Below are 107,493 nucleotides of genomic sequence, written 5' to 3'. Positions count from 1 at the left end.
GTATCCAAGGGAATGTCCGCTCGACAACTTGCTCCGGAATTGGTCGGACATCATGCCTGAAGACAGCCATGAGCGTGCGCTCCATGACGCATGCGAGGGACTGCACTGGCCAGCATCCACGGATCAGCAGAGGGGGTTCTACACGGAGATGGAACGCAACTACGAAACCATGACGCCAGACGAGTTCCGCGAATGGATGAACCGGGAGGATCGCTGATGAACGCGATGGACCAACTTCGTGAAGCTCTGCGCGAACAGGAACGTAGTGGCGGCTACCGGTGTGGCGAATACTACTGCACTGCGGGCTGCGGTCTGGTGGAACATACGTTCCGCGACCACGCTGAAGTCTGCCCTGAAGCCGCAGCTATCCTTGCTGAGGTTGAGAAGCCGATGGCTCACCTCACCCACAAGGTCACGCTTAGGCGTCAGCTTGTGAAGAGCGAGCGCAACGCGCTGGCTATGAAGCACTACCCCCGGACGGAGCTTGCCGATTACTGGTGGCCGGGGATGGTCGAGTGGCTGAATAACCCGGGGAACGTTTCCGACTACGCGCTCAAAGGTGACATGGACGAACGCAATGATGGCACCGGCATGCTGAACGCTTGGTTCGATCTCCATGCCTACTTCCCTGATGTCGAAACCGCTGCCCTGTTCAAGCTGCGCTGGTTCTGACCGTGCGGGTATGAGGCGGCTATGAGTGATACGATCAAAGCCAACGGCCCAAGCATACTCCGGGAAGACTTCGACCCGGAGCGTCTTGGGAACAGGCTCCCAACTGAGGTGAATGACATCACCTACCACATTGCCCTTGCCCGTGTTCTCCGGGGAGAGAGCAGCGGCCTTGACGTCTTTCGTCGTGCCTCCTCGCCTCATTCATCTAGGATCTCCCGGTTCGTCTCAGGAACCGGGAGATTGTGTCTCAACAGATTCTCTTGCCAATTTTGAGATACGTGAGAGCCTCTGGTCTAGGATCATCCGAGACAGGAGCGCGCATGTTGGTGGGATACGGAAGGGTAAGCTCGACGTCGCAAAGCCTGGACATTCAGCACGAGGCCTTGAGTCAGGCCGGGTGCGAGAAAGTCTTTTCGGAAAAGATGTCGGGCCGCTCGGCCGCCGATCGTGAGCAACTCGCCCTGGCCCTCGACTTCGTGCGGGAAGGCGACACCCTTTGCGTGACCCGCCTCGATAGGCTCGCGAGGAGTGTCGCCGACCTTCACCGCATCATCGAGAAGCTCACCGCCAAGGGTGTAGCCTTCCGTTGCCTCAGCCAGTCAGGCGTCGATACCGATAGCTCCACCGGAAGACTGATGTTGGCCGTACTCGGCGCAGTTGCAGCCTTCGAGAACGACATACGGCGCGAACGGCAAATGGAGGGAGTGGCCAAGGCGAAGCTGCGAGGAGCATACCGAGGTCGACCGCCTTCGATCCGTCCAGAAGATGTTCAAGAGCTCCGCGCGCAGGGGTTGGGCGCAACGGAAATTGCAAAGCGGCTGAACATCGGTCGGGCCAGCGTTTATCGAGCGTTGGCAGCGTAAGACGGGGACAAGCTACCCTAAGCGGTACCTTTCGCGGGGGCACGAGTGGTCTCCGCATCCATCTTCCGGCGTCCTAGGCCAGTCGCGCGGGCCAAGTCACTGCGCCGCGCCGAGTAGTTCGGGGAGGTCATGGGGTACTCCCGTGGCAAGTGATACTCGGCACGATACTGATTGGGCGTCAGTCCATGCGCCGCCCGGAGGTGGCGCTTGAGGAGTTTCTGCTTCTTCCCGCACCCCAGGCAAACGATGTGCTCGGGCTTCACCGAAGCCTGTATGGACGTGACCGGGACTTGTGGCTGAACGGCTTGCTTCTGCGGCTGCTTCAAGCCCGACAGTGCGCCATGGACACCCGTCACGATCTTCGCGACATCGTTCGCGGCGACCCCATTATTCGCCACATAACTGCTGACGATTATCGTCGTCAGTCTGATCAAACTATTGCCTTCCATAAGGTAACGTCCTTCTGTGAATACGAGCGAAAGTTCTGCATCAATACTAGTCCAAACCCGCCCTGACCAAGGAACCCGCCTTGTCTGTAATTGATAGTGAGCAGTGTCTTGTCGAGACTCGACCATTGCCTACCACGAGTTATCTCTAGCCCACGATGTGGAAGCATGCCGTAATACTCCATCCCAGTAAACATCTTGTTATACTTGACAAAGATTGCAGCTAATTGGTGTACTTGTTATAACACAATTGCGACTGTTCCTTTTGCATTGTACGCAGTCAAGAGTGACTTCAAAATTCGTGCTTCTATCTGACGGCTAGCCACAGCACAGCAGATAGGAGCCTTCATATGATGCTAGTCTGTTCCAGGCTTCGCCTTTGTCCACCGTGTCCTCATCAGTTCGTCACCTCCACATACTGCGATCCAAGTGGTCAAGATCGGTACGAAGGGTGACACTGCTGAAGGAATCACAGGCAGCCGACCGGCTTGCAATTGCCGAGCGCACCTTGCGCAAAATTCGCGGCGAAGGTCGGATTAGCTTCGTCTTGATAGGCCGCTCGGTCCGTTACAGCTTGAGCGACCTCGACGCCTTCATACAATCGTGCCGCGGAAAGGTCGCCAGATGTCCATCTACAAGCCGAAAAGCAGCCCGTACTTCCACTTCGACTTCGTCAGAAATGGTCGTCGCTTTCACGGCTCGACGGGCGTCACGGGCCGCCGAGCCGCCCAGCAGGTAGAAGCTCGCGAGAAACACAAGGCGGCGTTGCCGGCGCAGTCACGCCCCTCAATCACCCTCGACGAATCCTGCGGCCTGTACGACGAGCACGCCGCCCAGCTCGCCAGCCACAAGCTGACCGAGTACATGTCGGCGGCAATGATCACCGGTCTCGGAGGCGGACGGCTGCTTAGCGAGATAAGCCAGCGCGACCTTCAAATCTACTTTGCCAGACGCCGCGCGAGCTTCGCGCCGCAGCGCGGTACCCGCTCTAACGCGACCATAAACCGGGAGGTCGACCATGCTCGCGCTATCTGGCGCCGTGCCGACAAGGCTCGTTTCGATGTAGGAGAAATGCCGGACTGGCGGGCACTGCGCCTTAAGGTGCCCCGCCGCGACCCGCGGGAACTCAGCTTCGTTGAAGAGGAGCGCCTCTTTGCCGAGCTCGCCGCCGATCGGCCCGAGGTCAGCCAGGCTTGCGACTTTGCGCTGAAGAGCGGGTGGCGCCAAGCTGAGGTCACCGGCCTCCGCTGGAGCGACGTTGACCTCGCTGCTGGTCAGGCCGCCACCAGGATCAAGGGCGGCGACATCGTCAAGCGGCCGCTCACCCCGACGTTGCTGGGGCTGATCGCCAACCAGCCCAAGGTTGGGCCCTTCGTCTTCACCTACGTCTGCAAGAAGAGCCGCGGTAAGCGCCGCGAGGGCGAGCGTTACCCGCTCACCCACACCGTGCTGCGCCAAGTGATGGCATCTGCAAAGAAAATCGCCGGCATAGAGAGCTTCCGCTTCCACGACTTCCGCCACACTCGCGGCACCCGCATCGTCCGCGCCACCGGCAGCCTCGCCGCCGCCAAAGAAGCGCTGAAGCACCGTAGCGTCACCACCACCCTCCGCTACGCCCACGTGCTCGACGACGATGTCCGCAACGCGCTAGAGGGGAGCGATGAGCGGGCAATCCCCGCAAGTGCGAGCAAGAGGAAGAAGGCTTAAAATGTTTGACGTCGCTGCTGCTGCCGGAATTTTCAACGGCATCAAGGGTGCGCTCGACATTGCGAAGGGTATCCGATCGCTTGAAGTCAGCACTGAAGTAAAGCTCGCGATCGCGCAGATGATCGAGCAACTCGCCGACGCTCAGTCTGCCGCGTACGAAACCGCCGAGCGTGAGCGCGAGCTCAAGGACAAGGTCCGGGGACTAGAAGGCGAAATTGCAGATCTCAGAAGACAGGCGGCGGATCTGGAGAGCTACGAGCCTTGCGTCTACCATCCAGGTGTAACGGTTTACGTGCTTAAGTCGGAGCATCAGGCCACTGCTCACCCGCACAAACTTTGCGGCACGTGCGTCACCAACGGACGAAAGTCAGAGCTAGTAGCCACCGCTAAAGTCGAGAGACGATACCGCGAGCATCTATGCCATAGCTGCAAATCAGTCTTCATGCTCGGCACGCCAAATATTAGCGGTGAAGCGGAGGAGCCGCGTCCTGAAGTACAGGTAGAACGTGGGGCGGGCTGGGGCTCAGCTCGGGGTGGTGAGCCAAAGCCTTATGGTTATTGATTCCCGAAATAGCCCCGAAGTGACTATCGCCTCAACTAATAATATCGACGCGCTGCAGGTACTTATCTAGCGTACCCTACCTCAGTGTAAACGAGCCGCTCTACCAACTGAGCTAAGCGCCCCCGATGGGGTTGCCGGCGCTTTCCCAATCTTTTTCGCGGTGGTCAACCAGCGTCTTGCACGGGAGCGCGCTCGCGATCTCTTGAGGCAGCCGGTCTGTCGGCTTTTGATCCAGGTTCCGTGGGTGGAATTTCAGCGTCAAGCGGTGAGGTTGAATTTGTCGCCGGGACCGGTTGAAAACAACTTTACCTGTGAAGTCGAGAGCGGCCGGCGCGCTAAATCTCACAAGACTAGCCGAGCTTGCGCACCAAGCGGATGGGAAGGGCGAGGAAGGTGGGGTCGCTGACCACGACCTGCCGGGCACCGCTGCCGAGGGGAAGAAGGTGAAGCTTTCCTTCTTCGCGCGCGAGCAGTCGTCCGAACTGGAACCGGCCCCCGGGACGCGGCACGAGAACGTCGCGATTGAGCGCCCGGCCAAACTGCTCGGGTTCGAGTCGATCGCACCAAAGCTCGTCGCCGGAGCGATAATCGGCGATGCTGGCAGTCACGATGATGGCCACCTGTAGCGGCTCAGGGCGAGGTGGGAGCACCATCTGCGCCTTGCGCGGCGCAGCGGCGGTTTCGCCGTTGAGATGGGCGATGACCTCCAGCTTTTCGGAAGCAGGATGGTCAACCAGATCGGTAGGCGCGACGCCAAGAGCGTCGGCGATGCGGTTCAGCCAACCGATCGAAACGGTGCGCATGCCGGTTTCCAGCCGTCCGATGGTCTGCGGGGTGGTCGCGGGCTTGCAGGCCTTCGCCACGTCCTCGAGCGTCATGCGCTTGGCCTTGCGAACTTCCCGGATGCGGGTGATCATGTTGCCCCCTACTAACCCTTCAGGTGATTTTCTCTGTCCTACATTCACCAGCTTTGGCAGTGAGTCAAGCGACTCGGGAACAACACGGAGAGGGGCTGATGAGTGGACGCTGCTTGGTCGAACGGAAAGTAGAAGACACCGCAGGGGTTAGCCGCAAGGCGCGTCGATCGGTGACCGTCAATCAAGTGGAGTCGCCGTTGGGCTGGCTCCACAAGCATGGGCACCTTGACCGTCGGCAATTCGAGGCAGGGGAGCAACTGCGGCTCGATTGGGAGCGGGCCAATCTGTCGCCCTGCGTCACCATGCGGTGGGATCCTGCGCCCGGGCTTGCCAGGGGGCAGGCGCGCGCATGCAATATGGAGCGAACCGAACAACAGGCGAGCGCGAAGCAACGCTTTGACAAGGCGCTCGAGGCAGCGGGCTCAGGAATGTCCGACATATTGTGGCGCGTCGTTTGTGCGGGCGAGGGAATGCGCGAGGCAGAGACGGCGTTGGGATGGCCGGCGCGGGCGGGCAAGCTAGTTCTGAAGATGGCGCTGGACCGCGTGGCGGCCTTTTACCGGATCGGCTGACAGAAGAGGTTGAATAGTTGGGGGTAGAGGGAGCGCACCGTCGGGCGCGCTCCCCAATGCAATCAGAGGCTGCTGCCCTCGATATCGGTCTTGCGGCCTTGCGCGCGCTCGGTTTCGATATCGGTGGTTCCCTGTTCTTCAGAAGAGCCCATGGCATCCTCGTTCAGGGCGCCTTGTCCTTGATCGGCAAAGTCCTGCTCTTCGGTCTCGCTTAGGCTGCCGCTGATTCCCGAACGGCCGGTGCTGCCGCCCACGTCAGTGTCAGACTGGCTCGACCCATCGAAGCTGCCTTCGATACCAGACCGGCCGGTGCCCGCGGAGTTGGCGCCCATGTCGTTGCCCGATCCGCTGAACAGGCCATTGTTGGACTGGGCTTCCCGCTGGTTCGACTGACTAAGGTCAGTTTCCCGACCGACGCCCTCGCTATTCTGTCCGGGAGTGGCAACTCCGGTGTCGCCGCTGTTGCCGTAGCTCGCCTGGCCGGTCGAGGCGCTGCCGCCCTGCGCCTGCTCGCTCAAGTTGCGGTTCTCGTCGGTCTGCGGCTGCTGCTGATGGCCAGTGGGCTGCTGATCTGGGGTGCGTTCGTCGGCGCTCATGTCTCTCTCCTCCATTGCCCCGTGCTCCTGAGGAGCCAAATGGCCGACTTGAACGAGCGTTCCGGGGCGATGCGCCAGACCGAAATCGTTGCGACAAAAGGAAAGGGCCGCCCGGTCGCCCGGACGGCCCTAATCCTTTCGTCGACGATAGCGAGATCAGGCCTCGGGGGTCTGCTCGGCCGCCGGTTCGCCTTCTTCGGCAATGGTGCCGGGCTCGGCGTTCGGGTCATAGTCCTCGGTGAAGCCGGCGTTATCACGCTCGAACATCTGGGCCATGACGTCGACGCCCTGCGCCTGCAGTTCGGCCTCTTCGGGCGAGCGGGCGACGTTCACCTTGACGGTGACCGCAACCTCGGCGTGGAGGACGACGCGCACTTCGTGCATGCCGATCGACTTGATCGGGCGATCAAGCACGACCTGGCTCTTGGCGACCTTGGCACCGTCGGCCTCGAGGGCTTCGACGATGTCGCGGGCGCTGACCGAACCATAGAGCTGGCCGGTGTTCGACGCCTGACGGATCAGCTGAACGGTCTTGCCGTCGACACCCTTGGCCGAATCCTGCGCGGCCGAGCGACGCTCGGCGTTGTCGGATTCGATCTTGGCGCGATTGGCTTCGAACAGCTTGCGGTTGGCTTCGTTGGCACGAAGCGCCTTCTTGCGAGGCAGAAGGTAGTTGCGGGCGAAACCGTTCTTGACTGTGACGACGTCGCCAATGGCGCCGAGCTTTTCGACGCGCTCAAGCAGGATGACATCCATGAACGTGGCTCCTTACTTGACGACGTACGGGAGCAGACCGATGTGGCGGGCGCGCTTGATCGCCTTGGCCAGCTCGCGCTGCTTCTTGGTGCTCACCGCGGTGATGCGGCTGGGGACGATCTTGCCACGCTCGGACACGAAGCCCTGGAGCAGACGGACGTCCTTGTAGTCGATCCGGGGGGCGTCCTTACCCGAGAACGGGCACGACTTGCGGCGGCGGAAAAATGCACGGGCCATCTGTTAGGCTCCCATCTCTTCGCGCGGGGCGCGGTCGGGGCGGGGACCACGATCACCGCGATCACTACGGTCGCCGCGGTCACCACGGTCACTGCGATCACGCTCCTGACGGCGCATCATGGCCGACGGGCCATTCTCATGCTCGTCGACGCGAATGGTCATGAAGCGGATGACATCTTCGTTGATGCCGGTCTGACGCTCAAGTTCGGCGACGGCCGCAGCCGGCGCGTCGAGGTCGAGCATCACGTAATGAGCCTTGCGGTTCTTAGCGATGCGATAGGCGAGGCCACGCAGACCCCAGGTCTCGGCCTTGACGACCTTGCCGCCATGTTCGGTGATGATGTTGGTTGCCGTCTCGGCAAGAGCATCGACTTGGGCTTGAGCCAAGTCCTGCCTTGCGAGAAAGACATGCTCGTACAGCGGCATGCTAATCTCTCAATGTTGGCCGATCGCTAGCGCTCGCCCCATGCGAACGCCCCTCCGGCTGTCGTCGTGTTCTGATGTTCGCCGCGCAAACGGATCTGCGAGCGGACGCGGGCCTTTGGCATAGGCGGGGTCGAGATGCAAGGGTGACAGCCTCCGACCCACTTAACGAACCCATTCGGCACAAAACCATTGACATCGTCACGCTATTATGGCACATAAGTAAACACTGGGGCGAATCGGCAGCGATCGGCCTGTTTCACAAAAGGATCTGAGATGCGGTGGTTCGGTCGCAAGTCGGCGGACGTCCCGCCGATGTTCCTGTCCTATGCCATGCCGAGCGAGCGGTGCCTGTTCCCGAGCGGTTATCAGGCGCAGTTGAAAGAGGTGTTCCTCGGCAATCCTGTCGGTCAGCGGGCGGTGCGCATGGTGGCGGGCGCTGTGGGTGCGCTCAAGGTCTACACGGTCGAAGGGAATGCTGACGCGGCGGCGCTGATCGGTCGGGCGAGCCTACTCGAGCAAACGGCGGCGTCGCTGCTGCTGCATGGCAATGCGTACCTGCAACTGGTCGAAGCGCTCGGCGCGCCGGCCGAGCTGTTCCTGTTGCAGCCCGACCGCGTGACGGTTGATACGGACGACCGGGGCTGGCCGCGCGCCTATCAGTACAAGCCCGGCCGGAAAGCGGTCAGGATAAACCGGCACGACGCGCTGGAGCGGGTGCAACTGATCCACATCAAGTCGCTCAATCCGGTCCAGGATCAGCAGGGCTTGGGGTGCCTGGAGGCGGCAAGCGCGGCGGCGTCCATCCACAACCGGGCTAGCCGCTGGAACAAGGCGTTGCTCGACAATGCGGCGCGGCCGTCGGGGGCGCTTACCTATGATCCGCCCGATGGCGCGCCGCTGAGTGCGCCGCAGTTCGAGCGGCTTCGAGAAGAAATCGAGCGGCAGTTCACGGGCAGCTTGAACGCCGGGCGGCCGATGCTGCTGGAAGGCGGACTGCGCTGGCAATCGCTGGGACTGAGCCCGACGGATATGGATTTCGTGGCCGTCAAGGAAGCGGCGGCGCGCGACATTGCGCTGGCTTTCGGCGTGCCGCCGGTTCTGCTCGGCCTGCCGGGCGATACGTCTTACAGTAATATGCGCGAAGCGGGCCGGGCGCTGTATCGGCAGACCGTGCTGCCATTGGCCGAACGTATTCTGGGCGAAGTGTCGGAAGCGCTGCGCGACTGGGTCGGCCCTATCCGGCTGGCGGTCGATACCGATGCCATCAGCGAGCTTGCGGAGGATCGCGAACGGTTGTGGCAGATGGTGGCCAATGCCGATTTCATCTCTGCCGACGAAAAGCGCGAGATGCTTGGGTTTGAAATCAAGGGTCGCACCGCATGATCCGGCCGGGTGCCGATGAGCTTCTCACTCAATTGATCGCCAGCGCCGAAGGGCAGCCGGTCAATTACGTCATCCTTCAGGCCATGGTCGAAGAAGCGAGCAATGCGGGCGCGTGCCGGGCGCTCGGGCTTCTCGGACTCGAGGATAAGACGGCCAGGCGAGACATGGACGAATTGCGCGAGCTGCTCGGCAGCTGGCGCGATGTGAAGAAGTCTGCGTGGCAGACCGTCACCCGCTGGGTCGTCAGGATCATACTTGCGATGCTGATGGTGTCGATCGCCTATCAGTCCAATCTTCGCGCCCTCCTGAGGAGCTAGGCGATGCGCATCGAGCGGGCCCGGCGCGGGCTGCGCTTCGCCGGCTATGCGTCGGTGTTCGACCGCATCGATCGCGGCGGCGACATCGTGCGCGCGGGCGCCTTTCGTCAGTCGCTCGATCGCAACGGCAAGATACCCTTGCTGTGGCAGCATCAGCAGGGACGGGTCGTCGGCAAGATCGAACATCTCGCCGAGGATGCGCGGGGGCTGCAGGTCATCGGGCGGCTGCACGACGACGAATTCGGGCGGCTGCTTGCCCGGGAGTTGAAGGCGGGACGATTGTCCGGCCTCAGCTTTGGTTACCGGGTGCGCGCCGCCGAACAAGGCGCTTCGGCGCGAGAGATACGCGAACTCGATCTTCTTGAAGTCAGTTTGGTGCGACGGCCGATGCAGCCGCTCGCCTGTGTCCACAAGATCGCTTCGTAACCAGTCCGGTTTTCGGAGCCACTAATCCACACTGGAGAACATGCATGGAATTCAAGGCTGATCCGCTTGCAGAGTCGTTTGCGTCTCTGCAGCAGGGCGAAGGCGTGAGCGGGCTCCGCGCCGAAATCGACGATCTGAAGGCGAAGCTCCGCAGCAATCTGGTTGAGGCGGGGCGTCCGCATCTCGGCTCCGAACAGAAGAGCGCCGGCGCGGAAGGCTTCGGCGATTTCCTTCGTAGCGGCGAGAGCGCGCTTGAAGGCAAATCGCTCGACAACGTCAGCACGGCGGCTGGTGGCCACGCCATTCCGCGCGAAATCGACGAGGTCATCGACCGCACGCTGGTCGCCATTTCGCCGATCCGTCGCATTGCCAATGTGGTGAAGATCGGCAGCTCCAATTACCGTAAGCTGATCTCGACCGGCGGCACGCCGTCGGGCTGGGTCGGCATGGAGGCGCTGCGGCCGGAAACGGCCACGCCGAGCTTTACCGAAATCGTCCCGGCGTCGGGTGAGCTTTACGCCAATCCGGCCGCCTCGCAGCACATGCTGGACGATGCGATGTTCGACGTCGAGGCCTGGCTGGCGAACGAGATCGCCACCGAATTCGCCCGCGCCGAGGGGGCTGCCTTCGTCAAGGGCACCGGCACCAATCAGCCGCTGGGTTTCCTGGCTTCGCCGACGGCGACCACGGCCGACGGAGTTCGTCCGATCGGCACGTTGCAGACGATCGGCACGGGTGTTGCCGGTGGCTTCCCCGCGAGCAATCCCCAGGACAAGCTGGTGGACCTCGTCCAGTCGCTCCGCCAGCCGTATCGCCAAGGCGCGGTGTTCGTCATGAATTCGGCAACCGCGGCCTTGGTGCGCAAGATGAAGACCGCCGACGGCGCCTTCATCTGGCAAAACGGCATGATCGCCGGCCAGCCGTCGACCCTGCTCGGCTATCCGGTGATCGAGGCCGAGGACATGCCCGACGTCGCGGCGAGCAGCCTGTCGATCGCCTTCGGTAACTTCAAGGCCGGCTACATCATCACCGAACGGGCCGAGACCAGCATCCTTCGCGATCCTTATTCGAAGAAGCCGTACGTCTACTTCTACGCGACCAAGCGGGTCGGCGGGCAGGTGGTGAATTCGGAAGCGATCAAGCTGCTCCGTTTCGCCTGATCCCTTTCCGAGCGGCTCCGGCCGAGGCCCGTCAGCAAAAGAGTGTCTCAAGACATGGCGCTAAGCTTTACCCCCAAGTTCGCAAACATGGTCCGGGTGACCACGTCCACACAGGGCACCGGTCCGTTTCTTTGCGGTCCCGCGGTGACGGGCTTTGCGAGCTTTGCTGAATCGGTCTCGGCCGGAGATAGTTTCTATTATTCGGCCCAAGGCGTCGACAAACCGCACGAGCGGGAAGTGGGACGCGGGACCTATCTTGCGAACGGAACGATCACCCGGCAGCCGCTCAGTGGAGGGCTGACCAGTTTCACCGCGGGTCCGAAAACGATCGCCCTGGTCGCGGCGGCCGAATGGTATGCCGATGTGCAGGAGTCGCTTGGCCAGGGCGGAGGCGGGCAAGGCAAAACGGTCAAGGACCGGGTTGCTCTTGCTGCCTTCGACACCTCTGCCAGTCCCTGCTTTCTCGAGGAAGCCGGGCGAGAAGGCTTGTTCGCCTGGGACGCCACCGTCGCCGTCGCCCTTCATCAGGCGGATCCCGGGCAAGGGCTTTTCGTCGCGCCGTCGGCAACGGCGAACGGTGCCTGGGTTCGCCGCTTTCCGGGCAGCGTCAATGTTCGGTGGTTCGGCGCGAAGGGCGACGGAAACACCAATGACGGCGTGGCGTTCACCCGGGCGCTGAGCGCGCTTCGGATCACGGCGCAGCAGGGCTTCGGTTATGGCTGGGGTGGCAATCGGCTGTACATTCCGAAGGGTCACTATTTTCTCGGCACCACCACACTCGACGTCACTGCGTCGTTGGTGATCGAGGGAGACAGCAACGGTCTTCCAAGCGGCGGTGCGAGCGTGCTGCGCTGGTCGGCCAACACCACCGGTATCCGCATCCAGGGCGGTGCGACCACCGGGGCCGAGCAGACCAAGACGCAGGACTACGTCACCGGCACCTCGCTCATTCGCGGGCTGCACCTGACCGGCGGGTACACTCACGGCACGACCGCCGAGGGTGAGTTTCACGGCATTCACATGCGCGCCATGGCCGCGGTCGAGGATTGCTTCATCCGAGGCTTTCAAGGCGACGGCATTCACATTCGCGGCGACGTCGGCGTCAACAACAACACCAATCTGTCGTTCGTTTCCCGAACGTCGGTGGAGACATGTCGTAACGGCGTTTATCTGCAGGGCGGAGATGCCAACGCCTGTTCGTTCGTTCACCTGAACGTCAATTCGAACCGCCGCTGGGGCGTGCTCGATGCCAGCTTCCTTGGAAACAGCTTCTTTGGTTGTCATTCGGCAACCAATGGAAGTCAGGCGAGCACCGGTCCAAGTGTCTGCCCGCCCAATCGCTGCGTTTACAACGGCAATGTCTTTGCCGTGAAGCACGGCGCTGAGGAGTGGGCCGCAAGCAACCCACCGCCGAGCACCGCCGCAAATAATCAGGGCTGGTATTTCGTCAGCGCGGGCAGCCCGCAGGCCTGGAACAACATCGAGGCGTGGGCCAGCGGACGCGTCTATCGGTCAGGCGGCTCCTACGCCGCTACGGACGCCAACAATCGCACGGTCTTTCTTGGCTGCTATTCCGAAGGGGATATGGCGCCCAACCAGCTGTACGGTCGGTCGGCGATCTTCGGCGGTCTGCATGAGTGCGGCGTGCGCGGGCAGGCCACTTGGCTGAAGCCCGAGTATGACGGGCTACGCTTCGTCGGTAATCCGCCGACCTTCGAGAATGGCTTTCGTACTTATGAGATGATGGAGTCGATCGGAACGTTTCCGACCCTCCTGCTGAATGGCACAACGAAATCCGGCGATGTTATTTTCCGCAAGAACGGGACGTACCGGGCCGAAGTCGGTTCGGACGACACCTTCCTGACGCTCGGCCATTACAACGCGCTGCTGCTGAAAACCCAGGGCGTGAACGTCGCCGAGGTCGGACCGAGTGGCATTTCGCTTACGACCGGCAAGTCGCTGATGGTCAATTATCAGCAGGTGGTGGGGGCACGCCAGACCGGGTGGACCGCTGCCACGGGCAGTCCCAATCGCGGCAGCTTCGCGGCGACTGCAGCAGGGACCGCGTCGGCGAGTTACGTCCAAGCTGAGGCGCAGGACGGCCGCAATCGTATCGCTGCCCTGGAAGCTCGCTTGATCGCGCTCGAAGCTGATTGTCGAACGCACGGCCTGATCAACTGAGCCACTGACCGAGCCGGCCAAGACGGCCTCACCTCAATACTAAATCCTGTGGAAAGGGCTCTCCATGAGCATTGGAGCCTTTGCGCTCGCACAGCAGCCGATCGCGGCGCTGGCGACGGCTGCACCCTCCAAGGCGCCGCCGAAGCGGACCGTCACACCCCTGATCGACCAGACCATCATTCCCGAAGCACGCTGAGGAGGCCACATGGCTCTTGTTCTGAAAGACCCGGGCAGCGCCCTCGACTACAGCGTCGATTGGGGGCTTCGCTACCTGACCGACGATGTCCTGACCGAGTCATTGTGGAGCGTCGTGCCGGTCGAAAGCGGCGGGGTGACCATCGATGGCAGCCGCTTCGATAACGCGAACGCGACGGTGAATGTCAGCGGGGGACGCCCGGGCAAGGTCTATCGCCTTCTCAATCAGATCGTGACCAGTCAGGGGCGGCAGGACAGCCGCTCGATCCTCGTCCGTGTGGAGGTGCGCTGATGATCCGTCAGGATATAAGTCCGCTGTGCGTCACTCTGTCGGAAGTGCAGGCTTACGCCCGCGTCGAAACGGGTGAGGAGGAAGCCTTGCTTGCCGGGTTGCTGCGCACGGCGAGCGAGATGTGCGAGACGTTTCTCAATCAGGCGCTGGTCGCTCGCGATTTCGAGGCCGTTGTGCGCGCGGGCGAAAGCTGGACGCTTCTTCCCGTGCAGCCGGTTCGATCGATCACATCGATCCGGCGCGCATCCGACGACACAGCGGTCGCAGGAACGAGCTACCGGTGCGACATTGATTACGACGGGCGCGGATTGGTTGCGGGTCTTGCATGCGGGCAGACCTATGTTGTGAGCGGCACTGCCGGAATGGCCATTGACGGCAACGGCGTGCCGGAGCCGATCCGTCAGGGCATCCTGCGCCTTGCGGCCGCGATGTTTGCCAATCGCGATGGTCAGATCGGCGACCTGCCGAAGGCCGTGACCGCCCTGTGGCGTCCTTATCGCAAGGCAGGGCTATTCCGATGAGCGAGTTTGCAGGGAGACTGACGCAGCGCGTCGAGCTTTGGGCGCGATCCTCATTTCGGTCGGAGACTGGTGTCTCGAGCGAGGAGATGAGCTTGATGCTCAGCTGCTTGGCGGAAATCGTTGCCGAAGGCGTCGGGGCGGCCGACGAGGCGATGAGTGTGAGCGCCATGCCACGCTACCGAGTGACGGTGCGCCGGCAGGGCGAGTTTTCCGTGGACCAGCAGATCCGGTGGCGGGGGCGCCGCCTGCTCGTCCGTCAGATTGTCGACGATCCGAAACTGCCTGACCGTTTGGTTCTCCGCTGCGAGGAACAACGATGACTAGCGCGAGCACTGCGCTCCAGGGAGCGCTGGTCGCCAAGCTCGATGGGAGTTCGCTCTTCACCGGTGTCTATCACGATGCCCCGGCTCGCGCCCTTTTCCCTTATGCCGTAGTCAATTGTAACGATGAGCGCGACTGGAGCTGCGTGGGCAGAGACGGGCGCGAAATCTCCTTGCAGCTTGTTCTTTGGGACGAGCAACCATCGCGTCTGTTGACGCGCGAAGGAGAAGCAGAAGTCCTCCTTGAAGCGCTTGATACCGGGCCCGCGTGGCATCTCAGCACCTTCGTGCTGACCGGCAAACGACGCTCCCGCAACCCGGGCGGACCATGGAGTTGCACCTTCGAATTTCGCGCTCGCCTGATCGAGCCAGAGCGTGGAGCCTCGGAATGAACCTTCCCTTGCGCGGAAGCGACTGTGTGCTCCGGATCTGTGACCCGGGAACCTCGTCTAACTTCGTACTCGTTGAGGGAGTGCGGCTTAGTGGATGGAAGATCTTGCAAGAACAGGTCGAGGTCACCGATGGCGGCGACGAGGGGTGGCGACGATTGCTACCGGGTGCGGGGCTGCGTTCGCTCGAGCTCGCCTTTAGCGGAATGTACCTGGGATCGATCGGCGAGCACCTCCTTCGCGACAAAGCCTTTCGGGGGGAGCCAGTCGAATGCGCTTTGACGCTCGATGAGGGCACGGCTGTGCGTGGTCGCTTTATCGTCTCGAGTTTGAGCTTCGAAGCCACGGTCAATGACGAAGCGACCTATGCAGCCACGCTTCGAAGCGCCGGAGCGGTCACTATCGACTGATTACCCCAAGGATTGAGGAAACCCACATGCGCCACTGGTTGACGCAAGACGATCCGCGCCTGCAGCGGGACGTTATCAAGCGGTTCGAACCCTCGCATTGGACGGTCGATTTTCCGCGCGGTGCGATGGCCTGCGTCGTCAGTCATCCCGACGAAAATAGGCTCACGGCCACTGCAACATTCGGTCGTAAGAGCGACCTCGTTGGCCTGATCTACACGACAGTCGATAGCGCTGTGCATGTGGCGCATCGGCGGGAGCCGAAGAGCGACTATTCACGGTGTACGCTGCGCTTCCGGTGGCAGTCGACCGGATTGGCGCCACTCGATTCGATTAACGGCGCTACGCTCACGATCGAAGGTCGGGATGAGCAAGGGGCGGATCGCACCTGGTATGTGCGCTTGTGGAATTACGCGACGGGAAGCGGCAGCGATGCCCGTGTCGAGTTGCCTTTCGATAATTTGAAGGCGGGTTTTCAGACCGACGAGAACAGCGAGACTGTGGACGTTCGCGACGTGCGGCGAATGTTCATCAGTCTTGTCCCGCCTGACTTCATCGCAGACAGTTCGGAGCGTTTCGGGGCGCCGGTCGATGCGGTTGTCGAACTGAGCGACATCGAATGCTTGGGTTCGGGAAGTGTCATTGGGCTGAATGACGCGATCGTGCCTGAACACAAGTTCCGCATCTGCACCGCCTACGACGATGCTTACCACCTGACGCCCGAACGCGTGATCGATGGCCTCGAAAGGCTCGGCTACCGCGATCTCATCGATCACTATGTCGGAATGAGCCATTATCCCGCTCTTGGCGGCGACGGACTGGTCGATCCGGGAAGAACGCTCTGCCTTCCGGCAAGGCGTTGGCACGAAAGCTTCGCATCGATCGCGAAGGCACGAAGATACCAGATCATCTGGTCGCTCTCGATGGAGCTGCTGGAAGAGCTCTGCCCGGAGGACTGGAAGCAGCGGGCTTGGAATGGGGAGCCGGCGCGTACCGGATGGGTGCCGCCGTCCTCTCTGCTTTCGCCTGCAGTCGCGGAGCCCGTAGCGTATCTTGGGCGCATTGCTTCGGAGTTCGTCAGCATCGGCAACGACGCCGGCCTTTCTCCTAAGTTACAGATCGGCGAGCCCTGGTGGTGGGTGACGGCAGATCATGCGATTTGCTTGTACGATTCCGCCGCGGCGGAGCGATGGCCTGTGGGACACGTCCCCATCAGGGATGTGCGACAGGTTTCAGCGGAGCAAGTGCAGGTGCTCGAAGCCGCTGGGGATGTCTTGGCGAACGCCACGGCTGCCATCGTGGCCGCTGCGAGAGTGCGCGCGCCCGATCTTCAGTCGCATATTTTGGTATTTCTTCCGTCGATCATGCGTAGGGACGCGCCCGAACTGGTTCGCGCAAACCTCCCGACTGCGTGGCAGGCACCTGCCTTCGATGTGCTCCAACTCGAAGATTATGATTGGGTCACGCAAGGGCTGACTGTCAGCCGCGAGCGGGCTTTGGAGACGGCAAGAACGCGGCTCGGTTACGCGCTCGACCGATGTCACTATCTCGCCGGCTTCGTCGGCGCGCCTGACCGGACGCGTGACTGGAACGAGATCATCGCAGCCGCGAATCTGGCCGCCGATACGGGCTTTGGCGAGGTCTTTCTATGGGCCTTGCCACAGGTGTTTCGCGACAACCTCACTATTTTCGAAGGAGAGCAGGAAGTGAAAGCTTTCCGCGATGTGACGTTTCCGCTTGAGGTCGGGATGAACGCTACGGTTGAGCCCTGCTTCTCGACAACGATAGCGACGTCACCAGGCGGCTTCGAATATCGCAATGTTGATTGGCAACAGGCTCGCTTGCGCTTCGACATCGGGCCTGGGTTGCGGAGCATCAACGATATTCAGGAACTCCTTGCATTCTTTCGGGAGATGCGAGGCAATGCCGTCGCGTTTCGCTTCCGCGACAGCACTGATTTCAGCTCTTCGGGAATGATAGACGACCCGAGGTCGACCGACGTGCTGCTCGGCATTGGTGACGGTGAGCGGCACACGTTTGAGCTTATCAAAAATTATGGCGAAGGTGAGGTGCGTCGGATCACGCGACCGGTGGCGGACACCGTTTCGGTTTCGCTCAATGGTTCGGCAGTCGATGCTTGGGATCTGACGGACGGGGGCATCATCGAATTCGCCGAAGCACCCGGAATGGGCATCGAAGTTCGTGCGGGATTCTTGTTCGACGTGCCGGTTCGGTTCGAAGAATCGAGCCTGCGCATCAATCGCAAGACGTATCTGGCTGGTGAACTCACCACCGTACCGTTGATCGAGGTTCGTGAGGCATGAGTCAGTCCCTTTCCGATCTCACAATCGCGACATACAACTGGATCGTCCAACGACCAGACGGGGTGGGCTTCGCGACAACTAGTCAGGACCAACGCCAGCAAGTCGGATCCATGTCGCTGGAAGCCGACATGGATCTGAAGCCCAGCAATCTCATCCTCCGCGATCGCATGTATGGAAGCAGGCTCGAACTCGGTGGTGGACTGAGCAGTCCGGCATTGCGCCTGGGGGATCTGACTTCCGGAAGATGGAATGGCTCGACTGTTCGTCTGCTTGCGAGCGACTGGCATCGAGATGGTGATGCGATACCCATCTGCAACGGCGAACTTGACAAGGTCGTCGTCGAAGGAGGCGAGGTGTCGATGTCTATCGACTTGCTTCCACCTGCGATCCGGCGACCTCCGTGCATTCAGACCAGTCCGGAATGCCGGGCCGTTCTTGGCGACCGGCACTGCCGCATCGATATGCGCACGCGTCGAACCCGGCTCTGCGTCATCAAGGCGAACGCGAATGAGCTTACGGTCGATGTGAGCGATATCGATGGTTACGCAATGGGCCGGCTACGATGGATCAGCGGGGCAAACTGCGGGGTCGAACAAAGCATCCTTTCGACCGAGGGCAACAAGCTTCTGCTGCATGATGTGCCCGAATTTCCGATCAAGGCGGGAGACCGGGCAATTGCGCATCAAGGGTGCGACGGTCGCCGTACGACGTGCGCGGAGCGCTTCGGAAACATCCTGAACTTTCGCGGCGAACCGGATTTGCCCGGTTCCGAAATTCTCATGCGCTTCCCGGGTGCTTGAGCCGCACGAGCGCGCTCTATCTCTCGTCGGTGTCCCATTTCGCTTTCAGGGTCGTGATCCCTTGATAGGCCTGGATTGCCTTGGGCTGGTCTTGAGCGCGTTCGATCTCATCGTGTCCGAGCCGCCGACTTATCGTGTGAGCGACGGCAGCTGGAGCGAAGTGGATGCCGAGCTTGCTCGATGGTTCGCGAGAAGCGAGCGATCCATTCCAATGACTAATGACTTGGCTGTCTTCAAGCTGCCCCGCTGCTTTCACTTTGGGGTGATCAGCAACGGGTTTCTTGTTCATGCTGACATCGTCGCGGGCAAGGTCGTTACGCGGAAAATGCCGACGCGTTTAAGCGGCGATTGCCGCATCTACACACACTGCGGAGAAGCGGAATAATGGCAACGCTAGTTCTCAGCGCTGCGGGTGCCGCGATCGGTGGGCCCGTCGGCGGGCTTGTAGGTTCGTTTGTTGGTCGTCAGTTCGATCGTAGCTTCGGTGCCGGCTCGGGCACCAGGCTATCGGACCTGAGGGCGCCCTCGTCGCAATATGGCGATCCGATTCCCCGTGTCCTGCGACAGATGCGGGTGGCGGGAGTGGTGCTTTGGGCATCAGAGCCAGTTGCCACCGCACTGGTAAGCAAATCCGTCAGCGAACAGGCAAGTAGTGTCAGCTTTGCCTACGGCTTGAGCTCGGGCTTTGTCGAAGATGTCGGCCGTATTTGGGCCGATGGCAGATTGATACGAGATGGCGAGGGACGGCAAGATGTGTCGTTCACGCTTCGACTGAATCACGGCGACGAGGATCAATTGAGTGACCCTCTGATCGCGTCGTTGCTCGGCGAGGAAAACACACCGGCGTTCCGAGGGATCGCGTACCTCGTTTTCGAGAATTTCGACCTCTCGAGTTTCGGTAATCGCTTGCCGCTCATCACCGTGGAGGTTCTCGCCAACGGGGATCCGATCATCGCTGACGACATAGTGAGGAGCGAACTCGATCTTGCTGGGGTCACCAACGACCGTCCTCACAAGCTTGATGGTTTCGCGTTGACCGGTGACAATGGGGCGGTTGCCCTTCAGCCCTTATTCGACGCCTTAAAGCCAGCCTTAAGCTACGACGGCCGAAAATGGGGAATTGGTGCTGCCTCAAGTCAGCATGTGATCGACAGCCATTTTTGGGCACTGGAAAGCGATCGGCAATCTCATTTTAGAATGGATGGTCAGTGCGAGGTGCCGACCAAGGTGTCGGTGCGTTACTTTGATCCGGCGATCGACTATCTTGCCGGAGAGAAAAGCGCACGGCAGCCAGGTGTCGAGCGGCTTCGCCGTATAGAGCTTCCAGCGGCCATGAGCGGCGAGCGTGCCAAGGCGCTTGCCTTTGAACAGCTTCAGCAGGTTGCACAGGAGTCTAAAGCCTATTGGCTGACCCTGCCGCTAAGCTACGCGGCGATACAAGTTGGCGATCACGTTGGATCCGGCTCTTCGCGAGATTTCGTGGTCTGCGAGAAGACCTTGAACGCTGGCCAGCTAAGATTGCGTCTGCGGCCAACGAATGAGCTTAACACGCCAAACGTCGTCGACGTTGAGGCTCCAACGAAAACACCCATGCTACAGCGTGAGGATCTGACGATCGCTCTGGTCGAGTTGCCAAACCCCTCGCTTTCGAACGATCTCGAGATCGCTATTCTTGTCAGTGGCGGCCACAAGCCCTTCAGAGCTTTACCAGTCGTCATCAATAGCGCGGGGACTGAAGTCGAAACGATATCGGCCCGTGTCGCCGCACCTTTGGGGCGCCTTCGCAGGCCGCTGCCGAGCGCATCGGGATCGTTGCTTGATCTCCAAAACATCATCGAAGTGGAGTTCGACCAAGACCCCGAGCTGACGAGTTGCACCGACGAGGCGATGTTCGCGGGCGCCAATCTTATCTGCGTCGATGGCGAATTTATGCAGTTTGCCATCGCGAAACCGATGGGCGCCGCGAAGTATGAGTTGTCTCGTCTGGTCAGGCGGCGTTTCGATAGTGGTCGCGACGCTCCACATGACGCAGGATCGTCGGCGATCCTTCTTGATCCCGCATCATTGGCCACGTTCAAAGTTCCTCGCGAGGTTGTGGGTACCGTCTTCACGGCACGCGTTTCCGGTCCAGACAATGCAGCGGCCGAAGCGACTTTGCCGGTTGCGGGCACTGCAGCGCGACCGTGGGCGCCGGCGCACCTAAATGTGCGTGAGACAGCCGGTGGCTTGGAGCTGTCGTGGGTGCGGCGTTGCAGGGACGGGGGCGCTTGGCTCGACAATGTCGATGCGCCCTTGGGAAGTAGCCGCGAAGCCTATCGGGTAACTCTACGCGACGGATTGGGCATGACGATCGAGGCACATAGCGACAGCCCGCATTCAGTCATCTCATCAATTATGCTCGATCAGATGGCGCCGCGTCCGTGGCGCTTAGAAGTCCGACAGATCGGCGACTTTGCCGCTGGCAATCCACTCGTTCACATCATCGATTGAGGGGCAGACATGTTAACATCGACGCGGCTCGGATTGCCGTTTCTTTCTGCGGGACAGGCGCAAAAGGAACTGACTCACAACGAAGCCCTGCTCCTGTTGGACGCTGCCGTACAGGCTTGTTGCGCAGCCGCGCCGGCTAACGCGCCGCCACAATCGCCCGAGATTGGCTTCGCTTACCTTTGCGGCAACAATCCCACCGGTGCGTGGCAGGGTCGGCCCAATAGCGTTGCCTGCCATACCGAAAACGGCTGGCGCTTTATCGAACCCTTTGACGGGTTTGAGCTATTCGATCGGGATAGCGGAAGAACCTGGCGCTTCGCGTCAGGCGCGTGGTCATTGGGCATTGCAAAGGCCAGCGAGATTCAGGTGAATGGCATCAAGGTCTTGGGCGCGCAGCAACCGTCGATCTCAAATGCAACGGGGGGAACGACGGTCGACACGCAGGCGCGCAATACTCTCGAGCAGGTGCTTTCGGCCTTGCGAGCACACGGAATCATTGCCCAGCAAGGGTGAGGCTGGAAAGACACAGGCGCGGTATTTCGGAACCTCCTTAAAACAAAAAGGGGAACTCGCACGCTCACCCTCTTATTAAGGCAGCCAGCCATTCTGAGGGGGACGTATGTCGTCTAGAACATTTTTGCTCGCCGCTGCTGCCATGTTGGCTCTGCCTTCGGCCGCGGCTGCACGAGACGGGCTTCCGTACATCGGCATCGAGGGCGGTGCGATCAAGCCGGATAGGCTGCGGCTAGATTATCAGCGCAGTGCCCTTTCGGTGCCGAATGGTATCGCAATCGACCACAAAACCGGCTTCGATGTGGACTTCATTGCCGGCTATGATCTCGGCCTGATCCGCGCCGAAGCAGAGCTTGGTTACAAGCGCGCCGTTCCGACCGGCATCTCAATCGTGCCGGCAGTTGGTTTCAACAACACCGGTCCTTTGGCTATCGACGGCCGGACGCGATCGGTCTCGGCGATGGCCAATCTGCTGCTCGACTTCGGCAAAGATGACGGGCTTCAAGTCTATGGTGGTGGTGGCCTCGGCGTAGCGAAGACCACCCTGGACAACGTCATCGCCGGACCCAACGTGGCTCAAGGTCGTGGGATTAACGGTAACGATCGTTCGTTCGCCTGGCAGCTTATCGCCGGGATGCGTGTTCCGCTCAGCTATAATGTCGATCTCGGACTGAAGTATCGTTACTTCCGGACCGAAGTAGATTATCGCGATGTCACAGTTCCCACGGCAATCGAGAATCTTGAAGGCCGCTTCCGGTCGCATTCGCTGCTTGCGAGCCTGATTTTCAATCTTGGTGGGCAGCCGGTGCCCCCTGCGCCGATCGTCGAGCCTGCGCCGCCGCCGCCGCCGCCGCCACCGCCACCACCCCCCACTCAAATCTGTCCCGATGGCAGCGTTATTTTGGCAACCGACGCATGCCCTGTCCCGCCGCCGCCCCCGCCGCCGCCTCCGGTGGCGCCGGTTCGCGGTTAATGATGTTCAGACCCGGCTTCGACTTCGCTCGAAGCCGGGTCTATCGACCTTGACGGACGCCGCCGCTAGAGCGCGCTCATGCGTCTTTCCCTGGCTTTGCAGCACCGATCGAGTGCGCTGGTCGCCAATTACCGACATCTTCAACTCCGTGCGGCTACAGCGACGGGTGCGGCCATTAAGGCCGATGCCTATGGGCTTGGCGTCAAAGACGTCGCGAAACTTCTCCTCGACGCTGGCTGCCGTGATTTTTTCGTGTCTACCTGGTGGGAGGCTGCCGAACTCGATTTCCTTCCGCCCGGCACCCTAGTGGTTCTTCACGGCTTTGGTTCTGAGGACGAGGTGCAGCCGGGCGTAAGGCCCGTGCTTGTGACGCCTCAGCAAGTTGCACGATGGAAGGCCAGCACCTTTGCTGACGAGCCTTGCGATGTGATGGTCGATACCGGCATGAATCGCCTTGGCCTCGGCACCAAAGAACTGGGCTGCCTTGAAGGCCTCTCCATTCATACCCTGCACAGCCATCTCGCCTGTGCGGACGACGACGACGCGCTCAATCGAATGCAACTCGAGCGTTTTCTTGCCGTGCAGCAAGTTGTTCGGGCCGGGCGCTATAGCTTGGCCAACAGCGCCGGCATCTATCTCGGCAGCGAGTTTGCGTTCGACCTCGTTCGGCCGGGCCTTGCGCTATATGGCGGTATTCCGCGTGCCGAAGCTCGCGGCGAGATCCGGCAGGTCACCACGCCAACCGCCCGCATTCTTCAGATGCGTAGCGTTCCGGCAGGCGAAAGCGTCGGATATAATGCGACGTTCGTAGCGCCGCGCGACATGCGGGTTGCGGTGATCAACATCGGCTATGCCGACGGCTATCGACGTGCCTTTTCATCCATCGGGAGCGCGCGCGCCGACGATCAAACGCTTCCAGTGATCGGCCGGGTCTCAATGGATCTCGTCACGCTTGATGCGACCGACGCTCCCCAACTTGCAGAAGGCGACTGGGTCGAACTCAGTTTCGATCTGGAAGAAGCAGCCGCGCAGACCGGCATTTCCCAATACGAGCTGCTTACTGGACTTGGGCGACGCTTTCAGCGGTCCTGGATTTAGGCGGGACAAGCTTCTTGTCGCGATAGCGGCAGAGATCGACGATGGGGCAGCGCCAGCATTCGGGCGTCCGCGCCTTGCACAGATAGCGGCCGTGCAAGATCAGCCAGTGATGCGCATGCAAAAGAAACTCCTGCGGCGTCACCCTAGCGAGCTTGGCTTCGACCTCGAGCGGTGTCTTACCCGGCGCGAGCCCCGTGCGATTGGCGACGCGGAAAACATGCGTATCGACCGCGATGGTCGGTAAGCCGAAGGCGATATTCAAGACGACGTTTGCCGTCTTTCGACCGACCCCCGCCAATTTCTCCAGCGCATCGCGATCGACCGGGACCTCGCCGCCATGCCGCTCGATCAGCTGCTGCGCCATCAGGATCACATTCTTGGCCTTGGTATTGAACAGGCCGATCGACTTGATGTGCTCGCGTACGCCGTCCTCACCCAGCGCAATCATCTTGGCGGGCGTATCGGCGACCTTGAACAGCTTGCGCGTTGCGATGTTCACGCTGACATCGGTCGCCTGCGCGGAGAGCGCCACGGCTACCAGCAGCGTATAGGGGCTTTTCCATTCGAGCTCCCCCTCCGGCTCGGGATTAAGTTCTGCCAAGCGCAGAAACAGCTCGGCCGCCTGGGTCTTTTTCACAGCGCCCCGACCACGTCGCGCATGGAATACAGCCCTGGCTTCTGTGTGGCCAGGAAACGCGCCGCCGCCAACGCACCGCGCGCGAAGATCATCCGATTGTCGGCTCTGTGCGACAGCACCAAACGTTCTTCTGTCCCGGCAAAGATCACGTCATGATCGCCGACCACCGTGCCCCCACGGAGGCTTGCAAAGCCGATCGCACCTTCCATGCGCTGAAGATCGCGGCCGCTCCGCGAGTCCTCTTTTCGCATCGTCTCGCCCCGCCCGCGGGCCGCAGCGTCGCCAAGGCTAAGCGCCGTCCCGGAAGGCGCGTCCCTCTTCAATCGATGGTGCATCTCAAGCACCTCAATATCCCACCCGCGGCCAAGCACCCGCGCAGCCCGCTCGACCAATTCCTCCAGTAGCGCGACACCGAGCGACGTGTTGGAAGCCCGAAGCACGGCAATCGATCGGCTGGTCTCCTCGATACGGCGAATGGCCAGATCGTCGAGCCCCGTGGTCCCCACAAGGATTGGCACCGCCGCTCGAACCGCGCGGTCGAGCGAACCGGCGAGAGCCTCCGGCGCTGAGAAATCCACGATAACATCGCCATGATCGGGATCGAGCGCGAAGCTGTCGTCCTCCGCCACGGCGGCAGCGATCGCCTTTCCCATTCGCCCTTCAGGAGCGATCAGAGTTAACCGTAACGGCTGGTCGGTCGGGCGCATGGCAACATCATTGCCGATGACCCTCGCCAGAGGCAACTGGCTCAAGCCGGAAAGAAGCGGCTCACCACATCCTTGGCAAGGCGGGCAGGGCGCATCGACGTGGCGTCGAGACAGCACCAGGTGCTTTTCACCTCGGCCAGCACATCTTCGCCCCGCCGGATCACGGTCGTGAACAGCGCCTTGGCACCCTGCACGCGTTCGGCGATGACGTCGGCTACCACCACATCCTCGAGGAACGTCGGCCGCCGAAACTCGATCTCGTGCTTCAGCGCGACCCACAGGTGACGCCTGACCGCGTCGGCCGGCGCAACGCCTTCCCAATAACGCACCACCGCGTCCTGAACCCACTTCAGGTAAACGCTGTTGTTCACATGCCCCATGTGGTCAATGTCGGAAGGATCGATGCCGATGGCGTGGCGGTACATGGCGTCTTTATCCATTGTGCAGCTCTTGCTGACAATAGTGTAAGCAAAAAAGGTTGCTGGATGGTTGCTGGAACGGGACAAAGCGGAAATCTGGTCATTCTTAGCGGAGCGGGCATCTCTGCCGACAGCGGCGTGCCCACGTTCCGCGCCGCCGATGGCTTATGGGAAGGCCACCGGGTCGAGGACGTCGCCACCCCCGAAGCCTTCGTGCGCAACCCTGAACTGGTCCGCGCCTTCTACGATGCCCGCCGCGCTCATCTTGGCACGGTCGAACCCAATGCCGCGCACCTCGCGCTGGCCGAACTCGAACGTCGGTGGGACGGCGATTTCCTCCTCGTCACGCAGAACGTCGATGACCTTCACGAACGCGCCGGCTCGCAACGCCTGATTCACATGCATGGCGAACTCAACAGCGGCTGGTGCCTCGCCTGCGACACGCGTTCGCCTTGGGCGGGAGCGATGGGGCAGGGTGCGGCGTGCCCCTCCTGCGCCGCCACGGGCACGGTCCGCCCCGACATCGTGTGGTTCGGCGAGATGCCCTACGAAATGGAACGCCTCGACGAAGCCGTCCGCAATTGCGACCTGTTCGTCTCGATCGGGACCTCGGGCGCGGTCTACCCAGCCGCCGGCTTCGTCCAGACCGCCCGCTACGTCGGTGCCCATTGCGTCGAGCTCAACCTCGAACCGAGCCAGGGCAGCATCTTCTTCCAAGAAACCCGCATCGGCCGCGCATCGGAGATCGTGCCCGCGTGGGTCGAGGAAGTGCTGGCCTAGTTCGACCAGTCGAGCCCGATATCCTCGTAAAGGGTCTTGTCCTCGCTCCAGCGCGGATTGACCTTCACGTGCAGGAACAGGTGCACCTTGCGGCCGAGATGCTCGCCGATCGCCTCGCGCGCGGCGGCGCCGATGGCTTTGAGCTTCGATCCGCCCTTGCCGAGCACGATCGCCTTCTGGCTGTCGCGCTCGATCAATATCTGCTGGTGGATCACAGCCGAGCCGTCCTTGCGCTCTTCCCACTTCTCGGTCTCGACCGCGCTGGCATAAGGCAGCTCGGCGTGGAGCTGGAGATACAGCTGCTCGCGCGTGAGCTCGGCCGCCACCATCCGATCGGTCGCGTCGCTCAGCTGATCCTCGGGATAATGCCACGGGCCCTCGGGCATCGCGGCGCCCAGGTGCCGCTTCACGTCCGCGACCCCGTCGCCGCTGGTCGCCGAGACCATGAACACTTCTTCCGGCTGCAACCGTGCGCTAAGCTCGGTCGCCAGCTTCAGAAGATCACCCTTCTTGGCGATATCGACCTTGTTCAGGATCAGGATCTTGGGCTCGGGCCGCCCTTCAATTCCTTCCAGCACCGTCTCGACGCGCTGTCCGATGCTGGCGGCGGCATCCACCACCAGGACCAGCCGGTCGGCGCTCTCCGCGCCCTCCCACGCCGCCTTGACCATCGCCCGGTCGAGCCGCCGCTTGGGCGAGAAGATGCCCGGCGTATCGACCAGCAAAATCTGGCTGTCGCCGTCGATGGCGATCCCCATCAGCCGCGCCCGCGTGGTCTGCGCCTTGGGGCTGACGATCGCGACCTTCTGACCGACCAGCGCATTTACCAGCGTGGACTTGCCCGCATTAGGCGCGCCGATAACCGCCACCAGGCCGCACTTCTGGGTCAACAAATCTTCTCCAATAACGCGGCCGCAGCCGCCGTTTCCGCTTCCTGCTTGCTCGCGCCCTCGGCCTCGGTCTCGCCCGCGCCCTTGACGATCACCTTGACCCGAAAGGTCGGGGCATGATGCCGCCCGAACTGGCCGAGCAGCTCATAGACCGGCGGCTTCAGCCCGCGCGCCGCCGCAACCTCCTGCAGCAGCGACTTGGGATGCTGCGGCGCTTTCTTCTGCTCGTCGAGATAACCCGTCCAGCTCCCCCGGATCAGCCGCTCCGCCGCGTCCAGCCCGCCGTCGAGAAATACTGCGCCAAGCAGCGCCTCGACCACGTCGCCGACCACATTGTCCGACAATTGCGCGCCATCCTCGCGCGCCTGCTTGCCCAGCTTGACCAGCTTGGGCACGCCCCAGTCGCGCCCGACCTCGGCGCACGTCTCGCGCGCGACCAGCGCATTGTAGCGCCGGCTCATCTTGCCCTCGGGCTCGTCGGGAAAGCGCTCGAACAGCCAGCGCGCGATCACCAGGCCCAAGACCCGGTCGCCCAGAAACTCCAGCCGCTCATAGCTGTCGCGCCCGGCGCTGCCGTGGGTCAGCGCCCGCTCGAACAGCTTGCCGTCGCGCGCGGCATGGCCGAGCCGTTCCCTCACAAAAGATCCGACGTCGGCCATCAATGCGCCATCCCGATGCGGTCCCACCGCGCCGCGCCGAACCAGGTCCAGGGCAACACCCACGACGCGCTTCCATCGGTCGACCAGAAGGTCGTCTGCGCCTTGCCGACCAGCGAATCGATCGGGATGAAGCCCATCCCGCCATATTCGGGCGCGATCCGGCTGTCGGCGCTGTCGTCGCGGTTGTCGCCCATCAGGAAGATGTGCCCCTCGGGCACCCGCACGGCCGCAAAATCATCCACCGCCGGATTGTCGATCTGATCCAGCACGACGAAGCTTTTGCCCCCAGGCAACGTCTCGCGATAGGCGGTGAACAGGCACTTCCCATCAGCCTCTCGCGGTTGCGCTGCGCGGCACGGGCTGTTTTCGCTCACCGGAATGCCGATCATCCCCGCCGGCTTCCGCGCGAGCAGCGTGCCGTTCAGCACCACCTGACCGCCGGTCGTTCCCACCGTATCACCCGGCAGTCCGATCACCCGCTTGATGACATCGTTGCCCGCCGGTCCGCGAAACACCACCACGTCTCCGCGCTCGGGCAGGGTGGCGAAAAGCCGCCCGCTGATCGGCGGAAACCCGAACAGAAAGCTCGCCCGGCTGTAGCCATAGTTCCACTTGGAGACGAGCAGATAGTCGCCGATGTACAGCCCCGGCAGCATCGAGCCCGAGGGGATGCTGAACGGCGCCGCGATCAGGCTGCGCAGGATCCACGCCAGCACCAGGATGACCAGCATCCCGCGCAGCAGCCCGCCGCTGCCTTCCTTTTCGCCCTTGTCCTTGATCTCGTCTGCCATCGCGCATGGCCTTGGCGCTCGGCGGGGCTTTCGGTCAAGCTTGGGCAGGGTGGATTTCGCGACGGCCGTCGCTATGTCCGGGCCATGCCTTCGACCCCGTTCACGCCCGCGGCCCCCTCGGCCACCCTTGCCGAGCTGTTTGCCGCCGACCCCTCGCGCGCCGAGGAGTTCAGCCACGATCTCGGCGGCATCCGCTTCGACCTATCCAAGACGCATTTGACCCGAGAAGCGATCGAAGGCCTCGACACCGAGGATTATTACGACGCGCTCGCCCGCTTGTTCGCCGGCGAAGTGGTCAATCCGACCGAGAACCGCGCCGCCGAGCACCCGGCCGAACGCGGCTTCGGCTCGCCCGATGCGGTGGCCCTCGCCGCCCAGCGCCGCGGCCGGATGCGCGCCCTGATCGACGCGGTCGAAGCGGGGGCGTTCGGCGACATCACCGGCATCCTCCACATCGGCATCGGCGGCTCGGCGCTGGGCCCCGCGCTGCTTGTCGATGCGCTCGGTCGCAACGAACGGCGCTACCGGGTCGAGATCCTGTCCAATATCGACGGCCAGGCGGTCGACGAGGCGCTCGGCCGGCTTGATCCCGCCACTACTTTGGTCGCCATCGCGTCCAAGACCTTCACCACCGCCGAGACGCTCCGCAACGCGGAAGCCGCGCTGGCGTGGCTTCAGGAGGCCGGGGTGGAAGATCCCTACGGCCGTCTCATCGCCATCACCGCCGCGCCCGACAAAGCGATCGAATTCGGCATCGACGAAACCCGTGTCCTGTCCTTCGCGCCCAGCGTCGGCGGTCGCTATTCGCTATGGTCCGCGATCGGCTTCCCCGCCGCCCTCGCGCTCGGCACCGATGCCTTCGAAGCGATGCTCGACGGCGCGGCGATGGTCGACGAACATGTCGCCGAAGCGCCCGCCGGCGCCAACCTGCCCTTGCTCGCCGCGCTCGCCGATCTCACCTACACCCAGGGCTTCGGCGCCGCGACGCGCGCTGTCTTCGCTTATGACGAGCGGCTCCGCCTGCTGCCGTCCTACCTTCAGCAGCTCGTCATGGAATCGAACGGCAAGTCGGTCCGCCTCGACGGGTCACCGGCTGCCGGCCCGACCTCGGCCATCCTGTGGGGCGGCACCGGCACCGACGCCCAGCATGCCGTGTTCCAGCTTCTCCACCAGGGCACCCACCTCGTGCCGGTCGAATTCATCGCCGTCGCGCAAGGCACCGATGAACAGGACCCCGCCCACCACCGGGAGCTGCTCCTCAACTGCTTCGCGCAAGGCGCCGCGCTGATGACCGGCCGATCGTCCGACGACCCGCACCGCAACTATCCCGGCAACCGTCCCTCGACGACCATCCTGCTCGACGAACTCGATCCCTCGTCGCTCGGAACCCTGCTGGCCTTCTACGAGCATCGCACCTTTGCCGAAGCCGTACTCCTCGGAATCAATCCGTTCGACCAGTTCGGCGTCGAACTCGGCAAGGACATGGCGCGCGCCATCGACGACCCCGACACCCGCGAACGCTTCGACCCCTCCACCCGTGCGCTGATCGAAAAGGCTGGCCTGTGAATACTGAAAGCGCGAGCGATTTTGACTATGACCTGTTCGTCCTGGGCGCCGGCTCGGGCGGCGTCCGCGCGTCGCGAATCTCGTCGGGCTACGGCGCGCGTGTCGCCATCGCCGAAGAACATCGCGTGGGCGGGACCTGCGTCATCCGCGGCTGCGTGCCCAAGAAACTGCTCGTCTACGGTGCCCACTTCGCCGAGGACCTGAACGATGCGGCGATGTTCGGCTGGGACATCGCCGCGCGCCGCTTCGACTGGCCGGTGCTCCGCGACAACGTCATGGCCGAGGTCGGTCGCCTCGAAGGCCTCTACGGCGAGACGCTGTCCAACCACGACGTCACCCTGTTCAAGAACCGCGCCGTCCTGACCGGTCCCCATTCGGTCCGGCTCGACGACGGCCGCACGATCACCGCCGGCAAGATCCTGCTCGCCCCCGGCGCCCGCCCGGCGCTGCCCGACATTCCCGGGGTCGAACACGCCATCACCTCGAACGACGTGTTTCATCTGGAATCCATGCCAAAGCGCGTGGTGATCGCGGGTGGCGGCTATATCGCCAACGAATTCGCCGGCATCTTCCACCAGCTCGGCGCCCACGTCACCATCGTCAATCGCTCGGACACCATCCTGCGCGGCTATGACGAGCAGATTGTCGATCGCCTGGTGAAAACCAGCCTCGCCAAGGGCATCGACTTCCGCTTCAACGCCAGCTTCGACGCGCTCGAACGGCGGGACGACGGCACCGTCATCTGCAAGATGAACGGCTGCGACGATATCGAGGCCGACCAGGTCCTGTTCGCCATCGGCCGCCTCCCCAATACCGAGGGCTTGGGGCTCGAAGAACTCGGCGTTGAACTGACTGAGCGCGGCGCGGTGAAAGTGGACGAGCACTATCGCTCCACCGTCCCCTCGATCTTCGCCGTCGGCGACGTCACCGACCGCATCCAGCTCACCCCCGTCGCGATCCGTGAAGGCCACGCTTTTGCCGACACCCAATTCGGCGACAAGCCGTGCACCGTCGACTACAATTGCATCCCGAGCGCGGTCTTCTCGCACCCGCCGATCGGCTCGGTCGGGATGACCGAGGGCGAAGCCAAGAACAAACTCGGCGTCATCCGCACCTACACCTCGGACTTCCGCCCGATGAAATATGTGCTGGCCGGTCGCAACGAGCGCGCGCTCTACAAGATCGTGGTCGACGAAAGTTCGGACAAGGTGGTCGGCGTGCACATGATCGGCCCCGACGCCCCCGAAACGCTTCAGGCCGCCGCCATTGCGGTCAAGGCGGGTCTTACCAAGGCCGACTTCGACGCCACCATCGCGCTCCACCCGACCATGGCCGAAGAACTGGTGCTGATGCGCTGATGCCCAGGTGAATTACGACGCGATCATCATCGGCGCGGGCCATAATGGCCTCGTCTGCAGCTTCTATCTCGCGAAAAAGGGCCTCAAGGTCCTCCTGCTCGAAGCGCAGCCACAAGTCGGCGGCGCCGCCGTCACCGACGAATTCCTCCCCGGCTTCCGCAATTCGGCCGCCAGCTACACCGTCTCGCTGCTCCAGCCCAAGGTCATCCGTGACCTCGACCTTGCCCGTCACGGCCTCAAGGTCGTGCTGCGCAAGACCGACAACTTCCTGCCGGGCGAGAACGGCGACTATCTCCTCAGCGGACGGGGCGGCCTCACCCGCAGCGAAATCGTCCGCCATCACGCCGCTGACGGCCCCGCCTACGACCGCTACATGGCCGAGCTCGAAACGGTCGTGCCGCTGCTCCGCAAGTGGATCCTCAAAGCCCCGCCCGAAGCAGGCGCGGGCCTCGCCGGCCTCCCCACCATGCTCGGCCTCGGCCGCGACCTCGTCGGCCTGTCGACCGACCAGATCCGCACCGTCCACGACTATGTCACTCGCTCGGCCGGCGACATCCTCGACCGCCACTTCAAGGGCGACCTGACGAAAGCACTGTTCGGCTTCGACGGCGTGGTCGGCAACTTCGCCTCGCCCTACACGCCCGGCACCGCCTACGTCCTCCTCCACCACCTGTTCGGCGAAGCGGCCGGCGTTCCCGGCGCCTGGGGCCACGCCATCGGCGGCATGGGCGCAATCACCAAGGCCATGGCCCAGGCCGCGCGCGAAGCCGGGGTCGACATCATCCTGAACGCGCCCGCCGAAGAGATCATCGTCGATAAAGGCCGCGCGGTCGGCGTCGTCGCCAAGGGCAAGGCCTGGCGCGCGCCGCAGGTCATCGCCGGCCTTAACCCGCGCCTGCTGTTCGACAAGCTCGTCCCAAAGGGCGCCGTCCCCGACACCACCCACGCCCACATGACCCGCTGGTCATGCGAAAGCGCGACCTTCCGCATGAACGTCGCGCTGTCCGACCTTCCGCGCTTCACCGTCAAGCCGGAGGCCGGCGATCACCTCACCGGCGGCATCATCATCGCGCCCAGCCTCGCCTACATGGACCGCGCCCACGACGACGCGAAGCGGGACGGCTGGTCCAAACAGCCGATCGTCGAGATGCTCATCCCCTCGACCCTGGACCCATCGCTCGCTCCGCCGGGCAAGCATGTCGCCAGCCTGTTCTGCCAGCATTTCCGCTACGACCTTCCGCGGCCGCTCCATTGGGACAAAATTCGCGACAAGGTCGCCGACCACGTCATCGCCACCGTCGACAAGCACGCCCCCGGCTTCGCCAAAAGCATCATCGGCCGCCAGATCCACTCGCCCCTCGACCTCGAGCGCCGCTTCGGCTTGGTCGGCGGCGACATCTTCCACGGCAAGATGGGCCTTGATCAGCTCTTCAGCGCGCGGCCGATGATCGGCGCCGCCGACTACCGCATGCCGCTGTCCGGCCTCTACCTCTGCGGCTCGGGCGCCCACCCTGGCGGCGGAGTCACCGGCGCGCCCGGCCACAATGCCGCGAGGGCCGTCCTCGCCGACCGCAAGCCGTGGCGGCGCCGCGCCTAAGCCCCTCCCGCTGGCGGGAGGGGTTGGGGTGGGCATTGTGCTTCGTTACGGAGCACCGATGACCAAACCCCTCGCCGGCATCCGCGTCCTCGACCTCAGCCGCGTCCTCGCCGGCCCATGGTGCACCCAGCTCCTCGCCGACCTCGGCGCCGACGTCATCAAGATCGAGCGGCCGGGGCAGGGCGACGACACCCGCCACTGGGGTCCACCCTGGGTAAGCCACGAAGACGGCACCCGCACCGCCGCCTATTTCCTCGCCGCCAACCGCGGCAAACGCAGCGCCGCCATCGACCTTGCCAGCCCCGAAGGCGCGGACCAAGTCCGCCGCCTCGCGGACAACAGCGACGTGGTGGTCGAGAATTTCAAGGTCGGCGCGCTCGCCAAATATGGCCTCGACGCCGCCACCTTGCGCGCCCGCAACCCCCGCCTCGTCTACGCCAGCATCACCGGCTTCGGCCAGAACGGCCCCCGCGCTGCCCAAGCCGGCTACGACTTCATGATCCAGGGTCAGGCCGGCCTGATGAGCATCACCGGCCTTCCCGACGAAGCCGAAAACGGCGGCCCCTTGCGCGCCGGGGTCGCGGTCGTCGATCTCTTCACCGGCCTCTACACCGCCAACGCCATCCTCGCCGCGCTGGTCCGTCGCGGCACGACGGGGGAGGGGGCGACCATCGACAGCGCGCTGTTCGACTGCGGCCTCGCCATGCTTGCCAACCAGGCGTCCAACTATCTCGTCAGCGGCGACAACCCGCCGCGCCAGGGCAACAGCCACCCCAATCTCGTCCCCTACCAACCCTTCGCCTGCGCCGATCAGCCGCTGATCATCGCGGTGGGCAACGACCGCCAGTTCGCCGCGCTCGCAGCCCTCCTCGGCCAGCCGGGTTGGGCCACCGATCCCCGCTTCGCCACCAACGCTGCCCGCATCGCCCACCGCGCCGACCTCGTCGCGCAGATCGAAACCATCACCCGCACCGCGCCTGCCGCCCACTGGTACGAGGCCTGCGAGCGCGCCGGCATTCCCGCCGGTCCGATCAACGACATCGCCGGCGCGCTGGCCGACCCGCAAGCGACCCACCGCGCCATGCTGCGCGAAATGGACGGAATGCGCCTCGTCGGCAGCCCGCTCCGCCTCGACGGCGCGCGCATGGACACCGACCGCCCCCCGCCGCGCCTCGGCCAGCACACCGACGAGATCCTCGCCGAACTTGGCTGATTCACGCCGCTCGTGCGTTACCCTGCTGTCATGAATATCAAAGCATCCCAGCCATGAGCGTCGCCTTCCGCCGCGAAAGCGACGACGAGCATCTCGAACCCAAGTACGAGTTGCCGATCCCGCCCGGCCCCAACCTCGTCACCGAGCGCGGCCTCGCCGAGATCGAAGCCCGCATCGCCGCGCTCGACGCGCAGCTTGCCGAGCCGATGGAGGACGAAGCCCGCAAGAAGGTCCAGCGCGACGCCCGCTACTGGCTCAACCGCCGCGCCACCGCCCAGCTCGTGCCCACGCCCGACGGTGAGGAAGTCGCGGTCGGCACCCGCGTCACCTACACCCGCGACGGCGACACCCGCACCATCCTCATCGTCGGCCACGACGAAAGCGACCCCGACACCAACCGCATCGCCTTCACCGCCCCGCTGGTCCGCGCCATGCTCGGCAGCGTCGAAGGCGACGAGGTGACGCTGGAGGGCGGTCAGATCCTGTCGATCATGGGGATCGAACCAGCCTGACCGTCTGGTTCCAACGGCTTTGTCACTTCCACACATAGCCGGGGACTGCAGTCCAACTGCTCGTCGACCAAATGTCGGGCGCGCCGAATGCTCGGCTCCGCCGTTCCAGCGCTGTGAGAGAGAACGAGCACGGGCTGCGGCTGCATCTCCTTGGTGATGGCCAGATACATGCGGGCCTGCTCCTCGGTGATCTGCACACCATTCCATGTCAGTCGCTCGCCATCGGCAATTATCGTGTTGATCGCCAGCGACTGAGAGCGCGGCGCACTTGCTGACGTGCTCCAATTCGGCAGCGGTCCGGTCACCGTCGGACCGGAATACCAAGTGGAAAGGGAGGCTGCGATAATCAGGGTCATGGCGAAGGTAGCTCCCATTGCTAGTGCTAGATGCCGGCCGCTGAATGCACCTTTGCTCCGGCTCCCCTGACCCTCGCTGTCCGCAAAGCTGGTCTCGACCCCTATTTCCCTGTCTACAACTGATTTGGGTGCTGCAGCTTCCTCCGCCGACAGCAACCGGGCCGCTTCCCGGCTGCTGGTGACCCCCATCTTGCGCCGAGCGGACCGCAAATATTCGTTGATCGTATGGACCGAGAGGTCGAGTTCGCGAGCGATTGACTTGGGGTCATGGTTGCTTCCCAGCAGCCGCAGGACGACCTTCTCGCGATCGCTCAACTGGGCCGTGAATGCGCCGGTGCTCGCCATAAGCATCGATCTTGCCACGATGCGCTGCGCCTGCCCATCACTTGATCGACACTCTGTGGTCCGGGATCGAACCCCCTGCCCGATCGCGCGTTACCGACGCCAATCCCTTTTGCCGTCCGATCTGGAGTTCACCCATGCAGACCCGCCGCCTCGGCAACAGCGACCTTCACGTCTCCGAAATCTCGCTCGGTTCGTGGCTCACCTATGGCGTCGGGGTCGAAGCCGACAAGGCGCGGGCCTGCCTCGACGCCGCCTTCGACGCCGGGATCAATTTCATCGACACCGCCAACGTCTACGGTCGCGGCGCCGCCGAGAGCTTCCTCGGAGAAGCACTCAGCGGCCGACCGCGCGACAGCTACATTCTCGCCACCAAATTGTTCTTCCCGATGAGCGACCAGGATCGCGGCCTATCGCGCGACCAGGTTCACAAGCAGCTCGACGCCTCCTTGGAGCGCCTGAGCACCGATTACGTCGATCTCTACCAGTGCCACCGCTATGACGAGCACACCCCGCTCGAAGAAGCCATGGAAGCGCTGAGCGAGGTCGTGCGCAGCGGCAAGGTTCGCTATCTCGGCTTTTCCGAATGGCCCGCCGACCGCATCCGGCAAGCGATCGACATGGCTGGCGTCGAAAAGTTCGTGTCGAGCCAGCCGCAATACAGCCTGCTGCACCGCGACCCCGAGAACGAGGTGATCCCGCTGTCCGCCGCCAACGGCATCTCGCAGATCGTCTGGTCGCCGCTCGGGCAGGGCGTGCTGACCGGCAAGTACAAACCCGGCGAAGCCCCCGCGGCGGGCACCCGTGCCACCAGCGACGAAATGGGCGGCTTCCTCAAGGATCTGATGACCCCCGCCATCCTCGAGGCGGTGCAGCAGCTCCGCCCGCTCGCCGACGAGGCCGGCCTCAGCCTGTCGCAATTCGCGCTGGCCTGGGTGCTTCGCGAACCAAATGTCGCCTCCGCGATCATCGGCGCCTCGCGTCCCGAGCAGGTCCACGAAAACGCCGCCGCCTCTGACGCGAAGGTTGACCCGTCGCTGTTCGCCAAGGCCGAGGAAATCGTTGCCCGGGCGCGGGCCTGACCCGCCTTGCAATGTAGGAACTGTCCTGCTTTGCTAACCGGAACGGTTCGTATAGCGGCTCTTTGAAAATTACAGGTGATTGGGCAGGCCCGGTGTGACCTTGTTCAGGTTCGGGGCGCCAAAAACACCACGCCACCGGTGACCTTTGTGACCTTGTTCAGCTTTGGTCGGCCTGGCCGTAGCGGCTTTCGATAAAACGGCCCTGCGTCGAAAAGGCATCGACGTCGCGCTTGGCCAGCCGTTCGCTGACTTCGCCCAGTGCGGTTCGGGTGGCAGTGAGGCCCTCGACCAAGCGCTGGTCGATGGTCTTGCCCTCGCCGTCGGTCTCGCCGCGATAGGCGGGCGGGACCTTGGCGTAGCGGTCGATCAGCCCGGGCAGGTGAATGCTCATCAGGCGCCGGGCGTCCTGCGCGTCCGGGTCCATCGGGTCGGTCCGCTCCAGCGTCTGCTTGAGCGTGCCGAGGTTGCCGCTGATCGAGTCGACGACTTCCTGCGCGGGGGCGGGGAGGGCGCGGCGATTCTGGTAGAGGTAACTGCTAAAGCGCTGCACCATCTCGCCGTTGGGCAGGTCGGTGCGCACCGCCATCACCGGTTCCTCGCGGACGCCCCACACGAACAACAGCCCGGCAATGGCGACCGCCATCAGCACCGCGGCAAGAAATCCGAAAAGCCCGATCGGGGTGACGACCCCGACCAGCATCGCGCCAAGGCTGATGGCGAGCAGCCCCAGCGCCGCGTTGCGGGTCGCCTTGCTGTAGCGCTTGACCGTGCGCTGCCGCTCAGCCCGCGCCTGCGCCGCGACCGGTCCCTGCTTCTCGTCTACGACCGCCATCACCCGGTCGAACCGGGCAAGAGCCTTGCTCACGCGGTCGTCGGTCTCGCTCACTTGACCTCGATCGCCGCGAACGGCGAGTTCGCTTCCAGCCGGCTGCCGCCTTGGTTCGCGCCCTCGGCCCGCGCGATGTAGCCCCGGCTCTTCTCCACCTCGTTGCCGAGTGTGTTGACCGTCTGCTTCATGTTCTCGAGCGCCTTCACCTTGAAGCTGTCGATCGAGTCCATCGTGTCGTAGATATTCTGGAACGCCCGCTGCAGCGTTTCGAGTGGAATGGTCGAGCTCGCCGCCTGCTCGTGGATCGTCGCCGACTGACTCTTGAGCAGTAGTCCGGTAGAATCAATCATGCCCGCGGTGGTCGTGTTGAGCGCCCCGATCTGCTCCAGCACCAGCCGCTGGTTGGTCAGCGCCTGCGCCACCGTGACCGCGGTTCTCAGCGCCGCCACCGTCGTGGTGCTGGCACGGTCGACGCCCTTCACCAGCTCGACATTATTCTTCTTGACGATGTCGAGCGCCAGATAACCTTGCACCGTCACCGCCATTTGGGTCAGCAGATCGGTGGTCCGCTGGCGGGTGTAAAACAGCGCGGTCTCGCGGATCGCCTTGGCCTTCATCGGCTCGGTCGCGTCGAGCTCAGCCGCCTTTTCCTCCAGCTTGCCGTCGAGCGCCTTCGAGATGTGAATCATCTGCTCGAGCTTGTGCATCGTCTTCCACAAGTTCGCCCGCTCGGTGTCGATGGCGGCATTGTCCATCAACAATTCGTCCTTGCCGCTCTGCAACCGCGCCAGGATCGCGCTGATGTGCCCCTGCGCGCTCTGATACTGGCGGAAGTAGTTCTTGACCGACTTGCCGAACGGGATCAGCCCGAACAGCTTCCTGGCAGGGGTCAGCGCGCCGTTACGCTTGGGATCGAGCGCCTCGACCGTTGAGCGCAGCTGCGTCAGATCCGCGCCGATACCCGTGTCGCTGTCGATCGCCTTAACCGGCCGATCGAGAAAGCGATTGGACGCGCCGGCCGCTTCCGAAATCTCCTTGCGGCCCATCGCCGTCAGCTGGTCGACCTTGCGGCCGAAGTCTGGACTGTTTGCGTCCAGCGCCACCAGCTCATCGACGAACCCGTCGACCTTTTTCTCCAGCTCCGTCCGCTCGGTGTCCTTGAGCGGGACCAGCCCGGCGGCCTCCTGCGGGACGACCGCCTGAAGCGCTTCCGGCGGATCGAGCTTCAGCTTGGTCGCAGTCGGAGCGGCGGTCTGCGCGATGGTCGGATCAGTAGCCATGTCGTTCTTCAATCCCCTTCTTGCACCGAACATGGCCGCCGCTGCGGCCACGTGCAAGGAGCAGGTGTATCATACGAGTGACACAGCCGAGCTTCAAGGCCGTAAGTCTAAGGGAGCAATTAACCCTATCTCAAAATCAATTGCTCACCTTGTTGGTCGTAGATGAACCCCCACGACTGACTTTTTTGAGGCTCTTTCGATGCTGCGATTGCTGAAGAAGCTCCGGCGCAACGAGCGCGGCAATGTCCTGATATTGGCGGGCATGGCTATGCCGCTGATCATCGGATCTGCCGGACTGGCCGTGGACACGGTTCAGTGGGCACTGATGAAGCGCCAGCTTCAGCGCGCGGCCGATTCTGCGGCGCTCGCCGGCGTCTATGCGACCGTGCAGGGTGCATCGCAGACCGCTGCGCAAGCGGTCGATTACGAACTCAACATTTCCGGCGATAATCCGAACAGCCGCAACGCCACCGGCCTGACGCTGACGGCAGCCAACCGCGCGGTCAGCTATCCGGCGGCCGCGGCGTGGACCAATCCGGTGCGGGTTGTCCTGACCCACAATCAGGTACCTGCTTTTTCGTCCATGTTCCTGCCGCAACTGACGATTTCCGCGGGCGCCACGGCGGCGACGATCCGCACCGGCGTGTATTGCGTCGTCAGCCTGGTCAACACCAGTGCGACCGGGATCACCGCGACCGGCAATGGCGACCTCAATCTTGGCTGCGGGATGATCACCAATTCGACGTCGCTGACCGCGGCTATCGCGACCGGCTCCTCCGAGGTCCACGCCTCGCCGGTCGCGGCCGTCGGCGCGGTACCGGCCAGCACGAACTGGAACGGGGCCGAGCTGCTTCCATTCACAGTCAAGCAGAACGACCCCTACGCGGGGATAAGTCCGCCGACCGTTTCGCCCTGCAAAGGAAATGCCAACAAGCTCGACGTAGCCAACAACGGCAACGTCGACCGGACCACCGTCGATACCGCGGGGAGCGTCGTTTGCGTCAGCGACATGCAGGTCAATGGCACCCTCAAGCTGCAGGCGGCCACCTACTATATCGACGGCGGCAATTTCGATCTTGGCTCGAACGCCAACATCAGTTGCAATGGTTGCACGATCATTCTCGGCAATAGCGACCCTTCGTCCACCGTTATCGGGCGGGTCACCATGAACGCTCAGGCCACGACGAACATGACGGCGCCGACGTCAGGCACCTACCGTGGCCTTTTGTTCTACCAGGATCGCCGCGCGGTTCAGACGAACAACAATGCCAATCACATCAACGGGACGTCGACCTCCACCTTCAGCGGTGCGATGTACTTCCCGTCCACCCACCTCAACATCAACGGAAACGCGGGCCTGAAATTCACCTGCGCGCAGTTCGTGTCGTGGACGGTCGAATTCTCGGGCAACAGCGGCATCAGCAACACCATCAACACATCCTGCGACGACGGATCGGACCCCAATGCGATCCTCGGCCGTCACGTGAGGCTGGTGGCATGAGCCGGCTTCGCCTGCCGTGGCGCGACGAAACCGGCACGTCGGTGGTCGAGCTTGCGCTTATCGCCCCGATCCTGACCGGGCTGCTGTTTGCCATCGTCGACCTCGGCAAGGGCTTCAACGAAAAGCTGCTGCTCGAGCAGGTCGCGCAACGAGCGATCGAAAAAGCCATGCAGGGCGTCCAGGCCGATCCGCAGACCGGCATCTTCTCGACCTTGCGCTCCGAGGCCGCGACCGAGGCAGGTGTCCAGGAAAGCGCGGTGGTGGTGAAATACTGGCTCGAGTGCGCCGGCGTTTCCCAGTTCACCTCCTATTCCAAAATGGACGAAGACTACAAAAAGGTCTGCGGTGCGGGTGTGCAATACAGCCGCTTTCTGCAGATCAGTCTGGAAAAGGCTTATGCGCCGACCTTCAGAATGCCGTGGATGAACGTCAACGCGCAGGGCAATGTCATCGTCAAGGCCCGTGCGGGGCTGAGGGTCCAATGATGCGGATCGGCTGCGATCTCCTTCGCGACGAGCGCGGGGGCGCCATGGTGGAGACGGCGCTTGCCCTTCCGATCCTCCTGACGATGATCTGGGGGATCGTGCAGTTCGGCCTTGCCATGCATGCCAACAACGGCATTCAGAATGCGCTCGGCGAAGGGGCGCGCTATGCGACCCTGTGCGTCAATCCGACCCTGGTAAATGGCTGCCGACGCCCAACCGACGCCCAGATCATCGCCCGAATCAAGGAGCGGCGGTTTTCCTCGACCTACGGCTCGTTCGACGAGCCTACGGTGACGCCGAGCCCGTCCACCGCGACCATGCCGTACGTCGACCTTCAGGTTGTCTACCGGATGCCGACCAGCCTCATCTTCGTGAATGGGCCGGTGATGGTTTTCACCCGAACCAAGCGTGTCTACGTGACCGGTTCGCCTACGCCTTGAGCCGCGCCGTAAAGAAGGCAGTAATGGCGTTTTTGACTTCTTCGGAGGTCAGCCGCTCCGAAAAGTGACCATTCTCCCACGTCATCCGCTCCAGCACCTCGTCCTGTGAGGTTCCTCGGAGCAGGCGCTGGGTCAGGCGCAAGGCTTCCGGCGGCCGGGACAGCAGGGTGGCAATTACCGCCCCCAGACGCTCGTTCAACGAACCCTTCTCGGCGCGGTGAGTGACGAGCCCGAAGCGTTCGGCTTCCTCGACCCCGAACGATTCGCCGAGCAGGAGATACTTGGCGGCAAGCTGACGGCCGGCGAGGGCGGGGAGGATCAGCGAGCTTGCCGCTTCGGGCACCAGGCCGAGCTCGGTGAAGGGCATCTTGAAGCGCGTTCCTTCCTCCGCGACGACGAGATCGCAGTGGAACAGCATGGTTGTTCCGATCCCGACCGCATTGCCATGCACTGCCGCGATCAGGGGAACCTGGTTGGACGCCAGCGCGCGAAGCAGCCGCCAGACCGGAATATCGGTTTCGCCGTCCTGCGGCATCGCCTTCATGAAGTCGGCAAGATCGTTGCCGCCGGTGAAATCTATCCCCTCGCCCTCGAGCGTAATGACGCGAAGCTCGGCATCGTCCTGCGCCGCCGTGATCGCGTCCGCCAGGGCGGCATACATGGCGACGGTGATCGCATTGCGGCGCTCGGGCCGGTTGAGGACGAGACGAAGATGCGGCCCGCGCCGCTCGACAAGGACATGCTCGGTCATGGACCCTTCTGTGCCTTGCCGCTAAGCGACACGCAACCGCAGCCCTGGGGATCGTACCGTCATGAAGTTCTTCGCCGACACCGCCGACATCGCCGATATTCGCGAGCTGATGGATACCGGCCTGCTCGACGGCGTCACCACCAATCCCAGCCTGATCATGAAATCGGGCCGTGACTTTATCGAGACCGTGACCGAGATCGCCCGCGTGTGCCCAGGCCCGGTCAGCGCCGAAGTGGTGGCGCTCGATCACGCCGGAATGATGCGCGAGGCCGAAGTGCTGCGCCGGATCGCCGACAACATCACGGTGAAGGTGCCGCTCACCCTCGACGGCCTCAAGACCTGCAAGGCGCTGACCGGTGAAGGCACCATGGTCAACGTCACGCTCTGCTTCTCGGCCAACCAGGCGCTGCTGGCGGCCAAGGCCGGGGCGACCTTCGTCTCACCCTTCGTCGGCCGGCACGACGATATCGGTTATCCGGGCATGGAACTGATCGCGGACATCCGCATGATCTACGACAATTACGACTTCGGCACCGAGATCCTGGTCGCCAGCGTCCGCAATCCGATCCACGTCCACGAAAGCGCCAAGCTCGGCGCTGATGTAATGACCGCGCCGCCATCGGTCATCAAAGCGCTGTTCAATCATCCGCTGACCGACAAGGGCATCGCCGGGTTCCTCAAGGATTGGGAAGCGACCGGCCAGAAAATCGGCTGAGCCGACTTCCACTGGACGTTAACCTTCCTGGCCTTACACTCGGGCCATGGGACAGCTCCTCTCCTTCGAGGATCATGCACTGGCACGCCTGCGTGCCAGGATAGCCGAGGCTGAAGAAGCCCGCGAAGACCTGCTCGCCTTCGCGCGCGGGCAGTCGGGCGCCGTCGCCGCCATTCATCAGGCGGTGCTTGCCGCGATGGAAGCGACGGATTTCGATCATCTGCTGCATGTCGTGGTGCAGGAATGGCCGCTGATCCTTGGCCTCGATGCCGTCGCGCTGGGGCTGATTGTCGGCGGGCAGGGCTTTCGCGTCGATTCGAGCGGGGTTCAGCATTGCGAAGCGGCGCTGCTGCGGCAGTGGCTGGGCGGCGATGAGCTCGTCCAGCTGCGCACGGTCGCGCGCGGCCATCCCTTGTTCGGCCCGGCTTGCGAGCTGATCGGTGCCGAAGCGCTGGTGCGTTTGCCCGACGCCCTTCCTGAAGCCGTGCTGATGCTCGGCCAGCGCGGCGCCGAGCCGCTTGACGGGCATCACGGTTCGGAATTGCTGCTGTTTCTCGGCGCGAGCCTCGGCGCTATGCTGCGGCGGTGGACGCTCAACCCCTGACCGACGCGCGGGCGCTGGCCGTCCGTTTCGACTCCATGCTTCGTCTCGAACGCCGGTCGAGCGCGCATACCGCTCGGGCCTATGTCGCCACCGCCTACCGTTTGCTCGATTTCCTGTCCGTTCACCGAGGCGATCTTCCGACGCCGGCGATGTTGACCAGTCTTGAGGCCGCGGACCTGCGCGCGTTTCTGGCACGCCGGCGCGGCGAGGGCCTCGGGCCCGCCGCTGCTGCTCGGGAAATGTCAGCCGTGCGCGCGTTTCTTCGCTTCGTGGCCGAACAACAGGGCGAGGCTACCGCTCTGCCGAAGATCGCCAGCCCCAAGCGGCCACGTACTTTGCCGCGCCCCGCCGCGCCTGCCGATGCGCTGGCCCTCGCCGAAGAAACGGGTGCACTCGCCAGCCAGCCGTGGATCGCCGCCCGCGACACCGCCTTGCTGCTTCTGCTCTACGGCGCGGGCTTGCGCATTTCCGAAGCCCTGTCGCTGCCGGCGCGCGTCCATCCCTTGGGCGAGACGCTGCGTGTCACCGGCAAGCGCGGCAAGACGCGCATGGTCGCGATCCTTCCCGCCGTCGCCGACGCCATCGCCAGCTACGCCGCGCAATGTCCATGGCCCTTGGGCCCGGACGAACCCCTGTTTCGCGGTGCCAAAGGCGGACCGCTTAGCGCGGACGTGGTACGGCGGGCAGTGGCCGAGGCGAGGCGCACGCTGGGATTGAGCGATCGCATCACCCCCCACGCCCTCCGGCACAGCTTCGCGACACATCTGCTGGCGGGCGGAGCCGACCTTCGCTCGCTCCAGGAGCTGCTCGGCCACGCAAGCCTCAGCTCGACCCAGATCTATACGGCCGTCGATGCCGCCCACATGCTCGACGTCTGGCGAACCGCGCACCCCCGCGCCTGACCGGCGGTCAGTGCTTGGCGCGATAGCGGATCACGCGCCACAGATAGCCAAGCACCAGCGTTACGAGGATCGCGTTGCTGACCGGGCCGAGCCACTGGTCGACCTCTTCAAAATGCTCACGCAGCTTGTAGCCGCCGTACGCCAGCGCCGCCGTCCACCCCGCCGTTCCGAGCGTCGAGGCGATGAGAAAGGTCTTGAAGCGCATCTTGAGCAGTCCGGCTGGCACCGACACCAGGCTTCGGACGGTCGGCAGCATACGGCCGAGAAAGACGAAAAAGGTGCCGTTCTGCCGAAACCAGCGCTCGGCCCGCTGCACTTCTTCCCAATCCATCGTGATCCATCGTCCGAACCGGTCGATCATCGGCTTTAGTCGGATGATGCCGAGCGCGCGGGCAGCGAGATACCAGACGATATTGCCGAGCATTGCGCCGGTAGTGCCCGCCGCAATGACGCCCCACAGGTTCATCTCGCCTTTGGCGGCCGCGATGCCCGCCACCGACATGATGACTTCGGACGGGATAGGCGGAAAGACGGTCTCGAGGAACATCAGGAACGCGACGCCGAGATAGCCTGATTGCTCAATCAGGCGGATGACCCAATCACCCACGGGCGTAACCCCGCGCGAGCTTGGCTTCGATCGCATCCCAGATCAGCGCCGCGCTGTTGATACCTTCGAAGGCGTCGAGCGCGACGAGACCGGTCGGCGACGTGACGTTGATCTCGGTCAGCATGCCGCCGATCACATCGATGCCGACAAAAAGCAGGCCGCGCTGGCGAAGCTCGGGCGCCAGGGCCGCGCAGATCTCGCGCTCGCGCTCGCTCAGCGCCGTTTGGTGCGCCGTCCCACCTGCCGCGAGGTTGGAGCGGATCTCACCCTTGCCCGGCACCCGGTTGATCGCGCCGATCGGCTCGCCGTCGACGAGGATGATCCGTTTGTCGCCCTCGCTGACCGCAGGGAGAAACGCCTGCGCGATGAACGGCTCTTTCCATGTTTCGGAGAATAGTTCGGCCAGCGCACGAAGATTGCTGCCATCCCGTCCGATCCGGAACACCGCGGCGCCCGCGTTGCCGTGCAGCGGCTTCACCACAATCTCGCCGTGGCGATCATGAAAGGCGGTGAGCTCGGCCATGTTGCGGGTGATCAGCGTCGGCGGCATGAAGCGCGCGAAGTCGAGCACCCAGAGCTTTTCTGGCGCGCTGCGGACGTTGGCGGGATCGTTCACCACCAGGGTCTTGCCGGCCAATCGCTCGAGCAGGTGGGCCGCAGTGATATAGCCCATGTCAAACGGTGGATCCTGCCGCATCAGGATGACGTCGACATCCTCGGCAAGATCGAGATTGACCGCGTCCCGCGCCTCGAAATGGTCGCCCTCGACCCGCTGCACCGTCACCGGTCGGGCGCGGGCGCGCAGGCTGCCGTCCTCGTATGTCAGCGCATCGGCGGGATATTCATACAGGAGATGCCCGCGACCTTGCGCTTCCAGCATCAGGGCGAAGGTCGAATCGCCCTTGATGCTGATGGTCTCGAGCGGATCCATCTGGACCGCGACGGTGAGGCTCATGAACGCTCCGAAGAAGGCTGAGGCGTTCCCTTAGGGGGCGGGCACCCTGCTGTCATCCTTGCCAGACGTCTTCGAGATGATGCGGCGGATGGCCGGGCACGATGTGGATGACATCGATCCGCACATCCTCGGCATCCTCGAGGAAGCGCGGTACGAGGAATTCGGCGGCCGCGGCGACCCGCTGCAGCCGTTTGAGGTCGAGGGATCGATGTGCCGCCGCGATGCTGGCGCGGGCTTTTACCTCGACAAATGCGAGAAGCTTGCCGCGGCGGGCGACGAGGTCGACCTCGCCCACCGGCGTCCGCACCCGCTCCGCGAGGACCTCCCAGCCGTTGCGGCGCAGATAAGCGGCGGCCTGCGCTTCGGCGCGGCGGCCGCGCAGCTCCGCTTCGACCCGCGCTTCGCTCAGCGTCCGAGCTCCAAAGCCCGCTCGTAGGCTCGCTTGCGGCGGACGCCGAGTTGCAGAGCGACCGCGGCAGCGGCCCGGCTCGGGCTTTCACCCGCAGCGAGCGCGGAACGGAGAGCGGCATCGAGGTCATCTTCGGTCGGTGCACTTGCCTCAGCAGGTGGGCCGACGACGATCACAATCTCGCCACGCGGCGGCGCATCGGCATAGCGCGCGGCGAGCTCGCCCAGCGTGCCGGTGACGCATTCCTCGTGAAGTTTGGTGAGCTCGCGGGCGACCGCCGCGTCGCGATTTCCCAATCCGGCGGCCAATGCCGTCAGCGACGCCGACAGGCGCGGCCCGCTTTCGTACAGGGTGAGCGTTGCGCGGATCGCGGCGACTTCGGCGATGGCGTCAGCGCGCGCCTTTTCCTTTGGCGGAAGGAAGCCGAGGAACAGGAAGCGATCGGTAGGGAGGCCGGCCAGCGTCATCGCGGCCACCGCGGCGCAGGGGCCAGGCAGCGTGACGATCTGGTGTCCGGCGGCGCGCGCATCGCGCACCAGCTTGTAGCCGGGATCGCTGATCAGCGGCGTGCCGGCGTCACTGACCAACGCCACGACTTCGTACCCGAGCCGCGCGACGATCGCTTCGCGGTCAGCCGTGTCGCTGTGATCGTTATAGGTGCGCATCGGCACGCTCGCCCCGATGTGGGAAAGCAGGCGCGAACTCACCCTTTTGTCTTCGGCAAGCACCAGATCGGCGCTGCGCAGTAGGTCCGCAGCGCGCACGGTCAAATCGCCCAGATTGCCGATCGGGGTCGCGACGATGTAGAGGCCGGGGGAAGGGGGCTGGTTCATGGGAAGAAGAACGTCATGACATTCTCCGACCGTCCGGCACAAGGGCGTCGCTCCTTTCTTCTGATCGCCGCCAGCGCGGCCTTGCTGGCAGGCTGCGCGACGCGGCCGCTCGACCGCCCGGGGCCGAATGGGCCGCGGGTCAATCGGGTGGCGGTGCTGGTGCCCTTGAGCGGACCCGACGCGGCGGTCGGACGCGCGCTCGGCAACGCGGCACGGCTGGCGATGGCGGACACCGGGACCAAGGCGTTCGAATTGACGCTATTCGACACCGCCGGGCGCGGCGCGACCGTTGCGGCGCAGAACGCGCTTGCGACCAATCACGACCTTATCCTCGGCCCGTTGCTGAGCGAGGACGTCCGCGCGGTGACCCCGCTGGCTCAGCGGGCGCGGGTGCCGGTGATCGCCTTCAGCAACGATCGCGACGCGACTGCGCGCGGGACCTATATTCTGGGCTTTACGCCGAGCCAGGCGGTCGAGCGGGTAGTGCAGGAAGCCGCCCGGCGCGGTAGCCGGCGCTTCGCCGCAATCGCTCCGGCAGGGGACTATGGGCAGCGGTCGGTTCAATCGCTCGCCGCCGCCGTGCAGCAGGCTGGCGGGCAGCTGGTGGGCGTCGAAAACTACGCCATGCCGGGTCAGGCGAGAGCAGCGGTGCAGCGGCTGTCGTCGCGGCCGTACGATGCGCTGCTGATCGCGGATGGGCCACGCGCGGCGGTGCTGGCCGCTCCCGCCATCCCGGCCAATGTCCGGGTGCTCGGCACCGAGCTCTGGGCAAGCGGCGGCGCAGGCGCCAGCCAGAGGCTGCGCGGCGCGTGGTATGCGGCGCCGACGCAGGGGCAATGGGGTCAATTCCTTCAGCGCTACAAGGCGCGCTACCCAGGGCAGACCCCGCCGCGCATCGCTAGCCTCGGCTATGATGCGGTGCTGCTGACCGCGCGCGGCGCACGTAGCTGGGCGCCGGGCCGCCGCTTTCCGCTGGGCGCGATCGACGACCGCGAAGGTTTTGCCGGGGTGGACGGCATCTTCCGTTTCCGGGCCGACAATGTCGCGCAGCGGGCGTTCGAAGTGCGGGCGGTGACGGCCTCAGGATCGACGCTCGTGTCACCCGCACCGACAAGCTTCTGAACAGGCTAGCCAAGCCCCGAATTTCTCGGCAATCTCCCTTCCGCAACCACTCGGGGAGGGGCCTTGGTGATGCTTACGACAGTGATGGTAATGGCCGCCGCAGCGGCGATGCAGGCGGATGGATCGACGCAGCGCAAGGCGTTCACGGCATGCCTGCGCACCGCCGCCGAGCAGGCGAAAAAGGACAAGAAGACGCCGGCAGATTTCGAGGGGCTGGCGCGTGCCGGCTGCTCGGCGGAGATGACGGCCTTCCGCTCGGCGCTGGTCGCGTTCGACGTCAAGAACGGGCGTCCGCGCAAACCGGCCGAAAGCGATGCCGACCAGCAGATCACCGACTATGTCGCGACTTATGCCGAGAGGGTCACCGCCGACGGCGGCTGAGCGTCCGCGATCTGGCCGAGGATATGATCGAGTAGGAGGCGGCCGGACGGGGTAGTCTGGAGGCGGTCGCCTGACCAGGTGAGATGCTCGCTCGCGGCCATGCGGGCGACCGCGCGGTCGTCCAGCAGGTGATCGAGACCGAAGCGGCTGGCGATGTCGGCGGGGACGATCCCGTCGGCGAGGCGCAGGCCCATGACCAACGCCTCGTCGGCCGACTCGATCGGCGACAGGGGCGCTTCCTCGACGATGCCGTGGCCGTTTCGCGATAAGCCCGAGAGGAAGTTTTCGGGCTTCTTGTGCCGCACGGTGCGGGTGCCGAGGCGCCGGCCATGTGCGCCGGGGCCGATGCCGGCATAGTCGCCGTAGCGCCAGTAAGTGAGGTTGTGGCGGCTCTCCTGCCCGGGCCGCGCATGGTTGCTGATCTCGTAAAGCGGAAGCCCGGCTTCGGAAGTCAGCGCGCCGGTCATTTCGTAGAGGTCGGCGGCGGTGTCGGCATCGATCGGGTCGAGCTTGCCCGCGGCGTGCAGCGCGGCGAAGCGGGTGCCGGGTTCGATGGTCAATTGATAGAGCGACAGGTGCCCGGTGCCGAGCGCCAGCGCGCGGGTCAGCATCGCCTGCCAGTCGGCGGCGGACTGGCCGGGCAGGGCGTAGATGAGGTCGAAGGTGACACGGTCGAAGTTCGCCTGTGCGACGTCGAGGGCGGCGAGGCCTTCGCTGGCCGAGTGCGCGCGGCCGAGAAAGCGCAGGGCTGTGTCGTCGAGCGACTGGAGCCCCAGGCTGACGCGGTTGATCCCGGCGCTGGCGAGATCGGCGAAGCGGGCGGCTTCGACCGAGGAAGGATTTGCTTCGAGTGTGATCTCGATACCGTCGGCGGCCGGCCAATGGCGACGGGCGGCGGAGATCAGTGCCTCGGCGGTGGCCGGATCCATCAGCGAGGGCGTGCCGCCGCCGAAGAAGATGCTGGTCAGCCGGCGGCCAGGCAGCAGCGCGGCTTCATGGGCGAGATCGGCGAGCAAGGCATCGCGCCACGCCTGCTGATCGATCGACTCGCGGACGTGGCTGTTGAAGTCGCAATAAGGACATTTGCTGACGCAGAACGGCCAGTGGATGTAGAGGGCTAGGTCGCCAGCCATTGCACCAGTTGCTCGAACGCCTTGGCGCGGTGGCTCATGGCGTGCTTGGCCGCCGGCTCCATTTCGCCGAAGGTCTCTTCGTGCCCGTGAGGCACGAACACGGGGTCGTAGCCGAAGCCATTGTCCCCGCGCGGCGGCCAGACGAGGTGGCCGAACACCTTGCCTTCGAAGCTTTCGATGCGGCCGTCGGGCCAGGCGAGCGAAAGGGCGCAGGTGAAGTGCGCATCGCGGCCAGATTCGGGACCGGCGGCTTGAAGCGCTTCCTCGACCTTCTGCATCGCATGGCCGAAGTCGCGCTTGCCGGCCTCGTCCTCGGCCCAGCGTGCGGAATGAATGCCGGGCTCGCCGTTCAGCGCATCGACGCTAAGGCCGCTGTCGTCGGACAGGGCGGGAAGGCCGGCGAGGTCGGCGGCGGCGCGGGCTTTCAACTCGGCGTTGGCGACGAAGCTGGTGCCGGTCTCCTCGGGCTCGGGCAGGTCGAGCTCGGCCGCGCCGAGGCATTCGATCCCGAACGGCGCCATCAGCGCGCGGATTTCCCGCAGCTTGCCCTCATTGTGGGTGGCAATGACCAGCTTCGGCCCGACCGCGTTCACCGGCCGCAGGCCTTGCGCTGGGCGGCGAAGATGTCGCCGCAACCGATACGGGCGAGACGGAGAAGACGCAGCAAACCTTCTTCGTCGAAGGTCGCGCCCTCGGCGGTAAGCTGGGCTTCGACGATCGCGCCATCGGCGGTGAGGACGAAATTGCCGTCGCTGCCGGCGGTCGAATCCTCGAGATAGTCGAGGTCGAGGACGGCGGTATCTTGGTGGAAACCGCAGCTGACCGCGGCGACCTGGGTGCGGATGGGATCGGAAGACAGCTTGCCCATGATGCCGTCGACGGCGAGGCGCATCGCAACCCAGGCGCCCGAGATGGCGGCGGTGCGGGTGCCGCCGTCGGCCTGGATGACGTCGCAGTCGAGGACGATCTGGCGCTCGCCAAGCAGCTGCAAGTCGGTCACGGCACGGAGCGAACGGCCGATCAGGCGCTGGATTTCCTGGGTGCGGCCCGACTGCTTGCCCTTGGCCGCTTCACGCGCGCCGCGGGTGTGGGTGGCGCGGGGCAGCATGCCATATTCGGCGGTGACCCAGCCCTGACCCTTGCCGCGGAGGAACGGCGGGACCTTTTCCTCGAGGCTGGCGGTGACCAGCACGCGGGTGTCGCCGAAGCTGACGAGGCAGGAGCCTTCGGCATGCTTGGTGAAACCAGGCTCGAAGCGGAGTTCACGCATCTGGTCGGGGGCGCGGCCGGAAGGGCGCATCGGGATCATTCTCCTGTGGATCGTTGGCCGCGCCTTAGCCGCTGGGGCGGGGGCAAGTCGAGCTAGGGCCGAAACACGAAAAAGACATAGGGTCCACTTCGTCCACTTCGTTTTGGCTCAGATACTTACGGCTAGTATCGGCGCAAAAGTAGGAGCTGGCCCGCATTCCCTCGTTGATGCCAGAAAGATACCCTGTAGGACAGGCCAGCAGCACATTGAGAGCCGCGCGGCTTCCTCCTACATCAGGCGGCATGAGCCCGCCGCTGCCCGAACTGACGACCCGGATGCGCGACATCTTCGGCCATGTGGTCGAAGCCTATCTGGAGCGCGGACAACCGATCGGGTCCAAGGCGCTGACGGGGGCCGTCAACCTGTCGCCGGCCTCGATCCGCTCGGTGCTGGCCGAGCTGGAAGAGCGGGGGCTGCTGACGCATCCGCACACGTCGGCCGGGCGACTGCCGACCGAGACCGGGCTGAGGCTGTTTGTCGACGGAATCATGCAGTCGCATTTGCCGAGCGCGGAGGAGCGGGCGGCGATCGAGCGGCAGATGCGCGACCGGCCGCTCGAAGAAGCGCTGGCCAATGCCACCGCCGCGCTGTCGGGGCTGTCGGCCTGCGCCGGGGTCGTGGTCGCGCCCAAGATCGAGCGGCGGCTGCGCCAGCTGGCGTTCGTGCCGCTGGGGCCGGGACAGGCGCTGGCGGTGATCGTCGGTGACGATGGCAGCGTCGAAAACCGGATGGTCGCGCTGCCGATGGGCATGACCGCCGCCGCCCTGGCCGAAATTGCCAATTTCGTCACCGCGCGGCTTGCCGGGCTGACATTGGCCGAGGCGGAAGCGCGGTTGCGGCAGGAGATCCGCGAACGGCGCGAGGCGCTCGACGCGGCGGCGGCCGAGCTGGTCGCGACCGGGCTTGCCGAATGGCGCGAAGACGGGCCGTCGCGGCCGGTGCTGATCGTGCGGGGCCAAGCCAATCTGCTGGACGAGGCGGCGGCGCTCGATCTCGAACGGGTGCGCAAATTGCTCGACGAGCTGGAGGATCGGCAAGAGATCGTGCGGCTGTTGGAAGGCGCGCGCGAGGGCGAGGGGTGCCGGATCTTCATCGGGTCGGAAAACCGGATGTTCGCGCTGTCGGGTTCCAGCGTGATCGCCGCGCCTTATCGCGGCGCGGAGGGCAAGGTGGTCGGCGTGGTCGGCGTGATCGGCCCGACGCGGTTGAACTATGCCCGGATCGTGCCCATGGTTGATTATACAGCGCAAGCACTCACCAGACTGATGGGATAGGAATGAACGAGCGTCACGACGAGGCCGAAGAAATCCGCGCGGAGACCGCGGAAAACAGCCCCGAATTGCAAGAACACGATCAGTTCGCCGAGCTTCAGACGAAGCTGGAGGAAGCGCAGCAGAAGGCGTTGTACGCCGCCGCCGAAGTGCAGAATGTCCGCCGCCGCGCCGAGCAGGAAAAGGTGCAGGCGGTGACCTACGCCAACACCGGTTTCGCGCGCGACATGCTGAGCGTGAAGGACAATCTGGATCGCGCGTTGAGCCATATCCCGGCTGGTGCGCGCGAGGGCGAGCTCAAGAATTTCATCGAAGGCATCGAGGCCACCGCGCGCGAACTGGACTCGGTGTTCGGTCGCAATGGCGTCACCCGGGTCGAATCGAAGGGTCTGCCGCTCGATCCCAATCGGCACCAGGCGATGATCGAAATTCCGAGCGATGCGGAGCCCGGCACGATCGTCGAGGAAATGCAGGCGGGTTATGTGCTGAAGGACCGACTGCTGCGCCCGGCGCTGGTCGGGGTCGCGAAGGCGGGCTGAGCCCTCTCATCAAAAATAATAAAAGGGGCCCGGCACCACCCAGTGCCGGGCCCCTTTTTCATTGGTCCGATGCTTAGCCGCGAACTGGAGCCACCGGCGGCGGAGGCGGCGGGGGCGGCGGTGCCGGGCAGGTGTCGGTCGCGAGGATGACCGCGCCATCGCCGCAGACCTGGGTCGCCGGCGGCGGAGGCGGCGCAGGCGGCGGCGGGGGCGGAGGCGGCGGGGCCGCTTCGACCCGGTTGGAGGCGAACTTGAAGCGCATGGTCAGACCGATCTCGCGCGGGCGGCCGATGTTGTAGCCGAGCCGGGCACGGCCGCCGCGTTCGCGGTCGAACGACAACAGCGCATTCTCGTCGAACAGGTTGTTGGCGTAGAGCGCCAGCCCGAGCCCGCTGTCGAAGTCGATACCGGCCGACAGGTTCACGAGGTCATAGGCCGGAAGCAGCAGGTTGACCCGGGTCGCGCCGGTCCCGGTGGCGCCGTTGAAGGGCAGGCCGGAGACGAAGGTGCGCGGGTTGTTTTCCTGGTCGGCGGGCTGGGTGTAGCGGTTGCCGACCCGCTGCCAGCTGGCGGTCACATACCATTCGGCGCTGTCGCTGAAGCGGCTGCCGTAGGTGGCCGAGGTGGCGAACTGATATTTGGGCACACTCGGCAGGCGGTTGCCGTCGCGGATACCGGTCGCGGCGGCGAGTGCGCCGGGCAGCGTGGTGTCGAACTCGGCGTTGACCAGGCTTCCGGCGAAGCTCAGGTCGAAGCCGGCGAAGGGCCGGACGTTGAGTTCGGCTTCGAGGCCGCGGGTGTGGGCCTTGTCGACGTTGAACACCACGCGGCTCGAGCAGCTGCCGGCGTCCAGCGTCACCTGAAGGTTCTTGATGTCGGTGTAGAAAGCCGCGGCGTTGAAGGTCACCGGGCCGCGGCTGTATTTGACGCCGCCTTCGTAATTCCACAGCGATTCGTCGTCGTAATTCTGGAAGCCGCCGAACAAGGCGCGATCGGCCGCCGAGCAGAGCGGCAGGTTCAAGGGATCGTTGACCCCGCCGAGGCGGAAGCCCTTGGCCGCCTGGACGTTGAAGGTCAGGTTGCGATTGGGCTCGAACGACAGGATGGCACGCGGGCTGAAGCCGTTGGAGCTGGTCTTGTCGCCGATCCGGCGATCGCCGTTGGCGAACAGGCCGCCCGAGATGAAGTCGCGGCTTTCGGAAAAGTCGTAATAGCGCCCGCCACCGGTCAGCTTGACCATGCCGAAGTCGTAGGTCGCTTCGCCGAACACCGCCTTCTGCTTGATGTCGTAGGGCAGATCGGCGTTGTACGGCGAGTTGGCCGGGAAGCCGTTGCGCACCGAGGCCGAGGTGCCCGCGCCCAGTGTCGCGTCGGTGGCGGCGTCATAGCCCGGGGTGGGCAGGCGCTGCGTATATTGGCGGTCGACCTTGGAATAGAAGCCGCCGACCACCCACGAGAAGGGGCCGCTGCCGTTCGAGGACAGGCGGAGTTCCTGGCTCCATTGCTTGAGATCGGTGGTGTCGACGAGGTTCGACGGCAGGTTCACCGCGGCGGCTGGGTAACCGAGGTCGACCGACACCGAGCCGGTCAGCGCCGAGGCGTCGCGGCTGACCAGGATGTCGCGGTCGATGTAGCTGGTGATCGAGGTCAGCTCAACCGGACCGAGATCGGCGCTGGCGGTGAGGTCGGCGAGCCGCGTCTTATCGCGGAATTTCTCGCGCAGAAGGAGATATTGCTGGCGCTCGTCGAACACCCGCGGCGGGGTGGTGAACGGGTTGGAATAAAGGTTGAAGATCTCCTGGCGGTTGAAGCCGTCGACTTCGATCTCCTGATAGACGACGCGCGGGGTCAGGCGGATGCCGGGCGCCGGCTCCCACAACAGCGAGATACGGGTGCCGATTCGTTGGCCGTCGTTGACGTCCTTGCCCGCGGCCGGGCCGACCGCATCGACGAAGCCGGCGAATTTGGTGCCGTAACCGACGATCCGAAGCGCGGCGGTAGGCCCGAGCGGCAGGTTGATCGCGCCCTTGAGATGACCGCCTTGGCCGCCGTCGGTCAGGGTGTTGATGTTGGCTTCGATCAGCCCTTCGGTTCGGTCGGTCCGCGGCTGGTTGGTGATGTAGCGGATGGTGCCGCCGACGCTGCCCGAGCCGAACAGCGTGCCCTGGGGCCCGCGCAGGGTTTCGACGCGGTTGAGGTCGAACAGGTCGAAGTCGGGGGTGAACAGCGACAGGGAGACGACGCTTTCGTCGAGGTAGACGCCGACCTGTTCCTTGACGCCCGGCTGGTCGCGGACGATCTGGCCGGCGGAAACGCCGCGCACGCTGACCTGGCTTTGCCCCGGCCCGAGGTTCTGGACCTGCAGGCCGGCGACGTTGCGGCTGATGTCTTCGATCGTGCCGGCATTGGCGCGCTGAATGTCTTCCTGCGTTTGGGCGTTGATCGAAAAGGGCACGTCCTGAACGGTCGAGGCGCGCTTGGTCGCGGTGACGATGATGTCGCCGAGGCTCGCTTCGTCGCTATCGGGGGCGGGGTCGGCGACCGTGGCGGTCGCGGCCTGCGCCTGCGCTTCGCCGGCGGTCTGCGCGGCGGCGGGCATCGCAAGAGCAAAGGCGGCGGTGGTCGCAAGCAAGGTGCGATGGCTGGCTGACAGGCGCATGTCGGGCTCCCCTTTTTTCGTTACGGGGGCAAAGCTATGCTTAATTGACGTCAAGTCGAGCGCGGCGCGCCAAGGTGGAGCATTCAGTCCACAGCTGTGACTTCGTTGCTACATACCGCTGAGGGGGCGAAGGGAAGGAGGGGCTCGATGCAGTGGAGCGGTGCTGCCTTGACCAGATGAATGCCTTGGCGCTGGAGAAAAGCGTGGCGGACGAGCTCGGCCTGCTGTTCGAGGCCATAGCGCAGGAAGGGGCGCCCTTCGCGAAAGTGATAAGTGTAGCGGCAGAAGGGGTGTCGCATCAGCGGGAGATAAAAGCGCCCGGCGCGATTTGTTTGCCAGACATGCGTCATCTCGTGGATGAAAAGCCCCTGCAGCGACCATTCCGCCGTGCTGAAATCCTCGCGCCAATTGGGATCGTCGGGATGGAAATGGATATGCCCGCACGGCGCCATCACAATTCCGCGCGGCTGAAACGGCCACCATTTGCCGCGCACCAGCCGAACCGCGCCATAATCGATGCTGTCGCCGAACACCGAATGGGCCATCTCGATCTCGCCTCGGGTAAGAGGACGCTCAGCACTCATCGGACACATCCTCTTGGCAACGCGCGGGCGTCTCGCTAACGCACTGGTCAAAGATTTCAGAAGAGGAAAGTGTTGCAATGAGCGAGACCGCAGAACGGGTGAAGAAGATCGTCGTCGAGCACCTGGGCGTCGAAGCCGAAAAGGTGACGGAAGAGGCGAGCTTCATCGACGATCTCGGTGCCGACAGCCTCGACATCGTCGAGCTGGTCATGGCGTTCGAGGAAGAATTCGGCGTGGAGATCCCCGACGACGCGGCGGAGAAGATCACCACCGTCAAGGATGCGATCGACTACATCGACCAGCACCAGAGCTAAGCTCGTCCACACGAGCTCGCCGAGGCGATAGGAACAGGCTCGGCATCGCCGGGCCTGTTTCCATATCTGGCCCGGAACAAGTCTTTTTAGGGGAATGCTTATGCGTCGTGTCGTGGTGACGGGTCTCGGGTTGGTGACGCCGCTGGGGTGCGATGTCGAAACCGCCTGGAGCAATATCCTGGCGTCCAAGAGCGGCGCCGGGCCGATCACGCGCTTCGATGCCTCCGACCAGAAGTGCCAGATCGCCTGCGAGGTGAAGCCCGCCGATCACGAATATGGTTTCGATCCGGGCAAACGCGTCGATCACAAGATCCAGCGCCAGGTCGATCCGTTCATCGTCTTCGGGCTCGATGCGGCCGGACAGGCGCTCGAGGATGCAGGCCTGACCGACATGTCGGAAGAAATGAAGCTGCGCGCCGGCTGCTCAATCGGGAGCGGCATCGGCGGTCTTCCCGGCATCGAAAGCGAAAGCCTGGTGCTCGCCGAAAAGGGACCGGGCCGCGTGTCGCCGCATTTCGTCCACGGCCGCCTGATCAATCTCATCTCGGGCCAGGTATCGATCAAATACGGCCTGATGGGGCCGAACCATGCGGTGGTGACCGCCTGCTCGACCGGCGCGCATTCGATCGGCGATGCGGCACGGATGATCCGCGATGACGACGCGGACATCATGGTCGCGGGCGGCGCGGAAGCCACCATTTGCCCGATCGGCGTGGCCGGTTTCGCCCAGGCCCGCGCGCTCAACATGAGCTATAACGACCGGCCCGAGCAGGCCAGCCGCCCCTACGACAAGGACCGCGACGGCTTCGTCATGGGCGAAGGCGCGGGCGTCGTGGTGCTCGAGGAATATGAGCATGCCAAGGCGCGTGGCGCCAAGATCTATGCCGAGGTGGTCGGTTACGGCCTGTCGGGCGACGCCTATCACGTGACCGCGCCGCACCCGCATGGCGCCGGCGCCGAAAACGCGATGCGGATGGCGTTGCGCAAGGCTGGCATGGAGCCGGGCGATATCGATTATATCAACGCCCACGGCACCTCGACCATGGCCGACACGATCGAGCTGGCCGCAGCCAAGCGGGTGTTCGGCGACGACCTTGGCGGCGCATCGATGAGCAGCACCAAGTCGGCGATCGGCCACCTGCTGGGCGGCGCTGGCGCGGTGGAAAGCATCTTCTGCATCCTCGCGATCCGCGACCAGATCGTGCCGCCGACGCTTAATCTCGACACGCCGGACGAGGGGACCGAAGGGGTCGATCTGGTGCCGCTGGTCGCCAAGAAGCGCGAGGTGAAGGCGGTGCTGAACAACAGCTTCGGCTTCGGCGGGACCAACGCCAGCCTGGTGATGAAGGCGGTCTAATTTCGGTCGTCCCGGCGAAGGCCGGGACCTCTGGCGTCTGGCGCCTTAGCGTCCTGAGGTCCCGGCCTGCGCCGGGACGACGATCTGCTTACATCTCGCCGCGGGCGCGGCGGATGGCGAACCACTTCTGGACGTTGGCATTGTGCTCGGCCAGCGTCCTGGCGAAGACGTGCCCGCCGGTGCCGTCGGCGACGAAGTAGAGATATTGGTTGGGCTCGGGATCGAGCACCGCGGCGATGCTGGCGCGGCCGGGGTTGGCGATCGGCCCGAGCGGCAGGCCGGCGCGGCGATAGGTGTTGTAGCCGGTGTCAGCGTCAAGCTCCGACCGGAGAATGCGGCGGCCGAGCGGTTTGCCCTTGGTGATCGGATAGATGACCGTCGGGTCGGCATCGAGCTTCATGCCGATCTTGAGCCGGTTGCAATAGACCCCCGCGACGGCGCGGCGCTCGGCGGGCTTGCCGGTTTCCTTTTCGACGATCGAGGCGAGGGTGATCGCTTCCTGCGGGGTCGAGACGGGGCAGGTGCCGACCTTCCGCTTGGCCCACAGCTCGGCCAGCGTCTTATCCATCGCAGCTTTCATCCGCGCCGCCACCGCCGCGCGCGGTTCGCCTCTGGCGAAGCTGTAGCTGTCGGGGAGGACCGATCCTTCGGCGATGTCGGGGACCGGACCGGTCAAATAGGGCACGGCGGCGAGCTTCTCGGCGACGAGGATGCTCGGCGTGCCTTCGGGAATGGTGACGAGGCGCTGGACCGGCTGGCCATGCTGCAGGATGTCGAGCAATTGCGCGCCGCTGGTGCCGGCCGGAATCTCGAACTCGCCCACCTGAATGCCGTCGGCGGAGCCGAGCACGCGGGCGAACAGGCGATACGTCGTGCAGTTGCCGGGAATGAGGCCGCGTCGTTCGAGATCGGGGCAGAGGCTGGTGAGGGTCGCGCCCTCGGTCACGGTGACGGTCTCGGCCTTGGCGGCGCCGCCCGACCACCACAGCAGCGTCACCGCCGCTACGGCAGCCAGCAGCCCCGCGACGATCGCTCCGAGAAGGACGCGGATCATGCGGTCAGGGCAGCGGCCGGGACATAGCCGACCAGCCCGCCGGCGTAGCCCCAGGCCCAACCGCTACGCTTGTCGAGAATGCGGACCGAGGCGCCGGGCTCAAGCTCGCCTAAGGCATCGCCCGTCTCAGAAGGCGACGCACGCAGCGTCGCGCCATGCTTCAGATGACATTGCAGCGGTTCGACATAGTGCGATGCGATCACCGTCCCGGCGAGCGCGATGTCTGCCAAATCCTGACGATAGGCGTGGATGCGAGGGTCGGGGTGGTTCGACGGGCCGACAAGCGGAAAGCCGCCCGCCGGTGCCTCAGCGATGCGCGTGGGCGAGCTGTCCGAGGGCTGGCCGCCGGTCAGCGTCGCCGCGCTCGCCGCCACGCTCGCTGCCCCTGATGTTGCGCTTGAAACCTTCAAGGAAATCCGCCCCGCTGCTGGTCCGCACGACGAACACGTTTCGCCGGTCGTCCTGATCTCGTTCGCGGCGCAGATAGCCGAGCGCACCTAAGGTATTCAAGGCGCGGGTGACGACCGGTTTGGAAACTCCCAGCACGCGGGCCAGACCGCGGACCGTATGGGGGCCGGGGGTGAGGTAGACGATCATCAGCAGAGCCATCTGCCGGTTCGTGAGATCGGGTTCGCCGGACCGGACGTAACCAACAAGGGCCCGCATCCACCCGCTTAGCGATGCATCGCTCATTGGTTCGCAAACTCCTCGCCTGCCTAGCGTGACCTGTTAACCGGCGAGGAACCGAAATGTTGCGCCCGGGTGACGTTGGGCAGAAAAACAGTCGCTATTGACGACGGAAACGGCGCGCCAGGGCGGCATGCACCGCCCTGAGTCCAAGCGCCTCGCCGCCCTTGGGCCGGCCGGGCTTGGGCGCGGGGCGCCAGGCGAAGGTGTCGAAATGGGCCCAAGCGATGCCGTCGGACACGAAGCGGCGGAGAAACAGCGCCGCGGTGATGGTGCCGGCGAAGGGCGAATCGGCACTGTTGGACATGTCGGCAAGCTCGCTTTTCAGCATGTCGTCATATCCGTCCCACAGCGGCAGGCGCCACAGCGGATCGCCGGCCTCGGTCCCGGCGGCGAGGAGATCGGCGGCAAGGCTGTCGTCGTTGCTGAAGGTCGCCGGTAGATCGGGCCCGAGCGCGACGCGGGCAGCCCCGGTGAGGGTGGCGAAATCGATGATGGTCGCCGCGCCTTCTTCGCACGCCCGGGTCAGCGCGTCGGCGAGGATCAGGCGGCCTTCGGCGTCGGTGTTGTCGATTTCGACGGTGAGGCCGTGGCGGCTGGTGAGGATGTCGCCGGGGCGGAAGGCGTTGTCGGACACCGCATTTTCGACCGCCGGGATGAGGAGGTGGAGTCGGACCGGCCAGCGTTCGGCGACGATCAGGCGGGCCAGCGCCAGCGCGTGGGCCGCCCCGCCCATGTCCTTTTTCATCAACCGCATGCCGGCGGCGGGCTTGAGGTCGAGGCCGCCGGTGTCGAACACCACGCCCTTGCCGACGATCGCGAGCTTAGGATGCGCGGGGTCGCCCCAGCGAGCTTCGATCAGGCGGGGCGCGCGGGCTGCGGTGGCGGCGGCGCCGACCGCGTGGATCAGCGGATAGCCCTGCTCAAGCGCGTCGCCCTTGGTGACCTCGACCTCTATGCCGGCGGGGCCGGCCCAGTCGCGGACGGCGCGTTCGAGTTCGGCGGGGCCGAGGTCGGCGGCGGGGGTGTCGACGAGGTCGCGGACCAGCGCGGTCGCTTCGGCGAGGCGGATAGTCCCCTCGACCTTTGCCGGTTCGGCACTGAGCAGGACGCGCGGACCGACCGGCGCGTCGGGCTTGCTCTTGTAGCGCGTCAGGCGATGCTGAGCGAGCAGCCAGCCGAGCGCGGCGGCGCCGGGTGGCATTTCGCCGGCGATGCGATAGGTGCCTTCGGGCAGACGCTCGGCCGCCGCGGCGAGGCACCAGGGGGTGAGCGCGGCGAGCTTGCCGACGCCGACCAGCACTTCGAACTCGGCATAGGGGCCGGCGCCGGGGATGATCAGGATCTGGCCCGCCTTGCCTTCGAACCGGGCGGCGTCGACCAGCGGACGGCGCTGGCCGGCGTGGGCTTTCAGCCATTCGGGCAACAGGGCGGTGTCGACGAGGTGGAGGGGGTGGGCGGGCTCACCGCGATCGGGGCGGAGCAGGGCAGCAAAATCGGTCATCGCCGCGACCCTAGCCGACAAGGACGCGGCGCGGGAAGCTGGTCAGTCGCCGGGGCTGGCGGCCGACCCGGCGAGGAGGCCGCCGTCGATGTGGAATTCCGAGCCGGTGACATAGGCGCTTTCGTCGGCGGCGAGATAGGCGACCATGGCGGCGACCTCTTCCGGGGTGCCGAAACGGCGGAGCGGGGTGTCGGCGACCATCGCCGCCATCTTTGCCTCGCGGTCGGGGCCGTCGCCGATCAGGGCTTCCCACATGGGGGTGAGGATGGCGGCGGGGTGGACGCTGTTGCAGCGGATGCGCCAACCCTGCTGAGCGCAGTAGAGCGCGACCGACTTGCTGTGATTGCGGATCGCGGCCTTGGACGAGGCATAGGCGGCGGCGCCGGGAATGCCGACGAGGCCCGAGCGCGAGGAGATGTTGATGATCGAGCCCTCGCCCTTGGCCTTCATCGCACGGATGGCGTAGCGGCAGCCGAGGAAGGTGCCGTCGAGGTTGGTGCGGTGGACCGCGTGCCATTCGGCGAGACTGGCATTCTCGGGATCGTGGGCGGCGGGCTGGCCTTCGAAGCCGGTGACGCCGGCGTTGTTGACCAGCACGTCGCAGGCGGGGTGGAGGCGGGCGAGTTCGGCCCAATGGTCTTCGTCGCGCACATCGAGAAGGACAAATTCGGCGCCGAGCGCTTCGGCGGCGGGGAGGCCGACGGCTTCGTCGAGGTCGGTCATGACCACGCGGGCGCCTTCCTCGCAGAAGCGCGCGGCGATGGCGTGACCGATGCCGCGGGCGGCGCCGGTCACGATGCAGAGCTTATCCTCGAGCCGCCTCAATTGCTTGCTCCTCGACCGGCACGCCGAACAGGTCGTGTTCGTCGGCTTCCTCGACCATCACCGTCGCGAAGTCGCCGGCGGCTAGGTGCCCCGCGTCGCGCAGGTGGACTTCGCCGTCGATCTCAGGCGCGTCGGCCTTGCTGCGACCGGTCGCACCGCCGGTTTCGGCATCGACCGCGTCGATGATGACCTCGACCTCCGTGCCGACCTTGGCCGCCAGCTTTTCGGCCGAGATGCGGGCGGTCAGTTCCATCACGCGGGCGTAGCGCTCTTCCTTGACCTCCGGCGAGACGTGGCCGGGAAGGTCGTTGGCCGGCGCGCCCTCGACCGGTTCGAAGCGGAACGCGCCGACGCGGTCGAGGCGGGCTTCGGCCAACCATTGGAGGAGATATTCGAAATCCTCCTCGGTCTCACCGGGGAAGCCGACGACGAAGGAGGAGCGGATGGCGATGTCCGGCACTTCGCGGCGCCATTGGACCAGCCGCTCGAGCACGCGGGCCTCGTTGGCGGGGCGGCGCATCGCCTTCAACACCTTGGGACTGGCATGCTGGAAGGGGATGTCGAGATAGGGGAGGATCAGCCCCTCGGCCATCAGCGGCATGACCCGGTCGACGTGGGGATAGGGGTAGACGTAGTGAAGGCGGACCCACGGCCTGGTGCCGTCGGGAGCGCGAAGCTCACCCAGCGCGCGGGCGAGGTCGGTCATGTGGGCGCGGACGTCCGAGCCCTTCCACGGCCAGGCGGCATGCTTGAGGTCGAGGCCGTAGGCGCTGGTGTCCTGGCTGATGACCAGCAGCTCGCGCGTGCCCTGGGCGAGGAGCTTTTCGGCCTCGCGCAGGATGGCGTCCGGGCGGCGCGACACGAGATCGCCGCGGATCTGCGGGATGATGCAGAAGGCGCAGCGGTGATTGCAGCCCTCGGAAATCTTCAGGTAGCTGTAGTGCCTGGGAGTCAGCTTGAGGTGCGGCGTCGCCTGCGGCACGAGGTCGAGATAGGGCGAGCGCGGCGCCGGGGCGGCGTCGTGCACGGCGGCGACCACGTCCTCGTAGGCGTGCGCTCCGGTGATCGCGAGGACGTTGGGAAAGCGGGCGCGGATGACCTCGGCCTCGCGGCCCATGCAGCCAGTGACGATGACCCGGCCGTTTTCAGCCAGCGCTTCGCCGATCGCTTCGAGGCTTTCTTCCTTGGCGGAATCGAGAAAGCCGCAAGTGTTGACCAGAACGACGTCGGCGCCTTCGTAGTCGGCGCTCATCTGATAACCGTCGGAGCGCAGTTGTCCGAGGATCCGCTCGCTGTCGACGAGGTTCTTGGGACAGCCGAGACTGACCATGCCGACGCGCGGCGGGGTGGGGAGGACGGTAGCCATGGGAAGGCTGGCGCCATTAGCCGAAAATCGGGGCCAAAGCTAGGCAGTCGCGGCGTTAACCTTTCTGAACAAGGTCACAAAGGTCACCGGTGGCGGGGGTTCGGCGCGGGGTCGTGTGATCTTTGCCTGGCCAAAGGACGCAGCGATGAGAAAGAACCGAACGACGTCGAGCCGTTGCGGCAAGTGGAGCAGGCCAAATCCTATTGTGCAACCGGCTTGCGGATCGTCTCGTGGAGGATCGCGACGCGGATCCCGAATTTATAGGCTTCGAGCCGATTGAGGATGGTGCTGCCGTCGGGCTGGAGCGCAAGTTCCTGCTTGATCTTTATGCCGCTCGGCGTGGTGTAGCCGAGGTAGGCCCGGGGGCCGCGCAGGTCGATGCTGACCATTCCCTTGGCGTCGGTGAGGGTGCTGAGATAGCCGCCGGAGGGCAAGGTGCGGATCGTCCAGACGCGGGTGCGCGGCGGCTTCGTACCCTCGGCGATGCGCTGGGTGAGGGTCAGGGTATCGCCTTGGGGGACGCCGCGACTTTCCACCGTGACCGGAACGGTCTTGCCGACGATCGGGTCGAGCACGCCGCTGCCGCGGGTGTCGCCGGTGAAAAAGGCGACCGGGTCGAGCGAGGTGGTGCCGGCGGGAAGGTCGGGCGGGGCGCAAGCGCCGAGGAGGAAGGCCAGTGGGATCGCCGCCCTAGCGGTTACGGACGAGGGCATCGACGACTCCGGGGTCTGCAAGGGTGCTGGTGTCGCCGAGCTGGTCCAACTGGCCTTCAGCGATCTTGCGGAGGATTCGGCGCATGATCTTGCCCGAGCGGGTCTTGGGCAGGCCGGGAGCGAACTGGATGCGTTCGGGAATGGCGAGCGCGCCGATGTGCTTGCGGACTTCGGCATGAAGCTCGCGAACGATGTGATCGCCACCTTGTTCGCCGGCGTTCAAGGTAACGAAGGCGTGGATGCCCTGGCCCTTCAGATCGTGCGGGGCGGCGACCACGGCGGCTTCGGCGACCAGCGGGTGGGCGACCAGCGCGCTTTCGACCTCGGCGGTGCCGATGCGGTGGCCCGAGACGTTGATGACATCGTCGACCCGGCCGGTGATCCAGTAATCGCCGTCCTCGTCCCGGCGGCAGCCGTCGCCGGTGAAGTAGAGGCCGGGGTAGGTCGTGAAATAGGTGTCGATGAAGCGCTGCGGATCGCCCCAGACGGTGCGCATCTGGCCGGGCCACGAGCCGCGCAGGCAAAGGTTGCCGCTGACGTCGTTGCCGGTGATCTCGCGTCCTTCGGCATCGACCAGCAAGGGCTCGATACCGGGCAGGGGTTGGCAAGCGCTGCCGGGTTTCATCGAAGTGGCGCCGGGAAGCGGGGTCATGAGGACGCCGCCGGTTTCGGTCTGCCACCAGGTGTCGACGATGGCGAGGCGGCCGTCGCCGACCACGTCGTGATACCAGCGCCACGCCTCGGGATTGATCGGCTCGCCGACGGTGCCGAGCAGGCGGAGCGATTGGCGGTTGTGTTTACGCACCGGCTCATCGCCTTCGCGCATCAAGGCGCGGATGGCGGTGGGGGCGGTGTAGAGGATGGTGACACCGAGGCGGTCGATGGTCTCCCACAGGCGGCTGGCGTCGGGATAGGTCGGGACGCCGTCGAACATGACGGTGGGGGTGCCGGCCATCAGCGGGCCGTAGAGGGTGTAGCTGTGGCCGGTGATCCAGCCGATGTCGGCGGTGCACCAGAAGAGGTCGTCGGGCTTGGGTTCGAACACCCAGGCGAAAGTGGTCGCGGCCCAGACGGCATAGCCGCCAGTGGTGTGGACCACGCCCTTGGGCTTTCCGGTCGAGCCCGAGGTGTAGAGAATGAACAGGGGGTCTTCGGCGGCCATCGGTTCGGCCGGGCAGTCGTTGGCGAGGCGGTCCTGATGATCTTCCCAGCGCAGGTCCCGGCCTTCGCGCATCGCGATGTCGCCGCCGGTGCGGGTGACGACGATGACGGTATCGATGCCCTGCGACAGGTCGCAGGCGGCATCGACATTGGCTTTCAATGGAATGCGCTTGCCGCCGCGCACGCCCTCGTCGGCGGTGATGACGACGCGCGCACCGCAATCGTCGATCCGGCCGGCGAGGCTTTCGGGCGAGAAGCCGCCGAACACCACCGAATGAACCGCGCCGATCCGCGCGCAGGCAAGCATTGCCGCCGCCGCCTCGGGAATCATCGGCATGTAGATCATCACCCGGTCGCCCTTGCCGACCCCGCGCTCCTTCAGGAGGTGGGCGAAGCGGCAGGTGTCGGCGTAGAGTTCGGCATAGGTGACCGAGCGGCCGGCGCCGGGCTCGTCGGGTTCGAAGACCAGCGCGGTGTCGTCGGCGCGCTGCGGCAGGTGGCGGTCGAGGCAATTGACCGAGAGGTTGAGGACGCCGTCCTCATACCAGCGGATGTGAAAGTCGGCGCGATCGAACGAGAAGTCTCCCGATCGCTCCGGAAAGCGTTCCCAGTCGAGCCGCCGCGCCTGATCCAGCCAGAAGGCGTGGGGATCGGAGGCGTAAGCCTCGTGCAGCGCGGCGAGCTCGGTCGGGGTCATTTAGGCGTTCTGCTCCATGTCGATGACGAAGCGATAGCGGACGTCGTTCTTGAGCAGGCGCTCATAGGCTTCGTTGACCTGCTCGATCTTGATGTGCTCGCAGTCGGGGTAGATGTCGTGCTCGGCGCAGAAATCGAGCATTTCCTGGGTTTCAGGAATGCCGCCGATCGCCGAGCCGCCGACCGCACGGTTCCACCAAATGAGCTGGAAGCCGGTGAAACCCGGCATCGGAGTCAGTGCGCCGACGATCACCATCCGGCCCGAGCGGCCGAGGAGGTTGAGATAGCCGTCGATTTCGTGGCTGACCGGGATGGTGTTGAGGATGAAGTCGAAGCGGGTGGCTGCGGCCTTCATCTGCTCGGGGTCGGTCGAGACGATCACGTCATGCGCGCCGAGTTCGCGTGCATCCTTGCCCTTCTCGGGGGTGGTGGTGATCATGGTGACATGCGCGCCCATCGCGGCGGCGAGCTTCACCCCCATGTGGCCGAGGCCGCCGAGACCGATCACCGCCACCTTGGTGCCGGGTCCGACATTGTACTGGCGGAGCGGTGAGTAAGTGGTGATTCCGGCGCACAGCAGCGGAGCGACCTTCGCGATGTCCATGCCCTCCGGCACCTTGCACACGAAGTGATCGCGCACGACGATATGGTCGGAATAGCCGCCCTTGGTGATCGTCCCGTCGTGGAAGTCCTTGCTGTTGTAGGTCTGGATGCAGCCCTTGCGGCAGAACACTTCCCAGCCTTCCAGGCACTGGTCGCACTCCATGCAGCTGTCGACCATGCAGCCGACCGCGACGGTGTCGCCGACCTTGTGCTTGGTCACATCGGGCCCGACCTCGGTCACGGTGCCGACGATCTCATGGCCAGGGACGACCGGATACTGGCTTCCGCCCCAGTCATTGCGGCAGGTGTGGAGGTCGGAATGGCAGATGCCCGAGTGGGTGATCTGGATCGCGACGTCGTTGGCCCGGAGATCCCGGCGTTCGAATTCCATCGGGCGAAGCGGCTGGTCGGCGGCGTCGGTGCCCCAACCCTTGGCGGTGGTCGGCATATTCTTAATCTCCTGCGCGGGCCAGCGTGCGCTGGGCCTGAATCAAATGGGGTTTGTCGACCATTCGGCCGTCAACGCTCAACACGCCAGCCGAGGGTTCGGCGGCAAAGGCTGCGACGATCGCGCGGGCATTGGCGACCTGATCGGGGGTGGGGGAGAAAGCGGCGTTGATCGGGCCGACCTGCGCCGGGTGGATGGCAAGCTTGCCGGTGAAGCCGTCGCGCGCGGCGTCCAGCGCTTCGTCGATGAGGCCCGGCTCGTCGCGGAAGTCGGCGAAGACGCCGTCGACCGGCTGGACACCCGCCGCGGCGGCGCCCGCGAGGGTAAGGGTGCGGGCGAGGGTATAGGGGGCGGTGTAGCGGCCCTTGGCGTCCTTGTTCGAGGCGGCACCGAGGGCGGCGGACAGGTCTTCGGCGCCCCAACTCATCGCGGCCAGCGGGCTGTCCTTGATGTCGCGGTAGGTGAGCAGGCCGAACAGCGCGGCGGCGGTTTCGGTGACGATGGCGTGGAGGGGGATCGAGCCGGTGCGGTGCTGGAGCTCAGTGATGTCGGCGCCGCTTTCAGCCTTGGGCAGGACAAGGCCGTGAATGTCGGCGGAGCCGAGCAGTTCGAGGTCCAGCCGGTGGTCCTCGGTGCGCAGCGGGTTGATGCGGACCCACCATTGCGGCCCGCCCGAGCGTGCGGGGAGGTTGCGGAGGAGGTCGCGGGCGACGGCCTTGTTAGCGGCGGCGACGCTGTCTTCGAGGTCGAAGATCAGCGCGTCGGCTTCGCTGTCGAGCGCGCGGGCGATCTTCTTTTCGCTGTCGGCGGGGACGAACAGCCAGGAGCGTGGCTGGCGGCTCATGCGGCAGCTTTCCGGATCAGCGCGGTGCGCTTCAAGGTGCAAACGGTTTCCCCGCGCTGGTTGATGGCGCGATGCTCCCAGGTGACGAGGCCGGCGGTGGGGCGCGATTTGCTGTCGCGCTTGGAGAGGCAGCTGCTTTCGAAGTGCAGCGTGTCGCCGATGAAGACGGGGGCGGGCAGGCGGACTTCGTCGAAGCCGAGGTTGGCGACCAGCACGCCTTCGGTGGTGTCGGCGACCGAGGCGCCGACCAGCAGCGAGAAAGTGAAGCAGCTGTTGACGAGGATGCGGCCGAATTCGGTGTCCCTGGCCGCTTCGGCATCGAGGTGCAGCGGCTGGGGATTGTGGGTGAGGGTGGAGATGAGGAGATTGTCGGTCTCCGTCACCGTGCGGCGGAGGGCGTGGGCGACGGTGTCGCCTTCCTTCCACTCGTCATATGGGCGTCCGGGCATGGGTGGGGCTTAGGCCCGGGTTCAGCCGATGAGAAGCCCCGCCATCGCCTCGGTGATCGCTTCGCCGTCGAGGCGATATTCGCCGTAGAGGTCGGGGAGGTTGCCGGTCTGGCCGAAGCGATCGACGCCGAGCGGGGCGGCGCGGTGGCCCAGCACGCTGCCGAGCCAGGAGAGCGAGGCGGGCGCGGCGTCGCACAGGGTGACGAGGCGGGCGGTGGGCGATAAGCGGGAGAGCAGGGTGGCGGCGTGGCTGGGCTGGCGTTCGCCGCGCCATTCGGCGGCCTGCGCCGCGCTCCAGCCGCGGTGGAGGAGGTTGGGGCTGGTGACACTGAGTAGGCCGAGGCCGGGGACGTCGTCTTTGAGCGCATCGAAGGCGGCAAGCGCTTCGGGCATGACCGCGCCCATCGCGACGATGGCGGCTTCGGCGCCGGGGCCGGGTTCGCGCAGCCAGTAGCCGCCTTGCAGCGCATCGGCTTGCCAGTCGTCGGAAGTGCGGGACTCTTGCGCCACGCTGCGGGTCGAGAGGCGGAGGTAGGTCGATTCGCCGGCGGGGTCGTCGATCAGGCGGAAAGCTTCGCGCATGAAGAGGGCGAGTTCGTCGGCGAAGGCGGGCTCGTAGTGGCGCAGGCCCGGCTGGCCGAGCGCGATCAGCGGCGGATTGATCGACTGGTGCGCGCCGCCTTCGGGGCCGAGGGTCAGGCCCGAGGGCGTGGCGACGAGCAGGAAGCGGGCGTCCTGGTAGCAGCCGTAGTTGAGGCTATCGAGGCCGCGGGCGATGAACGGGTCGTAGAGAGTGCCGATCGGCACCAGGCGATGGCCGAACAGGTCGCCCGACAGACCGGCGGCGGCGAGCATCAGGAACAGGTTGGATTCGGCGATTCCAAGCTCGACGTGCTGGCCGGCGTCTTTCGCGGCCCATTTTTGTGCCGAGGGAATCTTGGCTTCGGCGAACACGTCCTTGATGCCGCGGCGGTGGAACAGGCCGCGATTGTTCACGAAGGCGCCGAGGTTGGTGGAGACGGTGACGTCGGGCGAGGTGGTGAGGATGCGGTCGGCGAGGCCGTCGCCCGACTTGGCGAGGTCGAGGAGGATGCGACCGAAGGCGGCCTGTGTGCTCTGTTCCTCTCCGGTGGGGGTGGGGAGGACGGGGACGGTCCAAGCGGTGAAGTTGCGCGGTTCTTTCTCGCGACGAACGCGGGTCGCCTCGATCAGCGCCTGGGTCCCGGCGCGGGCGTTGTCGCCGAGACCGGCGAGCGGTTCCCATTCCGAGCCTTCGGCGATGCCGAGGCTGTCGCGATAGGCGGCGAACTGGGTCGGGTTCATCAGCCCGGCGTGATTGTCCTTGTGGCCGGCGAAGGGCAGGCCATAGCCCTTGACCGTCCAGGCGATGAAGACGGTGGGGATGTCGTCCTGCGCGGCGGAGAAGGCTTCGGTCAGGCTTTCGAGGCAGTGGCCGCCAAGGTCGCTCATCAGGGCGGCGAGGCGGTCGTCGTCGACGTTGGCGAGGAAGGGCCTGGCGGTGTCGCCGAGGTCCTTGTCGATCCGTGCGCGCCACGCTGCGCCGCCTTGATAGAGCATGGCACTGTGATCGGCGTTGGGGAGGGCTTCGAGCCAGTCCTTGAGCGCGGGATGCTCGGCGAGCGCGGCGGCCAGCTTCTTGCCGTGGCGAAGCTCTACCACCCGCCAGCCGCAGGTGCGGAAGATGTCGTCGAAGCGTTCGAACATGCGGTCGGCGCTGGTCGCGTCGAGGCTTTGGCGATTGTAGTCGACGATCCACCACAGGTTGCGGACGTCGTGCTTGTGGCCCTCGATCAGGGCTTCGTAGATGTTGCCTTCGTCGAGCTCGGCATCGCCCATCAACGCGACGAAGCGGCCGCGCTGGTCGTCGGGGAGGGCGCAGCGGGCCGACAGCCAGTCCTGGACCAGGCTGGCGAACAGGGTGATGGCAACGCCAAGGCCGACCGAGCCGGTGGAGAAATCGACCGGGATGCGATCCTTGGTGCGGCTGGGATAGCTTTGCGCGCCGCCGAAGCCGCGGAAATTTTCGAGCGTCGCTCGATCTTGCCCGCCGAGCAGATAATGGATCGCGTGGAGGACCGGGCCGGCGTGGGGCTTGACCGCAACGCGGTCGTTGGGGCCGAGCGCGTCGAAATAAAGCGCGGCCATGATCGCCGCCATCGACGCGCTCGACGCCTGGTGTCCACCGACCTTCAGCCCGTCGGCGCTGTCGCGAACGTGATTGGCGTGGTGGATGATGTTGCTGGCAAGAAAGCGCAGGCGTTCTTCGAGGGTGCGCAGGGCGGCGAGGTCGGTGGGCATGCCGATGCGCTAAGGTGAGGCGGCGCGGGCGGCAAGGCCCCTCGACTTCGCTCGGGGCAAGCGGTACTTAGGCGACCAACCTTTCGTTCGTCCCGAGCGTAGTCGAGGGACGCTTCTCTTCGGGCGCGTTCGCCGCGTCGAACCGTTCCTGCGCGGCGCGGATGCAGGCGATGTGGGCGATGGCCCAGCTGCCCAGCGCCTCGACCGGTTCGATCAGGCTCTGGCCGAGTTCGGTCAGCGCATAGGTGACGCGGGGCGGAACGGTCGGCTCGACCGTGCGGCTGACGAGGCCGTCGCGCTCGAGCCCGCGCAGGGTGAGGGTGAGCATCCGCTGGCTGATCCCGTCGATCTCGCGCTTCAGTTCGTTGAAGCGATGCGGCGCCCGGGCGAGAATCATCACGATCAGCACCGACCATTTGTCGCCGATCCGGTTGAGCACCGGCGTCACGTTGCGGCAGCCCGCCGCGCGCAGGCCGTTTTCTTCCATCGTTCCAGTATCATGCATGTGCCCTGATACCCTCCATGTGCGTTCTTTTAATGGCCCGAAGACCAGTTACCTATGGTGTCCAGGTAATCATTTGTGACTGGAGATACAATGTCAGGGACCACCACCATTCTTCGCGTCGACAGCTCGATCACGGGCGAGAACAGCGTCAGCCGGCAGATCACGGGCCGGATCGTAGAGCAGCAGCGCGCCGGCCGCCCGGACGCCACGGTCATCGAGCGCGATCTCGTCGCCCAGCCGCTTCCCCACCTCACGCTCGACCAGTTCGCCGACGGGAGCGTGCTCGACGAATTCCTTGCCGCCGACACGGTGGTGATTGGTGCTCCGATGTACAATTTCACCCTGCCGAGCCAATTGAAGGCCTGGATCGACCGGCTGGCGGTGAACGGGCGCACATTCCGCTATACCGCCGAAGGCAAGCCCGAGGGGCTGGCCGGGCCGAAGCGGGTGATCATCGCGTTGTCGCGCGGCGGCTATTACGGCACCGAGCAGGGCAATGCCGATTTCGAGCATCTCGAAAGCTATCTGAAGGCCTTCTTCGGATTCATCGGGATCGAGCCCGAGTTCGTCCGCGCCGACGGCATCAATCTCGGGCCGGAAGTGAAGGCCAAGTCGGTCGAGCAGGCGCTGCGCGAGGTCGATCTGCTCGCGGCGTAAGGGTTGGTCGTCCCGGTAAAGGCCGGGACGACCTCATCCGTCAGGCCAGCAAGCGCAGCGGGTTTTCGATCAGGGGCTTCAGGGCCTGGAGGAAGCTCGCGGCGTCCCAGCCGTCGACCGCGCGGTGATCGCAGGAGAGCGAGAGGTTCATCCGCTTGCGGATCTCGAGCTCGCCATTAACCGGCACCACCTTGTCCTCGACCTTGTTGACCGCGACCGTGGCGACCTGCGGCGGCGAGATGACGGGGGTCGAGACGACGCCGCCCATCGGCCCCAGCGAGCTGATGGTGAAAGTCGGGTTGGAGAGTTCGTCCCGCGTGGCCTTGCCGGTCTTGGCGGCGTCCGACAGGCGGGCGACTTCGGTCGCGAGCTGCCAGATCGAGAGCCGCTCGGCATTGCGAATGACCGGGACCATCAGCCCGTTCGGGGTCTGCGCCGCCATGCCCATGTGGACGCCGCCGTGGCGGGTGATGACGTTGGCTTCGTCGTCATAAGTGGCGTTGATCATCGGGAAGTCGGCCAGCGCCTTGTTCAGCGCGGTGATCAGGAACGGCAGCAGGGTGAGCTTGGGGTTCTGCCCGCGATCGCGGTTCATCATCGCGCGGGTTTCTTCCAGTGCGGTGACGTCATATTCCTCGACCAGGGCGAAGTGCGGAATGCGGCGTTTGGCGGCCTGCATGTTCTCCGCGATCTTGCGGCGCAGGCCGACGACCTTGATCTGCTCATCTGCACGCAGCGCGGTGGCGCGGCCGGAGACCTGCCCGCCGTTGTAGAGCAGGTAGGCGTCGAGGTCGGCGTGGCGGATGTGCTCGCCCTGGTGCTTCACCTGGGCGAGGTCGATGCCGAGGTCACGCGCGCGGGCGCGGACGGCGGGGGTGGTGAGGATGGGACCCGAGTGACTGCGATCATCTTCGTTCGTGCTGAGCGAAGTCGAAGCACGTTCTTGCTGGGGTTCGGGCGAGCGCCCTTCGACTATGCGCTCCGCGCTTCGCTCAGGACGAACGAGTTCAGGGGCATCTTCGACGTCCAGCGTCGGATTGGCTTCTTCCTGCGCCTGCGTCGGCACGGCGGCGCCGTCGGCCAGCGGGACTTCCTCGGCCTCGGCGGGAGCGGCAGCCGCGTCGGCGCCCTCGGTCTCGATCTCGACCAGCACCGAGCCGATGGCGATCTGGTCGCCGACTTCACCGGCGAGCTTGCGAACCACGCCGGCGACGGGCGATTCCATTTCCACGGTCGCCTTGTCGGTCATCATGTCGGCAAGCTGCTGGTCTTCCTCGACCCGGTCGCCGACCGCGATATGCCAGGCGACGATCTCGGCCTCGGCAATGCCTTCGCCGATGTCGGGGAGCTTGAAGAGATAGGTCGCCATTAGTCTGCCATGACCTTTTCTAGGGCTTGTTTCATGCGGATCGGGCCGGGGAAATAGATCCATTCGTAGGCGTGGGGGTAGGGCGTGTCCCAGCCCGACACGCGCCCGACCGGGGCTTCGAGGTGATAGAAGCAGCGTTCCTGGATCAGGGTGACGAGCTCCGAGGCAAAGCCGCTGGTCTTGGTGGCTTCCTGGACCACCAGGCAGCGGCCGGTCTTTTTCACGCTCTCTTCGATGGTCGCCATGTCGAGCGGCACGAGGGTGCGCAGGTCGATCACCTCGGCGTCGATGCCATTCTCCTCGACCGCGGCGAGCGCGACGTGGACCATCGTGCCATAGGCGAGGACGGTGAGGTCGTTGCCGGGACGGACCACCGCCGCCTTGCCGAGCGGGACGGTGTAGTGGCCGTCGGGGACCTCGGAGGCTGCGTGCTTGGCCCACGGCTTGACCGGGCGGTCGTGATGCCCGTCGAACGGGCCGTTGTAGATGCGCTTGGGCTCGAAGAAGACGACGGGGTCGGGGTCTTCGATCGCGGCGATCAGCAGGCCCTTGGCGTCGTAGGGGGTCGAGGGGATGACGACCTTCAAACCCGCGACGTGGGTGAAGAGGGCTTCTGGGCTCTGGCTGTGGGTCTGGCCGCCGAAGATACCGCCGCCATAGGGCGAGCGGATGACCATCGGCATGGTCCATTCGCCGGCGGTGCGATAGCGCATGCGGGCGACTTCGGAGACGATCTGGTCGTAGCCGGGGTAGATGTAGTCGGCGAACTGGATCTCGATCACGGGCTTCAGGCCGTAGGCGGCCATCCCGACCGCCGCGCCGACGATCCCGCCTTCGCTGATCGGCGCGTCGAAGCAGCGTTCCTTGCCGAATTCCTTTTGGAGGCCCGCGGTAGCGCGGAACACGCCGCCGAAATAGCCGACGTCTTCACCGAAGACGACGATATCGGGGTCGGCCGCCATGGTCACGCGATGGGCGTCGTTGATCGCCTCGATCATGTTCTTGGTCGGCATCAGCTGGCGTCCCGTCCGAGGAAGATGCGGGCTTCGCCGAGCGCAGCGTCGCGCTGTTCGGCGAGGTGCCAGGGGGTGTCGGCATAGACGTCTTCGAACATCGAGCCGATGCGATCGAAGCCCTGGCCGGGCAGGATGCCCTGCGCTTCGGCCTGCTTTTGCGCGGCGCGGACCGTCTTGTCGGCCTCAGCGACGAGCGCGGCGTGGCGTTCGTCGTCCCATTCGCCGAGGCCGATGAGGTGCGCTTTCAGGCGCTCGACCGGATCGCCGAGCGGCCATTGCTGCGCTTCGCCGGCCGGGCGGTAGCCGGTCGGATCGTCCGACGTGCTGTGCCCTTCGGCGCGGTAGGTGAAGAATTCGATCAGGGTCGGGCCAACGTTGGCGCGGGCGCGCTCCGACGCCCATTGCACTGCGGCATAAACCGCGAGCGCGTCATTGCCGTCGACCCGAAGGCCGGCGATGCCATAGCCGACCGCGCGGGCGGCGAAGGTGGACTGTTCGGCCCCGGCGATGCCGGAGAAGCTTGAGATCGCCCACTGGTTGTTGACCACCGCGAGGATGACCGGCGCCTGGTAGACGGCTGCAAAGGTCAGCGCGGAATGGAAGTCGCCTTCGGCCGTGGCGCCTTCGCCGATCCAGCCCATCGCGATCCGGCTGTCGCCTTTGATCGCGGACGCCATCGCCCAGCCCACGGCCTGCGGATACTGGGTGCCGAGGTTGCCCGAGATCGAGAAAAAGCCGTGCGGCTTGTCCGAATACATGATCGGGAGCTGGCGGCCGTGGAGTTTGTCGCCGGCGTTGGAATAGATCTGGCACATCATGTCGACCAGCGGATAACCGCGGGCGACCAGCAGGCCTTGCTGGCGATAGGTCGGGAAGCACATGTCGTCCCGATCCAGCGCAGTGGCGGCGGCGACCGCGATCGCTTCTTCGCCGGTGCACTTCATGTAGAAGCTGGTCTTCCCCTGCCGCTGGGCACGGTACATGCGGTCGTCGAACACCCGCACGGTGACCATGTCGGCCAGCATCTTGCGCAGGGTGTCGGGCGACAGGCGCGGGTCCCACGGACCGACCGCTTGGCCCTGCTCATCCAGTACCCGGACGAGGTGATTGACCAGCGGGTGGCTGTCCGACGCCGGCGCGCTGCTGTCGGGGCGCGGGGCGCTTCCGGCGGCGGGCACGCGAACGGCGGAAAAGTCGGGGGTGTCGCCGGGCCGATAGGACGGCTCGGGCACATGCAGCGCAAGGCGCGGGGCGTTGCGACGGGGCGGAGACAGGGGCTCACTCATCGGGGGCAGCGCTTAGGACGGAGGGAGGCGCAAAGGCAATCCTGCACTGCGGCATAACCGGTTGACTTGCACGCCGGGCCAAGGGCAGGGCAGGCGCATGTCCGAGATCACCGACACCCCGCCCGACCGCCTCAGCCTCGATCCGCGCAGCCCGCATTTCGACGAAACCAAGCTGCGCCGCGGCGTCGGCATTCGTTTCAACGGCAATGAAAAAACCAACGTCGAGGAATATTCGGTGTCGGAAGGCTGGATCAAGGTCGCCGCCGGCAAGAGCCGCGACCGCTACGGCAATCCGATGACGATCACCCTCAAGGGCACGGTGGAGCCTTATTACGAGCGCGCCGCCGAGGGCGAGGGCGAGGCTCAAACGTCCGACGATAGCGCGGACGACAAGTAAGACGCCGCGCCGGGATCGACGCCGGCGCTGAATTCCATCGCTTAAACAAAAAGCGCCGCCCCAGCAGACAGCCGGGGCGGCGCTTTTTCTTTTATACCCTCAGCTTACAGGCTGGTGGTGCGGTTCGCGCCGCCCGCCGGGGTGGCGCTGGCCGGATAGCTCGGGCTGGCCTTGCGCGCGCGGTTCCAGTCGATGAGCTTCTTGGCGCCGTAGCCGACGGCGAGCGCGGTGCCGAGCGGACCGAGGCCGCGCGAGGCGATGCGGGCTGCGGCGGCGCCGAGAACAGCGCCTTTCACGCCGTCGTTACGGCCTGCGATATGGTTGCCGATAAGGGCGCCTGCGATCTTGCCCAGCATGATCGTAATCCTTTCTGTGATGTAATGACTTGTCGTTGTTGCATGAGACGCGCGAAGGTTCGGCGGGTTCCGGGCAGGCGGTTGGGACGGTTCGCCAACCAGCATGGGAAAAGTCACCAACCCGCCGCCGAAAACTATCCCGAACCTCGCGGAAATGGCGGAAAACCGGGTTTGGCACGCTTGCTGCATGATGAACGGCGTGACCGGTCGAACGGCCGGCAACCAGATCAAGGAGCCAGTATCATGAACCTCAAGACCACTCTCTTCTCCGCCGTCGCCGCCCTGCTGGTCAGTGGCCTTGCCGTCGGATCCGCCATCGCCCCGGCGAGCGTCGCCGTCGCCGCTCCGGTGAAGATCGCATTCTATGCTTGAGCCGGTCGTCACCAAGGCCGGTGCCCGGTTCGAATATCTCGGACCGATCGCATCGGCCCCGGCCGAACTCGGACCGGTCGGCCAGGTGCTCGACACCGTCGACATCTGGCTCGCCGGAACCCTGCAAAGCCTGTTCAACCTGATCAAGCGCTAAAGCCCGATCAGATCGTCGCATCCCTCATCAGAGGACAAGTCCCCATGAACCGCCCCGCCTTCCGCCTCGACCGCCGCGAACGCAAGCTGCTCGGTGTCTGTGCCGGCCTCGGACGCACGCTCAATATCGACCCGACCTTTGTCCGAGTCGCCTTTGTCGCGGTGCCGCTGCTGACCTTTGTCACTTTCTGGCAGGCGCTGGTGACCTATGCCCTGTGCGGACTGGTCGGAGCGTTCGCGGCTGGCAAGCTGACGGGCCGCCGCAGCGAGTTCGAACGGATGGACGAGCCGCGCCGGGGCAGCATCAAGGATCTGCGCGAAAAGATGGATGCGAACGACCGCCGGATGATGGCGATCGACCACCACCTCAACAGCCAGCAGAACGACGCGCTTGCCCGTGAAATCGAAGCGCTTCGCACGGAGAAGGCATGATGACCGACCTCAGCATCGTAGCGCTGACCGGCGCGCTGCTCCTCACGGGTCTCCTGGTGGCGGGGGTATTCGCCTCCCGCGCCTGGTCCCAGTGGCTGGAAGTGAGGAAGCTCGAACTGGCGAGCGGGCGGCCGCAGGCGGACGAACCGATCGCCCCGGCCGCCGCCGGCACCGACCGGATCGAACTGGCCGACCTCAAGGCACGGATCCGCAAGCTGGAGGCGATCGCCAGCGGTATCGATCTCTAAGCGTGGGAGCTTGAGAGGGAAGGACCTGGCATCCGCTTGCGATGCCGGGTCCTTTTTTGTGCGTCAGAAGGCGAGGCGCGCCGTCAGCCTGAAGTCGCGGCCGGCGATGGGTGCATAGTCCTTCAATAGGCTGGTATGACGACGGGCTTCGACGTCGAAGATGTTGTTGGCCTGCAGCCCGAGCGTCAGGTCGGGCCGTTCCTGTAGCGGGCGCCAGTTGACCGAGGCGTTGACCAGGGTGAAGGCCGCGGTGTCGGTTTCGATCGGCGCGTTGCGCTTCTGGGCGAAGCTGTGTTCGATCTCGAGCCGGCCATCGATCGCGCCGGCCCTGGCGTCCACTCCGCCGAGCAGGCGCAGCGGCGGGATCTGCGGGGCGGGGCCGAAGCCCTTGACCGTCGCCCGCACGTAATCCGCCTGCGCGTCCGCGGCGAGCTCAACCCCGCCGAAGGTGCCGAGACTGGCCCGGCCTTCGAGTTCGAAACCGGTGAAACGGGCGTCGGCCTGGCTGTAGAGATAGACCGGCAGGTCGTCTTCGACCTCGCCGGTCGGCTGCAGGTAGATGAAGTCGGTGAAGCGGGTGTGATACAAATTGAGGCCGAAGGTCAGCGGCCCCGCCGAGCGGCGCAGGGTGGCTTCGATCGACAGGCTTTTTTCCTTGCCGAAATCGGGATTGCCGATCTCGAACGCCTGCGTCCCGGCATGCGGGCCGTTGGCGAACAACTCGTCGGTCGAGGGCGCACGCTCCGAATAGGAGAGGTTGAGGCCGGCGCGGGTCGAGGAAGCGACTGCGACGCTGCCGCCGATCGAGCCGGCGAGGCTGGTGAACTTGCGCTCGAGTGCCGGGTTGCCGAGATCGGCGTCGGCCTCGGCCATGAGATTGCTGCGCTCGACCCGGGCGCCGACTTCGACGCGGTAAGGGCCGGTTTCGTAATTCTGCAGCGTGAAGAGGCCGAATTGCTTCTGCTGGTTGGCGGGAAGGTACTTCTCTTCGCCGACCACATTGACGCGGCGGTCGAGATACTGGGCCCCGAAGCCGCCGCCCCAGCCGTTGATGGTGCGCTGGACCGCTTCGATCCGGCCCTCCTCGCCGCGGCTGCGGAAGGTGGTGCCGATTTCGCCGGTTTCTTCCAGCTCGTCGTGGCGATAGCGGACCGCGCCGCCGCGGACCTTCACCTCGTCGATGAAGCCGTCGACCGGGATTTCGGCGCGGACGTCGTAGCGGGTCTGTTTCTGGTCGAGGCGGACTTCCTCGGCTTCGGTGGCGGGGTCGAGCGAATAGCGGACCGGCGCGCCGTAGAGATTGTCGAAGCGGGCGATCGACGCGCCGATGTTGAAGCGGCCGTCGATATAGGCGACGCCGCCGGCGATCTCGGACGATTTGGCGGCGGAATTGGGGAGGTCGCCCTTCAAATCAGCGAGCGCGCGGATGTCGGCGTCGCTGCTGGCGCGGGCTTCGGCGCGGAGGGCGGGCGAGAGGATGTAGCCGCCGGTGCGGACGTCGTCGCTTTTGAAGATGCTGCCGTCGGCATGGAGCACGAGATGCTGGCCGATCGGCACGTCGACGCGGGCGTTGGCCGAGCGTTCGTCGGCGGCGCTGCCGAGGGTGCCGAGGGCGTCGATATGGAGCGGGCTTTCGGGCATCGCGCGGGGGATACGGCTGTCGATGACGTTGACCACGCCGCCGATCGCCGAGCTTCCGAACAGCAGGGCGGCGGGGCCGCGCAGCACTTCGATGCGGTCGGCGGTGAGCGGGTTGATCGCGACCGCGTGATCGACGCTGGAGGTCGAGACGTCGAGGCTGCCGATGCCGTCGGTCAGCACGCGCACGCGCTCCCCGCCAAGGCCGCGGAGAATCGGGCGCGAGGCGTTGGGGCCGAAGCTGGTGGCCGACACGCCCGGCTGGCGAATCAGGGTTTCGCCGATGGTCGAGCGCAGGTCGCGCTGCAGTTCCTCGCCCGAGACCACGCTGATCCCGCCCAGCACGTCCTGCCGGTTGCGACGGATGCCGGTGACGACGATGTCCTGGTTTTGCGCCGCATCATGATCGCTGCCGCGCGGGGCGGGCTGGGCGAGCGCGGCGGCTTCGGTGGTGGCGATAACGGTCGGGGAGGTGGTCGCGGCAAACGCGGCCGCGAGGGAAAGCTGGAACATGGGCAAAGGTGGTCCGATTGGGAAAGTCAGCCGGGCAGCTAGGCCGCATGATACAACATTACAACCCTCGTGCCGCCGTTTGTCGCCGCGTGGGGTCGTCTTGTCGAGCGGGCTAGGCTAGGCCCGGCCGCATGTTCGTCACCCATCTCGAATGCTCGCTGACCGGCGAGCGCTATGCCGCCGGCGAAGTCCATAATCTCAGCCAGGCGGGGCGCCCGCTGCTGGTGCGCTACGACCTCGAGCAGGTCGGCAAGGCGCTGACCCGCGAGACGCTCGCGGCCCGTGCGCCGGGGATGTGGAAATGGCGCGAACTTCTGCCGCTACCGGAGGGGGCCGAACCGGTCAGCCTGGGCGAGATCGAGACGCCGATCCTGCCGCTGACCCGCTTATCGGAACGGGCGGGCGTGCGCACCTTGCTGGTCAAGGACGAGGGGCGGCTGCCCACGGGCTCGTTCAAGGCCCGCGGCCTGGCGATGGCGGTCAGCATGGCCAAGCACTTCGGGATCGAGCGCATGGCGCTTCCGACCAACGGTAATGCCGGGGCGGCGCTGGCGGCTTATGCGGCGGCGGCGGGGATCGAGGCGACGGTGATCTGTCCCGAAGAAACCCCGCCGATCAATATCGCCGAGGCCGAGGCTTATGGCGCCCGCGTGCTGGTCGCCGACGGGCAGATCGACGAGTGCGGCCGGCTGGTCGGCGAAGGCGCCGCGGCGGGGCGCTGGTTCGATGTGTCGACGCTGAAGGAGCCGTATCGCGCTGAGGGCAAGAAGGTGATGGGGCTGGAACTGGCCGAGCAGCTCGGCTGGGAATTGCCTGACGTCATCTTCTATCCGACCGGCGGCGGCACCGGTCTGATCGGCATGTGGAAAGCGTTCGCCGAACTGGAAGCCGTGGGCCTGATCGGGCCCAAGCGCCCGCGCATGGTCGCGGTGCAGGCGAGCGGCTGCGCGCCGATGGTCCGGGCGTGGGAGCAGGGCGACGAATTCGCCGAGCGGTGGGAGAACCCCGCGACCGTCGCCACCGGCATCCGCGTCCCCAAGGCTGTCGGTGATTTCCTGATTCTGCGCGCGGTGCGGGAGAGCGACGGCTTCGCCATCGCGGTCGAGGAAGAGGCGATCACCGCCGAGCTTGCCGCCGCGGCGCGCGACGACGGGCAATTGCTATGCCCAGAGGGTGCGGCGGTGCTCGCCGGCTGGCGCGCGGCGCTGGACCGCGGCCTGGTCGACCGGGACGACCGCGTGATGCTGTTCAATTGCGCGGCGGGCAACAAATATCCGCTGGTGCCGACCGCCCTGCACATCCGCCTCGCCGACAGTCACGGCGCGACGGTCTAGCCGTTAGTGGGGCCGCCGCGCCCGTCCGCAGATTTGCAACGCCGCCGGTCCAGGCGATACCGCCTTTGGGCGAGTGCGCCCTTCACAAAGTGGCGCATTGTCCCAACATGAGGGGCAAGAAAGCGGGCGGTGAGGCGAAAGGCCTTCGCCAACAGTCGGAAAAGAGGGCGAAACCCACAGGTGGCACGGCTTGTGCATCTGAAAGTGTGAGCGTCGCCAAGCCGACCGCCCTGGAGAGTAAGAGATGAGCCAGAAATTGTTCGCCGCCGGTTATTTCAGCAACAATGTCGCCCTTCGCAACGACACCATCCTCGGTGTCTGCGAGGCGCTCGGCCATGACCTCGGCTTCAATCCCAACTTCCTGCGCGTGCCGCTGGGGGCGGGGATCATCTTCGCGCCGATGCTGATGGTCGGCATCTATCTGGCGCTGGGTGCCGTGGTGTTCGTCAGCCGCACCTTCTTCCCGGATCGCGTGCAGCAGGTTGCCCAGGCCGAAGCGGTTGAGGCCGCTCCGATCGCGCACAACGAGCAGATCGAGCTGCCCCGCGCGGCCTGAAGAGGGCTGGTGCCGGTTGCAGGATTCGAACCCGCGACCTTCGGTTTACAAAACCGCTGCTCTACCAACTGAGCTAAACCGGCGCGTGGGCTCCCTTGGCTTAGACGATGCCGAAGGTCCAGCCCTCGGTTCGGGCGAGGGCTGGCGTGAGGCCTGGGGGCGTGAAGGCGTGCGGATGCCTCAGATGCGCGCGCATGCCCGCGGCGGTGACCAAGGCGTCGGTCTGGTGATCGTCGGGCTCGAATCGCAGCCGGGCAGGCGGGCTGCCGAGCGCTTTCAGAGCGAGATTGAGGTCGGCGCGGCTGCGTAGTTTCGCGCCGGAGAGGCCGGCGTTGCGCAGGTAGATGCGAGTGTAGATCTCGACCACCGCGCTGCCGCCCGGCGTCAGCGGGTCCATCGGCCAGATCGCGATCTTGCCGTCGATCCGGTGGAGGAGGCGCATGCCGGCGAAGCTAGCCTTGGCGACCTGCGCCGCGCCGATCGCGTCAAAAGCGCTGGCGGTCTTGCGGCCGCCCGCTTCGTTCAACCTGTGATCGCATTGGTGAAAGCGGACGAAGTCGGCTTTCATCCCGTCGGCGATGCCGAAATAGAAGTGGGGGCGGTGGACCTGCTCGAGGAAGCTCGCGGCGCCGAGGTCTTCGTCGGGGGCTTTCACATCAACATAGCCCCAGAAGGCGCGCGCCGTGTCGGGAACGCCGGTTTCGCCCGGAAGATAGGCGCCGCGCTCGGCGTGCGGCGGGGCGAAGGAGAAGTCGAAGCCGAACAAAGTCGGCTCCTTCGCCGCTTCGTCCACCAGCCAGTCGGCGACTTCGGCGCGGCTCCAGACATGGCCGGGGCGGACCAGCCGGGGCGGCCCATCGCGGCCGCAGACGGCGACCGCGATGCCCTTGTGCCGCCGCCCCTTGGCGCCCGACCAGTCGATCGCGACGGTGCGGGTGAAGCCCGTCAGATCAAGCTTCCCCCGTCGCCGCCGGTTGGCGTCTCCTTGGTGCCTTCGAGCCGGGCCGGGCGGCGCGGTGCCTGGGGCGCGGGGGGGCCGGTGACGCGGTCGGCATAGTGGTTGAGGATCCGCCCCGCCGCTTCGCGCCCGCCGAGCCCGAAGGCCAGTGCGGTGGCGATCGCGCCGGCACCGAGGATCAGCCCGAACGCCATGTAGACGATGACGTCCGCCAGACCCATGAAGGTGAGGCCGATGGCGGTGAACAGGGCGATGATCGCATAGCGGATCATGGTCTGGGCAAACCCGCCTTCGCCGGTCGACGAGCCGACCAGCTTGGACAGGATCCGCGCCAGGAAGATGCCGGCGACGATGATCAGGGTGCCGAAGATGACCTTGGAGCCGAGTTCGGTGACCTGGATCAGGAACACCGCCACCGTGTCCCCGCCAAGCTGGTGCGCGGCTTCGATCGCGGCCGCCAGCATGATCGCGACAAAGGCGATGTTGGCGACGATCCGGCTCGGTACGGTGGTGACCGGCAGCACGCCGGTCGAGCGCAGCGCATCGTCGAAGCCGGTCGGGGGCAGAATGGCTTCGATGATGGTCTTGAGGAACTTGGCCGCGACAAAGGCGATGCCGAGCCACAGCGCGGCGGTCAGCAGGCGGGGAATCGCCGCGCTGATCTCGTCGAGCATGTTGATCGCCGGGCCGCTGATCGCCTCGATCCCGAGCACCTGCAGCGCGGCAATCGCGACCGGGATGATGATCAGCGCGAAGGCGAGGATTCCGGCGGCGCGGGCGAGGCTGGCGCGGGTCGCGCCGGGCGCTGCGCCCGGTGGCACGGCGGCGGGGTCCTGACGCACCGTCGGCGGATGATCGCCAAGCCCGGCGCGGGCCATGAAGCCGTCGATGTTGGCGGCGGTCAGCACGGTTTCGACCAGGCGACGGACGATGCGTGCGACGATCAGGCCGACGAAGAAGATGAGGCCTGCGCCGATCAGGCGCGGCAGGAAGGCGAAGATCTCGCTGGTGAGTTGGTTCACCGGCGCCAGGATCTGGCCGATCTGCAGGAAATTGAGCGCGGCCATGATGCCGACCAGCCAGATCAGCAGCTTGGCGATGGTCCCGACCTGCTGCCCGACGGTTTCATGGCCGTTGCCGGGGGTATGCTTCTGAAGCGCCGGGGTGCGGCTGATCGCCTTGGCCAGCGCCCATTTGACGCCCCGCGCGATCGCCCAGGTGGCAAGGATGATGACCAGCGCGATGGCGATGCGTGGGCCCCATTCGACGAGCTCGGCGCGCCATTGGTCGGTGGTGGACGGTGGATACATCAGCCTTGCTCCCCTTGGGCTTCCTGCCGCTTCTCGTTCCACCACGCGAGCCGCTCGGCAAGTCGTTTCTCGAAGCCGCGATCGGTGGGGACGTAATAGGTCTGCGGGCTCATCTCCTCGGGCCAGTAATCCTGGCCGGAGAAGGCATCGGGCGCATCGTGATCGTATTGATAGCCTTTGCCATAGCCCTGCTCACGCATCAGCTTGGTCGGCGCGCCGAGGATATGCTTGGGCGGCGACAGCGAGCCATGCTCCTTGGCACTTTTCCACGCGTCCTTCTGCGCCATGTAGAGCGCGTTCGATTTGGGCGCGGTGGCGAGGTAGAGGCAGGCCTGGACGATCGCCAGTTCGCCTTCGGGGCTGCCGAGAAAGTCGTAGGTATCCTTGGCCGCCATGCATTGCACCAGCGCCTGCGGGTCGGCGAGGCCGATGTCCTCGACCGCGGCGCGGGTCAGGCGGCGAAGGAGATAGAGCGGTTCTTCGCCCGCGGTCAGCATCCGCGCTAGATAGTAGAGCGCGGCCTGAGGATCGGAGCCGCGGATCGATTTGTGGAGCGCGGAGATAAGGCCGTAATGGCCTTCGCGATCCTTGTCGTAGACGGGCAGGCGGCGCTGGATGAGGTCGCGCAGCGCGGCGGTATCGAGCGGCGCGTCGAGCCCCGCGGCGAACAGCATCTCGGCCTGATTGAGGAGGAAGCGGCCGTCGCCATCCGCGCTGGTGATCAGCGCGGCGCGGGCGCCGTCGTCGAGAGGCAGCGACTTGCCGGTGATCTCCTCGGCGCGTCTGAGCAAGGTGCCGAGCGCGGCTTCGTCGAGGCGGTGGAGGACCAGTACCTGAGCGCGCGACAGAAGCGCGGCGTTTAGTTCGAAGCTCGGGTTTTCGGTGGTTGCCCCGACCAGGGTCACCGCGCCGGCCTCGACATAGGGCAAGAAACCGTCCTGCTGGCTGCGGTTGAAGCGGTGGATTTCGTCCACGAACAATAAGGTGTGCTTGCCCGAGCGGGCGTGCATCTCGGCTTCGGCGAAGACCTTCTTCAGGTCCGCGACCCCGCTGAACACCGCCGAGATGGCGACGTAGCGATAGCCGACCGCGCCGGCGAGCAGGCGGGCGATGGTGGTCTTGCCGGTGCCGGGCGGTCCCCACAGGATCAGGCTCGACAGGCGGCCGGCGGCGACCATCCGGCCGATCGGGCCGTCGGGGCCGGTAAGATGCTCCTGCCCGATGACTTCGTCGAGGCTGGCGGGACGCAGGCGCTCGGCAAGCGGGGCCTCGGCGGCAGGGGTGGGGGCGGGTTCGGCTTCGAACAGGTCGGCCATTCGTCGGCTCGTAGAAAGATAGGCGGCCAAGCGCCATGCCTGTCTTGCAAAGATTGCTCTAAAATATATCTTGAACGCTCAATAAGAGGAGCAGGCAAGATGCGGTTTCATTTTCACGGCCGGCGGCATGGCCGTCCCGACCCGACGTCCCCTATGCAATTCGGCGGTCGCGACTGGAGCTTTCCGTTTGGAAACATCCACTTCGAGCCGGGCGGTGAGGGGCCGCGGGGCGGCGGCTGGGGCGGGCATGGTCCGCGCGGACGCAAGCGGCGGATGTTCAGCTCGGAAGAATTCCAGCTGATCATCCTGAAGCTGATCGCCGACGAACCGCGCCACGGCTATGCGATCATCAAGGCGCTCGAGGAGATGACCCACGGCGATTATGCGCCAAGCGCGGGGATCCTCTACACCAATCTCGAATTGCTCGAGGACATGGGGCTGATCGAGCGGCAGGCGAATGCCGGCGCCAACAAGAAGAGCTTCGCGATCACCGACGAGGGACGAGCGCATCTCGCCGAGCGCGAGTCCGAGGTGACGGCGCTGTTCGAGCGGCTGGAAGCGAGCGGCGAGGGGCGGCGCCGATCGTCGCGTCCCGAGCTTGGCCGCGCAGTCGGCAATCTGATGAATGCGCTCGGCAACCGGGCCGCGCAGCACGGCTGGAACGAGCCCCTGCTGAACGAAGTAATCGATATCCTCGACGACGCTGCACGTCGGATCGAGCGCGCGAAGTAGAAAAGACGTCGTCCCGGCGCAGGCCGGGACCTCAGGCGATTTTCTCCCGAGGTCCCGGCCTTTGCCGGGACGACGCAATTGGTGAGGCGTTTAGCGCTTCTGCGCCGGCACCGTGATCCGGATCGATTCACCGCTGCGGCCGGGGAAGCCGGTGAACATGGCCTGGATCAGGTTGGGGACCAGCACCTGCGTGTTGTCGGTGGTGGACCGCGCCTGCGCCCGGCCGTCGAACAACTGCTGGTTGTCGACCCGGCGACGGATGTCGAGGTCGAGCTCCGACTTGTATTCGGTATATTCGCGGACGCTGGCACCGCCATACCAGAACGGGTCGTCCCAGCCGTAGTAGAAGGGCGAGCGGTAACCGCCGTAATAGCCGTAGCGGCTGTAATAGGGCCGTCCGTAATAAACGCCGAAGCGCGGGTCGAAGCGGCTGCCGTAGATGCCGTAGGGGCTATAAAAGCCGCGATAAAAGGGATCGTAGCCACCCGCTCCGATCGGATCGACCACGCGCCGTTCTGTGCCCTGGTCGACGTTGTAGCCAAGCTGCACGATCATGGTCGCCTGCGCCGGGCTGGCGGCCTGGGCATAACCCTGCGCCTGCATCTGCTGGGCGACCAGCGCGGCGTAGCGGCTCCATTCAAGTCCGCCGCCTTGCGCCAGGCCGGTGCCCGGCACGACAAAGAAGCTCTGCCCCTGCGGCGCGGGCATGGCCTGGAAGCGAGTGACCTTGGCGGGAAGGCCGGTGGCGCAGCCCGACAGGCCGATGCTGGCCGCGCCGACCAACGCGGCGGCGACGATTTTCTTGAGGAAAGTCATGACGCGATAAACCCTCGACTCGGGGAAAGTCCCGTTAAACGAGACGCTTATAGCGCCAAGTGACTTGAACCGTCGATGAAGGGTGGCGGCGCGGCGGTGAACCGAGGATGTCTCAGCGCCCGAGGCCCAGCGCCCGCTTGGCCGCGAGCAGGGTCGGCGCGGCCAGTTCGTTCGCCTTGGCCGCCCCCTCATCGAGCAAGCGGTCGAGCTCGGCATGATCGCCCTGCAGCGCCTCGTAGCGGCTACGGATCGGCGAGATAGCGGCGACCAGCGCGTCGGCGAGCGCGGGCTTGAACGCGCCGAAGCCCTGGCCTTCGAAGCGGGCGAGTATGGCGGTCTCGCTCTCGCCAGTGACCGCGGCCATGATGCCGACGAGGTTGCGCGCTTCGGGCCGCTCCTTGAGCAAGTCGGGATCACCCGGCAGCGACTCGGGATCGGTGCGGGCCTTGCGGATCTTGGCGGCGATCTCGTCGTCGCTGTCGATAAGGTTGATGCGGCTCATGTCCGACGGGTCGGACTTGCTCATCTTGGCGCTGCCGTCGCGCAAGGACATGACCCGCGCCGCGACCCCGCCGCCGATGAACGGCTCGGGCACGACAAAAGTCTCGGTGCCGGTGTCGAGGTTGAACTTGTTCGCGATGTCGCGGGTCAGCTCGATATGCTGTTTCTGGTCCTCGCCGACGGGGACGTGGCTGGCCTGGTAAAGCAGGATGTCGGCGGCCTGGAGGACGGGATAGTCGAACAGGGCGACCGACGCGCCTTCCTTGTTCTTGCCCGATTTGTCCTTCCACTGGGTCATCCGGTGAAGCCAGCCCATGCGGGCGGTGCCGTTCAAGAGCCAGCAGAGCTCGGCGTGGGCGGGGACGTCGGACTGGGCGAACAGCACTGCCTTGTCGGGGTCGATCCCGCTGGCGATCAGCGCCGCCGCCATGCTGCGGACCTGCGCGCGGCGGGTGTCGGCGGGAATGTGGTCGCTCAGCGAGTGGAGGTCGGCGAGAAAGAACAGGCACGGCGCCTCGTCCTGCATCCGCACCCAGCGCAGGATCGCGCCAAGCAAATTGCCGAGATGGAGGTTGCCGGTCGGTTGAATGCCCGACAGCACTCTCGTCACGGGCGTGGCTGCGGCGGCGTCAGGCATTGGCGGCGGGTCTCTTGCGGCGGAGGAGGTCCTTGAACGCCTGCCGATCGACCCCGCCGATCGCCCAGCACAGCGGGAAGTAGATGCCCATGCCGATGCCGACCAGCGCGCCCACCGCGATGATGCGGCGTCCGGCGCTGCCGGTGAACCAGTCGGCGAAGGCGATCTCGAGGCCGTAGAGCGCCGCCACCATCACCGCGCCGGCGAGGAGTTGCCGGAACACCCGGCTCGCCAGCCAGCCCGGCACGCGGAAATGTCCGCGGCGGTGGAGGATGACGTAAAGGATGGCGCAGTTGAGCCAGCTGGTGATGGCGATCACGGCGCTGAGGCCTGCGATCCGGAACAAGGGGTCGGTCGACAGTGACTGGACGACAAAATTGAGGACGACGTTGACGACCAGCACCACGGCGGCGGTCTTGACCGGGGTGGCGGTATCCTGGCGTGAATAGAAGCCGGGGGTGAGCACTTTGACCAGCACATAGGCGGGCAGGCCGAGCACGATGATCGACAGCACGGTGGCGGTGATGTCGGCGTCACGCGTGGTGAACTCGCCGCCCTGGAACAGCGCGCCGGCGAGCGGCCCGGCGGCGACGCACAAAGCAAGCGCGGCCGGCAGGGTCAGGAACATGCCGAGATCGAGCGCCTGCGCCTGGACATGGGCGGCCTTGTCGGGCTCGTTCGCGCCGACGAAGCGGCTGATCTGCGGCAGGATGGCGGTGCCGAGCGCGGCGCCGATCACACCGAGCGGAAGCTGGTTGAGGCGGTCGGCATAGTTGAACCAGCTCAAGGCGCCGGTGCCGATGCGGGCGAGGAAGAAGGTGTCGATGAAGGCGCTGATCTGATAGACGCCGGCGCCCAAAGTGGCGGGGATGACGACCACCAGGAACTGCTTCACGCCGGGCGTGATCTTGGGCTTGCGCAGGCGCAGCGATACGCCCGCGCGCATCGCCGAGATGATCAGCAGGGCAAGCTGGACCACCCCGCCCAGCGTCACTGCCACCGCCAGCCAGAAGGCGGTGTAGTCGCCGCCCTGCGGAAACAGGATCAGCGCCAGCATCATGCACAGGTTCAGCAGCGCCGGCGCAAAGGCGGCGGCAGTAAATTTCGCCAGGCTGTTGAGGATGCCCGCCCACAGCGACACCAGGCTGATCAGGATCAGGTAGGGAAAGGTGATCCGGGTGAGATAGGTCGCAAGCTCGAGCTTTTCCCCCGAATAGCCCGAAATGGCGGCGACAAACGCCGGCATGATGAGCTGAAAGATGAGAGTGAAGATCACCAGCGTCGGAAGAAAGACCGCGAGGACTTCTTCGGAGAATTTCTTGGCCTCCGCCTCACCGTTCTCGCCCTGCAGGCGCTGGGCGTAGAGGGGGACGAAGCCGGCACTGAACGCCCCTTCGCCGAACAGGCGGCGGAAGGTGTTGGGGAGGCGGAAGGCGACGAAAAAGGCGTCCGCCGCGGCCGACGCGCCCATGATCCGGCTCATCAGCATTTCGCGCGCGAAGCCGAGGATGCGGCTGACCAGAGTCAGCCCGCCGATGGTGCCGGTGGCCTTGAGGAGATTCATCTCGCGCCCGCTCCCCCGAGTGGCAGCTCCCCGTCACCGGGGAGCGCCCGTTTTTTACTGAACGGTGGGCTCGCCCTGTGGCTGGTCGCCGCCCTGCGCCTGCGCGGCTTCCACCTGGCTGAGGTAGATGCCGGCGAAATCGATCGGATCGAGCATCAGCGGCGGGAAGCCCGCGTCCTGCGTCGCGGCGGCGACGACCTGGCGCGCGAACGGGAAGAGGAGCCGCGGGCCTTCGACCAGCAGGAAGGGCGGAAGCTGCTCCTCAGGGATATTGCGAAGCCCGAAAATGCCGGCGTAGCTCAGGTCCAGCACGAACTGCACGCCCGAGGCCGAGCGGGCCGACGCGTCGATCTTGAGCACCACTTCGTGGACGTCGTCGGCGACCTTGTTGACCGCGATGTTGAACTGGACGTCAAGCTGCGGCTGCTCGTTCCACTGGAAAACCTGCGGGGCCGAGGGATTTTCGACCGACAGGTCCTTCACATATTGCGCCAGCGCGGCGACCTGCGGGGCATCGGTGGCGCCCTGGTCGATGGCGCCGTTGGCACCGGCGGAAACGGGATCGGAAGCGGCCATGTGGTTCGTGCCCTCAAACATGCTAAAAGAAATGGCGGGAAAACGGCTGCATCCCGCGGCTTGTTCGGGGCGGGCGACTAGCAGCCGGGCCAAAGCGGTGCAATGGCGCGAGCAAGGCTTTAGGCTATGGGTTTGCGAGCCGGGCACCAGTGCCTATGTTAAGCGTTGCTCCTATGAACTTCCCGTTGGGAAAGAAGGCGAACACTCTTGGTTTCGATCATCATCCTCGCGCTGGTCGCTTTGTTTGTCGGGTTGCGCCTGTACAGCGTGCTCGGCGAACGCACCGGGCACGAGCAGCAGCTTCCGCGCAACGCCAACGAGCCGCGTCCGACCCTCGCCCGTCAGGCCGAAATGGCGCAGCCGGCGCAGGCCAATGTCGTCAACCCCTCGGCCGAACCGCTCGATACGGCGTATCTGCCGACCGCCGGGCCGGGTGTCCGCGCGCTGCTTTCGGCCGATCCGAGCTTCGATGTCGCCCGCTTCCTCGAAGGGGCGCAAGGTGCGTACCGGATGATCCTCGAGGCCTTCTGGAAGGGCAACATCGACGAGGTGCGCGGTTTCCTCGATCCCGAAATCGCCGGTGCGTTCGACGAAGCCATCGCCGAGCGCGAGGCTGCCGGTCAGCGGCTCGATAACCGTTTGATCGCGGTCGAGCAGGCGATCATCACCGCCGCCAATGTCGCGGGCAAGGTTGCCACCGTCACGGTCCGCTTCGAAGCCGACATCGCCGCGGTGACCCGCGATGCGGACAACAATGTCCTTGCCGGCAGCCTCAGCGATGCGGTCCAGACCCGCGACCGCTGGACCTTCCGCCGCGACCTCGGCAGCAACGATCCGAACTGGATCCTGATCGAAACCGACGACGACTGAGGTGACCCCGGTGAAATTCGGGCTGGGAGCGCTGCTCGCCCTGTCGCTGGCCGCCTGCGCCACCCGTCCCATGCCGCCGGTGGAGCCCGCGCCGCCCGTTACGACGCCGGTGCCGGTGCCGCCGCCGGTTCCGCCCAAGCCGGCCACGGCCGCCCTCGCCGGCATCACCCCGGCCGCGCCGCGCACCTTCACCGACGAAGCGGCGGTGCGGGCGCTGGAAGCGTTTCGCATCTCCTGCCCCTCGGTCGTTCGCCGTCCCGACACCTCGGGACTGACCCAAGGCGCGGACTGGCGCGTGGTCTGTGACGAAGCGCGCGCGCTGCCGAACACCGCGGCCGACGCCCAGCGCTTTTTCGCCACCAGCTTTTCCTGGGTAAAGGTCGGGTCGGAGCCTGCCTTCGCCACCGGCTATTGGGAGCCCGAAATCCTCGGCTCGCGGGTGCCGGGGCCGGGCTATGCGCTGCCGATCTATCGCACGCCGCCCGACCTCATCCGCTGCACCCGCGCCGACGGGACCACCGGACGCGGCCGCCTCGACGAGACGGGCCAGTGCGTGCCTTATTACACTCGCGGCGAAGTCTATGACGGTGCATTGGCGGGGAAGGGGCTCGAGCTCGCTTACGCCGCCGACCCGATCGACATGTTCTTTCTCGAAATCCAGGGCTCGGGCCGGCTGAAGCTGCCGGACGGCTCGGTCATGCGGATCGGCTACGACAATCAGAACGGCCGCGAATATGTCGGGGTCGGCAAGCTCCTGCGCGACCGGGGCATCCTGCCGCCCGGCGGTGCCGACATGGATTCGATCAAGCGCTGGATGCGCGCGCAGCCCGATGGCGGCATGAGCCTGATGCGCGAGAACCTGTCCAAGATCTTTTTTAAGGAATTGACCGGGCCGGGCCCACTCGGCGCGCTCGGCCTGCCGGTGACCCCGCGCGGCACCGTCGCGACCGATCCGATGTTCGTGCCGCTGGGCGCGCCCATCTGGCTCGACGTCGTGATGAACGATGCCGACGGCCTGTGGGTGGCGCAGGATACTGGCGGCGCGATCAAGGGCGCCAATCGCTTCGACACCTTCTGGGGTGCTGGCGAAGACGCGCGGCGGATCGCCGGCGGCATGTCGGCCAAGGGCGAAGCGCTGATCCTGCTGCCCAAGACCAGCGTCGCGCGCCTGCTCGCCCCCAATGCGGTCGCTCAGCCCTGAGGAAGCGGCGTTGTGGGAGCGGGTCACCGCGACCATCACGCCGCTGAGCCGGGACGCAAAGCCCGCCGTCCCGCCTCGTCCGATCGCGGCGCCTGTCGCTGTTGCCCCGGTCCCCGTCGCACCGCCGAGGCTGGTAAAGGGACGCGTGCCGCCGCCGCGGCCGGTCACCGCCGCGCCGCTGCGCCGGGCGACCATTCACGGCAATCTCGACGGCCATTGGGAGCGCCGGCTCAAGACCGGAAACGTCCCCGTCGACCGCACGGTTGATCTTCACGGCCACAATCTCGAACGCGCTTATGACGCGCTCGATCAAGCGCTGGAGCGGGCGGTGGCGCTGGGCGACCGGGTCATTCTCCTCATCACCGGGCACCACCGCCCGGGCGAGCCGCCGATCCAGCGCGGCAAGATCCGCGCCGCGGTCCACGACTGGCTGGCGGTGTCGCGCCATGCCGAGCGGATCGCCGCCGTCCGCAGCGCCCATCGCCGCCACGGCGGGGGTGGGAGCCTGTATCTGATCCTCCGCCGCTAGCGCCGCTTTTCACGCTAAACCGCTTCTTAACTCCGCCGCCGTAACAGTGCCGCGGTGATGAAGGTCGGCACCGCACACAAGATCAGCAACATGCTCCTGTCGGGGCTGGCCGGCGTCGCGTCGTTCGTCTTCTCGCTCTACGCCTTCATCACCATTACCCAGTTACCGCAGCAGATCACCGCCGCGCTGGTCGCCGGCGCCTTCTGCTTGGTGGTCTGCTATATCGCCGCCGAACGGCCCAACAGCGAAGGCGCGCGTGCCCTGGCCGCGCTGCGCGATCGCCTGCTGGCGGTGGAAGAAGGCGACCTCACCAGCCCCGCACCCGAATCGGTGCGCCGGGTCATGCCCAAGGTGGCGGCGGCGGTGGACAGCCTGTTCGCCGAAGTGCGCAGCTCGATCGACAATGCCCAGGCGCTGGGCATGTACGATCCGGTCACCAGCCTGCCCAACCGCCTCAATTTCCGCGCCGAGGCCGAGCGGAGCTTGGCGAAGCCCGAGGGCCGCTCCGCCGCAATGCTGTTCATCGATCTCGACCGCTTCAAGGCGGTCAACGACAGCCTCGGCCATGCCCGCGGCGACCAGCTGCTGATCATGGTCGCGAACCGGCTACGCGTGCTGATCAACAGCGAAGCCGCCGCCAGCGCCCGCCGGTCGCTTCTCGCCCGCCTTGCCGGGGACGAATTCACGCTTCTGTTTCCCGACGTCAGCACGGCCGAGGCCGAGCGGATCGCCCGGCGGGTGGTGCTGGCGATCGGCGAGCCGTTCGAGCTGCACGGCCACAGCATCGATGTCGGCGCGTCGGTCGGGCTCGCGCTCGCGCCAGATCACGGACGCAGCGTCGAGGAACTGATGCGAGCCGCCGACATCTCCATGTACCGGGCCAAGGCGCGGGGCGGGCACCAGCATTGCCTGTTCAGCGATGCCCTTGCGCAGGAGCATCAGCACCGGCTCGACACCGAAAAAGCGCTCGCCGACGCCGTCCAGCGCGACGAATTCAGCCTCGTCCTGCAACCGCAACTCAGCCTCGGCAGCGGCGCGGTGACCGGGGCCGAAGCCCTGCTTCGCTGGAACCATCCGACGCTGGGCGCCGTGCCGCCCACGTACTTCATCGGCATTGCCGAGCAGACCGGGGTCATCAACGATATCGGCGATTGGGTGATGGCCGAAGTCGCGGCGATGCTGGCTTGCTGGGACGAGCATGGCGGCGGATCGCGCCGGGTGTCCTTTAATGTCTCGCCGCGCCAGCTCGAACGGCAGGACTTCTTCCCCCGGCTGCGGCAGATCTTCGGCGACGCCGGGGTGGCGCTCGATCGGATCGAGGTCGAGATCACCGAAACCACCGCGATGGAATGCTCGAAAGCGACCCTGGCCGATATCGCCGAGCTGCGCCGCGAGGGCGCGACCATTGCGCTGGACGACTTCGGCACCGGCTATTCCAACATCGCGCGGCTGCGCCAGTTACCGATCGACCGGGTCAAGCTCGACCAGTCGCTCATCCACGACATCACTTCGAGCGAGCAGGCGCGTAATGTGGTGCAGGCGGTGATCCAGCTGGTCCGCGGGGTCGAGTGCGAGCTGGTCGCCGAGGCGGTCGAAACCGTGGCGCAGGCCGACATCCTGCGCACCATGGGCTGCGAGACCATCCAGGGCTTCGTCTTCGCCGAGCCGATGATCGAGCGCGACTTTCTCGCCTGGACCAGCCATGCGGTGAGCGAAGGACGCAGCGCCGCCTAGGCGGCCAAACCACCTTCGAACACGCGCCGGTAAAGGCGTGCCAGCGTTTCGATATCGGCGACCGCCGCGCTTTCGCCGACCTTGTGCATGGTGGCATTGGGAAGGCCGAAATCGACCACCGGACACAACTTGATCAGGAACCGCCCGTCCGACGTCCCGCCGCCGGTGGAAAGCTCGGGCTCGATCCCGCATTCGGCCCGGATGGCGTCGGTCACGAGATCGTAGAGCTTGCCCGGCGGGGTCAGGAACGCCTCGCCGGAGATGCGCGTCCGTAGCTCGATGGTCGGATCGATCGCATGGGCGGTGTCGGTCAGCAGGCGGATCAGTTGGTCGCCCGTGTGCAGGTTGTTGAAGCGGATATTGCCCTGCGCGCTGGCTTCGCCCGGAATGAGGTTGCTGGCCGCGGTCGGCGTGCCCAGCGCAACGAATTCGAGGTTGGAGGGCGGAAAGGCATCGGTCCCGTCGTCGAGGTGGAGCGCCGATAGCGCCGCCACCACCCGCGCCAGCCGGGGTACCGGGTTGTCGGCCTTGTGCGGGTAGGCGACGTGGCCTTGCACGCCCTTGGCGGTCAGCCAGAAATTGAGTGACCCACGCCGTCCGATCTTCACCGTGTCGCCAAGCCGCGTCTCGCTGGTCGGCTCGCCGATCAGGATCATGTCGGGGCGGATGGCGCGCTCGTTCAGCCAGTCGATGATCCGCGGCGTGCCAAAGGTCGCATAGCCTTCCTCGTCCCCGGTGATGAGAAAGGAAAGGGTGCCCGACTGCTGATCAATTTCCGACACGGCCGCGACCGCGGCGGCGATGGCGCTTTTCATGTCGTTGGCCCCGCGCCCGATCAGGCGGCCGTCCTCAATCCGCGCCGCGAAGGCGTCGCCCGTCCAGCCCTCTCCCGCGGGCACCACGTCGAGATGGCCGGCGAACCCGATATGCGGTCCCGGCCCGCGCTCGCGGATCGCCACCATGTTCTCGGTCGGCCCGTCCGGCGCGGCGCCGAGGATGAAGCGATGCACGGTGAAGCCGAGCCCGCTCAGCGCCTCGTCGAGCACATCGAACACGGGGCCCGAGGCGGGAGTGACGGAGGGGACGGAAATCAGCCGTGCGGCGAGATCGACGGGATCGATGAGAAGCATGGCGGAACCGCTAGCAGCAAGCAGCGGCTGCCGACAAACTCAGGCGGCGTCCATGTCCAGTTTGGCCGGGGCGAAGCCGAGCGGCGTCAGCCGGCAGCGGCCGGCGGCCTTGGCAACTTCGATCGGGACCCGTGGATCGCGCACCTGGCTGGCGACGCGGAGGAGGTCGTCCACGGTCAGCCGCGAAGGATTGGGATCGCGTTCCTTGAACGCCCGGGCGGCGCGGCCGAGTTCCTGCAACTGGCCCAGCGACAGATTGCGCTGAAGTTCCGATCCGACGCAATCGGCGCGGGCTTCGTCGAGGCCATAACCGGTCAGGCTATCGGCGATGCGCTCCCGCGGGGTGGCACAGGCGGAAACGGTTAGAACCGCCGCGATAAGGAAAAATTTACGCACATTTTCAGGACGAACGGGCCGTCAGGCGGTTCCCTTGTCGCCTTCATATTGTTCAATCACCCACGGTTCGTCCTGCGCCGATTCGATCCATTCCGCGACATGGGGTTGGCGCAGCACGTCCGACATATATTGCCGGGCGAACGGGGGCACGGGGATCGAATAAGTGAGGAAGCGGGTAACGACCGGCGCGTACATCATGTCCGCCGCACTCCATTCCCCGAACAGGAACGGGCCGCTGCCGCCATGCCGGGCGCGGGCCTGCGCCCATAGGACGAGGATGCGGTTGATGTCGGCGATTGTCTCGCGGCTGAGGTCCGGCATCGCGACGTTGCGGCGCACGTTCATCGGGCATTCGCGGCGCAGCGAGGCGAAGCTGGAATGCATTTCGGCCGCCATCGACCGGGCCATGGCCCGCGCAGCGAGATCCTCGGGCCAGTAATGCGTGATCTCGGTCAGATCGGCGCAATATTCGATGATCGCCAGGCTGTCCCAGACGACCAGGTCGTCGTGCCACAGCAAGGGCACCTTGCCGGAGGAGGGCGCGAATTCGTCGCCCTCGCGGCGCTCGTTCCAGCCGCCGTCGTAAAGGGGCACCACTAGTTCCTCGAATTCGAGGTCCGATGCCTTGAGCGCCAGCCAGCCGCGCATCGACCAGGAGGAATAGGCTTTGTTGCCGAGAATGAGCTTGAGCAATCTTGTCTCCGTCGTCCCGGCGGAGGCCGGGACCTCCGTGGGTTGGGTGCTGAACGCCTGAGATCCCGGCCTGCGCCGGGATGACGATCAGCTCAACGCATCCTCGAGCACTGCGGCCCGAACTTCGGCGATCCCCATGCCTTTTTCCGACGAGGTGGCGATCAGCTGCGGGAAGGCGGCGGGGCGTTTGCGGGCTTCGGCCTCGGTCGCGGCGCGGACCTTGTCGAGGTCGGTCGCCTTGATCTTGTCGGCCTTGGTCAGGACCAGCCGATAGCCGACCGCGGCGGCATCGAGCATGTTCATGATCTCGTGGTCGACCGGCTTCACGCCGTGCCGGCTGTCGATCAGCACCACCGCGCGCTTCAGCACCTGCCGTCCGCGAAGGTAGTCGTTGACCAGAAAGCGCCAGCGCTTGACCATGTCGCGGGGCGCTTCGGCAAAGCCATAGCCCGGCATATCGACCAGCCGCAGGGTCAGCGGATTTCCGACGTCGAAGAAGTTCAGCTCCTGCGTCCGGCCCGGGGTGTTGGAAGTGCGCGCCAGCTTGTTGCGCCCGGTGATGGCGTTCAAGAGCGAGCTCTTGCCGACGTTGGAGCGGCCCGCAAAGGCGATCTCCGGCACGTCGGCACCCGGCAGGAATTCGAGCCCCGGCGCGGACTTCAGGAACTCGACCGGCCCCGCGAACAGCTTGCGCGCGCGTTCGGTGAGGTCGGGGGCGGTCTCGTCCATCAGGTCTTCGCCGTCGCCACCCCGGCCTTGGCGGCAATCTTCTCGGCGTCATACTTTGAATACAGATACTTCTGCTGCGCGATGCCGAGAATATTGGATACCACCCAGTAAAGCTGCAGGCCCGCCGCGAACGGGGCCATGGCGAACATCATCACCCACGGCATGATCGAGAAGATCTGCTTCTGCATATCGTCCATCGGCGCCGGATTAAGCTTGAACTGCAGCCACATGGTGATGCCAAGCAGGATCGGCAGCACGCCGAGGTGCAGCAGGCCCGGGGGATCGAAGTTCAGCAAGCCGAACAGGTTGACCGGGGTAAGCGGGTCGGGCGCCGACAGATCCTTGATCCACAGCGCCCACGGCTGATGACGCATCTCCACGGTCACCGTCAGCACCTTGTAGAGCGCGTAGAACACCGGGATCTGGATCAGGATCGGCAGACAGCCGGCAGCCGGATTGATCTTCTCGCGCTTGTACAGCTCGAGCAGCTCCTGCTGCATCTTGGTCTTGTCGTCCTTGTGACGCTCCTGCAGCTCCTTCATCTTGGGCTGCATCGCGCGCATCCCCGCCATCGAGCGGAACTGGCGGTCGAAGATCGGATACATCAGCAGGCGGACGATGAAGGTCAGCGCGATGATCGCCCAGCCGAAGTTGCCGATCGTGTTGAACAGCCAGATCAGCAGCGCGAAGATTGGCCGCATGAAGAATTCGAACCAGCCCCAGTCGATCGAATCGGAGATGACCGGCACCGCGCCCGAGGCTTCATAAGCGTCGAGCCACTTCTTTTCCTTGGCCCCGGCGAAGAGGTGCGTGGTCGCCTGGACCGCGCGGCCCGGCGCGACGATCGCGGGATCGAGGGCGTAGTCGGCCTGGTAGCTGGTGCCCTGGCCGCGGCGCAGGCTGGCGTTCAGCGGCGCGTTGCCGGCCGGGGCGAGGGCGGTCAGCCAATATTTGTCGGTGAACCCGACCCACCCGTTGTTGCCCGTGAAACGCTGGGCGCCGTCTTCGTCGAGGGTGCTGTAATTCACGTCATAGTCGGAACGGCCGTCGATCACGCTCATCGGGCCGACATGGTGGGTCCAGCCGTCCGACTTGGCATCGGGGCCGGCATTGGCGCGGCTGAGGAGGCCGAACGGCCGCACCGCGACCGGGCCGCCGCCTAGGTTCGACACCTTCTGGGTGACGGTGAACAGATAGCCGTCGTCGACCGACACCAGCAACTCAAAGCGCTGGCCCGTCGGGTTGGTCCAGCTCAGCGTCACCGGCTTGCCAGGGGTCAGGGTCGGAGCACTCGGGGTCCAGACGGTGTTGGCGTCGGGCACAGCGACGCCCTGGCCGGTCCAGCCGAAGCGCGCGAAATAAGCTCCGTTGGCACCCGCCGGGCTGAGCAGCCGCGCCGGCTGCGCGCCCTTGCCGACGCGGTCTGTCTGATTGACCATCCGCAGGTCATCGAAGGTCGCGCCCTTGAGGCTGAGCGAACCGATCAGGTTCGGCGTCTCGATCCGCACGCGCGGCACGCTCCGGAACGCCTGGGTCGGGGTCAGCGTGGGGGCTGCGGCCACCGTACCGGGCGCCGCGACATTTGCCGCAGGCGTGCCGGGGGTCGCCGCAGGCGCGCCGGGGGTCGCCGGAGCCGCTTTCGGGGCCGGCTTGGGCGCCGGGAAATATCGTTCGGACACCAGACCCCAGCCGAGCAGCACAAGCGTACTCAGCACGATGGCGAGGATCATGTTGCGGGTATCGCTGCTCACGTCAGATCATGTCCTCGTCAGGGTACCGGGCGTCAAGGTACTGGGTCTGGGCCTTGGCCGCCCCACGGATGGCAGCGGCCGATTCTCTTTAGGGCCAGCCAGCTTCCGCGCAGCGCCCTATAGCGGGTGAGCGCGGTAATTGCATAGGCTGAACAGCTGGGCTGGAAACGGCAGGACGGCGGCAGGATGGCCGACGGGCCGATCTGCCAGCCGCGTGCGATCAGGATCAGGAGCCTGGCGATCACGCGCGGGCGACCTTGCCGAGCGCCTTGGTCAGCTCGGCGCGCAGCTGGGCATAATCGCGCTCGATCCCGCTTTGCCGGCCGATCAGCACATGGTCCGCGCCCGGCACGCCGCTCGTCGGCAGCAGTTCGGCGGCGAGCGCGCGCAAGCGACGCTTCATGCGGTTGCGCACAACCGCGTTGCCGACCTTCTTGCTGACCGTATAGCCGATGCGCATCGCTTCGTCGCCGTCGCCGCGGGGGCGCATCAGCAGGACGAAGCCGGGCATGGCAGCGCGCCGGCCGCTGTTCGCAGCCAGGAAATCAGCGCGCTTTTGTAAGGTGATTAAGCGCTGAGCTTCTTGCGGCCGCGCGCACGACGGGCTGCCAGCACCTTGCGGCCGCCAACCGTCGCCGAGCGCGTGCGGAAACCGTGACGCCGCTTGCGGACGAGATTGCTGGGCTGAAAAGTGCGCTTCATCGCTCATTGCCTCGAAAGTAAGATCAGATTCGTCGTTTGGAACAAAAAGGGCCGCCCAATCAGGGGCAGCCGCATTGCTTGGGGGGCCACTACGCAAGGCGAGGCGCGAAGTCAACGCCGCGCGCCTTTTTCGGCACTCGCCGGCACCTCGGCCGGGGCGGTTTCGGCCGGCGTCGGATCGATCGGCGCCAGCTCGAATCCGGCCTTGGGCAAGGGGTCGTCGATACGGGCAACTTCTGAGCGAGGTGGCGACTCGAGCCGCTCGCGCTCTTTCTTCAAGGCCTCGCGCCGCTTGGCGCTGCCCCGGCGCAGGCCCCAGTCGAACCAGCTTCCCGCGCGGGGCTGCCAGCGCTTGAACCGGACATAACGGCGCTTGGCCCACAGGCTGGTGCGCAGGATGAGGGTCAGGCCCGCGACCGCAAGCAGGGTGCCGCCGGGGCCGGGCAGGGGCGAAGACAAGGGTGCGGCGACGAACAGCAGAAACAGCCCCAGCCCGAACAGCAGGCTCTGCGCCAAGCGCGTGTCGCGAAGTGCGCGAAGGCGAGCGCCGAGGGTCATGCGCGGTGATGTAGGTCGCTAAGACGCCGGGGCAAGGGCGCGCTTGCCCGGCCGCGGCAATGCGATTAGCCTCCGCGGTGCCGAGCTAGGGGGCCCTTTGCGTTCGACAGTGCTGGGGAAGGGGGCACGCGCCTGATGGTCGCGATCGTGTCCACCGTCGCCTATCTCGGACTCGAAGCCCGCGCCGTCGAGGTGCAGGTCCAACTCTCCACCGGGATCCCGCGCTTCGTCATCGTCGGCCTGCCCGACAAGGCGGTGGCCGAAAGCCGCGAGCGGGTGCGCGCCGCGCTGACCGCCATCGGCCTCGCGCTTCCGCCCAAGGTCATCACCGTCAACCTGTCGCCCGCCGACCTCCCAAAGGAAGGCAGCCATTTCGATCTGCCGATCGCGCTCGGCCTGCTCGCCGCGGTGGGCGTGGTCGATGCCGAAACGCTGAGCCACTATGTGGTCGTCGGCGAACTGTCGCTAGACGGGCGCATCAACGCCTCGCCCGGCGTGCTGCTTGCGGCGCTTCACGCTTCGGGCGCCGAAAAAGGGCTGATCTGTCCCGCCATACAAGGCGCCGAAGCGGCGTGGGCGGGGCAGATCGAGGTGTTGGCCGCAGCTGACCTCCTGTCGCTGCTGGCGCATCTCAAGGGCACCACGCTGCTGCCCGCACCGCCTCCGGGCAAGGCCGAAGCGCCGGCGGGCGGACCAGACCTGCGGCAGGTCAAGGGCCAGGAAGTCGCCAAACGCGCCTTGGAGATCGCCGCTGCCGGCGGCCACAACCTGCTGATGAGCGGGCCGCCCGGCGCAGGCAAGTCGCTGCTCGCCGCCTGTCTTCCCGGCATTCTGCCGCCGCTCACTCCGGCCGAAGCGCTCGAAGTCTCGATGGTCGCGTCGGTCGCGGGCGAAATGGAGGGCGGGCAGATGAAGAGGCGGCGGCCGTTCCGCTCGCCGCATCACAGCGCGTCGATGCCCGCGCTGGTCGGCGGCGGGCTGAAGGTGCGCCCGGGCGAGATCAGCCTCGCACATCTCGGCGTGCTGTTCCTTGACGAGCTGCCCGAATTCCAGCGTGCCGTGCTCGACGGCCTGCGACAGCCGCTCGAAACCGGCACGGTCAGCGTGGCGCGGGCCAACAGCCACCTGACTTTTCCCGCGCGGGTGCAGCTCGTGGCGGCGATGAACCCCTGCCGCTGCGGGCATCTCGGCGACCCCGCGCTCGCCTGCGCCCGCGCGCCCCGCTGCGCCGCCGATTATCAAGCGCGGGTCTCGGGGCCGCTGCTCGACCGGATCGACCTGCATATCGAGGTCGCGGGCGTGACCGCCGCCGACCTGTCCCTGCCGCCGCCGGCGGAAGGCAGCGAGGCGGTGGCCGCACGCGTCGCCCGGGCGCGCGACATCCAGTCGCAGCGCTACCACGGACACGGGGCCCGGACGAATGCCGAGGCGGACGGCGAACTGCTCGACGAGGTGGCCACCCCCGACGAGCCCGGCCGCCGCCTGCTTGCTGACGCCGCCGCCGCCACCCGGCTCAGCGCGCGCGGCTATCACCGCGTGCTGCGCGTCGCCCGCACCATCGCCGATCTCGCGGGAAGCGAGACGGTCGGCCGCCTGCACGTTGCCGAAGCCCTGAGCTACCGCCGCGCCGCGCCGCGCAACTGAGGCGAGCCGCTTGGACACTATGTCCACTGTCGGCATCGCTACGCTTGCCGCATAGGCTCCCCATGCCGACCGATCGCATCAAGGCCGCCGCTGATTTCCGCCGGGTGATGAAGCTTATCATCCTCTCCGGCCTGGTGCTCACCGCCGGCGCGCTCCTCTATCTTGGCGCATCGGGCGAACTCTATCTTCACATGGTGGTGGCGGTGATCGGCGGGGTGTTCATCTCCGTACTGCTCGGCTGCGGGCTGTTCGCGGCGGCTTTCTTCAGCGACAAGAGCGGACACGACCGGAACGTCAGTCTGGCGACGCGCAAGCACGGCGACTGACATGGCGGCGTCTCGCGGCCTTGCCCGCGCCGCCGCCTTCTCCTACGAAGCGCTGCGAAGCCCCCGTGGCGGAATGGTAGACGCGACCGACTCAAAATCGGTTGTCGAGAGACGTGTCCGTTCGAGTCGGACCGGGGGCACCAAACCGCAAGAGCTTGTTAGAGCTCGCAGAGACGTTCTTCGCGAATGTCGACTTTCGTCTCAATCAGTCAGCCCACGGTATTCCACGAGAAGATCGTGCGAAGATTGCATCCGGACGGCGTCTCCCCCTCCTGAAACGAAGCAACTCGGTCGATTGCCTGAAGCTGTTCCGTGCTGATCGGTCGGGGTGACTCGAAATAGGCCGCGCCCTGCGCCCCGTTCCAGAGTGCAACTCTGTAACCAGTCTTCGTTCGCCGCTGCGCAAAGCGAAAAGGCCCCTGTTCGGACGCTGCCGTGACGATCCGTCCCGGCGGGCGGCTGGCCCAACCGATGCCGTGCACGTCGAGAGCGCCAAACGATCCTTCCCATCTGAAGGTGCCGCCATGAATGCCGCCCTCGAGGGTGACGACCTTTTCTCCGGCTCGCAGATCGATGATCGGCGAATATCCGCAGAACCGACCCGGGCCAGCAAGCTCAGCGGCACTTGCTTCGCTCCATAGAAAAGACCCCGCCATAGCTGCGAAAAGACAGGCGTACTTCATCTTCCGGCTCCGGTAGCCACTAAGCCAAGTCAGACGTTTCGGATCTTCACCGGTAGTGCGCAATGGCTGCTTTCGACCCATTGCGGACATTCCGTGCTCGCCGATATGACGAGGCATGGGTTATCCTTGCGACATTCTAGATGCGGCGCACAAGCACAGCAGCAACCATCGGGAAGAGATTGAGCGAAGCGCCATGTGTGGCTGCTTCTATTGTCGCCAGACCTTAGCCCCAGCCGAAATTGAAGACTGGTGGGATGATGGGAACACGGCTGAGTGTCCGAACTGTGGCATCGATTCCGTCATAGGTTCTGCATCTGGTTATCCGGTTGCGGACCAGCCCTTCCTCCAAGCTATGCATGAACGGTGGTTCTCGTAGCCCTCGTATGTCTGCTTTCCACCCTAAGCAGACGCTAGTTCCACACCTCTTCAATGGTAAGCACGCCTCTTGAAAGGCTTACTGACACATCAGCCCCGTCTTCAACTTTGCGGGAGCGGGTGAATTGGCAAGTCGCCACGTCGGTTTCTCCACAGAGACGCCTTAGGTCAGACGCAGAGGCGTCGGCCTTGTAACGCCATCTCGCGAAGCCTTCGCCGAATTGAGAGAAATGCCGCTCTTTGGAGATGAGGCTGTCATCAGTAGCGATAGTCGTTCCGAGCACTTCCTGCTGGATGTTCCTCGGCCATTGGAAGGAAAAATGGCGGTGGTCGTAGAGCCATGTAGTTGCTGCGATGCAGCCGACGAGGCCCAGCAACGCCGCTAGTTTTCTTTTTCTGCGGATACTTCGGGCTCGCATCATATCAAGATGAGCATATCGAATGTCCGCTTTCCACCCATTGCCGACATTCAACCACCGCTTGCAATATAGGGTTTCAATTGCTCAGGCAATCGAGGCGCGTCGCCGCCAGGCTCTTTCCCTCGTCGACCTTCTTCTCCGCCATCCGGATCTTCTCGCACGTCCTGTAGGTCACAGCGTGTGACCTTCGGCGCTCGCCCGTAAATCTCGCAATTGAGCCATTCATGCCGTCAAAGTCACATCGCTCGAACACCCCTCCACCGGTGACCTTGGTGACCCTGACCGCCTTGCCTTCGCGCCCGAACCGCGCTCAGGAGCATTGAGCGCGGACATGTTTGGATTTGAAACCTATCACATCGGGCTGGCCGGGGTCGGCTTCGCCATCCTGATCGCCTTCTGGCTGCCCCGCTTTCTCTCCGGGCGCGAGCCGGCTGCGTCGGCCTTGCTGATCCTGGTCGGCTTTCTCGCCTTTCTGCCCTTTCCGGGCATGCGCGAGGCGTTGAATCCGGTGGAAGAGCCGCGCGGGTGGGAGATCATGGCCGAGATCTGCGTCATCGTCGGCCTGTTCGGCACCGGGCTCAGGATCGACCGCCTGATCGACAGGAAGCAATGGGCACCGACCGTGCGGCTGCTGCTGATCGCCATGCCGCTGTGCATCGCGGCCCTGGCGCTATTCGGCTGGTTCGCGGCCGGCATGACGTTCGCCGGCGCGCTGCTATTGGGCGCGGTGCTGGCGCCGACCGATCCGGTGCTGGCCGCCGATGTCGCCGTCGGGCCGCCGCTCGAAGGGGGTGAGCATCCCGTTCGCTTTACGCTGACCACCGAAGCAGGGCTGAACGACGGCCTGGCCTTTCCCTTCGTCCATCTTGGTATCCTGGTCGCCAGCGCGGGGATGATCAGCTGGGACCTCGCCGGCGAATGGGCGCTTCGCGACGTCCTGTACCGGGTCGTGGTCGGGGGCCTGTCGGGCGCGGCGGTCGGCTGGCTGCTCGGCAAGCTCCTGTTCGATTGGCCGCGCGAGAATGCGCTGGCGAGGACCGAGAGCGGGGTGATCGCCTTTGCCGGGGTGCTGCTCGCCTATGGCGCGACCGAGCTTGTCGAAGGTTATGGCTTCATCGCCGCCTTTGTCGCGGGCCTCACCCTCCGCCGGTCCGAAAGCTCGCACGATTTCCACAAGCGGCTGCACGATTTCTCCGAATCGCTCGAGCATGCGCTGACCGCCATCCTGTTGGTCGGCCTGGGCGCGGTGCTGCCGGTTCTGTGGCCGCATTTCACGCCCGCCAATGCGATGATCGCCGCCGTGCTGATCCTCGTGATCCGTCCGGCCGCGGCGTGGTTGTCGCTGGTCGGCACGGTGTTGCACGGGCGCGAGCGGGCGGTGGTTGCTTTCTATGGCGTGCGCGGGATCGGCTCGATCTATTATCTCGCTTATGCCGGCCACCATGTGAAGCTCACCAACGAGTATGAGTTGTGGGCCACCATTGCCGGCACCATTCTCCTCTCGACGCTGGTGCATGGCCTCACCGCGGGAATCGCGGTCGAGAGCGTGACGGGGGAGCAGCAGACCGGTCCCACTGTGCCGCCGTCGAACCCGGTTGAGAGCGCGGAGAGCTCTCGCTAGGCTGCGAGTATGGCCGAGCGCATCTACAAGACCTTCGAGGACTTCTGGCCTTATTACCTGCGCGAGCATGCAGGGCAGCGGACCCGCGCGCTTCACTACGCCGGCACCGCGCTGGTCATCGCCGCCGCGATCACGCTGGCGGTCACCGGCAACTGGTGGTGGCTGCTCGCCATGCCGCTCGCCGGCTACGGCTTCGCCTGGTTCGCGCATTTCTTCGTCGAGAAAAATCGTCCAGCCACCTTCACCTATCCGTGGTGGAGCCTGCGCAGCGATTTTCGGATGTTCTTTCTGGCGGTGAGTGGCCGGCTGGGGCCGCATCTCAGGGCCGCTGGCGTCTCGCCTCACGGCTGACTAGAGTGGCGCCATGGACGCGCCCACCTCACGCACCGATCACGCCGAGGACGAAGCAGCGGTCCTCGCCGAACATATCACCATCAAACGCGACCGCCTGCTCGCCTCGCTGACGCTGATCGCGGGCATCGGCCTGATCTTCGCCATTCCCTTTGCGCTCCGGGCGGGGGCCGAATTCTTTCTTCCTGTCACCGCCGCGCTGGTCATCGCCATCGCACTGGTGCCGATGCTCGAATGGTTCGAGCGGCGCGGGCTGCCGTCGGCCATGTCGGCGCTCAGCTGCGTCATCATCTTCCTCGCGGTGATGGCCTTCGCCTTGTTGTCGATCGTTATCCCGGCGATCGACTGGGTGACCCTTCTTCCCGAACGGATCGGGCGGGTGCGCGACGCGCTCGAGCCGATCCTCGCTTTGGTCAAGAACCTCGAGCGGTTCGTCGACAAGATCATCAACCAGCTGCCGAGCGCGACCACCGGCGTCGGCGGCGCGCGCACGGTGCAGGTCGAAACGCCCAACAGCATGATGGACCTGCTGACCAGTTCCGCCCCCCATGCGCTAATCCAGCTCTTCTTCGCGCTGCTGGTGATCTTCTTTTTCCTGTCCGGTTGGACCGCGATGCGGAAGTCGACCATCACCAGCCGCGGCAGCTTCGAAGGTGCGCTCACCACCGCGCGGGTGATCCAGCAGGTGGTCGCCGCGACATCCACCTATCTTGGCACCATCACCCTTATCAATGTGACCCTGGGCGCGCTGATGGCAGGGATCCTATGGTGGCTGGGGATGGATTCGCCGTTGATGTGGGGCGGCATCGTCGCGGTGCTGAATTACATTCCCTATCTCGGGCCGATTGCGGCGGCGCTGCTGCTGGCACTCGGCGGGATGATCAGTTTTTCCGATCCCTGGACCGCGCTTCTTCCGCCGCTGATTTTCATCGGGCTGCACATGGTGGAGGCGAACGCCATCACTCCGATGGTGGTCGGCAAACGGGTCCGCATCAATCCGCTGCTGATCCTGCTGTCATTGAGCTTCTGGGCGTGGGTGTGGGGAACGACCGGCGCGCTGTTGGCGATTCCCTTGCTGATCATTCTCAAGACCGTGTTCGCCGCCGCCGGCACCCCCGATATTGCGGGCTTCCTGTTCGAGCAGGGGACGTTGACGCACGCCGGAGAGGACGAGGACGAGGACGAACCGATCGCGCCCGATCCCAAGCTCGTCGGGCGTCCCTAGGCGGGGCCATCCGACAATATCTGCGTGCCGCCTCAAGAAAGGCGGTTGACGCTCCCGGCCATGTCTCCTAGTTGGCCGCCCACACCAAACGCGGGTGTAGCTCAGTTGGTTAGAGCGCCGGCCTGTCACGCCGGAGGTCGCGGGTTCGAGCCCCGTCACTCGCGCCATTTCCTGTCATCATTGGTAATGCGGCATCGCCGCAAGGCTGCCTTGCCGCAGTCGGCAGTCAGCCGTGTTTACTGCGCGCCGATCGGGGCGGCATTTGCGGCCGCCGAGGCCGTCGCCGGGTCGGCAGGCTTGCGGCCCAGCGGCGCCTGCTCGGCCTCGCCCACAGGCGCGCCCGTCAGGCCCCAATTGAGGCTGCTGGAGCCAACTTCGGCGGGCTTGGCGTCCCGCGTCGCTTCCTCGACCCGCTTGCGCGCTTCGAGACGCAGCGCGACGCGCTTGCCGCCACCCGCCGCGATCTCGGGCGCAACCAGCTTGGCGAGCTCAGGCGGCAAGTTCTGCCGCGCTTCGGCAAGCGTGGTGGCCACCGCCGTGTCGGGCGTCATCGCCGCATAGCGCGCTTCGGCCGCCAGCGCGGCGCTGCGCAGGAAGGCGGGATCGCTTTCGCGCTTGGCCCAGCTCTGGGTGAAGGCGGCGGGCTGGCCCCAGCCGCCCTTCCAGCGATAAAAGATGTGCGCGCCGATCACCGCATTCTTGGTCAGCGTCGGCGCCCAGTAGGGCGCGACATAATCGGCGTGGTAATGGGTCGCGTTGCCGACCGAAGCGGCGACATAGCCTTTCAGCGCCTCGTCGGCGACGCGGCGGGCGCGGTCCCAATAGTCGCGCATCGGCGCGCGTGCGAGCGAACCGTCGCAAGTGAAGCTGAACTGGCAACCGGTCGGGCGTTCGGCGCCTTGGTAGACGACCGCGCAGACGCTCGCCGGATAGGCGGGGTGACGCATCCGGTTGAGCACTACCTGCGCGACGCCGCGCTGGCCTTCTTCGGGCTCGCGCGCGGCTTCGTAATAGACCGCTTGCGTCAGGCATTCGAGCGCGCGGTTGTAGATCTTGGCGTCGGCCTTGAGCACGAACGGCGTCGCGGCGGGGTTCGGCCCGCTGGCCAGCGGCACCGCCGCATTGAGCTTCTGCGCGTCTGTCGGTGCGATCTGGCGCACGGCGAACGGGTTGAGATCCTGCACCGACGGCGTTGCCGCCTCGACCGAAGCCT

General features: G+C 65.4%; 124 protein-coding genes and 3 tRNA genes (2 of these 127 cut by a window edge). 63 read left to right on the top strand and 64 right to left on the bottom strand.

Going from position 1 to position 107,493, the window contains the following annotated elements; all coding sequences use genetic code 11:
• The 3 genes from V6R86_RS13105 to V6R86_RS13095 form a co-directional block, all read left to right on the top strand.
• Positions 1-217: the 3' portion of a hypothetical protein gene (locus V6R86_RS13105; protein ID WP_338505045.1), read on the top strand. It extends 98 nt beyond the left edge of the window; only the last 217 of its 315 coding nucleotides appear in the window; the start codon falls outside the window, past its left edge; its stop codon occupies positions 215-217.
• The gene (locus V6R86_RS13100; protein ID WP_338505043.1) at positions 217-672 is read left to right on the top strand and encodes a hypothetical protein; all 456 of its coding nucleotides are present in this window, start codon (positions 217-219) and stop codon (positions 670-672) included. The genes V6R86_RS13105 and V6R86_RS13100 overlap by 1 nt, the downstream gene beginning before the upstream one ends.
• 320 nt (positions 673-992) lie before the next feature.
• Positions 993-1,535, top strand: a complete 543-nt coding sequence (locus V6R86_RS13095) for a recombinase family protein (protein ID WP_338505042.1) — start codon at positions 993-995, stop codon at positions 1,533-1,535.
• 17 nt (positions 1,536-1,552) lie between these two features.
• On the opposite strand, the gene V6R86_RS13090 is transcribed toward V6R86_RS13095, so the two are convergent.
• Positions 1,553-1,984: a MucR family transcriptional regulator gene (locus tag V6R86_RS13090; RefSeq protein WP_338505041.1), complete on the bottom strand. Its 432-nt coding sequence runs from the start codon at positions 1,982-1,984 to the stop codon at positions 1,553-1,555.
• A 385-nt stretch (positions 1,985-2,369) separates the two neighbouring features.
• On the opposite strand from V6R86_RS13090, the gene V6R86_RS13890 reads away from it, so the two are divergent.
• The 3 genes from V6R86_RS13890 to V6R86_RS13080 are packed head-to-tail and all read left to right on the top strand — an operon-like array spanning position 2,370 to position 4,250.
• A complete protein-coding gene (locus V6R86_RS13890) occupies positions 2,370-2,720 on the top strand; it encodes a helix-turn-helix domain-containing protein (RefSeq protein WP_425335991.1) in 351 nt (116 codons plus the stop codon).
• Positions 2,606-3,688: a site-specific integrase gene (locus tag V6R86_RS13085; protein WP_338505039.1), complete on the top strand. Its 1,083-nt coding sequence runs from the start codon at positions 2,606-2,608 to the stop codon at positions 3,686-3,688. The genes V6R86_RS13890 and V6R86_RS13085 overlap by 115 nt, the downstream gene beginning before the upstream one ends.
• 1 nt (position 3,689) lies before the next feature.
• Complete coding sequence (locus V6R86_RS13080; RefSeq protein ID WP_338505037.1) at positions 3,690-4,250, top strand: hypothetical protein; 561 nt, start codon at positions 3,690-3,692, stop codon at positions 4,248-4,250.
• Between the two features lie 350 nt (positions 4,251-4,600).
• Here the strand turns inward: V6R86_RS13080 and V6R86_RS13075 are convergent, their stop codons facing one another.
• Complete coding sequence (locus tag V6R86_RS13075; RefSeq protein ID WP_338505036.1) at positions 4,601-5,167, bottom strand: helix-turn-helix transcriptional regulator; 567 nt, start codon at positions 5,165-5,167, stop codon at positions 4,601-4,603.
• Positions 5,168-5,265: 98 nt separating this feature from the next.
• On the opposite strand from V6R86_RS13075, the gene V6R86_RS13070 reads away from it, so the two are divergent.
• The gene (locus V6R86_RS13070) at positions 5,266-5,739 is read left to right on the top strand and encodes a DUF6456 domain-containing protein (RefSeq protein ID WP_338505034.1); all 474 of its coding nucleotides are present in this window, start codon (positions 5,266-5,268) and stop codon (positions 5,737-5,739) included.
• A gap of 62 nt (positions 5,740-5,801) precedes the next feature.
• Here the strand turns inward: V6R86_RS13070 and V6R86_RS13065 are convergent, their stop codons facing one another.
• From V6R86_RS13065 to rpsF, 4 genes are all read right to left on the bottom strand, one after another.
• Positions 5,802-6,335, bottom strand: coding sequence for a hypothetical protein (locus V6R86_RS13065; protein ID WP_338505032.1), 534 nt, complete (start codon positions 6,333-6,335; stop codon positions 5,802-5,804).
• 156 nt (positions 6,336-6,491) lie between these two features.
• Complete coding sequence (rplI, locus tag V6R86_RS13060) at positions 6,492-7,091, bottom strand: 50S ribosomal protein L9 (protein WP_338505030.1); 600 nt, start codon at positions 7,089-7,091, stop codon at positions 6,492-6,494.
• A gap of 12 nt (positions 7,092-7,103) precedes the next feature.
• Complete coding sequence (rpsR, locus tag V6R86_RS13055; RefSeq protein ID WP_264883537.1) at positions 7,104-7,328, bottom strand: 30S ribosomal protein S18; 225 nt, start codon at positions 7,326-7,328, stop codon at positions 7,104-7,106.
• A 3-nt stretch (positions 7,329-7,331) separates the two neighbouring features.
• On the bottom strand, positions 7,332-7,754 hold the full coding sequence (gene rpsF / locus V6R86_RS13050; RefSeq protein ID WP_338505027.1) for a 30S ribosomal protein S6: 423 nt from the start codon (positions 7,752-7,754) through the stop codon (positions 7,332-7,334).
• 273 nt (positions 7,755-8,027) lie between these two features.
• On the opposite strand from rpsF, the gene V6R86_RS13045 reads away from it, so the two are divergent.
• From V6R86_RS13045 to V6R86_RS12985, 13 genes are all read left to right on the top strand, one after another.
• Complete coding sequence (locus tag V6R86_RS13045) at positions 8,028-9,137, top strand: phage portal protein (protein WP_338505025.1); 1,110 nt, start codon at positions 8,028-8,030, stop codon at positions 9,135-9,137.
• Positions 9,134-9,454, top strand: a complete 321-nt coding sequence (locus V6R86_RS13040) for a DUF6127 family protein (RefSeq protein ID WP_338505023.1) — start codon at positions 9,134-9,136, stop codon at positions 9,452-9,454. Before V6R86_RS13045 ends, V6R86_RS13040 begins: the two co-directional genes overlap by 4 nt.
• Positions 9,455-9,457: 3 nt before the next feature.
• Positions 9,458-9,880 (top strand): HK97 family phage prohead protease, encoded by a 423-nt coding sequence (locus tag V6R86_RS13035; protein WP_338505022.1) that lies wholly within the window; start codon positions 9,458-9,460, stop codon positions 9,878-9,880.
• A gap of 44 nt (positions 9,881-9,924) precedes the next feature.
• Positions 9,925-11,040, top strand: coding sequence for a phage major capsid protein (locus tag V6R86_RS13030; protein WP_338505020.1), 1,116 nt, complete (start codon positions 9,925-9,927; stop codon positions 11,038-11,040).
• Positions 11,041-11,094: 54 nt separating this feature from the next.
• A complete protein-coding gene (locus V6R86_RS13025) occupies positions 11,095-13,221 on the top strand; it encodes a glycosyl hydrolase family 28-related protein (protein WP_338505019.1) in 2,127 nt (708 codons plus the stop codon).
• Positions 13,222-13,285: 64 nt separating this feature from the next.
• On the top strand, positions 13,286-13,417 hold the full coding sequence (locus V6R86_RS13020) for a hypothetical protein (protein WP_338505018.1): 132 nt from the start codon (positions 13,286-13,288) through the stop codon (positions 13,415-13,417).
• A gap of 9 nt (positions 13,418-13,426) precedes the next feature.
• Positions 13,427-13,708: a hypothetical protein gene (locus V6R86_RS13015; RefSeq protein ID WP_338505016.1), complete on the top strand. Its 282-nt coding sequence runs from the start codon at positions 13,427-13,429 to the stop codon at positions 13,706-13,708.
• Positions 13,708-14,229 carry a head-tail connector protein gene (locus tag V6R86_RS13010; RefSeq protein ID WP_338505014.1) on the top strand — a complete coding sequence of 174 codons (522 nt, stop codon included), beginning with the start codon at positions 13,708-13,710 and terminating at the stop codon, positions 14,227-14,229. Before V6R86_RS13015 ends, V6R86_RS13010 begins: the two co-directional genes overlap by 1 nt.
• Positions 14,226-14,549 (top strand): phage head completion protein, encoded by a 324-nt coding sequence (locus V6R86_RS13005; protein ID WP_338505013.1) that lies wholly within the window; start codon positions 14,226-14,228, stop codon positions 14,547-14,549. The genes V6R86_RS13010 and V6R86_RS13005 overlap by 4 nt, the downstream gene beginning before the upstream one ends.
• Entirely contained in the window at positions 14,546-14,941 is a 396-nt protein-coding gene (gene gp17 / locus V6R86_RS13000; protein ID WP_338505012.1) for a tail completion protein gp17, read from the top strand. The genes V6R86_RS13005 and gp17 overlap by 4 nt, the downstream gene beginning before the upstream one ends.
• Positions 14,938-15,348 (top strand): phage major tail protein, TP901-1 family, encoded by a 411-nt coding sequence (locus tag V6R86_RS12995; RefSeq protein WP_338505010.1) that lies wholly within the window; start codon positions 14,938-14,940, stop codon positions 15,346-15,348. The genes gp17 and V6R86_RS12995 overlap by 4 nt, the downstream gene beginning before the upstream one ends.
• A gap of 26 nt (positions 15,349-15,374) precedes the next feature.
• Complete coding sequence (locus tag V6R86_RS12990; RefSeq protein ID WP_338505008.1) at positions 15,375-17,669, top strand: DUF2460 domain-containing protein; 2,295 nt, start codon at positions 15,375-15,377, stop codon at positions 17,667-17,669.
• Positions 17,666-18,469, top strand: a complete 804-nt coding sequence (locus tag V6R86_RS12985; RefSeq protein WP_338505006.1) for a DUF2163 domain-containing protein — start codon at positions 17,666-17,668, stop codon at positions 18,467-18,469. The genes V6R86_RS12990 and V6R86_RS12985 overlap by 4 nt, the downstream gene beginning before the upstream one ends.
• A gap of 16 nt (positions 18,470-18,485) precedes the next feature.
• Here the strand turns inward: V6R86_RS12985 and V6R86_RS12980 are convergent, their stop codons facing one another.
• Positions 18,486-18,758 carry a hypothetical protein gene (locus V6R86_RS12980; RefSeq protein ID WP_338505005.1) on the bottom strand — a complete coding sequence of 91 codons (273 nt, stop codon included), beginning with the start codon at positions 18,756-18,758 and terminating at the stop codon, positions 18,486-18,488.
• A gap of 95 nt (positions 18,759-18,853) precedes the next feature.
• On the opposite strand from V6R86_RS12980, the gene V6R86_RS12975 reads away from it, so the two are divergent.
• From V6R86_RS12975 to alr, 4 genes are all read left to right on the top strand, one after another.
• On the top strand, positions 18,854-20,959 hold the full coding sequence (locus tag V6R86_RS12975; protein WP_338505003.1) for a phage tail baseplate protein: 2,106 nt from the start codon (positions 18,854-18,856) through the stop codon (positions 20,957-20,959).
• 9 nt (positions 20,960-20,968) lie between these two features.
• Complete coding sequence (locus V6R86_RS12970; protein ID WP_338505001.1) at positions 20,969-21,472, top strand: DUF2793 domain-containing protein; 504 nt, start codon at positions 20,969-20,971, stop codon at positions 21,470-21,472.
• A 124-nt stretch (positions 21,473-21,596) separates the two neighbouring features.
• On the top strand, positions 21,597-22,445 hold the full coding sequence (locus tag V6R86_RS12965; protein WP_338504999.1) for an outer membrane protein: 849 nt from the start codon (positions 21,597-21,599) through the stop codon (positions 22,443-22,445).
• 78 nt (positions 22,446-22,523) lie between these two features.
• Positions 22,524-23,543 (top strand): alanine racemase, encoded by a 1,020-nt coding sequence (gene alr, locus V6R86_RS12960; RefSeq protein ID WP_338504997.1) that lies wholly within the window; start codon positions 22,524-22,526, stop codon positions 23,541-23,543.
• On the opposite strand, the gene nth is transcribed toward alr, so the two are convergent.
• The 3 genes from nth to V6R86_RS12945 form a co-directional block, all read right to left on the bottom strand.
• The gene (gene nth / locus V6R86_RS12955) at positions 23,503-24,180 is read right to left on the bottom strand and encodes an endonuclease III (RefSeq protein WP_338504996.1); all 678 of its coding nucleotides are present in this window, start codon (positions 24,178-24,180) and stop codon (positions 23,503-23,505) included. The two genes, alr and nth, sit on opposite strands and share 41 nt — an antisense overlap.
• Positions 24,177-24,833, bottom strand: coding sequence for a 4-hydroxy-tetrahydrodipicolinate reductase (gene dapB, locus V6R86_RS12950; protein WP_338504994.1), 657 nt, complete (start codon positions 24,831-24,833; stop codon positions 24,177-24,179). Before dapB ends, nth begins: the two co-directional genes overlap by 4 nt.
• 95 nt (positions 24,834-24,928) lie before the next feature.
• Complete coding sequence (locus V6R86_RS12945) at positions 24,929-25,327, bottom strand: thioesterase family protein (protein ID WP_338504992.1); 399 nt, start codon at positions 25,325-25,327, stop codon at positions 24,929-24,931.
• Positions 25,328-25,372: 45 nt separating this feature from the next.
• Here V6R86_RS12945 and V6R86_RS12940 point away from each other — a divergent pair, with 45 nt between their 5' ends.
• Positions 25,373-26,086 (top strand): NAD-dependent deacylase, encoded by a 714-nt coding sequence (locus V6R86_RS12940; protein WP_338504991.1) that lies wholly within the window; start codon positions 25,373-25,375, stop codon positions 26,084-26,086.
• Here V6R86_RS12940 and era read toward each other — a convergent pair.
• Genes era through lepB form a run of 3 tightly spaced genes read right to left on the bottom strand, consistent with a single transcriptional unit; the run spans position 26,083 to position 28,426 of the window.
• Positions 26,083-26,976 carry a GTPase Era gene (era, locus tag V6R86_RS12935; RefSeq protein WP_338504989.1) on the bottom strand — a complete coding sequence of 298 codons (894 nt, stop codon included), beginning with the start codon at positions 26,974-26,976 and terminating at the stop codon, positions 26,083-26,085. The genes V6R86_RS12940 and era overlap by 4 nt on opposite strands.
• Positions 26,973-27,635 carry a ribonuclease III gene (rnc, locus tag V6R86_RS12930; protein ID WP_338504987.1) on the bottom strand — a complete coding sequence of 221 codons (663 nt, stop codon included), beginning with the start codon at positions 27,633-27,635 and terminating at the stop codon, positions 26,973-26,975. Before rnc ends, era begins: the two co-directional genes overlap by 4 nt.
• Complete coding sequence (gene lepB, locus V6R86_RS12925) at positions 27,635-28,426, bottom strand: signal peptidase I (protein WP_338504986.1); 792 nt, start codon at positions 28,424-28,426, stop codon at positions 27,635-27,637. Before lepB ends, rnc begins: the two co-directional genes overlap by 1 nt.
• Positions 28,427-28,510: 84 nt before the next feature.
• Between lepB and pgi the strand changes: the two genes are divergently transcribed.
• From pgi to V6R86_RS12900, 5 genes are read left to right on the top strand one after another with little or no spacing between them, the layout of a single operon-like run.
• On the top strand, positions 28,511-29,992 hold the full coding sequence (gene pgi / locus V6R86_RS12920) for a glucose-6-phosphate isomerase (protein ID WP_338504985.1): 1,482 nt from the start codon (positions 28,511-28,513) through the stop codon (positions 29,990-29,992).
• A complete protein-coding gene (gene gorA, locus V6R86_RS12915) occupies positions 29,989-31,350 on the top strand; it encodes a glutathione-disulfide reductase (protein WP_338504983.1) in 1,362 nt (453 codons plus the stop codon). The genes pgi and gorA overlap by 4 nt, the downstream gene beginning before the upstream one ends.
• A 7-nt stretch (positions 31,351-31,357) precedes the next feature.
• Positions 31,358-32,947, top strand: coding sequence for an NAD(P)/FAD-dependent oxidoreductase (locus tag V6R86_RS12910; RefSeq protein WP_338504982.1), 1,590 nt, complete (start codon positions 31,358-31,360; stop codon positions 32,945-32,947).
• A gap of 58 nt (positions 32,948-33,005) precedes the next feature.
• Complete coding sequence (locus V6R86_RS12905) at positions 33,006-34,160, top strand: CaiB/BaiF CoA-transferase family protein (RefSeq protein ID WP_338504981.1); 1,155 nt, start codon at positions 33,006-33,008, stop codon at positions 34,158-34,160.
• 53 nt (positions 34,161-34,213) lie between these two features.
• A complete protein-coding gene (locus tag V6R86_RS12900; RefSeq protein ID WP_338504980.1) occupies positions 34,214-34,672 on the top strand; it encodes a GreA/GreB family elongation factor in 459 nt (152 codons plus the stop codon).
• Here V6R86_RS12900 and V6R86_RS12895 read toward each other — a convergent pair.
• Entirely contained in the window at positions 34,636-35,373 is a 738-nt protein-coding gene (locus V6R86_RS12895; protein ID WP_338504978.1) for a helix-turn-helix transcriptional regulator, read from the bottom strand. The genes V6R86_RS12900 and V6R86_RS12895 overlap by 37 nt on opposite strands.
• A gap of 134 nt (positions 35,374-35,507) precedes the next feature.
• Here V6R86_RS12895 and V6R86_RS12890 point away from each other — a divergent pair, with 134 nt between their 5' ends.
• Positions 35,508-36,452 carry an aldo/keto reductase family protein gene (locus tag V6R86_RS12890; protein WP_338504977.1) on the top strand — a complete coding sequence of 315 codons (945 nt, stop codon included), beginning with the start codon at positions 35,508-35,510 and terminating at the stop codon, positions 36,450-36,452.
• A 157-nt stretch (positions 36,453-36,609) separates the two neighbouring features.
• On the opposite strand, the gene V6R86_RS12885 is transcribed toward V6R86_RS12890, so the two are convergent.
• Positions 36,610-37,338: a hypothetical protein gene (locus V6R86_RS12885; protein WP_338504975.1), complete on the bottom strand. Its 729-nt coding sequence runs from the start codon at positions 37,336-37,338 to the stop codon at positions 36,610-36,612.
• On the bottom strand, positions 37,335-38,561 hold the full coding sequence (locus V6R86_RS12880) for a toxic anion resistance protein (protein WP_338504973.1): 1,227 nt from the start codon (positions 38,559-38,561) through the stop codon (positions 37,335-37,337). The genes V6R86_RS12885 and V6R86_RS12880 overlap by 4 nt, the downstream gene beginning before the upstream one ends.
• 199 nt (positions 38,562-38,760) lie before the next feature.
• Between V6R86_RS12880 and V6R86_RS12875 the strand changes: the two genes are divergently transcribed.
• The 3 genes from V6R86_RS12875 to V6R86_RS12865 are packed head-to-tail and all read left to right on the top strand — an operon-like array spanning position 38,761 to position 40,987.
• Positions 38,761-40,062 (top strand): pilus assembly protein TadG-related protein, encoded by a 1,302-nt coding sequence (locus V6R86_RS12875; RefSeq protein ID WP_338504971.1) that lies wholly within the window; start codon positions 38,761-38,763, stop codon positions 40,060-40,062.
• Entirely contained in the window at positions 40,059-40,547 is a 489-nt protein-coding gene (locus V6R86_RS12870; protein WP_338504969.1) for a TadE/TadG family type IV pilus assembly protein, read from the top strand. Before V6R86_RS12875 ends, V6R86_RS12870 begins: the two co-directional genes overlap by 4 nt.
• Positions 40,547-40,987, top strand: coding sequence for a TadE/TadG family type IV pilus assembly protein (locus tag V6R86_RS12865; RefSeq protein WP_338504968.1), 441 nt, complete (start codon positions 40,547-40,549; stop codon positions 40,985-40,987). Before V6R86_RS12870 ends, V6R86_RS12865 begins: the two co-directional genes overlap by 1 nt.
• On the opposite strand, the gene V6R86_RS12860 is transcribed toward V6R86_RS12865, so the two are convergent.
• On the bottom strand, positions 40,977-41,738 hold the full coding sequence (locus tag V6R86_RS12860) for an enoyl-CoA hydratase-related protein (protein WP_338504966.1): 762 nt from the start codon (positions 41,736-41,738) through the stop codon (positions 40,977-40,979). The two genes, V6R86_RS12865 and V6R86_RS12860, sit on opposite strands and share 11 nt — an antisense overlap.
• A gap of 61 nt (positions 41,739-41,799) precedes the next feature.
• Between V6R86_RS12860 and fsa the strand changes: the two genes are divergently transcribed.
• Genes fsa through V6R86_RS12845 form a run of 3 tightly spaced genes read left to right on the top strand, consistent with a single transcriptional unit; the run spans position 41,800 to position 43,959 of the window.
• Positions 41,800-42,453: a fructose-6-phosphate aldolase gene (gene fsa, locus V6R86_RS12855; protein WP_338504964.1), complete on the top strand. Its 654-nt coding sequence runs from the start codon at positions 41,800-41,802 to the stop codon at positions 42,451-42,453.
• 46 nt (positions 42,454-42,499) lie between these two features.
• Positions 42,500-43,057: a DUF484 family protein gene (locus tag V6R86_RS12850; RefSeq protein WP_338504963.1), complete on the top strand. Its 558-nt coding sequence runs from the start codon at positions 42,500-42,502 to the stop codon at positions 43,055-43,057.
• A gap of 35 nt (positions 43,058-43,092) precedes the next feature.
• A complete protein-coding gene (locus tag V6R86_RS12845; RefSeq protein WP_338505496.1) occupies positions 43,093-43,959 on the top strand; it encodes a tyrosine-type recombinase/integrase in 867 nt (288 codons plus the stop codon).
• Between the two features lie 7 nt (positions 43,960-43,966).
• On the opposite strand, the gene V6R86_RS12840 is transcribed toward V6R86_RS12845, so the two are convergent.
• The 4 genes from V6R86_RS12840 to rsmI all read right to left on the bottom strand — a co-directional run bounded on the left by V6R86_RS12840 (position 43,967) and on the right by rsmI (position 46,763).
• Positions 43,967-44,566, bottom strand: coding sequence for a DedA family protein (locus V6R86_RS12840; protein WP_338504961.1), 600 nt, complete (start codon positions 44,564-44,566; stop codon positions 43,967-43,969).
• Positions 44,559-45,521 carry a glutathione synthase gene (gene gshB, locus V6R86_RS12835; protein ID WP_338504959.1) on the bottom strand — a complete coding sequence of 321 codons (963 nt, stop codon included), beginning with the start codon at positions 45,519-45,521 and terminating at the stop codon, positions 44,559-44,561. Before gshB ends, V6R86_RS12840 begins: the two co-directional genes overlap by 8 nt.
• 52 nt (positions 45,522-45,573) lie before the next feature.
• Positions 45,574-45,828, bottom strand: coding sequence for a YraN family protein (locus tag V6R86_RS12830; RefSeq protein WP_338504957.1), 255 nt, complete (start codon positions 45,826-45,828; stop codon positions 45,574-45,576).
• 98 nt (positions 45,829-45,926) lie between these two features.
• Positions 45,927-46,763 (bottom strand): 16S rRNA (cytidine(1402)-2'-O)-methyltransferase, encoded by an 837-nt coding sequence (gene rsmI, locus V6R86_RS12825; protein ID WP_338504955.1) that lies wholly within the window; start codon positions 46,761-46,763, stop codon positions 45,927-45,929.
• A gap of 15 nt (positions 46,764-46,778) precedes the next feature.
• Between rsmI and V6R86_RS12820 the strand changes: the two genes are divergently transcribed.
• Positions 46,779-47,885: a penicillin-binding protein activator gene (locus V6R86_RS12820; RefSeq protein WP_338504953.1), complete on the top strand. Its 1,107-nt coding sequence runs from the start codon at positions 46,779-46,781 to the stop codon at positions 47,883-47,885.
• A gap of 66 nt (positions 47,886-47,951) precedes the next feature.
• Positions 47,952-48,266, top strand: a complete 315-nt coding sequence (locus V6R86_RS12815) for a hypothetical protein (protein ID WP_338504951.1) — start codon at positions 47,952-47,954, stop codon at positions 48,264-48,266.
• On the opposite strand, the gene hemW is transcribed toward V6R86_RS12815, so the two are convergent.
• The 3 genes from hemW to rph are packed head-to-tail and all read right to left on the bottom strand — an operon-like array spanning position 48,233 to position 50,699.
• Positions 48,233-49,399: a radical SAM family heme chaperone HemW gene (hemW, locus tag V6R86_RS12810; protein WP_338504949.1), complete on the bottom strand. Its 1,167-nt coding sequence runs from the start codon at positions 49,397-49,399 to the stop codon at positions 48,233-48,235. The two genes, V6R86_RS12815 and hemW, sit on opposite strands and share 34 nt — an antisense overlap.
• Positions 49,384-49,992, bottom strand: coding sequence for an RdgB/HAM1 family non-canonical purine NTP pyrophosphatase (rdgB, locus tag V6R86_RS12805; RefSeq protein ID WP_338504947.1), 609 nt, complete (start codon positions 49,990-49,992; stop codon positions 49,384-49,386). The genes hemW and rdgB overlap by 16 nt, the downstream gene beginning before the upstream one ends.
• Positions 49,989-50,699 carry a ribonuclease PH gene (gene rph / locus V6R86_RS12800; RefSeq protein ID WP_338504946.1) on the bottom strand — a complete coding sequence of 237 codons (711 nt, stop codon included), beginning with the start codon at positions 50,697-50,699 and terminating at the stop codon, positions 49,989-49,991. Before rph ends, rdgB begins: the two co-directional genes overlap by 4 nt.
• A gap of 251 nt (positions 50,700-50,950) precedes the next feature.
• Between rph and hrcA the strand changes: the two genes are divergently transcribed.
• Entirely contained in the window at positions 50,951-51,982 is a 1,032-nt protein-coding gene (hrcA, locus tag V6R86_RS12795) for a heat-inducible transcriptional repressor HrcA (protein ID WP_338504944.1), read from the top strand.
• A gap of 2 nt (positions 51,983-51,984) precedes the next feature.
• Positions 51,985-52,518 carry a nucleotide exchange factor GrpE gene (grpE, locus tag V6R86_RS12790; RefSeq protein WP_338504942.1) on the top strand — a complete coding sequence of 178 codons (534 nt, stop codon included), beginning with the start codon at positions 51,985-51,987 and terminating at the stop codon, positions 52,516-52,518.
• 73 nt (positions 52,519-52,591) lie between these two features.
• Here the strand turns inward: grpE and V6R86_RS12785 are convergent, their stop codons facing one another.
• Positions 52,592-55,177 (bottom strand): TonB-dependent receptor, encoded by a 2,586-nt coding sequence (locus tag V6R86_RS12785; RefSeq protein ID WP_338504941.1) that lies wholly within the window; start codon positions 55,175-55,177, stop codon positions 52,592-52,594.
• 83 nt (positions 55,178-55,260) lie between these two features.
• Positions 55,261-55,761, bottom strand: coding sequence for a vgr related protein (locus tag V6R86_RS12780; RefSeq protein WP_338504939.1), 501 nt, complete (start codon positions 55,759-55,761; stop codon positions 55,261-55,263).
• Positions 55,762-55,838: 77 nt separating this feature from the next.
• Here V6R86_RS12780 and V6R86_RS12775 point away from each other — a divergent pair, with 77 nt between their 5' ends.
• The gene (locus tag V6R86_RS12775) at positions 55,839-56,075 is read left to right on the top strand and encodes an acyl carrier protein (RefSeq protein WP_168070376.1); all 237 of its coding nucleotides are present in this window, start codon (positions 55,839-55,841) and stop codon (positions 56,073-56,075) included.
• Positions 56,076-56,175: 100 nt separating this feature from the next.
• On the top strand, positions 56,176-57,432 hold the full coding sequence (fabF, locus tag V6R86_RS12770; protein ID WP_338504935.1) for a beta-ketoacyl-ACP synthase II: 1,257 nt from the start codon (positions 56,176-56,178) through the stop codon (positions 57,430-57,432).
• Between the two features lie 88 nt (positions 57,433-57,520).
• Here the strand turns inward: fabF and mltG are convergent, their stop codons facing one another.
• From mltG to V6R86_RS12705, 13 genes are all read right to left on the bottom strand, one after another.
• Positions 57,521-58,486, bottom strand: a complete 966-nt coding sequence (mltG, locus tag V6R86_RS12765) for an endolytic transglycosylase MltG (protein ID WP_338504933.1) — start codon at positions 58,484-58,486, stop codon at positions 57,521-57,523.
• On the bottom strand, positions 58,483-58,716 hold the full coding sequence (locus V6R86_RS12760; RefSeq protein WP_338504932.1) for an SH3 domain-containing protein: 234 nt from the start codon (positions 58,714-58,716) through the stop codon (positions 58,483-58,485). Before V6R86_RS12760 ends, mltG begins: the two co-directional genes overlap by 4 nt.
• Positions 58,717-58,792: 76 nt before the next feature.
• Complete coding sequence (locus V6R86_RS12755; protein ID WP_338505495.1) at positions 58,793-59,152, bottom strand: MarR family winged helix-turn-helix transcriptional regulator; 360 nt, start codon at positions 59,150-59,152, stop codon at positions 58,793-58,795.
• Between the two features lie 121 nt (positions 59,153-59,273).
• Positions 59,274-60,677: a leucyl aminopeptidase family protein gene (locus V6R86_RS12750; protein ID WP_338504931.1), complete on the bottom strand. Its 1,404-nt coding sequence runs from the start codon at positions 60,675-60,677 to the stop codon at positions 59,274-59,276.
• Between the two features lie 42 nt (positions 60,678-60,719).
• Entirely contained in the window at positions 60,720-61,502 is a 783-nt protein-coding gene (locus V6R86_RS12745; protein ID WP_338504929.1) for an SDR family oxidoreductase, read from the bottom strand.
• Positions 61,483-62,868 (bottom strand): 30S ribosomal protein S12 methylthiotransferase RimO, encoded by a 1,386-nt coding sequence (gene rimO, locus V6R86_RS12740; RefSeq protein WP_338504927.1) that lies wholly within the window; start codon positions 62,866-62,868, stop codon positions 61,483-61,485. The genes V6R86_RS12745 and rimO overlap by 20 nt, the downstream gene beginning before the upstream one ends.
• 200 nt (positions 62,869-63,068) lie before the next feature.
• Complete coding sequence (locus V6R86_RS12735) at positions 63,069-63,581, bottom strand: DUF3833 family protein (protein ID WP_338504925.1); 513 nt, start codon at positions 63,579-63,581, stop codon at positions 63,069-63,071.
• Positions 63,559-65,439, bottom strand: coding sequence for an acetate--CoA ligase (gene acs / locus V6R86_RS12730; RefSeq protein ID WP_338504924.1), 1,881 nt, complete (start codon positions 65,437-65,439; stop codon positions 63,559-63,561). The genes V6R86_RS12735 and acs overlap by 23 nt, the downstream gene beginning before the upstream one ends.
• Positions 65,440-66,489: an NAD(P)-dependent alcohol dehydrogenase gene (locus V6R86_RS12725; RefSeq protein WP_338504922.1), complete on the bottom strand. Its 1,050-nt coding sequence runs from the start codon at positions 66,487-66,489 to the stop codon at positions 65,440-65,442.
• Between the two features lie 4 nt (positions 66,490-66,493).
• Positions 66,494-67,333 carry a CoA ester lyase gene (locus V6R86_RS12720; RefSeq protein ID WP_338504921.1) on the bottom strand — a complete coding sequence of 280 codons (840 nt, stop codon included), beginning with the start codon at positions 67,331-67,333 and terminating at the stop codon, positions 66,494-66,496.
• Positions 67,330-67,782 carry a MaoC family dehydratase gene (locus tag V6R86_RS12715; RefSeq protein WP_338504920.1) on the bottom strand — a complete coding sequence of 151 codons (453 nt, stop codon included), beginning with the start codon at positions 67,780-67,782 and terminating at the stop codon, positions 67,330-67,332. Before V6R86_RS12715 ends, V6R86_RS12720 begins: the two co-directional genes overlap by 4 nt.
• Before the next feature lie 21 nt (positions 67,783-67,803).
• Positions 67,804-70,101, bottom strand: coding sequence for a transketolase (locus V6R86_RS12710; RefSeq protein WP_338504918.1), 2,298 nt, complete (start codon positions 70,099-70,101; stop codon positions 67,804-67,806).
• A 67-nt stretch (positions 70,102-70,168) separates the two neighbouring features.
• Positions 70,169-70,606, bottom strand: coding sequence for a helix-turn-helix domain-containing protein (locus tag V6R86_RS12705; RefSeq protein ID WP_338504917.1), 438 nt, complete (start codon positions 70,604-70,606; stop codon positions 70,169-70,171).
• A 90-nt stretch (positions 70,607-70,696) separates the two neighbouring features.
• On the opposite strand from V6R86_RS12705, the gene V6R86_RS12700 reads away from it, so the two are divergent.
• Entirely contained in the window at positions 70,697-71,263 is a 567-nt protein-coding gene (locus tag V6R86_RS12700; RefSeq protein WP_338504916.1) for an FMN-dependent NADH-azoreductase, read from the top strand.
• A 40-nt stretch (positions 71,264-71,303) separates the two neighbouring features.
• Here the strand turns inward: V6R86_RS12700 and V6R86_RS12695 are convergent, their stop codons facing one another.
• The 3 genes from V6R86_RS12695 to V6R86_RS12685 are packed head-to-tail and all read right to left on the bottom strand — an operon-like array spanning position 71,304 to position 74,934.
• Complete coding sequence (locus V6R86_RS12695; RefSeq protein WP_338504915.1) at positions 71,304-72,632, bottom strand: dihydrolipoamide acetyltransferase family protein; 1,329 nt, start codon at positions 72,630-72,632, stop codon at positions 71,304-71,306.
• Positions 72,632-73,645 (bottom strand): alpha-ketoacid dehydrogenase subunit beta, encoded by a 1,014-nt coding sequence (locus V6R86_RS12690; RefSeq protein WP_338504914.1) that lies wholly within the window; start codon positions 73,643-73,645, stop codon positions 72,632-72,634. Before V6R86_RS12690 ends, V6R86_RS12695 begins: the two co-directional genes overlap by 1 nt.
• Complete coding sequence (locus tag V6R86_RS12685) at positions 73,645-74,934, bottom strand: thiamine pyrophosphate-dependent enzyme (protein ID WP_338504913.1); 1,290 nt, start codon at positions 74,932-74,934, stop codon at positions 73,645-73,647. The genes V6R86_RS12690 and V6R86_RS12685 overlap by 1 nt, the downstream gene beginning before the upstream one ends.
• 106 nt (positions 74,935-75,040) lie before the next feature.
• On the opposite strand from V6R86_RS12685, the gene V6R86_RS12680 reads away from it, so the two are divergent.
• Positions 75,041-75,331, top strand: a complete 291-nt coding sequence (locus V6R86_RS12680) for a DUF3297 family protein (protein WP_338505493.1) — start codon at positions 75,041-75,043, stop codon at positions 75,329-75,331.
• Positions 75,332-75,435: 104 nt separating this feature from the next.
• On the opposite strand, the gene V6R86_RS12675 is transcribed toward V6R86_RS12680, so the two are convergent.
• Entirely contained in the window at positions 75,436-75,687 is a 252-nt protein-coding gene (locus V6R86_RS12675) for a hypothetical protein (protein WP_338504912.1), read from the bottom strand.
• 243 nt (positions 75,688-75,930) lie between these two features.
• On the opposite strand from V6R86_RS12675, the gene V6R86_RS12670 reads away from it, so the two are divergent.
• Genes V6R86_RS12670 through V6R86_RS12655 form a run of 4 tightly spaced genes read left to right on the top strand, consistent with a single transcriptional unit; the run spans position 75,931 to position 76,892 of the window.
• Positions 75,931-76,059: a hypothetical protein gene (locus V6R86_RS12670; RefSeq protein ID WP_338504911.1), complete on the top strand. Its 129-nt coding sequence runs from the start codon at positions 75,931-75,933 to the stop codon at positions 76,057-76,059.
• Complete coding sequence (locus V6R86_RS12665) at positions 76,052-76,213, top strand: hypothetical protein (RefSeq protein ID WP_338504910.1); 162 nt, start codon at positions 76,052-76,054, stop codon at positions 76,211-76,213. The genes V6R86_RS12670 and V6R86_RS12665 overlap by 8 nt, the downstream gene beginning before the upstream one ends.
• Before the next feature lie 44 nt (positions 76,214-76,257).
• Positions 76,258-76,644 carry a PspC domain-containing protein gene (locus V6R86_RS12660; RefSeq protein ID WP_338504909.1) on the top strand — a complete coding sequence of 129 codons (387 nt, stop codon included), beginning with the start codon at positions 76,258-76,260 and terminating at the stop codon, positions 76,642-76,644.
• Positions 76,644-76,892 carry a hypothetical protein gene (locus V6R86_RS12655; protein ID WP_338504908.1) on the top strand — a complete coding sequence of 83 codons (249 nt, stop codon included), beginning with the start codon at positions 76,644-76,646 and terminating at the stop codon, positions 76,890-76,892. The genes V6R86_RS12660 and V6R86_RS12655 overlap by 1 nt, the downstream gene beginning before the upstream one ends.
• Before the next feature lie 63 nt (positions 76,893-76,955).
• Here the strand turns inward: V6R86_RS12655 and V6R86_RS12650 are convergent, their stop codons facing one another.
• Positions 76,956-79,043: a TonB-dependent receptor gene (locus V6R86_RS12650; RefSeq protein ID WP_338504907.1), complete on the bottom strand. Its 2,088-nt coding sequence runs from the start codon at positions 79,041-79,043 to the stop codon at positions 76,956-76,958.
• A gap of 131 nt (positions 79,044-79,174) precedes the next feature.
• On the opposite strand from V6R86_RS12650, the gene V6R86_RS12645 reads away from it, so the two are divergent.
• A complete protein-coding gene (locus tag V6R86_RS12645) occupies positions 79,175-80,377 on the top strand; it encodes a threonine synthase (protein ID WP_338504906.1) in 1,203 nt (400 codons plus the stop codon).
• A 244-nt stretch (positions 80,378-80,621) separates the two neighbouring features.
• Complete coding sequence (locus V6R86_RS12640) at positions 80,622-80,933, top strand: PspC domain-containing protein (RefSeq protein ID WP_338504905.1); 312 nt, start codon at positions 80,622-80,624, stop codon at positions 80,931-80,933.
• Positions 80,934-80,940: 7 nt separating this feature from the next.
• Here V6R86_RS12640 and V6R86_RS12635 read toward each other — a convergent pair.
• The 4 genes from V6R86_RS12635 to V6R86_RS12620 form a co-directional block, all read right to left on the bottom strand.
• Positions 80,941-81,016 (bottom strand) — tRNA-Thr (locus V6R86_RS12635).
• Between the two features lie 17 nt (positions 81,017-81,033).
• A complete protein-coding gene (locus V6R86_RS12630; RefSeq protein WP_338505491.1) occupies positions 81,034-81,882 on the bottom strand; it encodes a hypothetical protein in 849 nt (282 codons plus the stop codon).
• The gene (locus V6R86_RS12625; RefSeq protein ID WP_338504904.1) at positions 81,879-83,201 is read right to left on the bottom strand and encodes a mechanosensitive ion channel; all 1,323 of its coding nucleotides are present in this window, start codon (positions 83,199-83,201) and stop codon (positions 81,879-81,881) included. Before V6R86_RS12625 ends, V6R86_RS12630 begins: the two co-directional genes overlap by 4 nt.
• The gene (locus V6R86_RS12620) at positions 83,201-84,517 is read right to left on the bottom strand and encodes a replication-associated recombination protein A (RefSeq protein WP_338504903.1); all 1,317 of its coding nucleotides are present in this window, start codon (positions 84,515-84,517) and stop codon (positions 83,201-83,203) included. The genes V6R86_RS12625 and V6R86_RS12620 overlap by 1 nt, the downstream gene beginning before the upstream one ends.
• Before the next feature lie 99 nt (positions 84,518-84,616).
• Here V6R86_RS12620 and V6R86_RS12615 point away from each other — a divergent pair, with 99 nt between their 5' ends.
• A complete protein-coding gene (locus V6R86_RS12615; protein ID WP_338504902.1) occupies positions 84,617-85,249 on the top strand; it encodes a PadR family transcriptional regulator in 633 nt (210 codons plus the stop codon).
• Positions 85,250-85,339: 90 nt separating this feature from the next.
• On the opposite strand, the gene V6R86_RS12610 is transcribed toward V6R86_RS12615, so the two are convergent.
• From V6R86_RS12610 to secB, 4 genes are all read right to left on the bottom strand, one after another.
• Positions 85,340-86,065 carry a DUF4136 domain-containing protein gene (locus V6R86_RS12610; RefSeq protein WP_338504901.1) on the bottom strand — a complete coding sequence of 242 codons (726 nt, stop codon included), beginning with the start codon at positions 86,063-86,065 and terminating at the stop codon, positions 85,340-85,342.
• A 112-nt stretch (positions 86,066-86,177) separates the two neighbouring features.
• Complete coding sequence (gene trpS, locus V6R86_RS12605; RefSeq protein WP_338504900.1) at positions 86,178-87,203, bottom strand: tryptophan--tRNA ligase; 1,026 nt, start codon at positions 87,201-87,203, stop codon at positions 86,178-86,180.
• The gene (gene murJ, locus V6R86_RS12600) at positions 87,196-88,767 is read right to left on the bottom strand and encodes a murein biosynthesis integral membrane protein MurJ (protein ID WP_338504899.1); all 1,572 of its coding nucleotides are present in this window, start codon (positions 88,765-88,767) and stop codon (positions 87,196-87,198) included. Before murJ ends, trpS begins: the two co-directional genes overlap by 8 nt.
• A 54-nt stretch (positions 88,768-88,821) precedes the next feature.
• Entirely contained in the window at positions 88,822-89,343 is a 522-nt protein-coding gene (gene secB / locus V6R86_RS12595; RefSeq protein ID WP_338504898.1) for a protein-export chaperone SecB, read from the bottom strand.
• A 207-nt stretch (positions 89,344-89,550) separates the two neighbouring features.
• Here secB and V6R86_RS12590 point away from each other — a divergent pair, with 207 nt between their 5' ends.
• The 4 genes from V6R86_RS12590 to V6R86_RS12575 all read left to right on the top strand — a co-directional run bounded on the left by V6R86_RS12590 (position 89,551) and on the right by V6R86_RS12575 (position 93,677).
• The gene (locus V6R86_RS12590) at positions 89,551-90,213 is read left to right on the top strand and encodes a Tim44/TimA family putative adaptor protein (RefSeq protein WP_338504897.1); all 663 of its coding nucleotides are present in this window, start codon (positions 89,551-89,553) and stop codon (positions 90,211-90,213) included.
• A 70-nt stretch (positions 90,214-90,283) separates the two neighbouring features.
• On the top strand, positions 90,284-91,414 hold the full coding sequence (gene mltA / locus V6R86_RS12585) for a murein transglycosylase A (protein ID WP_425335990.1): 1,131 nt from the start codon (positions 90,284-90,286) through the stop codon (positions 91,412-91,414).
• The gene (locus tag V6R86_RS12580) at positions 91,395-91,943 is read left to right on the top strand and encodes a Smr/MutS family protein (RefSeq protein WP_338504895.1); all 549 of its coding nucleotides are present in this window, start codon (positions 91,395-91,397) and stop codon (positions 91,941-91,943) included. The genes mltA and V6R86_RS12580 overlap by 20 nt, the downstream gene beginning before the upstream one ends.
• 57 nt (positions 91,944-92,000) lie before the next feature.
• Positions 92,001-93,677: a putative bifunctional diguanylate cyclase/phosphodiesterase gene (locus tag V6R86_RS12575; RefSeq protein WP_338504894.1), complete on the top strand. Its 1,677-nt coding sequence runs from the start codon at positions 92,001-92,003 to the stop codon at positions 93,675-93,677.
• Here the strand turns inward: V6R86_RS12575 and dapE are convergent.
• From dapE to V6R86_RS12530, 9 genes are all read right to left on the bottom strand, one after another.
• A complete protein-coding gene (gene dapE, locus V6R86_RS12570) occupies positions 93,674-94,807 on the bottom strand; it encodes a succinyl-diaminopimelate desuccinylase (protein WP_338504893.1) in 1,134 nt (377 codons plus the stop codon). The two genes, V6R86_RS12575 and dapE, sit on opposite strands and share 4 nt — an antisense overlap.
• 39 nt (positions 94,808-94,846) lie before the next feature.
• Positions 94,847-95,203, bottom strand: coding sequence for a hypothetical protein (locus tag V6R86_RS12565; protein WP_338504892.1), 357 nt, complete (start codon positions 95,201-95,203; stop codon positions 94,847-94,849).
• A gap of 21 nt (positions 95,204-95,224) precedes the next feature.
• Positions 95,225-95,896: a glutathione S-transferase family protein gene (locus V6R86_RS12560; protein ID WP_338504891.1), complete on the bottom strand. Its 672-nt coding sequence runs from the start codon at positions 95,894-95,896 to the stop codon at positions 95,225-95,227.
• An 87-nt stretch (positions 95,897-95,983) separates the two neighbouring features.
• Positions 95,984-96,625 carry a ribosome biogenesis GTP-binding protein YihA/YsxC gene (yihA, locus tag V6R86_RS12555; RefSeq protein ID WP_338504890.1) on the bottom strand — a complete coding sequence of 214 codons (642 nt, stop codon included), beginning with the start codon at positions 96,623-96,625 and terminating at the stop codon, positions 95,984-95,986.
• On the bottom strand, positions 96,625-98,376 hold the full coding sequence (gene yidC / locus V6R86_RS12550) for a membrane protein insertase YidC (RefSeq protein ID WP_338504889.1): 1,752 nt from the start codon (positions 98,374-98,376) through the stop codon (positions 96,625-96,627). The genes yihA and yidC overlap by 1 nt, the downstream gene beginning before the upstream one ends.
• A gap of 32 nt (positions 98,377-98,408) precedes the next feature.
• Entirely contained in the window at positions 98,409-98,621 is a 213-nt protein-coding gene (yidD, locus tag V6R86_RS12545) for a membrane protein insertion efficiency factor YidD (protein ID WP_338504888.1), read from the bottom strand.
• Positions 98,618-98,887, bottom strand: a complete 270-nt coding sequence (rnpA, locus tag V6R86_RS12540) for a ribonuclease P protein component (RefSeq protein WP_338504887.1) — start codon at positions 98,885-98,887, stop codon at positions 98,618-98,620. Before rnpA ends, yidD begins: the two co-directional genes overlap by 4 nt.
• A gap of 56 nt (positions 98,888-98,943) precedes the next feature.
• On the bottom strand, positions 98,944-99,078 hold the full coding sequence (gene rpmH, locus V6R86_RS12535) for a 50S ribosomal protein L34 (RefSeq protein ID WP_085219331.1): 135 nt from the start codon (positions 99,076-99,078) through the stop codon (positions 98,944-98,946).
• A gap of 111 nt (positions 99,079-99,189) precedes the next feature.
• Complete coding sequence (locus V6R86_RS12530; RefSeq protein WP_338504886.1) at positions 99,190-99,636, bottom strand: hypothetical protein; 447 nt, start codon at positions 99,634-99,636, stop codon at positions 99,190-99,192.
• A 135-nt stretch (positions 99,637-99,771) separates the two neighbouring features.
• Between V6R86_RS12530 and V6R86_RS12525 the strand changes: the two genes are divergently transcribed.
• The 3 genes from V6R86_RS12525 (at position 99,772) to V6R86_RS12515 (ending at position 101,749) form a co-directional block, all read left to right on the top strand.
• Positions 99,772-101,280: a YifB family Mg chelatase-like AAA ATPase gene (locus tag V6R86_RS12525; RefSeq protein ID WP_338504885.1), complete on the top strand. Its 1,509-nt coding sequence runs from the start codon at positions 99,772-99,774 to the stop codon at positions 101,278-101,280.
• Between the two features lie 62 nt (positions 101,281-101,342).
• On the top strand, positions 101,343-101,606 hold the full coding sequence (locus V6R86_RS12520; protein ID WP_338504884.1) for a hypothetical protein: 264 nt from the start codon (positions 101,343-101,345) through the stop codon (positions 101,604-101,606).
• A gap of 59 nt (positions 101,607-101,665) precedes the next feature.
• A tRNA-Leu gene (locus tag V6R86_RS12515) sits at positions 101,666-101,749 on the top strand.
• Positions 101,750-101,815: 66 nt separating this feature from the next.
• Here V6R86_RS12515 and V6R86_RS12510 read toward each other — a convergent pair.
• Together V6R86_RS12510 and V6R86_RS12505 are read right to left on the bottom strand one after the other, a co-directional pair.
• Positions 101,816-102,406 (bottom strand): hypothetical protein, encoded by a 591-nt coding sequence (locus tag V6R86_RS12510; RefSeq protein ID WP_338504883.1) that lies wholly within the window; start codon positions 102,404-102,406, stop codon positions 101,816-101,818.
• A gap of 293 nt (positions 102,407-102,699) precedes the next feature.
• Positions 102,700-103,041 carry a hypothetical protein gene (locus V6R86_RS12505; protein ID WP_338504882.1) on the bottom strand — a complete coding sequence of 114 codons (342 nt, stop codon included), beginning with the start codon at positions 103,039-103,041 and terminating at the stop codon, positions 102,700-102,702.
• A gap of 373 nt (positions 103,042-103,414) precedes the next feature.
• Here V6R86_RS12505 and V6R86_RS12500 point away from each other — a divergent pair, with 373 nt between their 5' ends.
• From V6R86_RS12500 to V6R86_RS12485, 4 genes are all read left to right on the top strand, one after another.
• The gene (locus V6R86_RS12500; RefSeq protein ID WP_338504881.1) at positions 103,415-104,704 is read left to right on the top strand and encodes a sodium:proton antiporter; all 1,290 of its coding nucleotides are present in this window, start codon (positions 103,415-103,417) and stop codon (positions 104,702-104,704) included.
• A 9-nt stretch (positions 104,705-104,713) separates the two neighbouring features.
• Positions 104,714-105,055, top strand: coding sequence for a DUF962 domain-containing protein (locus tag V6R86_RS12495; protein ID WP_338504880.1), 342 nt, complete (start codon positions 104,714-104,716; stop codon positions 105,053-105,055).
• Between the two features lie 13 nt (positions 105,056-105,068).
• Positions 105,069-106,280, top strand: coding sequence for an AI-2E family transporter (locus V6R86_RS12490; RefSeq protein ID WP_338504879.1), 1,212 nt, complete (start codon positions 105,069-105,071; stop codon positions 106,278-106,280).
• 90 nt (positions 106,281-106,370) lie between these two features.
• Positions 106,371-106,447, top strand: a tRNA-Asp gene (locus V6R86_RS12485).
• A gap of 69 nt (positions 106,448-106,516) precedes the next feature.
• Here the strand turns inward: V6R86_RS12485 and V6R86_RS12480 are convergent.
• Positions 106,517-107,493, bottom strand: partial view of a cell wall hydrolase gene (locus V6R86_RS12480; RefSeq protein WP_338504878.1) — the 3' portion only. It continues 169 nt past the right edge of the window; the window shows 977 of its 1,146 coding nt (coding positions 170-1,146); its start codon lies off the right edge, out of view; it ends in the stop codon at positions 106,517-106,519.

Source organism: Sphingomonas kaistensis (genome assembly GCF_036884275.1).
Classification (GTDB): Bacteria; Pseudomonadota; Alphaproteobacteria; order Sphingomonadales; family Sphingomonadaceae; genus Sphingomicrobium; species Sphingomicrobium kaistense_A.
The sequence above is the reverse complement of the archived record's forward strand: the minus strand, read 5'-3'. Positions and strand labels throughout refer to the sequence as shown.

What these genes read in the sequence shown, in the direction of transcription:
- V6R86_RS13100 (WP_338505043.1), top strand. Translation starts at nt 217, where the DNA reads ATGAACGCGATGGACCAACTTCGTGAAGCTCTGCGCGAACAGGAACGT.
- V6R86_RS13095 (WP_338505042.1), top strand. Translation starts at nt 993, where the DNA reads ATGTTGGTGGGATACGGAAGGGTAAGCTCGACGTCGCAAAGCCTGGAC.
- V6R86_RS13090 (WP_338505041.1), bottom strand. Translation starts at nt 1,984, where the DNA reads ATGGAAGGCAATAGTTTGATCAGACTGACGACGATAATCGTCAGCAGT.
- V6R86_RS13085 (WP_338505039.1), top strand. Translation starts at nt 2,606, where the DNA reads ATGTCCATCTACAAGCCGAAAAGCAGCCCGTACTTCCACTTCGACTTC.
- V6R86_RS13080 (WP_338505037.1), top strand. Translation starts at nt 3,690, where the DNA reads ATGTTTGACGTCGCTGCTGCTGCCGGAATTTTCAACGGCATCAAGGGT.
- V6R86_RS13075 (WP_338505036.1), bottom strand. Translation starts at nt 5,167, where the DNA reads ATGATCACCCGCATCCGGGAAGTTCGCAAGGCCAAGCGCATGACGCTC.
- V6R86_RS13070 (WP_338505034.1), top strand. Translation starts at nt 5,266, where the DNA reads ATGAGTGGACGCTGCTTGGTCGAACGGAAAGTAGAAGACACCGCAGGG.
- V6R86_RS13065 (WP_338505032.1), bottom strand. Translation starts at nt 6,335, where the DNA reads ATGAGCGCCGACGAACGCACCCCAGATCAGCAGCCCACTGGCCATCAG.
- rplI (WP_338505030.1), bottom strand. Translation starts at nt 7,091, where the DNA reads ATGGATGTCATCCTGCTTGAGCGCGTCGAAAAGCTCGGCGCCATTGGC.
- rpsR (WP_264883537.1), bottom strand. Translation starts at nt 7,328, where the DNA reads ATGGCCCGTGCATTTTTCCGCCGCCGCAAGTCGTGCCCGTTCTCGGGT.
- rpsF (WP_338505027.1), bottom strand. Translation starts at nt 7,754, where the DNA reads ATGCCGCTGTACGAGCATGTCTTTCTCGCAAGGCAGGACTTGGCTCAA.
- V6R86_RS13045 (WP_338505025.1), top strand. Translation starts at nt 8,028, where the DNA reads ATGCGGTGGTTCGGTCGCAAGTCGGCGGACGTCCCGCCGATGTTCCTG.
- V6R86_RS13040 (WP_338505023.1), top strand. Translation starts at nt 9,134, where the DNA reads ATGATCCGGCCGGGTGCCGATGAGCTTCTCACTCAATTGATCGCCAGC.
- V6R86_RS13035 (WP_338505022.1), top strand. Translation starts at nt 9,458, where the DNA reads ATGCGCATCGAGCGGGCCCGGCGCGGGCTGCGCTTCGCCGGCTATGCG.
- V6R86_RS13030 (WP_338505020.1), top strand. Translation starts at nt 9,925, where the DNA reads ATGGAATTCAAGGCTGATCCGCTTGCAGAGTCGTTTGCGTCTCTGCAG.
- V6R86_RS13025 (WP_338505019.1), top strand. Translation starts at nt 11,095, where the DNA reads ATGGCGCTAAGCTTTACCCCCAAGTTCGCAAACATGGTCCGGGTGACC.
- V6R86_RS13020 (WP_338505018.1), top strand. Translation starts at nt 13,286, where the DNA reads ATGAGCATTGGAGCCTTTGCGCTCGCACAGCAGCCGATCGCGGCGCTG.
- V6R86_RS13015 (WP_338505016.1), top strand. Translation starts at nt 13,427, where the DNA reads ATGGCTCTTGTTCTGAAAGACCCGGGCAGCGCCCTCGACTACAGCGTC.
- V6R86_RS13010 (WP_338505014.1), top strand. Translation starts at nt 13,708, where the DNA reads ATGATCCGTCAGGATATAAGTCCGCTGTGCGTCACTCTGTCGGAAGTG.
- V6R86_RS13005 (WP_338505013.1), top strand. Translation starts at nt 14,226, where the DNA reads ATGAGCGAGTTTGCAGGGAGACTGACGCAGCGCGTCGAGCTTTGGGCG.
- gp17 (WP_338505012.1), top strand. Translation starts at nt 14,546, where the DNA reads ATGACTAGCGCGAGCACTGCGCTCCAGGGAGCGCTGGTCGCCAAGCTC.
- V6R86_RS12995 (WP_338505010.1), top strand. Translation starts at nt 14,938, where the DNA reads ATGAACCTTCCCTTGCGCGGAAGCGACTGTGTGCTCCGGATCTGTGAC.
- V6R86_RS12990 (WP_338505008.1), top strand. Translation starts at nt 15,375, where the DNA reads ATGCGCCACTGGTTGACGCAAGACGATCCGCGCCTGCAGCGGGACGTT.
- V6R86_RS12985 (WP_338505006.1), top strand. Translation starts at nt 17,666, where the DNA reads ATGAGTCAGTCCCTTTCCGATCTCACAATCGCGACATACAACTGGATC.
- V6R86_RS12980 (WP_338505005.1), bottom strand. Translation starts at nt 18,758, where the DNA reads ATGAACAAGAAACCCGTTGCTGATCACCCCAAAGTGAAAGCAGCGGGG.
- V6R86_RS12975 (WP_338505003.1), top strand. Translation starts at nt 18,854, where the DNA reads ATGGCAACGCTAGTTCTCAGCGCTGCGGGTGCCGCGATCGGTGGGCCC.
- V6R86_RS12970 (WP_338505001.1), top strand. Translation starts at nt 20,969, where the DNA reads ATGTTAACATCGACGCGGCTCGGATTGCCGTTTCTTTCTGCGGGACAG.
- alr (WP_338504997.1), top strand. Translation starts at nt 22,524, where the DNA reads ATGCGTCTTTCCCTGGCTTTGCAGCACCGATCGAGTGCGCTGGTCGCC.
- dapB (WP_338504994.1), bottom strand. Translation starts at nt 24,833, where the DNA reads ATGGGAAAGGCGATCGCTGCCGCCGTGGCGGAGGACGACAGCTTCGCG.
- V6R86_RS12945 (WP_338504992.1), bottom strand. Translation starts at nt 25,327, where the DNA reads ATGGATAAAGACGCCATGTACCGCCACGCCATCGGCATCGATCCTTCC.
- V6R86_RS12940 (WP_338504991.1), top strand. Translation starts at nt 25,373, where the DNA reads ATGGTTGCTGGAACGGGACAAAGCGGAAATCTGGTCATTCTTAGCGGA.
- rnc (WP_338504987.1), bottom strand. Translation starts at nt 27,635, where the DNA reads ATGGCCGACGTCGGATCTTTTGTGAGGGAACGGCTCGGCCATGCCGCG.
- lepB (WP_338504986.1), bottom strand. Translation starts at nt 28,426, where the DNA reads ATGGCAGACGAGATCAAGGACAAGGGCGAAAAGGAAGGCAGCGGCGGG.
- pgi (WP_338504985.1), top strand. Translation starts at nt 28,511, where the DNA reads ATGCCTTCGACCCCGTTCACGCCCGCGGCCCCCTCGGCCACCCTTGCC.
- V6R86_RS12905 (WP_338504981.1), top strand. Translation starts at nt 33,006, where the DNA reads ATGACCAAACCCCTCGCCGGCATCCGCGTCCTCGACCTCAGCCGCGTC.
- V6R86_RS12900 (WP_338504980.1), top strand. Translation starts at nt 34,214, where the DNA reads ATGAGCGTCGCCTTCCGCCGCGAAAGCGACGACGAGCATCTCGAACCC.
- V6R86_RS12895 (WP_338504978.1), bottom strand. Translation starts at nt 35,373, where the DNA reads ATGGCGAGCACCGGCGCATTCACGGCCCAGTTGAGCGATCGCGAGAAG.
- V6R86_RS12890 (WP_338504977.1), top strand. Translation starts at nt 35,508, where the DNA reads ATGCAGACCCGCCGCCTCGGCAACAGCGACCTTCACGTCTCCGAAATC.
- V6R86_RS12880 (WP_338504973.1), bottom strand. Translation starts at nt 38,561, where the DNA reads ATGGCTACTGATCCGACCATCGCGCAGACCGCCGCTCCGACTGCGACC.
- V6R86_RS12875 (WP_338504971.1), top strand. Translation starts at nt 38,761, where the DNA reads ATGCTGCGATTGCTGAAGAAGCTCCGGCGCAACGAGCGCGGCAATGTC.
- V6R86_RS12870 (WP_338504969.1), top strand. Translation starts at nt 40,059, where the DNA reads ATGAGCCGGCTTCGCCTGCCGTGGCGCGACGAAACCGGCACGTCGGTG.
- V6R86_RS12865 (WP_338504968.1), top strand. Translation starts at nt 40,547, where the DNA reads ATGCGGATCGGCTGCGATCTCCTTCGCGACGAGCGCGGGGGCGCCATG.
- V6R86_RS12860 (WP_338504966.1), bottom strand. Translation starts at nt 41,738, where the DNA reads ATGACCGAGCATGTCCTTGTCGAGCGGCGCGGGCCGCATCTTCGTCTC.
- fsa (WP_338504964.1), top strand. Translation starts at nt 41,800, where the DNA reads ATGAAGTTCTTCGCCGACACCGCCGACATCGCCGATATTCGCGAGCTG.
- V6R86_RS12850 (WP_338504963.1), top strand. Translation starts at nt 42,500, where the DNA reads ATGGGACAGCTCCTCTCCTTCGAGGATCATGCACTGGCACGCCTGCGT.
- V6R86_RS12845 (WP_338505496.1), top strand. Translation starts at nt 43,093, where the DNA reads ATGCTTCGTCTCGAACGCCGGTCGAGCGCGCATACCGCTCGGGCCTAT.
- gshB (WP_338504959.1), bottom strand. Translation starts at nt 45,521, where the DNA reads ATGAGCCTCACCGTCGCGGTCCAGATGGATCCGCTCGAGACCATCAGC.
- rsmI (WP_338504955.1), bottom strand. Translation starts at nt 46,763, where the DNA reads ATGAACCAGCCCCCTTCCCCCGGCCTCTACATCGTCGCGACCCCGATC.
- V6R86_RS12820 (WP_338504953.1), top strand. Translation starts at nt 46,779, where the DNA reads ATGACATTCTCCGACCGTCCGGCACAAGGGCGTCGCTCCTTTCTTCTG.
- hemW (WP_338504949.1), bottom strand. Translation starts at nt 49,399, where the DNA reads ATGGCTGGCGACCTAGCCCTCTACATCCACTGGCCGTTCTGCGTCAGC.
- rph (WP_338504946.1), bottom strand. Translation starts at nt 50,699, where the DNA reads ATGCGCCCTTCCGGCCGCGCCCCCGACCAGATGCGTGAACTCCGCTTC.
- hrcA (WP_338504944.1), top strand. Translation starts at nt 50,951, where the DNA reads ATGAGCCCGCCGCTGCCCGAACTGACGACCCGGATGCGCGACATCTTC.
- grpE (WP_338504942.1), top strand. Translation starts at nt 51,985, where the DNA reads ATGAACGAGCGTCACGACGAGGCCGAAGAAATCCGCGCGGAGACCGCG.
- V6R86_RS12785 (WP_338504941.1), bottom strand. Translation starts at nt 55,177, where the DNA reads ATGCGCCTGTCAGCCAGCCATCGCACCTTGCTTGCGACCACCGCCGCC.
- V6R86_RS12780 (WP_338504939.1), bottom strand. Translation starts at nt 55,761, where the DNA reads ATGAGTGCTGAGCGTCCTCTTACCCGAGGCGAGATCGAGATGGCCCAT.
- V6R86_RS12775 (WP_168070376.1), top strand. Translation starts at nt 55,839, where the DNA reads ATGAGCGAGACCGCAGAACGGGTGAAGAAGATCGTCGTCGAGCACCTG.
- fabF (WP_338504935.1), top strand. Translation starts at nt 56,176, where the DNA reads ATGCGTCGTGTCGTGGTGACGGGTCTCGGGTTGGTGACGCCGCTGGGG.
- mltG (WP_338504933.1), bottom strand. Translation starts at nt 58,486, where the DNA reads ATGATCCGCGTCCTTCTCGGAGCGATCGTCGCGGGGCTGCTGGCTGCC.
- V6R86_RS12755 (WP_338505495.1), bottom strand. Translation starts at nt 59,152, where the DNA reads ATGCGGGCCCTTGTTGGTTACGTCCGGTCCGGCGAACCCGATCTCACG.
- V6R86_RS12750 (WP_338504931.1), bottom strand. Translation starts at nt 60,677, where the DNA reads ATGACCGATTTTGCTGCCCTGCTCCGCCCCGATCGCGGTGAGCCCGCC.
- rimO (WP_338504927.1), bottom strand. Translation starts at nt 62,868, where the DNA reads ATGGCTACCGTCCTCCCCACCCCGCCGCGCGTCGGCATGGTCAGTCTC.
- V6R86_RS12735 (WP_338504925.1), bottom strand. Translation starts at nt 63,581, where the DNA reads ATGCCCTCGTCCGTAACCGCTAGGGCGGCGATCCCACTGGCCTTCCTC.
- acs (WP_338504924.1), bottom strand. Translation starts at nt 65,439, where the DNA reads ATGACCCCGACCGAGCTCGCCGCGCTGCACGAGGCTTACGCCTCCGAT.
- V6R86_RS12725 (WP_338504922.1), bottom strand. Translation starts at nt 66,489, where the DNA reads ATGCCGACCACCGCCAAGGGTTGGGGCACCGACGCCGCCGACCAGCCG.
- V6R86_RS12720 (WP_338504921.1), bottom strand. Translation starts at nt 67,333, where the DNA reads ATGAGCCGCCAGCCACGCTCCTGGCTGTTCGTCCCCGCCGACAGCGAA.
- V6R86_RS12715 (WP_338504920.1), bottom strand. Translation starts at nt 67,782, where the DNA reads ATGCCCGGACGCCCATATGACGAGTGGAAGGAAGGCGACACCGTCGCC.
- V6R86_RS12710 (WP_338504918.1), bottom strand. Translation starts at nt 70,101, where the DNA reads ATGCCCACCGACCTCGCCGCCCTGCGCACCCTCGAAGAACGCCTGCGC.
- V6R86_RS12705 (WP_338504917.1), bottom strand. Translation starts at nt 70,606, where the DNA reads ATGCATGATACTGGAACGATGGAAGAAAACGGCCTGCGCGCGGCGGGC.
- V6R86_RS12700 (WP_338504916.1), top strand. Translation starts at nt 70,697, where the DNA reads ATGTCAGGGACCACCACCATTCTTCGCGTCGACAGCTCGATCACGGGC.
- V6R86_RS12695 (WP_338504915.1), bottom strand. Translation starts at nt 72,632, where the DNA reads ATGGCGACCTATCTCTTCAAGCTCCCCGACATCGGCGAAGGCATTGCC.
- V6R86_RS12690 (WP_338504914.1), bottom strand. Translation starts at nt 73,645, where the DNA reads ATGCCGACCAAGAACATGATCGAGGCGATCAACGACGCCCATCGCGTG.
- V6R86_RS12685 (WP_338504913.1), bottom strand. Translation starts at nt 74,934, where the DNA reads ATGAGTGAGCCCCTGTCTCCGCCCCGTCGCAACGCCCCGCGCCTTGCG.
- V6R86_RS12675 (WP_338504912.1), bottom strand. Translation starts at nt 75,687, where the DNA reads ATGCTGGGCAAGATCGCAGGCGCCCTTATCGGCAACCATATCGCAGGC.
- V6R86_RS12670 (WP_338504911.1), top strand. Translation starts at nt 75,931, where the DNA reads ATGAACCTCAAGACCACTCTCTTCTCCGCCGTCGCCGCCCTGCTGGTC.
- V6R86_RS12665 (WP_338504910.1), top strand. Translation starts at nt 76,052, where the DNA reads ATGCTTGAGCCGGTCGTCACCAAGGCCGGTGCCCGGTTCGAATATCTC.
- V6R86_RS12660 (WP_338504909.1), top strand. Translation starts at nt 76,258, where the DNA reads ATGAACCGCCCCGCCTTCCGCCTCGACCGCCGCGAACGCAAGCTGCTC.
- V6R86_RS12655 (WP_338504908.1), top strand. Translation starts at nt 76,644, where the DNA reads ATGACCGACCTCAGCATCGTAGCGCTGACCGGCGCGCTGCTCCTCACG.
- V6R86_RS12650 (WP_338504907.1), bottom strand. Translation starts at nt 79,043, where the DNA reads ATGTTCCAGCTTTCCCTCGCGGCCGCGTTTGCCGCGACCACCTCCCCG.
- V6R86_RS12645 (WP_338504906.1), top strand. Translation starts at nt 79,175, where the DNA reads ATGTTCGTCACCCATCTCGAATGCTCGCTGACCGGCGAGCGCTATGCC.
- V6R86_RS12640 (WP_338504905.1), top strand. Translation starts at nt 80,622, where the DNA reads ATGAGCCAGAAATTGTTCGCCGCCGGTTATTTCAGCAACAATGTCGCC.
- V6R86_RS12625 (WP_338504904.1), bottom strand. Translation starts at nt 83,201, where the DNA reads ATGTATCCACCGTCCACCACCGACCAATGGCGCGCCGAGCTCGTCGAA.
- V6R86_RS12620 (WP_338504903.1), bottom strand. Translation starts at nt 84,517, where the DNA reads ATGGCCGACCTGTTCGAAGCCGAACCCGCCCCCACCCCTGCCGCCGAG.
- V6R86_RS12615 (WP_338504902.1), top strand. Translation starts at nt 84,617, where the DNA reads ATGCGGTTTCATTTTCACGGCCGGCGGCATGGCCGTCCCGACCCGACG.
- V6R86_RS12610 (WP_338504901.1), bottom strand. Translation starts at nt 86,065, where the DNA reads ATGACTTTCCTCAAGAAAATCGTCGCCGCCGCGTTGGTCGGCGCGGCC.
- trpS (WP_338504900.1), bottom strand. Translation starts at nt 87,203, where the DNA reads ATGCCTGACGCCGCCGCAGCCACGCCCGTGACGAGAGTGCTGTCGGGC.
- murJ (WP_338504899.1), bottom strand. Translation starts at nt 88,767, where the DNA reads ATGAATCTCCTCAAGGCCACCGGCACCATCGGCGGGCTGACTCTGGTC.
- secB (WP_338504898.1), bottom strand. Translation starts at nt 89,343, where the DNA reads ATGGCCGCTTCCGATCCCGTTTCCGCCGGTGCCAACGGCGCCATCGAC.
- mltA (WP_425335990.1), top strand. Translation starts at nt 90,284, where the DNA reads ATGCCGCCGGTGGAGCCCGCGCCGCCCGTTACGACGCCGGTGCCGGTG.
- V6R86_RS12580 (WP_338504895.1), top strand. Translation starts at nt 91,395, where the DNA reads ATGCGGTCGCTCAGCCCTGAGGAAGCGGCGTTGTGGGAGCGGGTCACC.
- V6R86_RS12575 (WP_338504894.1), top strand. Translation starts at nt 92,001, where the DNA reads ATGAAGGTCGGCACCGCACACAAGATCAGCAACATGCTCCTGTCGGGG.
- dapE (WP_338504893.1), bottom strand. Translation starts at nt 94,807, where the DNA reads ATGCTTCTCATCGATCCCGTCGATCTCGCCGCACGGCTGATTTCCGTC.
- yihA (WP_338504890.1), bottom strand. Translation starts at nt 96,625, where the DNA reads ATGGACGAGACCGCCCCCGACCTCACCGAACGCGCGCGCAAGCTGTTC.
- rnpA (WP_338504887.1), bottom strand. Translation starts at nt 98,887, where the DNA reads ATGCCCGGCTTCGTCCTGCTGATGCGCCCCCGCGGCGACGGCGACGAA.
- rpmH (WP_085219331.1), bottom strand. Translation starts at nt 99,078, where the DNA reads ATGAAGCGCACTTTTCAGCCCAGCAATCTCGTCCGCAAGCGGCGTCAC.
- V6R86_RS12530 (WP_338504886.1), bottom strand. Translation starts at nt 99,636, where the DNA reads ATGACCCTCGGCGCTCGCCTTCGCGCACTTCGCGACACGCGCTTGGCG.
- V6R86_RS12525 (WP_338504885.1), top strand. Translation starts at nt 99,772, where the DNA reads ATGGTCGCGATCGTGTCCACCGTCGCCTATCTCGGACTCGAAGCCCGC.
- V6R86_RS12520 (WP_338504884.1), top strand. Translation starts at nt 101,343, where the DNA reads ATGCCGACCGATCGCATCAAGGCCGCCGCTGATTTCCGCCGGGTGATG.
- V6R86_RS12510 (WP_338504883.1), bottom strand. Translation starts at nt 102,406, where the DNA reads ATGCCTCGTCATATCGGCGAGCACGGAATGTCCGCAATGGGTCGAAAG.
- V6R86_RS12500 (WP_338504881.1), top strand. Translation starts at nt 103,415, where the DNA reads ATGTTTGGATTTGAAACCTATCACATCGGGCTGGCCGGGGTCGGCTTC.
- V6R86_RS12495 (WP_338504880.1), top strand. Translation starts at nt 104,714, where the DNA reads ATGGCCGAGCGCATCTACAAGACCTTCGAGGACTTCTGGCCTTATTAC.
- V6R86_RS12490 (WP_338504879.1), top strand. Translation starts at nt 105,069, where the DNA reads ATGGACGCGCCCACCTCACGCACCGATCACGCCGAGGACGAAGCAGCG.